Raw genomic sequence first — 110977 nt, forward strand, 5'->3', positions numbered from 1 at the left:
GACGGCGCATCGCGCGCATGCGGCGCCTGCCGTCCTCGGGAGACTGGGTGAGCGCCGCCTCGATTGCGTCCTTCACGCCTTCGAGATGGTGCGGGTTGGTCAGATAGGCCTGCCGTAGTTCGGCTGCGGCGCCGGTGAATTCGCTGAGCACCAGGGCGCCGCCGAGGTCGCTGCGGCAGGCCACGTACTCCTTGGCCACCAGGTTCATGCCGTCGCGCAGCGGCGTGACGAGCATGACGTCCGCGGCGACGAAAAAAGCGACGAGGTCTTCCCGCGGAATGGGGCGGTGCAGATAGTGCAGGACGGGATGACCGACCTCACCGAACTCGCCGTTGACGTGACCCACCTGACGCTCGATGTCCTCACGCATCGCGATGTAGCTTTCGACGCGTTCCCGGCTCGGGGTGGCCAACTGCACCAGGACGGTGTCCGTGCGATCGATGCGACCCTCTTCGAGCAGTTCGGAGAACGCGCGTAACCGCACGTCGATGCCCTTGGTGTAATCGAGGCGGTCGACACCGAGGAGGATCTTGCGCGGGTTACCGAGCTCGGCGCGGATCTCCTTGGCGCGCTGACGGATTGCCCGAGTGCGTGACTGCTGGTCGAGTTCGTCGGAGTCGATGGAGATCGGGAACGCCCCCACCTTGACGGTGCGGAAGCCGAACTGCACCTCGCCGAACCGGGACCGCACGCCGACGTTTCCGCGTGAGGTCGTGGCGCCGAGCAACCTCCGCGCCAGAATGAGGAAGTTCTGCGCGCCGCCGGGCAGGTGGAACCCGACGAGATCGGCGCCGAGCAGACCCTCGATGATCTCGGTGCGCCACGGCATCTGCATGAACAGCTCGACCGGAGGAAACGGGATGTGCAGGAAGAAACCGATCGTCAGGTCGGGCCGCAACATCCGCAGCATCTTCGGGACCAGTTGCAGCTGATAGTCCTGCACCCACACCGTGGCGCCTTCGGCGGCGGTCCGTGCGGTGGCCTCGGCGAAGCGCCGGTTGACGTCGACGTAGTGGTCCCACCACTCCCGGTGGTAGATCGGCTTGACGATGACGTCGTGGTACAGCGGCCACAGCGTGCCGTTGGAGAAGCCCTCGTAGTATTCCGCGACGTCCTCGGCGCTCAGCCGCACCGGCACGAGCGTCATGTCGTCCTGCTCGATGGGCTCGTCGGCGGCATCCGGGTCGTCGGCTTCCTGCGGGGTGCCGGGCCAGCCGATCCACGCGCCGTGCCTGCGTCGCAGCAGCGGCTCCAGTGCGGTCACGAGGCCGCCGGGGCTGCGCTTGAACTCAGTCGTGCTGTCGGGAAGCCGCACCATGTCGATCGGCAGCCGGTTGGCCACCACGACGAAGTCGGCCGAAGCCGAAGGCGGAGCATCAGACCGTGCCCCGGAGCGGGCCTCCGGACCGCTCTCGGAACTCATTACGCGTCGGCGAGCTTCGTGGGTCCGGAGATGCCGAGCATCGACAGGAAGACGCGGCACTCGTCGGCGTCGGTGGCGTAGGCGGCGACGACTCGGCGCGCCTGGCGCTCGGTGACGTCGGCGATGGGTTCGACGTCGCCGATCTCAGAGGGGTCAGGTTTCGCGGGCATAGAAGTAACCCTAGCCAACCTTCTGGCCAACTCCCAGCGCAGAGCTGGGCCCGTGTGCAGGGACGTGACACTTCGGACGTAATGTGCAACGTGTGGCTGACCAGGATCAGGTGACGTACGAGACGCTCGACGAGGGCCGCATCGCGCGGATATGGCTGAACCGGCCGGACGCGCAGAATGCGCAGTCGCGGACGCTGCTGGTGCAACTCGACGAGGCGTTCGGGAGGGCGGAGGCCGACGACGAGGTGCGCGTCGTCATCCTGGCCGCGCGGGGCAAGAACTTCTCGGCAGGTCACGACCTCGGGTCCGAGCAGGCGCTGGCCGAGCGCGCACCCGGACCCGGCCAGCACCCCACCTTCACGTTCAACGGGGCCACGAGGGACGCCGTGATCGAGCGGACCTACCTGCAGGAATGGCACTACTTCTTCAACAACACCAGCCGGTGGCGCGACCTGCGCAAGATCACCATCGCCCAGGTGCAGGGCAACGCGATCTCTGCGGCGTTGATGCTGATCTGGGCCTGCGACCTGATCGTCGCGGCCGACGACGCCAAGTTCAGCGACGTCGTCGCGGTGCGGATGGGCATGCCGGGCGTGGAGTACTACGCACACCCCTGGGAATTCGGCGCCCGCAAGGCCAAGGAGCTGCTGCTCACCGGCGACGCTCTCGACGCCGACGAGGCCTACCGGCTCGGCATGGTGTCGAAGGTGTTCCCGCGCGCTGAGTTGGAGGACAAGACGCTGGAGTTCGCCCGCAGGATCGCCGAACGCCCGACGATGGCGGCGCTGCTGGTGAAGGACTCGGTCAACGCAGCCAGCGACGCGATGGGGTTCACCGAGGCGCTTCGGCATGCGTTCCACATCCACGAGCTCGGGCACGCCCACTGGGCGGCCCACAACGAGAATCGCTACCCGGTCGGTCTGCCGCCGAATGTGCCGGACTGGCGCACATTGGGCGCACCAGAGGTCTCCCGCCGCGACGAGCCGTGACGTATAACTGGAACCTGTTCTAGTTAGTCGGGCTATCGAGGAGTTTCCATGCTGCTGTCGTTGGCGGATCGCACCTACCTGATCACCGGTGGTGGCAGCGGGATCGGTAAGGGTGTCGCCGCCGCGGTCGTGGCGTCCGGCGGCAACGCGGTGCTCGCTGGCCGCAATGCCGACAAGCTCGCCGCCGCCGCGGAGGAGATCAAAGCTTCCGCGGGCGAGGGTGCCGGTGAGGTCATCTACGAGCCCGCCGACGTGACCGACGAGGACCAGGCGACGCGCCTCGTCGATGCGGCGACGGCGTGGCACGGCAAGCTCGACGGCGTCGTGCACAGCGCGGGCGGCTCGGAGACCATCGGTCCGCTGACGCAGATCGATTCGGCCGCCTGGCGCAACACGGTCGACCTGAACATCAACGGCACCATGTACGTGCTCAAGCACGCCGCACGTGAGATGGTTCGCGGCGGCGGAGGGTCGTTCATCGGCATCTCGTCGATCGCATCGAGCAACACCCACCGCTGGTTCGGCGCCTACGGCCCGAGCAAGGCCGCGCTCGACCACCTGATGATGGTGGCCGCCGACGAATTGGGCCCGTCCTCGGTGCGAGTCAACGGCATCCGGCCGGGCCTCACGAAGACCGACATGGTGGCCCCGATCATCGACACTCCGGCGCTCAGCGAGGACTACGCATCCTGCACACCGCTGCCGCGGGTGGGCGAGGTCGAGGATGTCGCCAGTCTGGCGGTGTTCCTGCTCAGCGACGCAGCGAGTTTCATCACCGGCCAGGTCATCAATGTCGACGGCGGGCACGGCCTGCGCCGCGGTCCGGACCTCTCGGGAATGCTCGAGCCGCTGTTCGGGGCCGACGGGCTGCGCGGCGTCGTCGCGAAGTAGGACGCGGCACAGCTCGGATCAGGATCCGGGCTTCGGACCGCCGGCTTCCCACGTCGCGACCGCGCCGAGCGCTGCCCAGTCGAGTTCGTGCCCACCGCCCGCCAGGAGCGTGAGGAACCGGTCGCGGATCAGGCTGGCGACCGGCATCGGCGTCTCGAGCTGTTCGCCGGCCGCGAGCACGAGCCTGGCATCCTTCAATCCGAGGTGCGCCGCGAAGCCGGCGGGCTCGAACTGCCCGTCGGCGAGCAGTCCGCCGTAGATCCGGTAGGCCGGAGCGTCGAACAGCGTGGACGTCAGCAGTTCCAGGAATTCTCGCTTGTCCACGCCGGCCTTGCCGACGAGAGCCATTGCCTCGCCCAATGATTCGATGACCGCCGCGATGAGAAAGTTGCCCGACAATTTCACCAGGTTCGCGATCTTGGGGTCGCCGGACACCACGAACGTGCGTTGCCCGAGCGCATCGAAGACCGGCTGCAGGGCCGTGATCCGTTCCGACGGTCCCGCGGCGACGACGAACAACTTGGCGGCGGCTGCGGCTTCCGGCCTACCGAACACGGGCGCGGAGACGAATGCCTGGCCGGCGCCGACGTGCGCCGCGTTGAGACGCTCGGCCAGCGCCATGCTGATCGTGCTGGCCGACACGTGGACGGCGTCCTCCGCCAGTGATTCGACTATTCCTCCCGCGCCAAAGGTGACTGCTTCGACCGCGCTGTCATCGGCGAGCATCGACACGACGACATCGGCGCCGCACGCCGCCGCGACCGTCGGCGCGGCGGTGGCCCCCCGCTCGGCGAGCGCCGCTGCCTTCTCCGGGGACCTGTTGAAGGCGATGACGTCGTGGCCGGCCGACACGAGATTGGCGGCCATGCCGGAACCCATGTTGCCCAAACCGATGAATCCGATTCTCATGACCTCACGATGCCCCATAGAAGGCCGCCGACCGTGCGGTGGTGGTGAAGAAAAAGCCAGATTCCCGCCACTGGCGCACGCTCGGCGCCTGGCGAGTACTAGCTCAGCGTTTCGGAGGCGCGCTTCACCGCGTTGACGATGCCCTGGTAGCCGGTGCAGCGGCAGAAGTTGCCGGACAGGCCCTCGCGGATCTCCTCGTCGGTGGGCGTCGGGTTCTCCCGCAGGAGCGCGGTAATGCTGGTGACGAATCCTGGTGTGCAGAAACCGCATTGGAGACCGTGGCACTCGCGCATCGCGGCCTGCACGGGGGAGAGCTCGCCGTTGTCGTCGGCGATGCCCTCGACGGTGGTGACCTCCTGGCCGTCGACCTGGACGGCGAAGATCAGACACGAGCGCACCGCCTGGCCGTCGAGCAGCACGGTGCAGGCGCCGCACGCCCCGTGCTCGCATCCCAGGTGAGTGCCTGTCAGGCCGCACTTCTCGCGCAGATAGTCGGCCAGTGTCAGGCGCGGTTCCACGGCCGCCGAGTGGCGCCGACCGTTGACCGAGACCTCGACCGGAACTTCATGCATTGAGTGCCTCCATCGTTTCGACCGCCGCGGTCGTCGCTTCGGTCCAGGCCCGCGCGACCATCGTGGCGCACACCTTCGACCGGTAGGCCGGTGAGCCCTGGAGGTCGGCGGGGACATCCTGCAGTGCGGACACGGCGAGCTTGCCGAATTCCTCCGCCGAGATGTCACCGACCGGCCTCCCGATGATCGCGGACTCCGCCGGAGTGCCGCGCTCGGGGGTGGACCCCATGCCGAGCAGCCCGATTCCGCAGCGAGCCACCTTGTTGTCATCGTCCAGTTCGACCGCGACCGTGGCGCCCGCGATCGCAAAATCGCCGTGGCGGCGTGCGAACTCCTGCACCGAGAAGCCGCACCGCCCCGACCACACCGGGAAAGCGACGGAAGTCAGGATCTCGTCGGACGCCAGCGACGTCTCCCACAGGCCGGTGAAGAACTCCGCCGCGGGAATCCTGCGGGTGCCGCGCGCGGACGTCGCCTCGATCTCGGCGTCGAGAGCGACGGCGACAGCGGCGTATTCGGCCGCGGGGTCGGCATGGGCGATCGCGCCGCCGAGCGTACCCCTGGTGCGGATCTGGAAGTGCCCGATATGCGGGGTCGACAACGTCAGCAGCGGAACCGATTCGGCGACTTCGTCATCCATACCGACGAACGCGTGGGGGGTGCCGGCACCGATCCACACGGCGCCGTCACGAAGCTCGATGTTGCGCAGCTCCTCGACACGGGAGATGTCGATCAGATTCTCGAAATGGGTGAGCCGCATCGCCAGCATCGGAACCAGACTCTGGCCGCCCGCAAGGATTTTCGCCTCGTCTCCGTACTCGCCGAGCAGCGCCACCGCCTCTGCCACGGACTCCGGGCGGTGATAGGCGAACGGTGCGGCTTTCATGACAACAGCCGGGCGAGGACTGCCTGAAGGTCGTCGGCGAGCACCGCCGCCGGCGCCTTTCGGCGACGTCGTCCGATCAGAAATCCGACCGCTCCGGCCGCGGCCGCCGCGGCGATCGCCGGGGCGAACCGCTTGGCCATCGGCACCGCGACGACCTTGAGCAGGTCGACAGAATCGGCGGCCGGCTGTGCCGCCACCGCGGCCGCCTCGGCGGTCGGCGCGTGGGTGGCCGACGATGTGGCTGTGCCGCCGAGCAATTCGGCCTCCAGGCTGCGGGCGAACTGCGCGATGAGATTGCCCGACACGTCGGCGAGCACGCCGCGCCCGAATTGGGCCGCCTTGCCGGAGATCGCGAGGTCGGTCGTGATGTCGACGTGGGTGGAGCCGCCCTCGTCCTTGAGCTGGGCGGTGACGGTCGCCGCCGCGGTGCCGTTGCCCCGCGTCTCCTTGCCCTCGGCCCGCAGCACGATCCGCTGGCCCGCGGCGTCCTTCTCCTTATAGGTCGCAACGCCCTTGTAGGACACCGTGATCGGGCCGACCTTGACCTTGACCGCCCCGTTGAAGGTGTCACCCTCAACCGACAGCAGCGTGGCGCCGGGCAGGCAGGGGGCCACGCGCTTGACGTCGGTGAAGACGTCCCAGACTTTCGAGGCGGGTACCGCGACCCGGAATTCGTTGTTGAGTTCCACCGTCAGTGGTCCTTTCCGGCTTGCTCGATCAGGTCGACGATTGTGGCTGGCGTGGCGGGTAATTGGGTCAGTGTGACGCCGAGGGGAGCCAGCGCGTCATTGATCGCGTTGATCACCGCGGGCGGTGAGCCGATGGCTCCGCCTTCGCCGGCGCCCTTGTATCCGCCGACCCCGGGTCCGGGGATCTCGACGTGGCCGAACTCGATCGGGGGCACCTCGGTGGCGGTCGGCAGCAGGTAGTCGACGAATGTCGATGCCACCGGGTTGCCCGCGTCGTCGTAGGCGAGCTTCTCCAGCAGCGCGCCGCCGATGCCCTGGACGGTGCCGCCGGCGACCTGGCCCTCGACCACGTTCGGATTGATCATCGGGCCGACGTCTTCGCTGACGATGTAGCGGGTCAGCGTCACATGGCCGGTCTCGACGTCGACCTCGCAGGTGCAGACGTGAGTGGCGTTGGCCCAGTGGATCATCGCCTGGGAATTGAAGCGCGCGGTGGCCTCCAGCGTCGGCGAGACGCCTGCGAGTTGTGCGGGGTCGTAGTAGGACCGGTAGGCGATGTCGGCGAAGCTGACGCTTTTTTCCGGATCGCTGCGGACGCTGGCGCGGGAGTCGGCGAGCTCGATGTCGCCGGCTTCGACGCCGAGGATCTGCGCGGCGATCGCGAGGATCTGCCGGCGCAGGATCGAGCCCGCTTCGTTGACGGCGCCCGCGGTCATCGGCCCGCTGCGGCTGCCCTGCGTGCCTGCCCCGTACGGGGTCACCGCGGTGTCGCCCTGGATGCTCGACACGTCGTCGATGTTGGCGCCCAGCGCATCGGCGGTGAGTTGCACGACCGTCGTCTCGATGCTGTTGCCCGCCGAGCCGCCGTTGACGTAGACGTTGATCTTGCCGGTGGACTCCATCCGGACCGTCGCGCCCTCGGTGGCGAGGTGGCCGGTGGCAGCGCCGGTCGGCTCGATGTAGGCCGAGAAGCCGAGGCCGATGTAGCGGCCCTCGGCCAACGCGTCGGCCTGCTCCTTGCGGAAGCCCTCGTGGTCGAGGATCTTGACGGCCTGCTCGAAAGTGTCTGCCGGAGCGCAATTGTCGTACGGCATGCCGTTCGGGTTGAAGAACGGCATCTCGTCACCGCGGAGGATGTTGATCCTGCGCAGTTCGACAGGATCCATGCCGATCTTGCGCGCTGCGCAGTCGAGAAGCATTTCCCTGGTGAGGGTTTCGTACTGCCACGGGCCCCGGTAGGCGTGCAGGCCGGGGGTGTTGGAGAAGACGGTCTTGTAGTTGAAGCTGGCCTTGGGCACACGGTACGGACCGGGGAAGAACATGCCGATCGCCGCGGTGGTGAGCACGGGATAGGGAGTCGGGTAGGAGCCCACGTCCTGGATGAAGTCGATGTCGGCGGCCAGGATCTTGCCGTCGGCGTCGAACGCCATCCGCACCTTGCCGTCGACGTGGCGGGACTGGCCCGCCGACATCAGGTTCTCGCGGCGATCCTCGATCCACTTCAGTGCCGCAGGCACCTTGCGGGCGGCGAGCAGGATGCACATGTCCTCGCGCATCGGCACGACCTTCTGGCCGAACGCCCCGCCCGTGTCGCGCATGATCACCCGGACGCCCTGGGCGGGGATGCCCAGCAGCCGCGCCGCGAACGCCCGCAACTCGTGCGGGGTCTGGGTGGACGCCCAGACCGTCAGCTCCGAGGTCGTCGGCGTCCATTCGACGACCATGCCGCGGGTCTCCATCGGCACCGGGACGTACATCTGCTGATAGATGTGTTCCTCGACGACGTGCGCGGCCGAGGCGAACAGTTCCTCGTCCGGCGGCATGCCGCCCATGCCGCCGGCGACGTTGTCCGGGTACGCGTCGTGGACGACGGGCACGCCGGCCTCGGCGCCACCGATGGCCTTGCGGAAGTCGGCGACGGCGGGCAGCGGCTCGTAGTCGACGTCGACGAGGTCGACGGCGTCCTCGGCGAGGTAGCGACTGTCGGCGATGACCAGCGCGACCGGGTCTCCGACGAACTTGACCTCGCCCTCGGCGAGCGGTGGACGCGGAGTGTCGGGGATGTCCTTGCCGGCGACCGCATGCCACGCCTCGCGTACCTCGGGGTTCAGATCGGCGGCGGTGAAGACCGCGTGCACACCCGGAAGGGCGAGGGCCGCGGTGACGTCGATCCCGTTGATGGTGGCGTGGGCGAACGGGCTGCGTACGAAGCAGGCGTGCAGCATCCCGGGGCGGGTGATGTCGTCGACGAATCGGCCGTGACCAGTGAGAAGGCGGCTGTCTTCGACGCGGGGGACACGCTGACCCGCGTAGCGGGGCGCAATCGAATCACTGGCTTCGACAACGGTGTCGGTCACGCGCGATCACACTCCTCAGACTCTGAAGAGTGACGTTATCGCATCCGAGAGCGACATTTCCATAGGCAGTGTCTCACGCCCGCCTCACGGTTCTCACGCCTCGTGGTGGATCCGTCCGCCGGTCTCGGTGAGTGGCCGCCCGCCGCCGCCCCAGCGGCGCGCGATGATCTCGGCGGCGATCGACACCGCCGTCTCCTCGGGCGTGCGGGCACCCAGATCGAGGCCGATCGGGCTGGCCAGCCGGGTCAGCTCGGCGTCCGTCAGGCCCGCTTCCCGCAGCCGCCGCATGCGGTCGTCGTGGGTGCGCCGCGAGCCCATGACGCCGATGTAGCCCACGTCGGGCAGTCGCAGCGCGACCTCCAGGACTGGGACATCGAACTTCGGGTCGTGGGTCAGCACGCAGATCGCGGTCCGGGTGTCGATGCCGCCCTGCTCCACCTGGTCGGCCAGATAGCGGTTCGGCCACTCGACGACGACGTCCTCTGCGGCGGGAAAACGCGCTGCGGTCGCAAACACCGGCCTGGCATCGCAGACGGTCACCCGGTAGCCCAGGAATGCCGCCTGCTGCGCCAGTGCGGCGGCGAAATCGATCGCACCGAACACCAGCATCCGCGGCCGAGGGGCGTAGCTGGAGACGAACACCTCCATGCCCGCTTCCTGACGCTGGCCGTCGGGGCCGTAGGTGAGAACGGCCGAGGTGCCCGCGAGGAGGAGGCCGCGCGCGTCGTCGCCGACGGCGTCATCGGCGCGGGACGAACCGATCGAGCCCCGCCGGGATTCCTTGCCGACGATCAACCGCTTCCCGATGCGGCTCGGGTCGGGATGTTCGATGACCGTGGCGATCGCGACCGGGCGGTGGGCGGCGATGTCGTCGGCGACGTCCTGCAACTCCGGAAAGGTGTTGCGCGACACCGGCTCGGTGAAGATGTCGATGATCCCGCCGCACGTCAGGCCCACGGCGAACGCATCGTCGTCGCTGACGCCGTAACGCTGTAGTTCGGGGGATCCGCTGATGACGACCTCGTTGGCCGTCTCGTAGACGGCGCCTTCCACGCACCCGCCGGACACCGAACCGGCGACGGTGCCGTCGGGTGAGACGACCATCGCCGCGCCGGGCGGGCGCGGCGCGGATTTCATCGTGCGCACCACCGTGGACAACCCGGCGGTGCCGCCGGCCCGCCAGACTCGCAGCACGTCGTCGAGGATGTCGCGCACGACCGCAGTGTATGCCCGCCGAAGTGGCGGTCCGTGCGACGTGGACCTCTACAGTGCACAGGATGAGCGTTTTCACGCTGCGCTACTTGATCATTGGCGGCGTGCTGGCCGCCGTCGCCGCGGCAGGGCCGTCGGCCACGGGTTCGGCGACGCCGATCCCTCCGGTGTCGGATGCCGCCCGGGCCGCGGGTTTCGTCGACGTGCGCAGCGTCGTCCCCGACGCGGTGGTCGATCTGCGGTACGCGACGGCGGACAACTTCGTCGGCATCCCCCTGTACCCGGCCGGGGCCCGGTGCATGGTGCACGAGTCGCTGGCCCCTGGCCTGGAGACGGCGGCGAATCTGTTGCGTGCGGGCGGCGAACGGCTCGTCTTCTGGGACTGCTACCGGCCGCACGCGGTGCAGGTGCGGATGTTCGACGAGGTGCCCAACCCGGCGTGGGTCGCGCGGCCCGGCGAGTTCGCCCGTAGCCACGTCGCGGGACGCTCAGTGGATGTCACGCTCGCCGGCGCGGCGGGCTTGGTGGACATGGGCACCGGCTTCGACGACTTCACCGAGCGCAGCCTCGCCTACGCCACCGACGGCGTCAGCGCGGCCGCGCAGTCGAACCGGGCCCGCCTCCGGGATGCGATGACCGCGGGCGGCTTCACGGTCTACGACGGCGAATGGTGGCATTTCGACGGCCCGGGCGCGGCAGTGGAACGTCCGATTCTCGATGTGCCCGTCGATTAGATGCTTCGATGGTTGTATGCGCAGAGTCCTGACGGCGGCCGTAGTCGGGGCCGTAGTCGGGGCCATGGTCGGGGCTGTTGTCGTGCTTCTTGCGTTGGCCGGATGCAGCAGTGACGACGAACCGAGCTCGCTGGTCGACGAGGCCGGCTATCACATTCGCAACGACGCGGCCTACTATCTGAACGCGTTCCCGGGCAAGGCATTCCAGATCGACGGCGCCGATGCGGCAACGTTCGAGGTGTTCGACCGCACGTATGCGCGTGACCGTCAGCACGTCTACATCAACGGGCACCCGCTCGAAGGCGCGGATGCCGGGTCGTTTCAGCTTCTGGACCGTCCCGGGTTCGCCAAGGATCGCAACCGGGTCTATCAGCACGACCAGCCGATCAGTGGGGATCCCGCGAACTTCGTGTTCCTCGGCAGCGATCTGTCCCGCGACAGCGTCAACGTGTACTGGACCGACGGCTCCGTACTGTCCGGCGACCCGCAGAATTTCGTGATCATCGCCGACGACGACCACTACCTCTACGCCAAGGACAGCGGCAACGTCTTCGTCAACGGCACCGTGATCGAAGGCGCCTCGCCCGCCACCTTCCGGTTGACCGAGGGTGCGTACGCCGTCGACGACGCGGCGGCGTTCTACTTCGACGCGCAGATTCCCGGCGCCGATGTCGGCGCGTTCCGCCCCCTCGAAGGTCCGTACGCCGCCGACAACGCACGGGTGTATTGGATGGGCAAGACCATCCCCGGAGCCGACCCCGCCACCTTCGAAGTGCTCAACAAGAACTTCGAATGCGCCGCCGACCGTGCGGGCGCGTACTACCGGAACACGGTCATCGCCACGGCCGACCCCGCGACGTTCCCACCCGGACGGATGGCCACCGGCTGCTCGGAGACAGGCATCTCCTTCGGCGACTGAGGTATCAGAGCTTCGAGAGGTCGGTCTCCATCAGCATGATGTTGTAGTCCGACCACAGCGACAGGTTCCAGTACAGCTTCGAGCCGGTACCCTCCGTCGACGGCGACCACGGGTGCAGCATCGGCGCGTAGATGCCGCCGGTCTGCTGGTTCATCAGCACCGTCGCATCCGACCAGACGCCCTCGGGGGTGTCCGATGTGCGCATCACGATCCTGTTGGCCTGATCCCCGTACAGCACGACGTACTTCTTCAGATATTCGTTGTACTGCACCGACATTTCGCTGACCGTGTAACCGGGTTTGGTGAATCCGAACAGTCCGCCCGATTTGCCGATGATGGCCGATGCCGAGGACGGGCTGCCCTTGACCCAGCGGGCCGGGGTGGTGCTGCCGAACCAGCCCGACGACGCCTTCTTGTAGTACTCATACTTGGACACGTCGAGGATGTTCTCTTCGGCCACGCGCGCAAGGTAGGCCGCGCCCTGCCGCCCGTTGGGGGTGCCGTACACGTACACGTAGCCGTCGCCGCCCTTCACGTAGGCCGACTGCTGGAAGTTCCTGTTGCCGCTCAAAAACGAGTTGTACCGGACACTTTGGGGGGCGACCACGAAGTTCTCCCCGTTGTCATACGAGTAGGCGACCGCCGAGTAGTTCGTCGTCCAGCGGCCCGCCTGACCCCACTTGGTCACCGACATGAAGCTGACGTACTGCGTGACGCCGAATTTCGCCAGCGGATCGTCGGGCGTCACGACCGAGACACCCGCCGTCGGGATGAGGGTCACCGAACCGGGCAGCCACGACGGCCGGTTGATGATCGGCCGCGCCCGGGTGGCGCCGTCCAGCGGTGCGCCGCCGAACATGTTGCCGTTGAACCACTCTCCGTCCGGGATGGTCATCCCGTCGGAGAGGTCGCGGTCGCTGCTGCGGAACAGCGTGTTGTAGATGTGCCTGCCCTGCATGCCCGGCAGGCCGAAGCTGTCGCCGACGGCGATCAGGATCTGGCGCTTCTCGATCTCGGGGGTGGCCGGGTTGTCGACGATGCCGTTGTCCCACATGATGCCGAGGTCGGTGCCGTAGATCTGGAACCGGCCCACGGTGTTCGCGTAGGGCCCCGTCACCCAGTCGATGAACCTCGTCGAAGCACTGACCTGGGGGTTGAACCACGGCGAGTTGGCGGCCGCCGTCGCTGCCGCGGTCGCCGCGTCGGTCAACGCGAGGCTCGTCGGCGCGACAGCGCTGCTGCGCGGAGCATTCGTGGTGCGCGCCGCGAACAGGTTGTCGAGCTCGCGGCGGGCGAACGCCATGAGTGCCCACAGGAACGGCGGCTGGGGGGCATCCCCTGGCTGCGTGTCGGCCTTCTGGTGCGCCCAGTCGATCATGCTGTTCACCACGTTGACGATCGCACTGATCAGGTTGGGCTTCGTGGTCGATGTCGTCGTTGTGGGCGCCGTTGCTGTCGAAGCCTCGTCGTCCTGCTGCGGGACCAGAGCGGTGGAGACCTGGGTGGCCACTGTGACCGTCTCCGCGGCCCGGGGCGGAATCGCGGGGTCGTCACCGGCGGTCGCGGTCGCCTTGGTGGTCTTCGCGACCTCGCCGGCGCCCGGCTCGACCGCCGGCTGCACGTCGGGGTCGCCAGCGGGAGCTGCCTCTCCGGTCGGCGCTGCAGGCTCCGGCGCCGGATCCTCCTGGGCGTCGGAGTCCTCGTCGGTCTCGGTCCCTGTTCGGTCCTCGTCGACGGCCTCGTCGGCGGGGGAGTCGACCTGGGGGTCCTCGTCGTCGCCGTCGACCTTGTCGTCGCCGTCGACCTCGGCGTCCTGCGCTGTGTCGTCGGACTCGTCCGCCGCGGCTCGGTCCGCCTTGGTGGTGGGCTTCCTGTCGCCGGTGGTGTCACCCTGCGACGTTGCTGCTGACGAGGTTCCCGAAGCCGTCGAATCCGTGTCGTCGGCCCACGCCACACCCTGTCCTGCAAATACTGCTGACCCGACGCCCAACGCGACGGCTAGACCGCCGATCCGGCCGACGTACGCTGCGGCACCCATGAAACCCCTTCAATCCAGCTCTGATCGGCCCCCGTCGTCGGTGTCCATTGAATCGCATCGGGAAGGGGGCAGCGAGCAAAAGGTTAAATCGCTGCAGCTTTCGTTTCGTTACTGTGACCATGCGGATTTAGCGGCTCGCCCCGTGCAGGGATCCGCTTCAGCAAATGGAACATAGACCCCGCATGCGGGTCCTGCAGTGGCTTTCCGGCCATACCGTTTCCCTGGGCAATGACGACGTCCCCTACGCCGTCCGCGAGGTCAGACCTGTCGGCCCGAGGTCGGGCCCGGATGATGACCGACTCGTCCTCGCCCGCCCGGCGAAGCCCGCCTCGTGGTGTCGGAGCCGCCGCGCGGACTGGCCGCCGTCGACAGCCCTGTTTGCGACGATCCCGACCGACCCGGGCGTGGGTGATTGATCGCTTCGCGATCGGCGTACCTTCGACCACCGCCTCCTGACGGGCCGACGCGTCAGTGATGGCAGACGAGGGCCACCAGCGCGGGCGCTGACGCCAGCGAGGCGTTCGTCGTCATCAGTGTGAACCGTTCCCTCACCAGCGCACGCCGCGCGGCAGGCGTCGCGAGGCGCTCCGCGCGCGCCAGGACCGCGGTGCCCGCAGCGGCCAGTGCCGCCCCGTCGGCCGGCGTCGGACCCGCCAGGGTCACCAGCCCGGTGAGGAGTGCGTCGCGACCGTGCTCCCGCGCCGCGACGTCGTCGGCGTTCATCTCCACGAGGCGCCCCACGCCGGCCACTGCCGCCGGGAACAGGGGCAGTGCCGGAAGCGAGGCTGCCAGCGCCCGCAGGAGCATCATCAGCTGGGGATGGCGACCCTTGAGATGGGCTCGTTCATGGGCGAGGACCGCCGCGAGTTCGGGTTCGCTCAGGCGCTGCACCGCCCTGCTCGTCACCACGATCGCATCGGGCTTGCCCGCGACGCAGTAGGCGGCCGCGCGGTCGGTGTGCACCATGACCACCCCGGGCTGCCGGGTCGGGGCGCCGACGAGGCGTGCCTCGTGCGCGTGGTCCCGGCTGCGACGCCACAACCGTCGCAGCGCCGCCACCATCCGCCTCGCGGCGGCGAGCGACGCCACCAGCGCGGCGAATCCCGCCGCGCCGAGTGCGATGTCCCCGCCCCACCCCAGGTCGTGAAGGGCCAGGATCGCCTCGGTGCAGTACCGCATCGGGTCCATGGCGTGGGACCCCAGCACCTCCCGCACGATGCCGGCGGTTCCCGCGATCCACGCAGAGATCGCGACCGCGATCGCGGTCAACCACACCGTCACCGCCAGTTTCGGGCTGTGCCCGCCGCCGGTCACGCGCGTCAGCGCCCGAGGGATCAGGAAGGCCAGCGCTGCGGCATAGGCGAGCAGGCAGATGGAGGCGATCATGAGGCGGGGGAGCGGCGAGCGACCTTGCGCAGCGCGGCACGCAGGCGGGCGGCTTCGTCGTCGTCCATCTGCTCGAGGAAGAAGTTCAGGACGAGGTCGGCGTCGCCGCCGGAGTGGAACGCATCGCGCATGAGGATCGCCGACCGCTCCTCGCGTGTCATCGTCGGCCAGTAGCTGTAGGCCTTGCCGACTCGTCGGCGATCGAGCCAGCCCTTGCGGTGCAGATTGTCCATGGTGGACATCACTGTCGTGTAGGCGATTTCGCGTTCCGAGAGCAGTTCGTCGAACAACTCGCGCACGGTGACCTCGTGATCGCTGGACCATACGCGGTCCATGACCACGGCCTCCAGGTCGCCGAAACCTCGCTGCTGCACCGTCTGACGATAACTAACTGCGCAGCGCGCTGCCGCGGGTCCACTGATCCCAGGTCAGCGACCAGTCGCCGTTCTGCCACTGCTGCAGGGGTTCTCCGCCGGTGTTGCGGACCTCGACGACATCGCCGGGCTGAGCGAAGTCGAAGTACCACCTGGCGTGTTCGGGGCTCAGGTTCAGACACCCGGCCGAGACGTTCGTGTTGCCCTGCGCCCAGACCGTGGATGCGAGCTCGTGCAGATAGATTCCGTCGGGGCTGATGCGGACGGCATTGGCGACGTTGAGCCGGTAGCCGGAGCTGGCGCCGACCGGCAGGCCGTAGGTGGACGAGTCCATCACCACCGACTTCTCTTTCTCCATCACCGTGTAGGTGCCCGGCTGGGTCCAGAACGCGATCGTCTTCCCGTTCACCGTCTCTGTGCCGCCGCGGCCCATCGACGTCGGCATGGTGCGGATCAGCTCGCCGTTGAGGTAGACGCTCACCTGCTTGGTCGCGTCGTCGGCAACCGCCACCCGTGAGTCGCCGATGCGGAAGCTGACGCGGGTGTCCTCCCGGCCGTAGAGGCCCCCGCCCAGGTCGTTGCCGTAGATGCCCGCATCGACGGTGACCTGGGTGCCCGGCGGGTAGTACTCGCGCGGGCGCCAGTGCGCCTTGCGGTCGTTGACCCAGTACCAGGACCCCTCCACCCGAGGCGTCGTGGTGACTTTGAGCTGTCGTTCGGCGGCTGCTCGGTCGGGGATGTCCTCGTCGAAGCGTGCGACGACCACCATGCCGACGCCGTAGGTCGCGCCTTCGGTGAGTTCGGCGCCCGAGGTTCCGTACAGCGACACGCTGGTCTGGTTGGTCGGCGTCACCGTGTTGAAGCGCGAAACCTCGCTTGCCACCGTCGAATCCGTGCCAATGCCGGTGGCCTGGACCGTGTAGGTGCGCCCGTAGCCGAGTGGTTCGGCGGGCGTCCACTCCCGGGCGTCGGCGTCCATCGACCCCCTGACCTGCCTGCCGAGTTCGTTGGTCATCCGGACGTCGGTGAGCGTCCCCGACGTCGCCGTCACCCGGACGGATCCCACCGGACGCACGCCGTGCTCGTCGCCGTCGGAGTGGATCGCCAGCTTCGCCGGCGTCGGTGCGACCTCGACGGACTCGGCGGAGGCGGCCACCGTCTCGGCCCGGCGCTCTGTGGTGGGGGACCCGCTCTGACTGGCCACGAGCAGGCTGATCGAGGCAACGGCGAACAGTGTTGCGAGCCGGCTGCGGCGGGGCGTCGTCACGGCTTCTCCCAGAGTCGTCGAGGCGGCGGATCTACGTAGCTACATAGTAGATGACTCGGCGCGCTCGGCGCTCGCGCTGCAGGTCAGTCCTGTGGCGCGTCCTCGATCGGGGCCTCGACGAGCAGCGACAGCCCGTGGTGTGCGGACAGTTCGACGCTGAAGCTGTGCAGATCGTCGACCGTGGCCATGGCCTTCCCCGAAAACATGTCGGACACTTCGCTTCCCGGCGGTAGCTTCTCGGATCGCACTGTGCCCGTAACGTCCTCGTTGGCGAAATTGAGCACCGTCAGCTGGTACTGATTCACCTCGTCGAGTTGGTGAACGAGGACCAGCATGCCGCGCTGTGACACCTCGGGGATGTCGATCTGGCGGCTGGTGGCGATGCCGTAGTGCGAGCGCACCTTCAGGATCGCCTGCAGCTGGCGCAGGAAACTCGTGTCGTCGGCCAGCTGATCCGGAATGGATCCGTAAAGACTTCTGCCCCTTGGCATCCCGGCGGGGGATTGCGTGGCTTCGGGGTTGACGCCCATCAGATCGTGGGCGGCGCGGTGGATCCAGCGGGTGTCGCCCTCGCGTAGCAGCTCGGGGATCTTCGATGACGGTAGCGTCAGCATTCCGCAGACATCCCACCCGGAGAGCGCGAAGACACCCGGCTGCAGGGCGTTGAACATCACGAGCAGCAAATGTGCCCGACGGATCCGGTCGATCTGCTCTGCGTCGACGATGTCATCGAGATCGGTGACACCGAGGACGGCGGCGATGATCGTCGCTGACGTGCACGCGATCCCGTTCGTCGTGAAAACCAGGTTGTACGGGGCATTTTCGCCGGACAGCTTCTCGCGCAGGTCGGTGCGGACGATCTCGCCGAGCTGCTCGCCGGTGACCTCGTCGCCCTTGTAGGTGTAGATGTCGTCGCGGTGGCCGGTCGACCAGTGCACGAGCTCGTAGGTCAACTCGTCGTGGTTCTGCAGCGCGTGTACGAGCGAGGCCGGGTCGACACCGAGTTCGAGTGTGGTGCGCAGGGTCAGCCGCAGGAACTCGGTGTCGGCGGTGGCCAACGCGTGCTGAACCGCCGGACGGGTGATGAAGTCGTAGGACAGGTCCGCGCCGGCTTCGCCGATCTCGCGGATGTCGTCGATCGTGAGGTTGAGCTCCTGGAAGGTGAAACCGCCGACCTTACGGACCATGCTGGCGATCAGGTGATTGGCCGCCTCCGACAGCGGGTGGCCTTCCGACCAGGCGGCGCTGTCTTCGGCCGCGGTCTTCTCGGCGCCGAGGAACCCGTTGGCGTCCAGGCGCAGGCCACCGGTGCCGAGATCGGTGAGCGAATGCAGCGCGTCGCCGATGACCAGGCGCATCCCGGCGAACGACGGGTCGAGCCAGTTGATCGACGGCTGACCGTCCTTGAAGTAGTGGAGGTATACCCAGCGCCGTTCTACGCCGTCGATGCCGACGACGGGACGGGTGACGCTCCAGTTGGTCTCTTTGATGCCCTCGGCGTAGAAGATGACGCGTTGCAGTGCGCCGATGATGTAGCCCGCCTTGTCGAGCCACTCCTCGGTCGCGGCGTCGATGTTCACCGAGTCCGCACCGGGACGCACCTCGGGCAGATGCTCCCAGTCGCGAGGGTCGATCTCGACCATGTGGTAGATGCCGGGATAGTCGGCGTACTTCATCTCGGCGAGCCGGAAGTCGGCGCCCTTACCGGTATGACCGGGCACGATGTCGTCGATGATCGTGCCGCCGTACCAGTTGGCGGTGCCGCACATCTGCCGGAATTCTTCCTCGGTGCCGAAGGCGGGATCGATCTCGGTGCTGATGCGGTCGAAGTGGCCGTCGACGCTGGGCGTCAGCTCCCAGCCGGAGATACCGCCGGCGCGCTTGACCGGGCCGGTGTGCACGGCCTCGATGCCGATTTCCGCGAACGCCTTCCACATGTCGGCATCGGCCATCGCCTTCAGGAACGACTCGTTGGACCGCGTGATCAGCGACAGCGGGTAGGCCGTGAACCACACTGCGGCGGTGTCGACCGCACCGCGGGCGCTCGGCGTCGCGTACGGGTTCTGCCACATCGAGCCCTGACCCGAGAACTGCTGGCTGATCTCGTTGGCGTCGGCGAGCATCGACTGGCTGATCAGCCAGGACACATACGCCGGGTTGTCGCCGGTGGGTGAACCGTCCCGGGCCAGCGAGCGCCGGGTGAACGGGGTGCGCACGCGCGGCCGGAACCGCAATGATCGAGGTCGTGCCGGGTGGAGGTGTTCGTCGAAGTTGATCTCGGGAGCCTCGTTGCCCTGCTCTTCAGGGTCCGACTCCGCGGCTTGAGACAAGGTTCCGCCCTTCGCAAGGTTGGGGTTCGTATCGACTGCCCCCGAGTATTGCCGCGTCCGGGCGGTCTTGAAACTGGACGGACGGAACCGCAGCTAGAGCGGCTGGGACAGCGGCGCTTGTCGTGGGGCGAGACGAACGAGCTGTGTGACGTGAGCGGCGTTGAGCTCGTCAAGGCGTGTGACGCCCAGGAGGCGCATCGTGCGGGCCACCTGCTCGGAGAGAATCGCGATGGCCCTGTCCACTCCGGCCTCGCCCCCGGCCATGAGGCCGTACAGGTATGCCCGGCCGACGAGGGTGAAGCGCGCCCCGAGAGCAATGGAGGCGACGATGTCGGCGCCGGACATGATCCCGGTGTCCAGCATGACCTCGGTGTCGTTGCCGACCTCGGCGGCGACTTCGGGCAGCAAATGGAACGGCACCGGGGCTCGGTCGAGCTGGCGGCCGCCGTGATTGGACAGCACAATGCCGTCGACGCCGACATCGACGACCCTGCGGGCGTCGGCGAGGGTCTGGATGCCCTTCACAACGACCTTTCCGGGCCACTGGGCTTTGATCCACGCCAGATCTTCGAACGTAACCGTCGGGTCGAACATCGTGTCCAGCAGTTCGGCCACCGTTCCCGACCAGCGGTCCAACGACGCGAAGGCGAGCGGTTCGGTGGTCAGGAAGTCGAACCACCACTGCGGGCGCGGTATGGCGTTGGCGACGGTACGCAGGGTGAGGGCGGGCGGAATCGACATGCCGTTGCGCTTGTCCCGTAGACGGGCGCCGGCGACGGGCACATCGACGGTGACGAGCAGGGTGTCGAAGCCTGCGGCGGCGGCTCTTTCGACCAGGGCCATGGAGCGGTCACGGTCTTTCCACATGTAGAGCTGAAACCAGTTGCGGCCGTGTGGATTGGCTTGCGCAACGTCCTCGATGGACGTGGTTCCCATGGTGGACAGCGAGAACGGGATGCCGGCCCGGCCCGCCGAGCGGGCGCCGGCGATCTCGCCCTCCGTCTGCATCATTCTCGTGAATCCGGTGGGCGCGATCCCGAACGGTTGCGCCACCGGCGCGCCGAGCACCTCCCAGCCCGTGTCGACCGCGGACACGTCTCGCAGAATGGCCGGCTGAAACTCGATGTCGGAGAACGCCTGTCGAGCACGCGCGATCGACAACTCGGCCTCCGCGGAGCCGTCGGTGTAGTCGAACGCCGCCCTGGGGGTGCGTCGCTTGGCGATGCGGCGCAGGTCTTCGATGGTCAGCGCCTTCTCCAGGCGCCGGGTCCTCGGGTTCAGCTGAGGCTTCTTGAACTGCATCAGCGGAGCGAGATCAGCGACCCTGGGCACACGACGCTCCATGGTCCCGCCCTCCTTGCCGATGTCTTCGGGGGTGAACGTTACCGATCGCTGTGAGGTCGACGGAGGCTGCCCGATCGTCAGAGGACTGTCCATCGGCGTAGCGCTCGCGGCGTTGACGGGCCACTGCCCAACACCCCATGAGTTTGCTGGCCAAAGGTCTAGGTCGGGACGAGCGTCAGAAGAGGATCTGACTGTATGAAGAATCAACCCTCTGAGCAGCGGAGATCAAAATACTGAGAGCCCCCTGTCAGATTCGAACTGACGGCCTACGCTTTACAAGAGCGTTGCTCTACCACTGAGCTAAGGAGGCGTGTCCGGTAGCGGACCTTTCCGATTCTAGCCGCTGGCCGTCGACAGACACGCACGGCCGCATCATGGACCCTGAGCGAAGAGGTTCCTAGGTTGTCGGTGCTCGCAGTTAGCGTCGGAGTGTGGCCAGGACCTGTCTCGGGTGCGGAGTCGATTTGAAGACCCGTCAGCAGAAAGTGTTCTGCAGCAATGCATGTCAGCAGTCTTATAGGCGGCGCCTGCTGCTGGAGGCATGGCTCGCAACCGGTGTCTGCGGCCGGATGTCGCACCAGGGGCACTTCGTCCGTGACTACCTTTATGACCAGCAAGGCGGGTGCTGCGCACTCTGCGGACTGAAAAGCACGTGGAACGGCCTCACCCTCGCGCTCGTCGTCGACCACATCGACGGCGATCCGACCAATGATCGCCGCGAGAATTTGCGACTCATCTGCCCCAACTGCGATAGCCAACTGCCCACCTACAAAGCGAGGAACCGCGGCAAGGGCCGCTACTACCGCCGACAGCGCTACGCGGACGGACAGTCGTACTAGTCCTCGGCTTCGACAATCCGTTGCGACGTGACCGGACGCGACGTCGGCCGGCCGCGCAGGCGCCGGCCCGGCAGCGGGATCCGGTCGGCGATGTTGCTCAGCGGGTTGACCACCTGGCTCAGCACGATGACGGCCTCGCGGAGCGCTTCGATCGTCGGCTCCAGGGCTTCCAGGCCGGGGGCGAGACGGTTCAGGGTGTCCGCGACCGCGGCGAGCTGTTCGAGCGGACCGTTGCGCGCGGTCAGCGTGTCGACGACACCGCCTTCGGCGAACAGCCGGTCGGCAACGCCGTCCTCGGCCAGGAGCCGGTCCACCAGGCCTTCCTCGGAGAGCAGCTGGTCGACGAGGCCGCCGGGCTCGATGGCCCGCATCAACCCGCTCTCTTCCTGCGTCATCCGGTCCAGCGCGCCACCGGGCGCGGTCAGGCGGTCGATGACCCCGCCGGGCTGTAGCAACCGGTCGATCGGGCCACCGGGAGCCAGCGCCCGGCCCAGCGGCTGGTCCTCGTCCATCAGCTTGGCCAGGCGGTTCGCGCGCTCGACGGCGTCCTGGACCCCCAGCATGGACGCGAACGACGTCGGCGTCTGCCGGGCGGTGTCCCGGCCCTCACCCAAGGTGCGCTGCGCGATGTCGATGCCGCCCTTGGCCACCCCGAGGCCGGCGTCGGCGACCGCCAAACCAACCCGCACCGGCGCGAATGCGAGATCGGTCAGGGACTTGGCGAGGTTCATCGCCCCAGTCTATGGACCATGCAAGCTCAAACTCACAGGAAGTGCACAGCTGGCAGGCAGCACATTTCCAACTGAAGGGAGAAACATGAGGGTCTATGGCCATGCCCGTACCGGAGAGCGTCCCCGAGGCCCGCGTGCTGGTGGTTGACGACGAGACGAACATCGTCGAACTGCTGTCGGTCAGCCTCAAGTTCCAAGGCTTCGAAGTCCACACCGCATCCAACGGACCCGCCGCCCTCGACAAGGCCCGGGAAGTGCGTCCCGACGCGATCATCCTCGACGTCATGATGCCGGGTATGGACGGCTTCGGACTGCTGCGAAGGCTCCGCGCCGACGGCATCGAGGCGCCCGCCCTGTTCCTCACCGCCCGCGACTCGCTTCAGGACAAGATCGCAGGTCTGACGCTCGGCGGCGACGACTACGTGACCAAGCCGTTCAGCCTTGAAGAGGTCGTCGCCCGGCTGCGGGTGATCCTGCGCCGGTCCGGTGCGGGACACCAGGAGCCGCGCACGTCGCGGCTGACGTTCGCCGACATCGAACTCGACGAGGACACCCACGAGGTGTGGAAGGCCGGAGAGCCCGTCTCGCTGTCGCCGACGGAGTTCACCCTGCTGCGCTACTTCATCATCAACGCGGGCACGGTGCTGTCGAAGCCGAAAATCCTCGACCATGTGTGGCGGTACGACTTCGGAGGCGACGTCAACGTCGTCGAGTCCTATGTCTCCTACCTGCGCCGAAAGATCGACACGGGCGACAAGCGGCTGCTGCACACGTTACGGGGCGTGGGCTATGTCCTCCGGGAGCCGCGGTGAGCGCTCGCGCGAAGAGCCATGAATGGCGCTGATCTGGACAATGGCGGTGTGGCCGGACGAACCAGGCGCTTAAGACGCGGTATCCCGCTACGGGTGGGGCTGGTCGCGGCCACGCTGCTGCTCGTGGCGTGCGGGCTGCTGGCCTCCGGGATCGCGGTCACGACGATCATGCAGCACAGCCTGATGAACCGCGTCGACGACACGTTGCTCGACGCGTCGCGCGGCTGGGCCCAGGTGCCCCGGCGGCTGCCGACGGCCCCGGTGGACGACCCCAACCCGGCGCGCCCACCAACGGACTTCTATGTCCGCGGAATGGATCCCGACGGGCACATCTGGATGGCCGTCAACGACCGCGAAGCAGAACCCGCGCTGCCGGCGGACAACAATGTCGGACCCGAGCCGGTGACCGTCGGCTCCGTCGACCACTCCGACGTGCAGTGGCGAGCGATGACGGTGCGCGGGCTGCGCGGCGAACTGACCACCGTCGCCATCGATCTGTCCGACGTGAAATCAACCATGCGCTCGCTCGTGTACACCCAGGTCGGCATCGGCGCGGCTGTGCTGCTGGTGCTCGGCATCGCCGGTTACGCCGTGGTCCATCGCAGCCTGCGCCCGCTATCGGAGGTCGAGCAGACGGCTGCCGCGATCGCCGCGGGGCAGTTGGATCGCCGTGTGCCCGAACGGGATCCGCGCACCGAGGTGGGCCGCCTGTCGTTGGCGCTCAACGGGATGCTCACCCAGATCCAGCGGGCGATGGCGTCGTCGGAGTCATCTGCCGAGCAGGCCCGAAGTTCCGAGGACCGCATGCGGCGCTTCATCACCGACGCCAGCCACGAACTCCGCACTCCGCTGACGACGATCCGCGGCTTCGCCGAGCTGTACCGACAGGGCGCCGCACGCGACGTCGAGATGCTGATGGGCCGCATCGAAAGCGAGTCGCGACGGATGGGCCTGCTCGTCGAGGACCTGCTGCTGCTCGCCCGGCTCGATGCGCAGCGTCCCCTCGAGCGGCATCGCGTCGACCTGCTGGCACTGGCCAGCGACACCGTCCACGACGCGCAGTCCATCGCCCCGCAGCGCCGGATCCGGATGGAGGTGTTCGACGGTCCCGGCACCCCCGAGGTCCTCGGTGACGAGGCCCGGTTGCGGCAGGTCCTGTCCAACCTCGTCGTCAATGCGCTGCAGCACACCCCGGAGTCCGCGGGCGTGACCGTGCGCGTCGGCACCGAGGATGAGGCCGCAGTGGTCGAGGTGTGCGACGAAGGTCCCGGGATGACGGCAGAGGACGCGCACCGGGTGTTCGAGCGGTTCTACCGTGCCGACTCGTCGCGGGCGCGGGCCAGCGGAGGCACCGGGCTCGGCCTGTCGATCGTCGATTCGCTGGTCTACGCGCACGGCGGACGGGTCAGCGTGACCACCGCACCCGGTTGTGGCTGTCGGTTCCGGGTGAACCTGCCGCGTATCGCGGAGGCAGCAGTGCCGGTCAGCGCAGCTGCGCCAACGCATCCTTGATCTTGGTCTGAGCTTCGTCGAGCGATTCCGGAGACGGATTGTTGTCGACATTGGCGAAACCGAAGTCGGACAAATCGCGCGCCGGGAACACGTGCACGTGGAGGTGCGGCACTTCGAGCCCGGCGATGATGACGCCCGAGCGTTCGGTGTCGAAGGCTTTGCACACCGCCTTACCGATCAGCTGCGAGACCTCCATGACCCGCGCGAACACCGCGGGCTCGATGTCCTGCCAGTTGTCGATCTCGGCGCGCGGGACGACCAGCGTGTGGCCCTGCGTCATCGGAGCGATGGTCAGGAACGCCACGATGTCGTCGTCTTCGTAGACGAATCTCCCGGGGATCTCGCCGTTGATGATCTTGGTGAAGATGGTCGCCATGGCGCCCACGCTACTAGGGGGCGATATGCACCGGGGGGTCGGCGAAGTTGGGATCGGCCGGCCGGATCGCGGGACCCATGAACTGACAGTTCTTCACGGGGATCAGATGTGAGCTGAGACCTGAGGGGACGTATCTCGCCACCGTGATGCACCGTTCCCAGTTCCCGTCGGCTTGGATCGGTCCGTCGCACTTGCCGAGAAACGGCCCCCCGTAGACGCAGCCGGCGCTTGCCGGCGCGGCGGTGACGATCGGCGCTGCGGCCACCACCAGGGCGGCCACTCCTCCGGCGATTCGGCGCTTCCCTGGGGACATCCACCGAAGCTACGCCGTCCAGCGGGGATCCGGCGCGCAAATGAACCGTAAGCGTCGTTTTGCGCACCGGATTCGCTCTAGCCTGGCGGCATGCTGGGATTGATGCAGGACCGCCCGCTGATGATCTCCTCGCTCATCGACTACGCGGCGACGTTCCACGGCGACACCGAACTGGTCTCACGGCTTCCCGAGGGGCCGATCCGGCGCACCACGTGGCGCGAGGTCAACGAACGGTCGAAGCAGGTGGCCAACGCTCTGGCCGAACTCGGCATCGAGCAGGGCGACCGCATCGCGACGCTGGCCTGGAACAGCGACCGCCATCTCGCGCTGTACTTCGGTGTCTCGGGCTCCGGCGCGGTGATGCACACCGTCAACCCCCGGTTGTTCCCGGAGCAGATCACCTACATCCTCAACCACGCCGAGGACCGGGTGTTGTTCTTGGACATCACCTTTGCGTCTCTGGTGAGTCAGCTCGCGCCGTCGCTGGAGGCGGTCGAGAAGTTCGTCGTGATGACCGATCGCGAACACATGCCCGACCTACCGGGCGTGCCCCGAGACCGCGTGCTCTGCTGGGACGAGTTCATCGGCGCGCAGTCCACGCACTATGACTGGCCCGAGTTCGACGAGCGCAGCGCCTCCTCGCTGTGCTACACCTCCGGCACCACCGGGAATCCGAAAGGCGTTCTCTACTCGCATCGTTCGACGATGTTGCACACGCTGATGAACGCTGCCCGCGACACCAACGACATCCACAGCGGATCGCGGATCCTGCTCGTGGTGCCGATGTTCCACGCCAATGCGTGGGGCACCCCGTACACCGCGGCCATGGTCGGGGCGACATTGGTGATGCCGGGCCCGCACCTCGACGGCGAATCGGTCTACTCCCTGATGAAGTCCGAGCGCATCAACCAGTCCCAAGGTGTCCCGACCGTGTGGATGATGTTGTTCTCCTATCTCGACGAGCACCCCGACATCGATCCGCACGAGCTGGGGTTGAAGCTTGCGGGCACCGGTGGCGCGGCCCTGCCGCTGTCGATGATTCAGCGCTTCGAACAGGACTTCGGCGCGATGGCGATGCAGGGATGGGGGATGACCGAGACGAGTCCGCTCTGTGTGATTGGCCGCCCGCTGCCCAAACACGAGGGGTTGTCGGACGACGAACGGGCTCACCTGCTGCTCAAACAGGGGCGCGGCATCTGCGGTGTCGAGCTCAAGATCGTCGACGACGACGGCAACCGGTTGCCCTGGGACGGCAAGGCGTTCGGCGAGGTGTGGGTGCGGGGGCCGTGGATCGCCAGCGGCTACTTCAAAGGCGAGGGCGGCGACAAGCTCGACGCCGAGGGCTTCTTCCCGACCGGGGACGTCGCGACCATCGACCCCGACGGCTACCTCCAGTTGGTCGACCGCGCCAAGGATGTCATCAAGTCCGGCGGGGAGTGGGTGAGCTCGATCGACCTGGAGAACGCCGCGGTGGGCCATCCGGCGATCGCCGAGGCCGCCGTCATCGGGGTGCCGCACCCGAAATGGCAGGAGCGGCCCCTGCTGATCGCGGTACTGCGCAAGGGCCACAGCGCGACTCGTGAAGAGGTGTTGGAGTATCTGGCCGGCGAAGTGGCCAAGTGGTGGCTACCTGACGATGTCGTGTTCGTCGACGAGTTGCCGCACACCGCGACGGGCAAGATGCTCAAGCTGAAGCTGCGGGAACAGTTCCGCGACCATCAACTGCCTACGGCCTTCCCGTGACCGCCGACGCGGGGAGCACGCTCAGGGAGGCGTTCAGCCCACCTGCGCTGCAATCTCCTCGACGGTCCACGGCGGCTCATCGTGGTGGCCGCGGTAGGCGACGAGCGAGGGCGTCTGTCGGTCGAACCGTCCGACGAATCCGCCTGCTGCGATGAAGATCTGGCCGGTGATGTCCTTGGCGAGGTCTCCGGCCAGGTACGCGTAGGTCGGCGCCGCGTACTCGGGCGGTGCGGCGTCGAGCGCGCCCTGAAAGCTGACGTCGTCGAGCAGGCCGCGACGGTTGAGCTCGGTGATGTGTGCTTCGTAGTCCGATCCGGTCGACAGCCGCGTCTTGGCGCCGGGGCACACCACGTTGGCCCTCACCCCGTGCTCTTTCAGTTCGGCTGCGATCGCCAGCGTCAGGCTGTTGACGCCGCCCTTGCCCGCCGGGTAACCCGTCCCCCCGTAATCACCCAGGAACGCAAAGGAACTGGTGTTGACGATCGCACCGCAGCGCTGGGCCACCATGTGCGGAGCCGCCGCGCGGCAGGTCTCGAACGTGGTCAGCAGGTGCGCGTCGAGCAGATCCCGGAATTGCCCGCTCGTGACATTGAGGACCGACGACCCGACCGGCTCCGCGGTGCCCGCGCAGTTGACCAGGATGTCGATCCGGCCGAACTCGTGCACACAGGTGCCGATCAGGGAGTCGGCCACCGACGGGTCCGCGGGGGAGCCGGGGTGGCCGATGGCGTCCGGAATCCCCTGTGCTGCTTGGCTTACCGCTTCGGCGTCGCGGCCGTTGACCACGATCCGGGCGCCCAGCGCGGCCAGCAGGCGCGCGACTTCCAGGCCGACCCCGCGGGTACCGCCGACGACGACCGCCGCGCGGCCCGCGAGTCCGGAACTAATCCGTCTTCTCCACCTCGGAGAACGTCATCGCGTCCATATTCCAGTAGCCACGGAGATTGGTGATCAGGCCGGCGTCGTCGACGCGGTAGGTGAACACCCCACGCACCGTCGCGACGAACCCGTTTGGGAACGTGGTCTCCAGGATCAGGATGTAGGCGATCTCCGTCGGACTGCTCGACGGGAAGGTCTCCTCGCAGGTGATCCGGAGCTGATTCGGACCGATGTTGGTGTCGTAGAAGGCCGCGAGCGCTTCCTTGCCGCGCACGCCGGTGCCGTCCGGATTGGTGACGGCCTCGCCGATCGGGTCCTCGACGACGATGTCGTCGGACATCAGCGCGAGCCAGCCCTCGCGGTCACCGGTCTGGACGCAGCGCCACGAGTTGCGTGACGCTGCGACGACGGGTGCCAGATCCTCAGTCGTGCCGGTCATCAGGGTCTACCGGTCGGCGTCGGTGTAGCGGATGACGCCGCGGATGTTGCGGCCTTCCAGCATGTCCTTGTAGCCGTCGTTGATCTGCTCCAGCTTGTACTGCCGGGTGACCATGTCGTCGAGGTTGAGCCGGCCCGCCTTGTACATCGACAGCAGCTGCGGGATGTCGTGGTGCGGGTTGCCACCACCGAAGATGGTGCCCTGCAGGTTCTTCTGCAGCAGGGTCAGCATCGACAGGTTCAGCGTCACATCCGACTTGGCCATGTTGGCGACCGCGGTCACCACGGCGGTGCCGCCCTTGGCGGTGATGTTGAGGTAGTTGTCGATGTCGGCGCCGTCCAACTCGCCGGTGGTGATGATCGTCTTGGCGGCCATACGCCCCTGGGTGACCTCGGCGACGCCGGCCATCGCACTGAAGATGTCCGGGTAGGCATGGGTCGCACCGAATTTGAGTGCCTGGTCGCGCTTCCACTCGACAGGGTCGACCGCGAAGATGTTGCGCGCACCCGCATTCAGCGCACCCTGCAGGGCGCCCATGCCGACGCCGCCGATGCCGGCGATGACAACGTCGTCACCGGGGCGGACGTCGGCGCTGCGCACCGCCGAGCCGTAGCCCGTCGTCACGCCGCAGCCGACGAGGCAGGCGACCTCGAACGGGATGGACGGGTCGATCTTCACGACCGAGCTCTTGTGCACCACCATGTACGGGCTGAAGGTGCCCAGCAGGGTCATCGGGATGACGGGCGTGCCGTCCTTGACCGCGTGGATGCGGTGAGTGTTGTCGGAGACCGCGGTGCCCTGGAGCAGCATCGCGCCGAGGTCGCAGAGGTTGCGCAGTCCGGACTGACACGACGGGCACACGCCGCACGATGGGATGAACGAGAGCACGACGTGGTCGCCGGGCTCCAGGCCCTCGACGCCGGGGCCGACCTCGGTGACGACGCCGGCGCCCTCATGGCCGCCCAGGACCGGGAAGCCTGCCATCGGGATGTCTCCGGTCACCAGGTGGTGGTCGGAATGGCACATGCCCGACGCTTCCATCTGGATCTTGACCTCGTCCTTGACGGGGTCGCCGATCTCGATTTCCTCGATCGACCACGGCTGGTTGAATTCCCAGATCAGAGCGCCTTTGGTCTTCATCTCTCCTGCTTTCGACTAGAGCATCTAGTTTCAGACTAGAGGCTCTAGTTAGCCACATCACAGCCTCCCCAAGCAACCGCTTGGTGGTGTGATCACCAAATGGGAACGGGTGCCTCGCCGAGCGGGTAGTAACCGGGCAACTTCTCACCGGCCAGGGACCGCTCGATGCGCTTCTGCATGGTGGGGGTGAGGTCGCCGGACTCGATGAGCTTCATGAACGCCTTCTGCACGTGGCCGAAGTCGAAGAAGTCGCGCTGCCACTCGATGAGCAGTTGATCGTTGAGCCGGAACCAGCTGCCGCCGATGCCGTAGATCTCGTCGCGGGTGCCGTCGCTCTTGTTCGCGATCTGCTTCCAGAAGCCGACGATCTCGTTCTGCTTCTCGTCGATCAGCGTCTTCTGGTACTCGTAGACCCAGTTCTCCAGGCCCTCCATCTCCAGGCCCAGCGCGACGTCGCGGATCTCCTGCTTGTTGACGCACATGACGTCTTCCTTCGGCCCGATGTTCCAGCCGTAGGTCGCGTCCTCGGTGTAGAACTCCGCCATCGGCTTCCAGTCGCCGGCTTCTTCGGCATCGCGGTTGGCCTTGAGCCAGCGCTCGACCCAGTCTTCGAGTTGCTCGCGAGTTGCCATGGCTAATCCTTTTCTGTGATCGATATTGCGCGGGTGGGACACATGTCGACGGCCATCTCCACGGCATCGCGGAGCTCGTCGGCGGGTTCGGGGTCGAGGATCTCGACGACGCCACGCTTGGGCACCCTGAAGACATCCGGGGCCTCCAGCTCACACATGGCGTGGCCCTGGCACAGGTCTTCGTCGAGTTCAATGCGGTAGCAGCCCATAGGCTTAGGCCTGAACTCGCCTGCGGTAGCGGACTTTCGCCGGCTGGGCCAGCTGAACGACCATCTTGGAGTGGTCGTTGCGGTAGCTCTCGGGCGCCTGGGCCATCTCGAACTCGTACTCGCGCAACAGCACCGAGAAGATCGCCTTGATCTGCATCTGGGCGAACGCGGCGCCGACGCAGCGGTGCTTGCCTGCACCGAACGGGATCCAGGTCCACCGGTTGGCGATGTCGGCCTGCTCGGGCTTGTTGTAGCGGTCCGGGTTGAAGGCATCCGGGTCGGGGAAGTCCTCGGGGATCCGGTTGGAGATCGCCGGTGAGGCGGCGACGAAGTCGCCCTTGTGGATCGGGAAACCCTTCACCTCGAACTCGTCCTGCGCGACGCGCATCAGGATGATCAGCGGCGGATGCAGGCGCAGCGTCTCCTTGACGACGTTGTCGAGCTTCGGAATCTGGCGCAGCGCATGAAAACTCACCTCTTGGCCGTCGGCGTAGAGCTCGTCGAGCTCGGCGCGGACCTCGGCGTAGGTGTCGGCGTGTCGGATCAGTTCGATCAGGGTCCACGCCGACGTGCCCGAGCTCGTGTGGTGGCCGGCGAACATCAGCGAGATGAACATGCCGGTGACCTCGTTGGCCGTGAACCGGGGATTGCCCTCGTCGTCTTTGATCGAGACCAGCACGTCCAGCAGGTCGCGATCCTCTTTGCCCTTGGGCGGGTTGGCAATCCGCCCGTCCATGATCTCCTGGACGAGTGCGACGAGTTTCACCCGCGACTCGTCGCGGATGCGGAAGCTCTCAATGTCGAGGTAGGGGTCGACGTAGCAGAGCGGGTCGGTTCCGCGCTCCAGCTGGTGGTAGTAGTGGGCGAACCGATTGTCCAGCTGCTCACGGAATTTCAGGCCGATCAGGCACGCGGTCGAGGTGTAGATCGTCAGCTCGGAGAAGAAGTCGAGCAGCTCGATCTCGCCTTCGTCGCCCCAGTCGGCGATGATCTTCTTGACCTCGTTCTCGATGGTCGAGGCGTGGCCTTTCATCTGCTCGCCGCGCAGGGCGGTGTTGTGCAGCATCTCGGCGCGGCGCTCCGGGTCGGCGTCGAACACCACACCCTCACCGAAGATCGGTGTCATGAAGGGGTAGGCCTCGGCCTGGTTGAGCTCGCTGTCGGTGGACCGGAAGAAGAACTCGTTGGCCTCGGCGCCGTAGAGCATGACCACCTGTTTGTCGGCGAGCTGGAACCAGCCGACATCCCCGCACTCCTCGCGGACGCGCTTCATCAGCCCGATCGGGTCGGTGCGGAACTCTTCGAGGTGGCCGTGCTCTTCCTCGCCGCCGGAGACGCGGGGGACGACTGCGGTGGTCATTTTTCTTCTCCCCTGGTCGCTTCGCTCCTGCCCGCCGTCGAGTCGAGGGCCTCCTCATCGACTTTGAGCTGTTGGCGGTCTTTCGTCGTCGCCAGCGGAGCCTCGGGCTGGAGCTCCATGTTCGCGATGAACCCGCCGCGGGGGGTTTCGGCGACGAACGTGATGGCCCGTGCGAGGTCGTCGGCGCGCAGGAAGTAGTCGTGGCGCGCCTGGCCCCACTTGGCCCAGTCTTCGAGCGCGGGCCCGATCAAGTCCGCAGGCAGGCTCCAGCCCATCGACGTCTTGGTTGGGCCGGGGTGCACGATCGATGCGCGCACGCCCGTGCCCTCGAGCTCCATCTGGTAGTTGGTGACCATCGCGACGAGGGCGGCCTTGGCGGCGCCGTAGGCACCCATGTGCGGCCGCTGGCGCAGTGCCACATCGGATCCCACGAAGATCAGGTCGCCACGTTGGCGCTCGATCATGCCGGGCAGCACCGCGGTCGCGACGCGGTTGGCGCCGATGAGGTGGATCTGCACCTGGGACTCGAACTGCTCGGTGCTGATGCTGTCGAGCTTACCGAAGTACGTGTCGCCCGCCCCGGCGACGAGCACCTCGATGTCGCCGAGTTCGGAGGTCGTCTGCTCGACGGCAGCCTTCACCGAGTCGGGATCGGTGACGTCGAGGTGCACGGCGATGGCCTCACCGCCGTCGGCGCGGATCTTGCCGACGATCTCGTCGAGCTTCTCCACCCGCCGGGCGCCCAGGGCAACCGGGAAACCGTTGCGGGCGAGCCGGATCGCGGTGGCCTCGCCGATGCCGGAGGAGGCGCCGGCGACCAGTGCGGTGCGGCGGTCGGGCAGGGGTTCGAAGCGGGGCATGCCTGGCCTTTCAGCGGACCTTTGAGGAGATGGGTTTCATCGGTGGGACACCGACATCGGAAGATGAGCGAATCCGCGAACATTGCTCGAGTGGACGCGGACAGCGGTGGCCTCGTCGACCTCGTATCCGCGGATTCGCTTGAACAACTCGGCCAGCGCGACCCGTGCCTCCATGCGTGCCAGGTGGGCGCCGAGGCAGAAGTGGGCGCCGCTGCCGAAACTCATGAGCTTCGAGCCGATCTCGCGGCCGATGACGAAGTCGTCGGGGTTCTCGAAGACGCGCTCGTCGCGGTGGGCCGAACCGGGGAGCAGCAGCAGGACGTCACCGTCGGGGATGACGGTGTCGTAGAGCTCCAACTCACCCTGCACCGTGCGGGCGAGGATCTGGCTGGACGTGTCGAAGCGCAGCGTCTCCTCGACCCAGGACGGCACCTGCTCGAGATCCTCGTAGACCGGAGCGAGCTGGTCGGGATTGCGGTGACCCCAGAACGCCGCGTTGGCAAGCAGTTTGGTGGTGGTCTCGTTACCAGCGATCACCATCAGGAACATGAAGCCGATGATCTCGTCGTCGGTGAGCCGATCACCGTCGATCTCGGCTTCCAGCAGCGCCGACGTCAGGTCGTCGGTGAGTTGCTTGCGCCGCTCCTTGACCATCTCCTGGTAGTAGACGATCAGGTTCAGCGAGGCCTCGATCGCCGAGTCGGGGACGTCGGTGACACCCTCTTCGCGGTGCATCACCGCGTCCGCCCAGGCGCGTACCTGAACCCGGTCGGCCTGGGGCACACCCATCAGCTCGGAGATGACGTCCATCGGCAGCTTGCCTGCGAACTCGTCCACGTAGTCGACGGTGGCGCCGTCCCGCGCCTGCTCCAGCATCGAGTCGAGGTGCTGGACCGCGATCTCGGTGACGCGCGGTTCGAGTTCGCGAATCCGCCTGGGGGTGAACCCCTTCGAGACCAGCGTGCGCAGGCGCAGATGATCGGGATCGTCCATCGCCAGGAACGACATCGTCTTCGACGCGTGCGGACCACGCGACGCCGGGTCGAGCGAGACACCGAACTTGTTCGACAGCGTGGTGCTGTTGCGGAACCCCTGGAGCACGTCGCGGTGGCGCGACAGGGCCCAGAATCCGAGCTCGGCGTTGCGGTACAGCGGCGCCTCGTCGCGCAGTCGTTTGTAATACGGGTACGGGTCCTCGTGGAAGTCGTAGTTGTAGGGATCGAGCCCTACCTCAGAGATCGTCACCGGTCCTCCCCGACGATGAGGCCGACGACGTAACTGAGACGGTCGGCGATCTGGTGGTATGTGAAAGCGCCGCTGCCTGCGTTGACCAGCGCACCGAAGAACGTCATCTCGAGTGCGGCCAGCGTGCGTGGATCCGGATCCGGTCCGACGGCGGCGCGGATGCGTTTGTGGATCTCGCTGCCGATCTTCTCCCGTACAGCGCGCACCGCGGCGTCGTTACCCGACAGCAGCGCGGTCGTACATGCCGCGGCCACTTCGGGGTCGTCGGCCAGGGTCAGCGCCATGGTGCGCAGCGTCTTCTCGACGCGGGTGGCGGTGCTGTCGTTCACGTCGGTGAAGTACTCGACCTTCTGCATGAGGTCCAGGTAGATCTCAGCGATGAGGTGGTTCTTCGACGAGAAGTACGTGTACGCGGTGGCCGGGGCGACCTTGGCCCGCGCCGCGACCGCGCGCACCGTCAGATCGGCGTACGAGGACTCGCGCAGCATGTCCAGACCGGCGGCGAGCACCTTGCGGAACGTCTCCTCCTGCCGGCGGTTGCGAGGCGGGTGCCCCGACTCAGGCGTGAGTGCGGCAACAGCATCACTGGACACTTGTCCAAGTTATCGGACACGACGCACGATAGGCAAGCAATGAAAGGAAATAGCAGATCATCGATGCTTTCAGCGGCGTTGCGCACGTGGTTCTTGCCTGGCGCGCATCAGTGCCGCTATGGTTCGAATGAACTCTGTCGGACACTTGTCCAGGAATCAGACACAGGAGGCAGGATGGCAATCCTGGCCGATCGCGAGAGCAAGCTGCTCATCGACGGCAAGCTCGTGGCCGGAAGCTCGGGCACGTTTCCCACCGTCAATCCCGCCACCGAGGAGACGCTCGGGGTGGCCGCCGATGCGAGCGCCGACGACATGAGCGCAGCCATCGGCGCGGCTCGACGAAGCTTTGACGAGACGGACTGGTCGACCAACACCGAACTGCGCGTGCGGTGCATACGTCAGTTGCAGGAAGCGATGCGCGAGAACGTCGAGGATCTGCGGGATCTCACGATCTCCGAGGTCGGCGCGCCTCGCATGCTGACCTCGGCTGCACAGCTCGAAGGACCCGTCGAGGACCTGAGCTTCTGCGCCGACACCGCGGAGTCCTACCGGTGGAGCAGCGATCTCGGGGTCGCCTCGCCGATGGGAATCAAGACCCAGCGGACCGTGGCCCGTGAGGCGATCGGCGTGGTCGGTGCGATCACGCCGTGGAACTTCCCGCACCAGATCAACCTCGCCAAGGTCGGGCCCGCGCTCGCGGCGGGAAACACGTTGGTGCTCAAGCCCGCTCCTGACACGCCGTGGGCAGCTGCGGTGCTGGGCGAGCTGATCACCGAGCACACCGATTTCCCTGCGGGCGTCATCAACATCGTCACGTCCAGCGATCACGGGGTCGGCGCGCTGCTGTCGAAAGACCCCCGCGTGGACATGGTTTCGTTCACCGGGTCGACGAACACGGGCCGTGCGGTGATGTCCGACGGTGCGGCGACGTTGAAGAAAGTGTTCTTGGAACTCGGCGGCAAGTCCGCGTTCCTGGTACTCGACGACGCCGACCTCGCCGGCGCCTGCTCGATGGCGGCCTTCACCGCGTCGATGCACGCCGGGCAGGGCTGTGCGATCACGACCCGGCTGGTGGTGCCGAGGGCGAGCTACGACGCCGCAGTCGAAGCGGCCGCCGCGACCATGGGCGGTCTCAAGCCCGGCGATCCCACCAACCCGGGCACCATCTGCGGCCCGGTGATCTCCGAGCGGCAACGCGACCGCATCCAGGGCTACCTCGACTCGGCGATCGCCGAAGGCGGCAGGTTCGCCTGCGGCGGTGGCCGTCCCGCGGATCGCGACACCGGTTTTTTCATCGAGCCGACGGTGATCGCCGGCCTCGACAACAACGCCAAGGTGGCGCGCGAGGAGATCTTCGGTCCGGTCCTGACGGTGATCGCGCACGACGGCGACGACGACGCCGTCCGGATCGCCAACGACTCGCCCTACGGATTGTCGGGCACGGTGTTCTCTCCGGATCTTGAGCGTGCCAACGCCGTGGCGGCCCGGCTGCGAGTAGGCACGGTCAACATCAACGGCGGCGTCTGGTACTCGGCCGACATGCCGTTCGGCGGATACAAGCAGTCCGGCATCGGCCGGGAGATGGGTCTCGCGGGTTTCGAGGAGTACCTCGAGATCAAAGCCATTGCGACAGCAGCGAACTAGCAAGGAGACATCAGTGGCCCTGTACGGGGATCAGTTCAAGGACAAGGTGGCGATCGTCACCGGCGCGGGCGGCGGCATCGGTCAGGCCTACGCCGAGGCACTGGCCCGCGAGGGGGCGGCAGTCGTCGTCGCCGACATCAACACCGAGGGTGCCCAGAAGGTCGCCGACGGCATCAAGGGGGAAGGCGGCAACGCCCTCGCGGTGCGCGTCGACGTCTCCGACATCGACTCTGCCAAGGAGATGGCCGCGCAGGCACTTTCGGAGTTCGGCGGCATCGACTACCTGGTCAACAACGCCGCGATTTTCGGCGGTATGAAGCTCGACTTCCTGATCACCGTCGACTGGGACTACTACAAGAAGTTCATGAGCGTGAACCTCGACGGGGCGCTCGTGTGCACCCGGGCGGTGTACCGCAAGATGGCCAAGCGCGGCGGCGGCGCCATCGTGAACCAGTCGTCGACGGCGGCGTGGCTCTACTCGAACTTCTACGGGCTGGCCAAGGCCGGCGTCAACAGCCTGACCCAGCAGCTGGCCACCGAACTCGGTGGCCAGAACATCCGGGTCAACGCCATCGCACCGGGGCCGATCGACACCGAGGCCAATCGCACGACGACGCCGCAGGAGATGGTGGCCGACATCGTCAAGGGAATCCCGTTGTCGCGCATGGGTGAAACCGACGACCTCGTCGGGATGTGTCTTTTCCTGCTGTCGGACCAGGCCAAGTGGGTCACAGGTCAGATCTTCAACGTGGACGGCGGACAGATCATCAGATGAGCGACGCGCTGAAGCTGGGGTATATCGGTCTGGGCAATCAGGGCGCGCCGATGGCGAAGCGGCTTGTCGACTGGCCGGGCGGCCTCATCGTGTTCGACGTCCGCACCGAGGCGATGACCCCGCTGGCCGAGCTGGGTGCGACGCTGGCCGACAACATCGCCGACGTCGCGGCCGCCGATGTCATCAGTGTCACCGTGCTCAACGACGAGCAGGTGCGTGACGTCGTCGGCGAGCTCGCCGCGCACGCCATCGAGGGCACGGTCATCGCGATCCACTCCACCATCGAGCCGGGGACTGCCGCCGAACTTTCCGAGCAGCTTGCCCCGAAGGGGATTCACATCGTCGACGCCCCGGTCAGCGGTGGTGCCGGTGCGGCGGAGAAGGGCGAACTGGCCGTGATGGTCGGCGCCGACCAGCACGCCTACGACAGGGTCAAGCCCGTCTTCAAGAAATGGGCGTCGATGGTCGTCCGCGCCGGTGAGCCCGGCGCCGGCACCAAGATGAAGATCGCCCGCAACATGCTGACGTTCATCGGATTCACGGCGGCCTGCGAGGCATCGAGGTTGGCCGAAGCGTCCGGCATCGACCTGCAGAAGCTCGGCAGGGTGGTGCGGCACAGCGATGCGCAAAGCGGCGGACCCGGTGCGATCATGGCGCGTGACGACACCAGACCTCTTGCGCCCGATCACTTCCTGTACGACATGTTCGTCCACACCCGCGGTCTGGCCGAGAAGGACCTGAAGCTGGCGCTCGGGCTCGGCGAGGCCACCGGGGTGGAGTTGCCCTTAACGGAGATCGCGCTGCGGGACCTGGCCGCCGGGCTCGGTGTGCCCCACAGGGAGTCGACGACAGAAGGAGTGGTCCACGATGGATGAGTTGCGCCGCAAGGGCCTGGAGAAGATGAACGAGGTCTACGGCTGGGAGATGCCCAACATCGAGGGCGACCCGTACTTCGACCTCACCGTGGACCACCTTTTCGGCACCATCTGGAACCGGCCTGGGCTGTCGATGCGGGACAAGCGCATCATGACGCTGACCGCCGTCGCGGCGCTCGGCAATGACGCTCTCGCCGAGATTCAGGCCAACGCCGCGATGCACAACGAAGAGATCACCGGCGACGAACTCAAGGAGATGGCGGTCTTTCTGACGCACTATCTCGGCTTTCCGCTGGGCTCGAAGTTCGACGGGGCCGTCAGCAAGGTGATCAAGAAGCGCAAGAAGGCGGCCGAACGCGGCGAGGGCGAGGACAAGAAGGCGAATGTGAACGCCGCCGTCCAGATGCACTCCGGGGACAAGTCGTGATGAGTAGATATGCGGCACTGTCGCGTGACGAGCTGGCCACCTTGGTCCCGGAGCTGCTGCTGATCGGCCAGCTCATCGACCGATCCGGAATGGCTTGGTGCATCAGCAATTTCGGGCGTGAAGAGATGGTGCAGATCGCCATCGAGGAATGGGCGGCCTCCAGCCCGCTCTACACGAAGCGGATGCAGAAGGCCCTCAAGTACGAAGGCGTCGACATCTTCACGCTGTTCAAAGGTCTGCAATTCGACATCGGTGCGCCGCCGCAGTTCATGGACTTCCGCTACATCGTGCACGACCGTTGGCACGGTGAGTTCTACCTCGACCACTGCGGTGCACTGCTCGACGTCGAACCGATGGGCGAGGACTACGTCAAAGGCATGTGCCACGACATCGAAGACCCCACCTTCGACGCGACCGCGCTGGCGACCAACCCCAAGGCGCAGGTGCGGCCGATCCACCGCCCGCCGCGGACGCCGTCGGATCGTCACCCGCACTGCGCATGGACCGTCATCATCGACGAGTCCTACCCCGACGTGCCATTCATCCCGGCGATGGACATCGTCGGCGCCACCCACGCCTACACGTGCGAACTCGACCCGATCGACCCGGACGACGAGGGTAACGCCGACTATTCGGGACCGCTGCTGGCTGATGTCGACTTCGCCGCCTTCTCCCATTCGGCCCTCGTCAGGATCGCCGACGAGGTGTGTCTTCAGATGCACCTGTTGGTGAAGTCGTTCACCATCGCGGTCGAGAAGCGCGCCAAAGACGACGCGGCGCTCGCTCGGTTGATCCGCACCAAGCAGCTGATCGGCATCGCCGGGGTGGCCGCGGAGCGAATTCACAAGGCGCTCAACCTCAGCAGCGACGCCAAGGGCGCGCTGCGGGTGCTGGAGCTGCACCCGCTGCTGAACCCCGCGGCCTATGTGTCGGCTGACGTCGACCCCGGCTTCGTGCACGTGCGCCGGTCACCGGCGTACGAGGACGGCTCGTGGATCTCGTTGGTCTCGCCGGTTTCCGACGCGCCTCTGCAAGCCATCGCCTACGCGGTCGACCCGCATCTGCGCGCCGAAGTGTCCGGTACGGAATCGGATTGGACGGTCCGCGTCATCGAGACCGATACCCCGGCGAAGAAGCTTTCCGAGGTGGAGGTCTGCGAGTTCAGCGGTGGCGCCTCGTGGGTGTTCGAAGACCGGAAGTCCCTGCCGCTGACCGTCGTCTAGCCCGGCGGGAGCGAGAGCAGCAGGAAGCCGCTACTGCCCTGCGGGGCCACGATGACGTCAGCCGGCCATGTGACTTTATGGTCGGCGCCGCGGAGGTAGTCGCCGCTGATGCCGGCGGCCTTGACGGGCGCCCCGTCGTTCTCGAAGACCAGCAGGCTCGCCTTGGAGCCGTAGAAGTCGTCCTTGATGACGGGCTCGCCGACCGTCTTTTCGATGAACTCGCGGTCGCTGAACTCATGGAACAGGTGAACCTCGTCCCACTGCCAGTTCGTGAATTCGCTCAGCCGGGCTGGTTCTCCGGAGTCGCGGACGCTTTCGAGCCCGTCGTTGAGCCGTCGGTCGTTGTAGTCGATGTCCATCGATCCCCTGAAGACGGCGCAGCCTGCGGCCGCGGCTACCACCAATACCGTGCTCAACGTGCGGCGCAGCATGCTCAGTATCCCCCCGCCGATGTGCCGTAGCCGCCCGGCTGACCCGGGTCGTAGATCCCGCCCGGGCCGGCGCCGGTCGGCATCGGGGGCAGCCCGGGAACCGTTGCGGCCGTTGTCGTCCCGGCCTCGCCGAGGGCGATGGTGTCGCTCCAGGCGAGCCGTTCGCCGCCGGGGGCGATCACCACGGTGTCGCCGTCGTTGACCGCCTGCTCGACGAGATCGGCCAGCTGGGCGGGAGTCGCGTCGGGATTGTCGACAGCGATCTGCCGTCCCAACTCGTTGTTGTAGAGATCCATCGCCTCGGCGGTGGCGGGGTTGTTGGGCAGCCGCTCGTGGGCCGTGGCGAAGTCGCGGGTCCACTGCTCACCGAAACGCTGCGTCATCAACGCATTCCAGTAGGTGTGCCGGAACGCGTCGGTGTGATTGTCGGCGGTGTCGTCGACACCGTTCTGCGGCGGGAAGCGGACCTTGGCCTCGACCTCGGCAGCCTCCTTGATCTGGTCCATGTCCCGCATCTCCAGTGGAGACAGCTCGTCGAGGATGCGCGCCTCGGTCGCGGTCACGTGCTTGGGATCGGTCATCATGTTGAACGGAAACGGCGGCTCCCATTCCCGGGTCCCGTCGGGGTCCTCGTCCACCTGATACCTGCGCAGGATCTCCTCGAGCGGATCCTTGGGCGGGGGATCGCCCTGCTTCCACCACCCGAGAGGGTCGGCCTCGTCTTTCTCCGGTTTGTCGCCGCCGAGCGAGCCGTACTCGGTGCCGAGCTTGCGGATCCGTTCTGCGATCGTGGCCAGCTCGCCGTTCGACGTCGTGACGATCTCCGAGATGTCCGAACAGCCCTTCGAGACGATCGGGACCAGCATCTGTTCGCCGGCAACACCTTTCGGGACCGAGCCGGCCGCCGCCAGCACCCAGTCCTTGACCGAGTCCAGCTGCTGACGCCCATGGGCGACCACGGCAGCGGACCGGTCGACCTCGGCGCCGATGTTCTGGTCGAGCTCGGCCATCCGGGACAGGGTGCGGACCTGCTCGGCGTTCTTGACGTCGTACGCGTCGGCGGCGGCACCGCTCCAGACCGAGGTGGGCGCCGCGGACCGGGTGTCGGCTTCCAGCTGCTGCAGCGCGACGCTGTGGTCGAATGTGGCGCCCGGCTCGGGTACCCCCTCGCCGAAAGTGGTGCGAGCCTGCGACCACGTGGAAAGGAAGCCGCCCAGCACACTCACCTGTCCACTGTAAAGCCGTGCGGGACCACCCCCGCGCAACAATTCAGCGCTCGGGAACGGCGCGGGGGACGGCCATGCCGACCCACCGACGCAGGTAGGCGCGCAGCTCGCCCCCGGCCCGCGGCGGCCGCCCGGGATCGATGACGAACGACTGGATGATGCGCAGCAGATGTTCGGCGAGCTGGCTCAATTCGGCCTCGTCGAAACCTTCCGCCGACCACTCGACGTCCAGGCGGCCGACCATGTCCCGTGCGAAGTTCAGCGCGATGTCGGAGGTGACCGACTGGATGTGTGTCGACCCGCCGGGCACCATGATCAGCCCGATGTACTTCTCCCGCGGCAACCATTCCAGCGCGGTCGCGACGGCCTCGGTGACGGCGTCTGCTGGATCGGTGATGCCCGCCATATGGGCGGTCAGCCGTTCGAGGAAGCCGTCCACGGCGTGGACGGCGGCCGCGACCAACAGCGCTTCGGTGCTGGCGAAATAGCGGTAGACCGTCTGCCGCGTGACGCCAACGGTGCGCGCGACGTCGGAGATGCTGAAGTCGGCGCCGCGTTCCTCGATGGCCTTGCCCGCTGCTTCGAGGATGCGGGCGACGGCCTCTTCGTCGGAGGCCGGTTTGGCCCCGGACCATCCGTGGGTGCGCACGAAGGCACTTTAGGCCACGGTGTCGGCGCCCTACTTGTAGGAGACCTGCAGGTCTTTGACGCCGTTGATCCATCCCGAGCGAAGCCGTTGCGGTTCGGCCAGCTTGGAGATGTCCGGGATCTGGTCGGCGATCTCGTTGAACATCAGCTTGATCTCCATGCGCGCCAGGTTCGCGCCGATGCAGAAGTGGGCGCCGTTGCCCCCGAAAGCCAGGTGCGGGTTGGGGTTTCGCAGAATGTCGAACGTGAACGGGTTCTCGAAGACGTCCTCGTCGAAGTTCGCCGAACTGTAGAACAGGCCCACCCGCTGGCCTTCGGCGACCGTCACGCCACCGATCTCGACGTCCTCCAGCGCTGTGCGCTGGAAGCAGTGCACGGGGGTGGCCCAGCGGATGATCTCGTCGATGGCCGTCTCGGGCCGGTCCCGTTTGAACAGCTCCCACTGGTCGGGGTTCTCGAAGAACGCGTTCATGCCGTGGGTCATCGCGTTGCGGGTGGTCTCGTTGCCGGCCACCGCGAGCAGGATGACGAAGAACGCGAACTCGACCTCACCGAGGGAATCTCCATCGATATCGGCCTGGATGAGCTTGGTGACGATGTCGTCGGCCGGGCAGCGGCGGCGCTCCTCGGCCATGGTGTAGGCGTAACCCATCAGTTCGGCGTTGGCCATCGTCGGATCGGAGTCGAAGTCCGGATCGTCGGTGTTCATGATCGCGTTGGTCCAACCGAAGAGCTTCTCCCGGTCTGCCTCCGGCACCCCGATCAGATCGGCGATCGCCTGCAGGGGGAGCGTCATCGCGACGTCGTCCACGAAGTTTCCGCTGACCCTCTGGGCGGCGCTGCGCACGATCTCGCGGGCGGAGGCGGCGAGCCTGTCCTCCATTCCGGCGATCGCACGCGGGGTGAAGAGGCGCGACACGATTTTGCGCAGCCGCGTGTGCTCGGGCGCGTCGTGGTTGATCAGCAGCGCCTTGGTCAGGTCGAGCTGTTCGGCGGTGACGCCGTCGGGCAGCCGCATCACCGCGCCCTTGGCGTTCGTCGACCACAGCGCGTTGTTGCGCGAGATCGACTTGATGTCCTCGTGGCGCGAGATCACCCAGTAGCCGCCGTCGCCGAAGATCGACTCCTCCTGGGCGTTCCACCAGACCGGCGCGGTCTTGCGCAGCTCGGCGAACTCGGTGACAGGAATGCCCTTGAGCAGGACATCCGGGTCGGTGAAGTCGTACCCCTGGGGCAGGAAGGGGCAGGCGGCGGGCGGGGTGTCGGCAGTGGTCATCGAGCTTCACTCCTGTGTGACGTACGGCACGTGGCATCGACCATACACTGAATGGCAAAGCTGTATGGCCGACACATGGGTTGCGTCCGGCGCCCAGCCATTAGGGTGGGCATCTGTGCACGTCCTGGTAGTTGGATCCGGAGCCCGTGAACATGCGCTGCTGCTTGCGCTGCGCCGAGACCCGGAGGTCGACGCGCTGTCGGTGGCACCCGGCAATGCAGGCACCGCCTCGGTCGCCGATCAATACGACGTCGACGCCACCTCCGGCGAGGCCGTCACCGCACTGGCAAGACGCATCGGCGCCGACCTCGTCGTCATCGGGCCGGAGGTGCCACTGGTGCTCGGCGTCGCCGACGCCCTGCGCGCTGCGGGCATCGCCTGCTTCGGTCCCACCAAGGACGCCGCGCGCATCGAGGGTTCGAAGGCATTCGCCAAAGACGTGATGACCGCCGCGGGGGTGCGCACGGCGGTCAGCGAAATCGTCGACAACCCGGCCCACCTCGACGCTGCACTGGGCCGCTTCGGCCCGCCGGGCGGCCAGGCCGCGTGGGTGGTCAAGGACGACGGCCTGGCTGCCGGCAAAGGCGTCGTGGTGACCACGGAGCGCGAGGCGGCCAGGGCGCACGCCGCGAGTCTCCTCGACGCCGGCCATCCCGTGCTTCTGGAATCCTTCCTCGACGGGCCCGAGGTGTCGCTGTTCTGCGTGGTGGACGGCGAGACCGTCGTGCCTCTGCTGCCCGCGCAGGACTTCAAGCGGGTCGGCGATGGAGACAGTGGACCCAACACGGGGGGCATGGGCGCCTACACGCCACTGCCGTGGCTGCCCGACGAGATCACCCGTCGCATTGTCGACCAGATCGTCAAACCCGTTGCGGCGGAACTGGTCCGGCGGGGAAGTTCCTTTTCCGGCCTGCTCTATGCGGGTCTGGCCATCACGTCCAACGGTCCGGCCGTCGTCGAATTCAACTGCCGCTTCGGCGATCCGGAGACCCAGGCGGTGCTGGCGCTCCTCGAGTCGCCGCTCGGTCAGTTGCTACGTGCCGCGGCCACCGGTGAGTTGGCGGCCCAACCGCCACTGCAGTGGCACGCAGGCGCTGCCGTGGCGGTGGTGCTGGCGGCCGAGAACTATCCCGGCAGGCCCCGCGTCGGGGACGTCATCCATGGCGCGGACGGCCCGGCGGTACTGCATGCGGGAACGTCGCGCCGCGACGACGGCAGCGTCGTCTCCTCGGGCGGGCGCGTCTTGTCCGTGGTCGGTGTCGGAGACGATCTGACGTCGGCCCGTGAGTCCGCCTACACGGCGATCGACGCGATTCGGTTGCCGGGCAGCCACTTCCGCCGCGACATCGGTCAGGCGGCGGCGGAGGGGCGGATCTCGGTCTAGGTCAGCAGCGGCGCGACCCAGCTGAGCTCGGGCGTCAGCTGTGAGGACCAGAACGATGCGTTGTGGCCCCCGGCGGAGAAGCCGCCCGCGGGCGGCGTCGGAAGCTGCGCGATGAACTGCTCCGTCGCCGAGGCGAACGGGTCGTCGAAACCGCAGTCGATACGCAGCGGTATCCCGTCGAGTGCCCGCAGGCCCCACACGCTGTTGGCCTCGTAGTCTTCGGCGCCGTCGAAGGCTCCTGGCGCGGCGGCCCCCGGCGAGGTCCACAGCGCCGGGCTGACCGCGCAGATTGCCGCGGTGCGCGCCGGCCCGAGTCGGGAGCCGAGCAGCATCGCCCCGTAGCCGCCCATCGACCAGCCCAGGAACGCCACCCGTGAGGTGTCGAGTCCTTGTCCGGCAAGAAGTGGGAGAAACTCGTCGAGCACCATCGCTCCCGAGTCGTCACCGGAGGCGCGGCGATGCCAGTAGCCGTTGCCGCCGTCGACGGCCGCGATCGCGAACGGCGGCAGGCCCGCCGCGACCGCGTCGGCGAGGAACCGCTCGACACCCATCGACATCACCGTGCCGGCAGAGGAGTCCTTCCCGTGCAGCAGGACCACCGGACGTAGCGGCGTGGTCTGGCCGGGCGGGCGAGCGATGGCCCAGTCGACCGTGGCGCCGCCGCGGGCGGCGGAGACGAACGAGCCGGTGTCATACGTCGGCGCCGTCGGTGCCGGTGGTGCCGCTGAGGCCAGTGCGGCGGTCATGGCGGACATCCCGGCGGCTCCTGCGGCAGTCGCGAGTCCCGCGCGCAGACCGAGCGACAGCATCTCTCTACGGTTGATCGACGGCATGCGCGACATCATCGCATCGGAACCACATCGGACTCGCCGGTGCGACCCGCCGTACGCGGCTGATCGGAGCGGGTCTTTCGCCGAAAGTCCGATGCCGAAACCCCGTGACTGGCACCATGCATGGGGTGACGGCAGCGGTCACTCCCAAGGGAGAACGTCGACGGTATGCGCTGGTCAGTGCTGCTGCCGACCTTCTGTGCGAAGGGGGCTTCGACGCGGTTCGGCACCGTGCCGTCGCGCGCAGGGCCGGACTGCCCCTGGCGTCGACGACGTACTACTTTTCTTCGCTGGATGACCTGATCGCCAAGGCCGTCGAACACGTCGGAACCCGGGAGAGTGAGCAACTCCACCACCGGGTCGAGGCCCTTTCACGGCGCCGCCGAGGCGCGGAGTCCACCGCCGACATCCTCGTGGACCTACTCGTGGGCGACAACCCCGAACGCGTCACCGAGCAGATGATCTCGCGCTACGAGCGCTATATCGCCTGCGCCCGGCAGCCCGGTCTGCGCGACATCCAGCGGCGCATTCTGCGCCAGCGCAGCGAAGCCGTCGTCGAAGTGGTCGAACGCTCGGGACGCTCGGTGCGCACCGAACTCGTCACCGCTCTCGTGTGCGCCGTCGACGGCGCGGTGGTCGCGGCACTCGTCGGTGACGGCGACGGTCCACGGGCCACCGCCAGGGCCACCCTGATCGACGTGATCGACGTCCTGGCCCCGTTCAACTAGGGCGTTTGCATTCTCGGTCGTGTGATTGATCTCGAGCGAGCCGATGACTGCTGTCTTCGGGTGGAACGTACACCTCGCCACTGAAGCGTTGGATCCCAGTCGAAGTCACCGCCCGCGGCGACGACAACGGCGTCACGATGTACGCGCGCACGAGGCGAATGCAGACGGTTCTCGCGCAGCCCTGGGTGCAGCGGCTGGCGGGCTCCCTCGGGGTCCCTCGACGAGGTCTTCGACGTCACGGGTACGGCACGGAATCGGGTCGGTTTATCCCGTTGACACTGCACGGGCCCACTCGCTGGTCGATGATGGTTGATCCGAACGAATCAGTGGGGAGGGTGTGATGTCAGAAAGCGCGGCCGGCACGAGCAGCACCGAGAAGCAGCCCGAGCTCAAGAGAGTGATGGGCCCGGGCCTTCTTCTGTTGTTCGTCGTCGGCGACATCCTCGGCACCGGCGTGTACGCCCTTGTGGGCGACGTCGCCGCCGAAGTGGGTGGTGCGGCCTGGCTTCCGTTCCTCGTCGCGTTCGCGGTCGCGACCATCACCGCGTTCAGTTACCTGGAGCTGGTCACCAAGTATCCCCAAGCGGCAGGTGCTGCGCTGTACGCGCACAAAGCCTTTGGCATCCACTTCATCACCTTCCTGGTGGCATTCATCGTGATGTGCTCCGGAATCACCTCGGCGTCAACGGCTTCCAGAGCGTTCGCGGCGAACTTCTTCACCGGTGTCGGGGTCGAAGACGCACCGAAAGCGGGCGTGCTGATCCTGGCGCTGGTGTTCATGGCCGCGCTCGCGGCGATCAACTTCCGCGGTGTGGGGGAGAGCGTCAAGCTCAACGTCATCTTGACCGTCGTCGAGATCACCGGCCTGGTCATCGTCATCCTCGTCGGGCTGTGGGCCTTCACCGGAGGCGGCGACGTCGACTTCTCACGCGTCGTCGCGTTCGAGACCGCCGAGGACAAGAACACCTTCCTGGCGGTGACGGCAGCCACGTCGCTTGCCTTCTTCGCGATGGTGGGCTTCGAGGACTCCGTCAACATGGCCGAGGAGACCAAGGACCCCGTCAAGACCTTCCCCAAGATCCTTCTCACCGGCCTCTCGATCGCGGGCATCGTCTACATCCTGATCTCGATCGTGGCCGTCGCCCTCGTCCCTGTCGGCGATCTCGAAGCAAGTGACACGCCTCTCGTCGAGGTCGTCAAGGCCGGAGCGCCCGGGCTGCCGATCGACGACATCCTGCCGTTCATGACGATGTTCGCGGTGTCGAACACGGCGTTGATCAACATGCTGATGGCCAGCCGGCTCATCTACGGCATGGCCCGGCAGCACGTGCTGCCACCGGTTCTGGGGTCGGTACACCCGACCCGGCGGTCGCCGTGGGTGGCCATCATCTTCACCACGCTGCTGGCGTTCGGGCTCATCACCTACGTGTCCACGTTCGCCAGCAGCAACGCGATCTCCATTCTCGGCGGGACCACGAGCCTGCTGTTGCTGACGGTGTTCGCCGTCGTCAACGTCGCCGTTCTGGTGCTGCGCCGCGACGTGCGCCAATCGGGTGGGCACTTCAAGACTCCGACGGCGCTCCCGGTCATCGGCTTCGTCGCGTCGCTGTACCTCGTGCTGCCCTTCTCCGGCAGACCGGCGCAGCAGTACATCGTGGCCGGCGGTCTGGTCGCCATCGGCATCGTGCTGTTCTTCATCACCCAGGCGATCAACAAACAGCTGGGAATCAAGGACGGCCACATCACCGACCCGACGCACCTCGGCTCCTCGCCGGACTGACGTCCGGTCAGGCCTCCGATTCCAGCCGCTCCAACCTGGTCTCCAGAAGTTTGATTCGGTGCGAATTGCCTTGCAGCTCAAGGTATCGGCGACCGAATACCGCGAGCAGCGCGTCGTCGAGGCGGCGGACGGCCCCCGCGGGATAGCGGTAGTCCATGGCGGCGTTCACGGCGTCGGTGTCGATGCCGGCCAGGACGTCGTCGACCGCGTCGATCGAATCGATTCCGAGGTCGAGCAGCAGGCCGGCGATCCACGCGTAGTGGTCGGTGCGCGACCACCCGGCATCGGGGAACCTGTTTCCCAGATAGGTGGCCAGCACCGCCGTCGGGATCCTCGGGTCGCTGGTGGGCTCGGGTGCGGTCGTGTCGGGCATCGCGGTCCGCAACCGTTCCCGCACCGCGGAGAACTCCCGGTCGGCGAGCTCGAGCAGGCCTGCGGCGAGCGTGAAGCGACGGTCCAGGTCCGGGGCGTGCGCCGCGGGAATGGAGCCCTTGTAACGGATTTCGTGCTCGAACTCCGCCCACGCGTGCTGCAGCACGGTGCGCACCTGGATCGATGCCGGCTGCTGGGTGCCCTCCACGCCGACGAGCAGATGGCGGCTGGCGTAACCCCACCGCCCTTCGCGCGCCGTCTCCTGTCCCATGTCGCGGTCGTCGAGGAGCCGCATCTCCTCGGCCAGAAGGTTTGCGACGGTGTCGACGTCCTCACGCAGATAGGTGATGACGCGCAGTCCGATCAGATCGGTGATCTCCACGAGCGGCTCGCTGTAGAGCCGCGTGCCGTCGAGCGCGCGGCGTTCGGTCTTCGCGGCGAACGACTCGACGCTCTTGGTGCGGGCGGTGACGGACAGATAGTTGATGCCTGCGTCGTCGAGAAGAGCGGTGACCAGTTGCAGATAGTGGTCCGTCGCCTGCACAAGAGCGGGACGACGGGCCGCGTACTCGGCGACGGCCGCCGGCGGCGCCGACGGGGCCGGCGCCTTGGCCCGGGGCAGCGGCTTCGGACGGCGGGCCTCGGGCAGCGTGGGGGTGACGATGTAGCCGGTCGCGAAATCCCCGTAGATCGTCACGTCCTCGGGCCGGTGGTACCAGAACAGACCGACGTAGGCACAGATGACGGCGTCGACCGGGTCTTCGTCGCGGTCGAGGTGGCTCGGCTTGGTGGCGGCCTCGACCCGTTTGCGGAGTTCGACCCACGCGACGCTGCGGTTGGCGCGCAGCCGAGGAGTGGCGTCGTCCAGGCCCTCGATCAGCGTCATCAGGCGCAGCAGTTCGCGGTGCCGGTCCGCGAACGGGCCGCGCTTGTACTTGAGCGTCTTCTCGAGCTCGAACAGCACGACGGTCGCCGGATGTGGATAGACCTCGATCGCCCGGCGCGACGATCCCGACGACGGGTCCATGTCCAGGCCGAGGCGTTCGGCGATCCGCGCCGCACGCGGATGCTTGAACTCGGGACGGTCGGTGAAGGCCGGCCGCGCGCCCGCCTCGAACCGCTGGAAATCCCGGTTGTACGCCGTTTCGGCGGGACGGAAACCGGTCGGGTTCTTCACGATCAGCGGCGCGTCGATCGCGACCAGGCAATTGTCCTTGGTGAAGGGCGCCACGGCCGCGGCGATGCTGTCGTCGTCGTGCGCCGCGCCCACGTGGAGCAGCCGTCCGTCGGAGTCGACCACCGCGACGCCTGTCTGGTTCTTCTCCCCCCACGCGAGATCGAGGCCGGCGAAATGCATGGCCTCTACTGTGCCGTAGGTCCGGCACGACGGGGTGCTTCTAAGCTGTGTGTTCGTGAGCATCCCGAACGTCCTGGCCAACCGCTACGCCAGCGAGGAGATGGTGGCGATCTGGTCACCCGAGGCGAAGATCGTCGCCGAGCGGCGGTTGTGGCTGGCCGTATTGAAGGCCCAGAAGGAGTTGGGCGCCGGAAATTCAAACGTCCCCGACAGCGTCGTCGCCGACTACGAACGGGTGCTGGAGAACGTCGACCTTGCCTCGATCGCCGCTCGGGAGCGCGTGCTGCGCCACGACGTGAAGGCCCGCATCGAGGAGTTCAACGCACTCGCCGGCCACGAGCACGTGCACAAAGGCATGACGAGCCGGGACCTGACCGAGAACGTCGAGCAGTTGCAGATCCGGCGGTCGCTGGAACTCGTCCACGCCCACGGTGTCGCCGTCGTCGCCCGGCTGGCCGAGCGCGCGGCGCTCTACCGCGACCTCGTGATGGCCGGGCGCTCGCACAACGTGGCAGCGCAGGCCACCACGCTCGGCAAGCGCTTCGCGTCGGCCGCCGAGGAGTTGCTCGTCGCCCTGCAGCGGGTCGAACAGCTCATCAGGCGCTACCCGCTGCGCGGCATCAAGGGCCCGATGGGTACCGCCCAGGACATGCTCGACCTGTTCGACGGGGACACCGAACGGCTGGCCGACCTCGAGACCCGCGTCGCCCAGTTCCTCGGCTTCACCGAGGTGTTCACCAGCGTCGGGCAGGTCTATCCGCGCTCACTGGACCACGACGTCGTGTCGGCCCTCGTGCAGCTGGGCGCCGGGCCGTCGTCGCTGGCACACACCATCCGGCTGATGGCCGGCCACGAACTCGTCACCGAAGGTTTCGCACCCGGCCAGGTGGGCTCGTCGGCGATGCCGCACAAGATGAACACCCGCTCGTGTGAGCGGGTCAACGGCCTTCAGGTGGTGCTGCGGGGCTATGGGTCGATGGCCGCCGAACTCGCCGGTGCGCAGTGGAACGAGGGCGACGTGTTCTGCTCGGTGGTCCGCCGGGTGGCGCTGCCGGATGCGTTCTTCGCCCTCGACGGCCAGACCGAGACGTTCCTGACGGTGCTCGACGAATTCGGGGCGTACCCCGCGGTGATCCAGCGCGAACTCGACCGCTACCTGCCGTTCCTGGCCACCACCAGGATCCTCATCGCGGCAGTACGCGCCGGGGTGGGCCGGGAGACCGCCCACGAGGTGATCAAGGAACACGCGGTGGCAGTGGCGCTGGCCATGCGTGAGCGCGGAGCCGAACCCGACCTGCTGAATCGGCTCGCCGCGGATCCCCGGCTGCCGCTGGACCGCGTGGCGCTCGATGCTGCGCTGGCCGACAAACAGGTGTTCAGTGGGGCCGCGGCCGACCAGGTCGACCGGGTGGTTGCTGCGGTCGACGATCTGGTCGGGCGGTACCCCGAAGCGGCGAAGTACACCTCGGGCGCGATCCTCTGAGCCGGAAAGCGTTGCGGCGGTAGCCTAGTCTGGGTTCGGTGGACTCTCGACAACCCGACATCAGGGCTTCCGACGCCGACCGGGCCGCGGTCACTCAGATCCTCGAGCACGCCGTGGGGCAGGGCATGCTGACCCTCGACGAGTACACCGAACGGGTCGACGTCGTCATCGGGGCACGAACCCGCCGCGAGCTGGACACCGTCATCGCCGACCTTCCGCACATCCGCCGCGATGCCGCACCGGTGCCTGCCTCACCCGAGGTGCTGAGCAGCTGGATGTCGGGGATCTCCCGCAAGGGCCGGTGGACCGTGCCGCCGCAGCTACGTCTGGTCACCCGGATGTGTTCCACCACACTGGATTTCACCTCGGCCGTTTTGCCAGGCCCGGTGGTGCGGATCGACGTCGACGACTACTTCAGCTCCACGGAGCTGATCCTGCCCGACGGTGCGACTGCCGACCTGAACGGTGTCGGCAACGTCGCGTCGTCCACGACCGTCAAGGTCACGTCGAGCCCGCCGTCGCGTTCCCTGCACGTCGTCGTCACCGGGAAGGTGCGATTCGGATCGGTCACCGCCAGGCACCCGTTCGGCACCACACTGAAGCGGCTGCTGAAGTGAACCGCCGCGACACCCCGCCGCCGGGCACGGACGGCAGCGAAAAGGACACGCTGGTCGGCTTTCTCGACTATCTGAGGTCCCGTGTCGCCGCCAAGCTCGCGAGCCCGCGGTGCGCACACCCGGCGTGCCGTCAGGCACGCACTGTCTGGGTCTGGTGAACCATCTCGCGCACGTCGAACGGTTCATGTTCCTCGGCGAGGATGCCGACTGGCCCGCGACGTTCCAGGCGGCCGAGTCGGTGATCGCCGACTACGAAGACGCCGTGGCGCGGGCGCACTTGATCGAGGAAACGGCGCGCCACGCGGGGCATCTCGACATCCTGCGCGAACAGATCGACGGGACCGCCGGTCGCTAGTCGGGCGCACGTTTGAGGTTCGCTGCGCGGATGCCCGATGCCCGCAACTCCAGGGCTGCCAGCCCGCGGATGGCGACGGGATCCTGGTTGCGCCAGGCCCCCACCGGATCCGGGCTCACGGCGGCGAGCTTGGGCAGCGGCCGATTCGCCAACGCACGCAGGGCCAGAAGTTCCTCACCGGCCACCGTCGACGACAGCGTCACCGCGGTCCACTTGCGGCGGAAGAATCGCAATCGCAATAACAACCAGGGCATCATCAACGCCAGGATCGGCGGTGCCGCGACCGCCAGTGCGAGCAGCCAGGCCAGCCACCCCGCCGTCACCCCGAGGGACTGGCCCGCCCCGGAGATCTCGCGGGCGGCGTCGCCTGCGCCCCGCAGCGGCCCCGCGAGCGCGCCGCCGATCAACGGGACGTCGTCGGCGCTGTTTCCGGCGTTGTCGAGGTTGCCCGCGACGCCGTTGGCGCCACTTTCCACCTGGTATCCGAACTCGGCGATGGTCGCCACCGCCGAATACACCGCGCTGGCCACCCAGACCCAGCTGGCCGTCCAGGCGATCACCACGATGTCGCTGACCAACTGCCACAACAGGCGCACCGGCGTCGAGGCGTACGGAATCCACCGAGATTTCATGCGCTCGATCACAGCATGCTCGCCCGTCGCTTCGCTCGCCCTTCGGTTGGGGGACGCCTACGCTGGACCGATAGGCTGGCCCGATGCGTCCCGCTCTGTCCGACTATCAGCATCTGGCCAGCGGCAAGGTTCGTGAGCTGTACCGCATCGACGACGGGCACCTGCTGTTCGTCGCGTCGGACCGGATCTCGGCCTACGACCACATCCTCGACTCGCTGATCCCGGACAAGGGCCGTGTGCTCACGGCGATGAGCGTGTTCTTCTTCGGTCTCGTCGACGCCCCCAACCACCTGGCCGGGCCCCCCGACGACGAACGCATCCCCGAAGACGTGCTCGGCCGCGCGCTCGTCGTCAAACAGCTGGAGATGTTGCCCGTCGAGGCCGTCGCACGGGGCTACCTCACCGGTTCCGGGTTGATCGACTACCAGAACACAGGTGAGGTCTGCGGAATCGGGCTGCCGTCCGGTCTGGTCGAAGCCAGCAAGTTCGACGAGCCGTTGTTCACCCCGGCCACCAAGGCCGACCTGGGCGAGCACGACGTCAACATCACCTTCGACGACGTCGTCGACCTCATCGGCGCCGAGCGCGCAGCACGGTTGCGTGACCTCACGCTGGCGACCTACGCCCAGGGTGCCGATCACGCGCTGAGCAAAGGCATCATCGTCGCGGACACCAAGTTCGAATTCGGGGTCGACGCCCGCGGCGAATTCACGCTGGCCGACGAGGTCTTCACACCGGACTCGTCGCGCTACTGGCCCGCCGACGACTACGTCGTGGGCCAGGTGCAGAACAGCTTCGACAAGCAGTTCGTGCGCAACTGGCTCACCAGCGATGAGTCGGGGTGGGACCGGCACGGCGATCAGCCACCGCCGCCGTTGCCGACGGAGATCGTCGAGGCCACCAGGGCGCGCTACATCGAGGCCTACGAACGTATTTCGGGACTGAGGTTCGACGACTGGATTGGAGGCACCGCGTGAGCGGCGACGTGAAGGCACCCATCGCGAAGCGGGTCGACACCCGCCGGGAGCACCACGGGGACGTCTTCATCGATCCGTACGAGTGGTTGCGGGAAAAAGAGAGCAAGGACGTCGTCGACTATCTCGAGGCGGAGAACGCGTTCACCGACCATGTGACCGCAGACCTTGCTCCGTTGCGGCAGAAGATCTTCGACGAGATCAAGGCCCGTACCAAGGAGACCGACCTGTCGGTGCCCACCCGTCGGGGCGACTGGTGGTACTACGGGCGAAGTTTCCAGGGCAAGCAGTACGGCGTGCAATGCCGTTGTCCCGTCACCGATCCCGACGACTGGACCCCGCCGCAGCTCGACGAGAACATCGAGATCCCCGGCGAGCAGGTGTTGCTCGACGAGAACGTCGAAGCCGAAGGTCACGACTTCTTCTCGCTCGGCGCCGCCAGCGTGAGCGTGGACGGCAACATCCTCGCGTACTCCGTCGACGTCAAGGGCGACGAGCGATACACGCTGCGCTTCAAGGACTTGCGCACCGGGGAGCGCTACGACGACGAGATCGTCGGCATCGGCGCCGGCGCGACCTGGGCCGCGGACAACGCCACCGTCTACTACGTCACCGTCGACGACGCCTGGCGCCCCGACACGGTGTGGCGGCACCGGCTCGGATCCGGTCAGCCCGCCGAGCGGGTCTACCACGAGGCCGACGAGCGCTACTGGATCGGCGTCGGGCGCACGCGCAGCAACAAGTACGTCATCATCGCCGCGGGCAGTGCAGTGACCTCCGAGCTGCGCTACGCCGACGCCGCCGATCCACAGGCGGAGTTCGACATTGTCTGGCCGCGAAGGGATTCCGTCGAATATTCGATCGAGCACGCGGTCGTCGGCGGTGAAGACCGTTTCCTGATCCTGCACAACGACGGCGCCGAGAACTTCACCCTCGTCGAGGCGCCCGTCAGCGATCCCACCGCCACCCGAACGCTGATCGAGCATCGCGAGGACCAGCGGCTGGACGCCGTCGACGCATTCGACGGCCACCTCGTCCTGAGCTATCGCAAGGACGCGCTGCCCCGCATCCAGCTGTGGCCGCTGCTCGACGACGGATACGGTGAGGCTCAGGACATCACCTTCGACTCTGAGCTGATGTCGGTCGGGCTGTCGGCCAATCCGAACTGGAGTGCGCCGAAGATGCGAATCGGCGCAACGTCTTTCGTCACACCGGTCCGCATCTACGATCTCGATCTGGCCACCGGTGAACGGACCTTGCTGCGCGAACAGCCGGTGCTGGGCGACTACCGCCCTGAGGACTACGTCGAAAAGCGTGACTGGGCTGTCGCGTCGGACGGTGCCCGCGTTCCGATCTCGATCATCCACCGGGCGGGGCTGCAGTACCCCGCCCCGGTGCTGCTGTACGGCTACGGCGCGTACGAGTCCTGTGAGGACCCTCGTTTCTCGATTGCGCGGCTGTCGCTGCTCGACCGCGGCATGATCTTCGCGGTCGCCCATGTGCGCGGGGGCGGTGAACTCGGCCGCCCGTGGTACGAGCACGGCAAGATGCTGGAGAAGCGCAACACGTTCACCGACTTCATCTCGGTCGGCGCCCATCTCGTCGGGACCGACGTCACGAAGCCGGAGCACCTCGTGGCCTACGGCGGCAGTGCGGGCGGCCTGCTGATGGGCGCGGTGGCCAACATGGCGCCCGACCTGTTCGCCGGCATCCTCGCCGCCGTGCCGTTCGTCGATCCGTTGACCACGATCCTGGATCCGTCGCTGCCGCTGACCGTGACGGAGTGGGACGAGTGGGGCAATCCGCTGGAGGATCCCGAGGTCTACCGGTACATGAAGTCGTACTCGCCGTACGAGAACGTGGAAACCAGGAACTATCCGGCGATCCTGGCGATGACCTCCCTCAACGACACCAGGGTGTACTACGTCGAACCGGCGAAATGGGTTGCGGCGCTGCGTCACGCGCAGATCGACCCCGCCGGTGAGGCAGCCAAGGTGCTGCTGAAGACCGAGATGAACGCCGGGCACGGAGGCATCAGCGGGCGCTACGAGCGGTGGAAGGAAGCCGCGTTCCAGTACGCGTGGCTTCTCGACGTCGCGAAAGCCGAACACTCCGGCTGACCGCAAGGACATCGGCATGACCAGGGGCTCTTACCACCACGGCGACCTCAAGGCCGCCATCCTGGCGCAGGCGGCGGTCCTGGTCGCCGAACGCGGAGCCGACGGTGTCTCGCTGCGTGAACTGGCCCGCACCGCAGGGGTGTCACACGCCGCGCCGGCCCACCACTTCACCGACCGGCGCGGGTTGTTCAGCGCGCTCGCCGCGCAGGGGTGGCGGATGCTGGCGGCCGCGCTCGCCGAGTCCACACCCGAATTTCTGGACGCTGCACTGGCATACGTCCGGTTCGCCGTCGAGCACCCGGGGCATTACGAGGTGATGTTCGACCGGTCGCTCGTCAACCCCGACGATCCGGAACTCGTCGCCGCTCAGGCCGCCGCGGGCGCGGAACTCGCCGCGGGTGTCGGCACCCTCGACGACGCGCGGGCCAAGGAGGATCCGCAGGCCGCCGGGCTCGCGGCATGGTCGCTGGTGCACGGTTTCGCGATGCTGTGGCTCAACGACGCCATCGACCGCGACGCCGACGCCGTCGCCACCGCCCAGCGGGTCGCCCGCATGCTCTTCACACCGGGTCCGGTCGGGGACGCGGACGACGAGTAGCGTTCGCGTGATGACCCTCACCGAAATCCCGCTCACCACACTGGACGGCCGTTCGACCACTCTGGCCGAATTGGCCGACGGCGCAGCGCTGATCGTGAACGTCGCGTCGAAATGCGGGCTGACGCCGCAGTACACCGCCCTGGAACAGCTGGCCAAGGACTACGGCGGCCGGGGTCTCACGGTGGTCGGGGTGCCGTGCAATCAGTTCATGGGCCAGGAGCCGGGCAGCGCCGAGGAGATTCAGACGTTCTGCTCCACCAACTACGGTGTCACCTTCCCCCTTCTGGAGAAGACCGACGTCAACGGTGCGGACAGGCATCCGCTCTACGCCGAGTTGACCAAGGCCGTCGACGACGGCGGCGAGGCGGGCGACGTGCAGTGGAACTTCGAGAAGTTCCTGGTCGCCCCGGGTGGCAACGTCGTGAAGAGGTTTCGGCCACGCACGGAACCCGGAGCCCCCGAGGTGATCGCGGCCATCGAGGACGTCCTGCCGCGATAGCCCCGTGCTTGTCGCGTGGACACCTGCCCGCGGAGTGTTGTCCACCATCAGGACACCTGACGTTGCGACACTGCGGACGTGGCAGGACAACTGATCGTCTCGATTTCCGGGATCAGCGACCGCACGCTCGCCGATGTCGTCGCATTCCGCACCCAACTGGAAGACCGCGGGGTCCCCGCATCGTTCCTGGTCGCGCCGCGGCTCAAAGACGGGTATCGCCTCGATCGCGACCCCCGGACCGTCGGCTGGCTCGTCGACCAGCGGGTCGACGGCGACGCCATCGTGCTGCACGGCTTCGACGAAGCGGCCACCAAGACGCGGCGAGGCGAATTCGCGACGCTGCCCGCCCACGAGGCCAATCTGCGGCTCATGGGGGCCGACCGCACCCTCGAACACCTCGGTCTGCGCACCCGGCTCTTCGCCGCGCCGGGCTGGAACGTCTCACAGGGCACCCTGACGGCATTGCCGCGCAACGGTTTCCGGCTGGTCGCCGGCCTGGGCGGGATCACCGACCTGGTTCGGCAGGACACTGCGCGCGGACGTGTGCTCGGTATCGGCGAAGGGTTCCTGACCGAACCCTGGTGGTGCCGCACCCTGGTGATGTCCGCCGACCGCACCGCCCGGCGCGACGGCATCGTGCGCGTCGCCGTGGCCGCACGTCATTTGCGCAGGCCGGGCCCGCGGCAGGCCATGCTCGACGCGGTCGATCTGTCCCTCATGCACGACTGCGTGCCGACCGTCTACGAATGGAGGCCCCTTCCGGCGCTGACTGACGCCGCGTAGACACCTCCGCTCGATACATTGGCGTCATGGCTGATGCTGATGTCATCGTGGTGGGAGCTGGCCTGGCAGGGTTGGTCGCCGCATGTGAGCTCGTCGAACGCGGCCGCCGCGTGCTGATCGTGGACCAGGAGAACGAGGCCAACATCGGTGGCCAGGCCTTCTGGTCGTTCGGGGGGCTGTTCTTCGTCGACAGTCCCGAACAGCGCCGCTGGGGTATCCGCGACAGCCACGAACTGGCTCTGCAGGACTGGTTGGGCTCCGCCGGGTTCGACCGACCCGAAGACCACTGGCCCCGGCAATGGGCGCACGCCTACGTCGATTTCGCTGCGGGGGAGAAGCGCAGCTTCTTGCGCGATCGCGGATTGCAGACGTTCGCGCTGGTCGGCTGGGCCGAACGGGGCGGCTACGACGCCAACGGGCACGGCAACTCGGTGCCGCGGTTCCACATCACCTGGGGCACCGGCCCAGCGCTGGTCGACATCTTCGCGCGCCGGCTCGTGGGGAATCCGCTGGTGCGGTTCGCGCACCGCCACCGCGTCGACGAACTGCTCGTCGACGACGGTGCAGTGACCGGTGTGCGTGGTGCGGTGCTGGAGCCGTCGACCGCGGTACGCGGTGCTCCTTCGTCACGGGAAACGGTGGGAGAGTTCGATTTTCGCGCACAGGCGGTGATCGTGGCCAGTGGCGGTATCGGCGGCAACCACGACCTCGTCCGCAAGTACTGGCCCACGCGCATGGGCCGCGTCCCCGAACAACTGCTCAGCGGCGTGCCCGCCCACGTGGACGGCCGCATGCTGGAGATCTCGGAGACCGCCGGTGCGAACGTCATCAACAAAGACCGGATGTGGCACTACACCGAGGGAATCACCAACTACGACCCGATCTGGGCCCGCCACGGGATCCGCATCCTGCCGGGCCCGTCGTCACTGTGGCTCGACGCGCACGGCAAGCGACTACCGGTGCCGCTCTACCCCGGGTTCGACACGCTCGGCACGCTGGAGTACATCGCGCAGACCGGCCAGGACTACACGTGGTTCGTGTTGAACGCCCGCATCATCGCCAAGGAGTTCGGCCTGTCGGGGCAGGAACAGAACCCCGACCTGACCGGACGCAGCATCCGCGCCGTGATGGAGCGCAGTCGCAAAGGCCCCGCGCCGGTGCACGCGTTCGTCGACAAGGGGGTGGACTTCGTCAGCGCGACCACGCTGCGCGAACTGGTGACGAAGATGAACGCCGTCCCCGACGTCGCCCCGCTCGACTTCGACGTGGTGGAGGCCGAGGTCACCGCCCGCGACCGCGAGGTGGCCAACAAATTCACCAAGGACGGCCAGATCACCGCCATCCGCGCGGCACGCGGCTACCTGGGCGACCGGCTCAGCCGCGTCGTCGCCCCGCACCGGCTCACCGACCCCAAGGCGGGGCCACTGATCGCGGTCAAGCTGCACATCCTCACGCGGAAGTCGTTGGGCGGCATGGAAACCGATCTCGACGGACGCGCGCTTCGCGCCGATGGCTCGGCGTTGCCGGGGTTGTACGCGGCCGGTGAAGCCGCGGGGTTCGGCGGCGGGGGTGTGCACGGGTACCGGTCGCTGGAGGGGACGTTCCTCGGCGGCTGCGTGTTCTCCGGGCGCGCCGCGGGCCGCGCCGCCGCGAAGGCGGTCGGTTAAGGAAGGTCGATCGTGGTCGTCACCACGACCTGCTGTGGCGTCGAAGGTGCGGACGAGAAGCCGAACCGCACGGGGGGATCGAGGTCGGCGACACCTCCGAGGTCGACGCCGCCGAAGGTGCCCCGCACGGCGACGATGCGTCGGGTTCGGCGCACGCCGTAGTACTCCCGCCTGCCGTTGCCGGCAGTGCCCGCAGTCCGCACACCCGCGACGAGCCGCGATGCAACGGGGTTGATCGCGCGCAGCCACAGGGGAGCGCGCGACAACGGCGCGGGGACCATCCTCAACAGCCAGTCGAACGGCGCAGGCCCGCCGAGCTCTCCGGCCAGCTCAAGCCCGGGCCCTGCCACCGTGAAGGCGTCCGCGCTGTGGCCGACGGTGACCGTTCCGGTCCTCACCTGATCGAACGTGTATGTCTGCGAGACGAATTCGGCGATCTGGGCATTGGGTGCCAGCAGTGTGCGGAGGCCATCGGTGTCCTCGACCATTACGTCGGCGAAGGCGCCGAACGGCGAATCCTGCCACGAGCCCACCACCATCCGGACGCCGGCGCGGGTACCGAATCCGGCGATGTACCCGGTGAAAGCCACACGCGGCATCTAGAACTCCCGCGCGCTCTCCTGCTCGAGCACCTGGAAGTCGGTGTCGGTCATCTCGGAAAGCCTCCCGTAGAAGATCGGCCTACCGACCGGGTCGATGATCGCCTGGTGGATCGGCACCGCATGCGTCGGTGCGACCGCGCGAAGATAGTCGACCGCCTCGGAGACCTTCATCCACGGGGCGGCAGCCGGAGTCGCGAGGACGTCGACCGGCTCATCCGGAACGAACAGCGCGTCACCGGGGTGCATCAGCTTGGCCGGATGCTCGCCGTCGCCGACGAGATACGAAATATTGTCGATCACAGGGATTTCCGGATGGATCACCGCATGTGTGCCGCCTGCGCCGCGCACCGTCAGATGCCCGATGGACAGCTGGTCGCCGACGTTGACCGCCTGCCACGCACCGCCCAGTTGAGCCGCTGTCTGCGGATCGGCGTACAGGGCGGCCTGCGGGTTGGCCTCGACGAGTGCAGGCAGTCGGTCGGTGTCGGCGTGGTCGGGGTGCTGGTGGGTGATCAAGATCGCGGACAGGCCGGTGACACCTTCGAATCCGTGCGAGAAAGTGCCCGGATCGAACAGCACGGTGGTCGCGTCCCCCGAGGCGTTGTCGAAACACGCCAAGAGGCAGGAATGTCCGAAATGTGTGAGCTGCATCCCTATATTCTGGCGCGCAGCGGCATGTGGGGGTGCAGGTGTACGTGCGATTGCTGTTCGCGCTGGCCATTATGGTGTCGGGGCTCGTGGCCACACCGAGGTTGGCGCAGTCGGCGCCGGGTGCCTGCCCGCCGCTGTGCGACACCATCCCCGCCTCGGCGTGGATGGCGTCCGGCTCGGTCCCGCTATCCGGAATCTATCGCTGGCCGCATCTCGCCGGCCTCGCCGTCGCGGTCACGACGCCCCGGTTCGAATTCGAGTCGTGGTGCGCGACCCCCGGCCGCGACACCGATCCCCGCGACTTCGCGGTCGCCGCCCATGCGGACGTCGCGAACCCTCCCGGGCAGTGGAACCTGCACGTACAGGTCATCCACTGGCGGGGGGACACCGTGACCGGTGGCCGGGATGCGCTGCAATCACTCGAATGGGCCCGGATGGCGCTGGCGTCGTGCCAGATGACCGCGGCGGAGGTATCTCCATCGATCACCACCAGTACCGCGATGGATCTTGCGGCGGTGATCAGCGACGGCGGCCGCCGCGTCATGCGCACCTACCTGATCGTCGATCCGGCCAGCAGCTCACTGGTCGAGCTGGCGCTGTGGTCCACCGTCCCGCCGAGCGTGGAGTGGGGCGGGGTCAGGCCCGACACGGAGGTGTTCGACGCGATGGCGGCCCCCCTCTGCGAGGCCTACCTGGGCTCGTGCCGGTGAAGCGAAGCGCCTGTCGGCGCAGGTAGAGTGTCGCCGTGGCAAAAGTGGTGGTACACGTCATGCCGAAGGCGGAGATCCTGGACCCGCAGGGGCAGGCCATCGTCGGCGCACTCGGCCGGCTGGGCTTCGACGGAATCTCAGATGTGCGGCAGGGCAAGCGATTCGAGCTTGACGTCGACGGTGACGTCGATGACGACAAGCTCGCGGAGATCGCCGAATCCCTGCTCGCCAACACGGTGATCGAGGACTGGACGATCAGCCGGGAGGGCTCGTCGTGACCCGAGTGGGCGTCATCACATTCCCCGGCACCCTCGACGACATCGATGCAGCCCGCGCGGTCCGATTGGCCGGAGCCGAGGCGGTCAACCTGTGGCACGCCGACGCGGACCTCAAGGGTGTCGACGCGGTCGTCGTTCCCGGCGGCTTCTCCTATGGCGACTACCTGCGCTGCGGCGCCATCGCGCGGTTCGCGCCGGTCATGGGCTCCGTCGTCGAGGCAGCGGGCAAAGGTATGCCGGTGCTGGGGATCTGCAACGGATTCCAGGTGCTCTGCGAAGCGGGCCTGCTGCCGGGGGCACTGACCCGCAACGCAGGGCTGCACTTCATCTGCCGTGACACGTGGCTCGAGGTCGCGTCGAACACCTCGGCGTGGACGACGCGCTACGAACAGGGCGCTGATCTGCTGGTGCCGCTGAAGTCCGGCGAGGGCCGCTACGTCGCGAGCGAAGACGTGCTCGACGAACTCGAGGGCGAAGGCCGCGTGGTGTTCCGGTACCGCGAGAACCTCAACGGGTCGATGCGCGACATCGCGGGCATCAGCTCCGCCAACGGGCGCGTCGTCGGCCTGATGCCGCATCCCGAGCACGCCACCGAGGCCTTGACGGGTCCGTCCGACGACGGGCTCGGGCTGTTCTACTCCGCGCTGGACGCGGTTTTGGTGTCCTGAGCCCCACGCTGATGCGCCGCGAGCGTGCGCGAAAGACCACGGACTGCGGCGCGTCGGCGTGCAGACACGCGCGCTCGCGGTGCAGGTCTCAGGCGCTGAGCGCGACGGACGCTTCGGCGGTGTAGCACAGGAACGTCAGGGTCTCCTGCAGGTACAGCTGCACCGTCTCGGCGTCGTGTGACAGGTAGCCGATGCACACGTCGGTGCCCAGTTGAAGATCGAAATCGCCTCCGCGCGTGGACAACACGAAGGCGCCGTCGATGGCGGGCGCCCAGATGATGTCGCCGTCGACGAGCCGGTTGAGGTGCTCGCGGATCGGATAGCCGTGCGCCGTGGTCTCACTGACCTTGGTGTACACGTCGGCCGACAGCAGCACGCTGTACGGGCCGTCCACGCCGGCGAGTCGCAGCTCAGACAGCGCCTGGCTGATGACGTCGGGGATCTCGCGGGGGTCCTCGGGCAGAGCGAGGTTCGGGCACGAGCTGGATTTGCGGATGCCGGTGATGTGCGCGGCCTCGTAGCCCTCGAAGATCGCCCTGTCCTCGGCGAATGCGAGCTTCTTGGCGGCGTCTTTGACAGGGTCCCAATCGGAATCCTGCGACCCGCGCTCGACGTCGTCGATATCGCTGCGGTTCACCGTGAACGGCACCCGCAGCCGGACCAGCGGCCTCGCGTCCCGCAGATGTGCCACGACACCGTCGCCGGGCGGCAGCACGTCGAGTAGGTGACCTGTGCTCACCGCCGCCGTCACGGGCCCGCCCGGCTCGCTGACGTCGACCACCCGCCGGCCGGCGATATGGCGCTTGAACGTGCGCGTCGCCTCCTGCTCGATCTCGGCCCACGCCGCATCGGTGATCGGTGCGAGCTCGCGGTACAGGTTGTTCATCAAGGGTGTCCTTTCAGGCTGCCGATCGCCAGGGATCCGTCGTAAACGGTTGCTGTAGAGATGGTTTCGGGTTCATCGACGGGCAGTGGCGGCGGATCGTCGAGGAAGTCGATCGTGGGGACGAAGAACATTCCACCGGTCTGCGCCGTCGAGAAATCCAGGATCCGGTCGGTGTTGCCCGGCGGATCGCCGTGGAACATGTTGGTGAGCATCCGCTCGGTGACGGCCGGATCGGCGGAATAGGCGATGTAGTACGTCCCCGATTCGCCGTTCCCGAGGGTGCCGAACGGCATGTTGGCGCGCATGATCGCGAGCTCGTTGCCGTCCTCGTCTTCGATCGTGTTCAGCGCGACGTGCGAGTTGGCGGGCTTCACATCGTCGTCGAGCTCGATGTCCTCGAGCTTCGTGCGACCGATGACAAGCTCTTGTTCGTTGACGCTCAACGCATTCCAGGCATCCATGTCATGGGTGTAGCGCTGCACGTGGACATAGCTGGCGCCTGCGAAGTCGGGGTCGTCGGCGATCTGGACGGCATCGACCGCGTCGGGACCGTCGGGGTTCTCGGTGCCGTCGACGAACCCGAGGAGGTCGCGCTGCTCGAAGAATTTGAAGCCGTGGACCTCGTCGACGACGGTCACCGCCCCTGCCATCGACGAGAGCAGCCTGCCGCCGAGTTCGAAGCACACGTCGAGCGAGCCGGCCCTGATGTGGAGCAGTAGATCGCCATCGGTCGAGGGGGCGTGGTGACGCTCCCCCCTGAGCTCGACGAACCGGTGCAGCTTCGCGGGCCGCGGACCGGTGAACAGCCGGTCCCACGCATCGGAGCCGACGCCTGCCACGAGCGTCAGATGGGCGTCGGGCACCCGGAAACCCACGGCCTTGACCAGCCCGCTGAAGCCGGCGAGTGCGTCGTGGACGACCGATTCGCCCCCTTCGTCGATGGTCGCCACAAGAAAGATCGCCGCCGGTGTCAGGGGCGTCAGGATGGGCTGCGGGCGTGGCACGAAATGGACCCTAGCGTCAAGATCAACGGAATCACCGGCCAAGATGGAAAGATGCCAGCTAGCCCCCAGGGACTCTGCGAATTCATCGACGCCTCGCCGTCGCCCTTCCACGCGTGCCGCACCGCCGCGGACCGGCTGCTGGGCGCCGGATTCACCGAGCTCGCGGAGAGTGACCCGTGGCCGGGTGCGGGCGACCACTTCGCGGTGCGTGCCGGATCGCTGATCGCGTGGCGTTCGCGGGACGGTGACGCCGCCGCACCGTTCCGGATCGTCGGAGCCCACACCGACAGCCCCAACCTGCGGGTCAAGCAGCACCCCGACCGCTTCGTGTCCGGCTGGCAGATTGTCGCGCTACAGCCCTACGGCGGCGCATGGCTCAACTCCTGGCTGGACCGCGACCTCGGCGTCAGCGGCCGGCTCTCGGCGCGCGACGGCACCTCGATCCGGCACACCCTGGTGCGGATCGACGAGCCGCTGCTGCGGGTGCCACAGCTGGCGATCCACCTCTCCGAGGACCGCAAAGGTGTCGAGCTCAACCCGCAGCGGCACGTCAACGCTGTCTGGGGCGTCGGAACCGGCGCCGGGCCATTCCTCGACTACGTCGCCGCGCGCGCCGACGTCGACCCCGACGACGTACTCGGCTTCGACCTGATGACCCACGACATCAACCCGTCCCGCCTCGTCGGCGCCGACGGCGACCTGGTCAGCGCACCACGGCTGGACAACCAGGCGACCTGCTACGCCGGGCTGGAGGCATTCCTCACGGCGCAACCCCGGGGCGTCGTGCCCGTGCTGGTCCTGTTCGACCACGAGGAGGTCGGTTCGCAGTCCGACCACGGAGCCCAGTCCGACCTGCTGCTGACCGTGCTGGAACGCATCACGCTCGCCGCGGGCGGCAGCCGCGAGGACTTCCTGCGCCGCCTGCCCGACTCCATCGTCGCCTCCGGCGACATGGCGCACGCCACCCACCCGAACTACCCGGAGCGTCACGAGCCCGGCCACCTCATCGAGGTCAACGCCGGTCCGGTGCTCAAGGTCCAGCCCAACCTGCGCTACGCCACCGACGGCCGCACCGCGGCAGCATTTGCGCTGGCCTGCCAGCAGGCCGGGGTGCCGCTGCAGCGCTACGAGCACCGGGCGGACCTGCCCTGCGGCTCGACGATCGGACCGATGACCGCGGCGAACACCGGCATTCCCACCGTCGACGTGGGCGCTGCCCAGCTGGCGATGCATTCCGCGCGCGAGGTGATGGGCGCAGCCGATGTCGCGGACTATTCCGCCGCACTTGCGGCGTTTCTGTCGCCGGGCTGACCTAGGGTCGGATCATGGCCATCAAAGTGGAGATGATCACCTTCGATTGTGTGGATCCCGACGGGCTTGCCGACTGGTGGGCCAAGGCCGCGGGTGGGGACGTGAATGCCGTTGCGCCAGGCGAATTCGTGATGGTCGCCAGTGAAGGACGCCCGACGCTCGGCTTCCAGCGGGTGCCCGACCCGACGCCCGGCAAGAACAAGGTCCACCTGGACTTCCACGCCGAGGACCGCGAGGCCGAGGTCTCTCGCCTGGTCGAGCTGGGGGCCACGGAGACCGGACGCAACAACTTCGGCCCCGAATTCGAATGGGTGGTGATGGCCGACCCGGAGGGCAACGCATTCTGTGTGTCCTGAGTCGCACGCGGTCGCTGGCTAGACTGGCGCGGTGACGTCTGGGTTGACCCAAGAGGTAGACACCGTTGAGCGGGCCGCCGCCACTCCCGACCAACCCCAGCCCTTCCGGGAACTCGGGCTCAAGGACGACGAGTACGCGCGCATCCGGGAAATCCTCGGCCGTCGGCCCACCGACGCCGAGCTGGCCATGTACTCGGTGATGTGGAGCGAGCACTGCTCGTACAAATCGTCGAAGGTGCATCTGCGCTACTTCGGTGAGACCACCTCGGAGAAGATGCGCGAGAAGATGCTCGCGGGCATCGGTGAGAACGCGGGCGTCGTCGACATCGGCGACGGCTGGGCCGCCACATTCAAGGTGGAGTCCCACAACCACCCGTCCTACATCGAGCCGTACCAGGGCGCCGCGACCGGCGTCGGCGGCATCGTGCGCGACATCATGGCGATGGGCGCCCGGCCGGTAGCGGTCATGGACCAGCTGCGGTTCGGGGCGGCCGACGCCCCCGACACCCGCCGCGTCCTCGACGGCGTGGTGCGTGGCATCGGCGGCTACGGAAACTCGCTGGGGCTGCCCAACATCGGCGGCGAGACCATCTTCGACGCCAGCTATGCGGGCAACCCGCTCGTCAACGCGCTGTGCGTCGGCGTGCTGCGCAAAGAAGACCTGAAACTGGCGTTCGCCTCGGGCGCTGGCAACAAGATCATCCTGTTCGGTGCGCGTACCGGGCTCGACGGCATCGGCGGCGTCTCGGTGCTCGCGTCGGAGACCTTCGGTGGCGACGAAAGCGGGGCGGGACGCAAGAAGCTGCCCAGTGTCCAGGTGGGAGACCCGTTCACCGAGAAGGTTCTCATCGAGTGCTGTCTCGATCTGTACGCGGGCGACCTGGTGGTCGGTATCCAAGACCTCGGCGGTGCCGGGTTGTCTTGTGCGACATCGGAACTGGCCTCAGCCGGTGACGGTGGTATGCGGGTCGAACTGGAGACCGTGCCGCTGCGCGCGACCAACATGACGCCCGCCGAGATCCTGTCCAGCGAGTCGCAGGAGCGCATGTGCGCGGTCGTCACCCCGGAGAACGTCGACGCGTTCATGGAGGTGTGCCGCAAGTGGGACGTGTTGGCCACCGTCATCGGTGAGGTCACCGACAGCGGCAGGCTCGAGATCACCTGGCACGGAGAGACTGTCGTCGACGTGCCGCCGCGCACCGTGGCCCACGAAGGCCCCGTCTACGAGCGGCCGGTCGAGCGTCCCGCCAGCCAGGACGCACTCGTCGCCGACACCACGGCGTCGCTGAAGCGCCCGTCGACCGGTGACGAACTGCGCGCGACGCTGCTGGCCATGGTCGGCAGCCCGCACCTGTGCAGCCGCGCATTCATCACCGAGCAGTACGACCGCTACGTGCGCGGCAACACCGTGCTCGCCGAGCACGCCGACGGCGGCGTGCTGCGCGTCGACGAACAGAGCGGCCGCGGCATCGCGATCTCCACCGACGCGTCCGGGCGCTACACCGCGCTCGACCCCTACACCGGCGCGCAATTGGCCCTCGCCGAAGCCTTCCGCAACGTCGCGGTCACCGGCGCCACACCCGTCGCGGTCACCAACTGCCTGAACTTCGGCTCGCCCGAGGACCCCGGCGTCATGTGGCAATTCTCCCAGGCTGTCCGCGGCCTCGCCGATGGTGCTGCAGCACTGGGTATTCCGGTCACAGGGGGCAATGTCAGCTTCTACAACCAGACCGGCACCACGGCGATCCTGCCGACCCCGGTGGTCGGGGTCCTCGGAATCCTGGACGATGTGAAGCGGCGCATCCCGACCGGTTTCGGCACCGGACCGGGAGAGACGCTGATCCTGCTGGGCGACACCCACGACGAATTCGACGGCTCGATCTGGGCGCAGGTCAGCGCCGGTCACCTGGGTGGCGTGCCACCCAAGGTCGATCTCGCGCGCGAGCAACTGCTGGCCGAGGTGCTGACCGCCGCGTCGCGGGACGGCCTGGTGTCCGCCGCGCATGATCTGTCCGAGGGCGGGTTGATCCAGGCGGCGGTCGAGGCGTCGCTGGCCGGCGAAACCGGTTGCCGAATCGTGCTTCCCGAATCGTTTCAAGAAGGCACGGCCCCGTTTGTCTTCTTGTTCTCCGAATCCGCCGGCCGAGTGCTCGTCGCGGTGCCGCGCACCGAGGAGAGCCGTTTCACCGCGATGTGCGAAGCACGCGGGCTGCCCGCGACCCGCGTCGGCGTCGTCGACCAGGGCCCTGAGGGCGGCGAACCCGGGATCGAGGTGCAGGGCCAGTTCACCGTGACCCTTGAGGAGTTGCGGCGCACGTCGGAGGGTGTGCTGCCCGGGCTGTTCGGGTGAGCGCGAGCGACACTGAGAAACATCCCGCCTACGTGTGGGCGTGGCGGCTGCTTCGCCTCGACTTCACCGGTGTCGCGCTCGGCGCGCTGTTCTTCTGCCTGTCCCTGACCCCGTCGCTGCTGCCCAGGGACTGGCTGTTCCAGGGTCTGATCGGCGGCATCAACGCCGCGATCGGTTACGGCATCGGCGTGTTCGTCGAACGGATGCTGCGGCGGTTCGTGCTCAGAAACCGCACCTGGTGGCCGCCCCCGCCGAAAGTTCTCTACACGCTCAAGGCCGCCACGGTGGTCGTGTCCGCGGGCGCCTGCGTATTGATGGTGATCCCCGCGGCGGCGTGGCAACGCCAGGTCTCGTCGCTGATGGGCATGGAAGGTCCGAGCACGTCGAGTTATCTGCGACTCATTCTCATCGCCATCGCCGTCGCGGGCCTGTGCATCGCCACGGCGCGGGTTCTGATCGACCTCATCAAGACGATGGCGCGCGTCCTGATTCGCCGTTGGCGCCTCTCCGACGAGATGGCGCTGTTCATCGGCACGGCGGTCGTCGTCGTTCTCGTGATCACCCTCGTCAACGGTGTGCTCGTGCGCGGGTTCCTCGCCGGCGCCAACCGGGTCTTCCAACCGCAGAACACGACGACCAGAGAGGGTGTCGTCCAGCCGGAGGAAGCCGAAAGATCAGGAAGCCCACAATCTTTCGCCGCCTGGGACACCCTGGGATTTCAGGGGCGCAACTTCGTGGGCTCCGGACCGCACGCCGACGAACTGGCCCGCATCAACGGCAGGCCCGCACGAGAACCCATCCGCGCGTACGTCGGCCTGCAGACCGCCGACACCGAAGAAGCTCGAATGGCGGTGCTGCTCAGCGAACTCGAACGTACCGGGGCCTTCGACCGCGAAGTGCTCGTCATCGCACCCACCACGGGGACAGGCTGGATCAACCCGATCGCGGCGCGGTCACTGGAGATGATGTACAACGGCGACACCGCGATCGTCGGCTCGCAATACTCCTATCTACCCAGCTGGATCTCGTTCCTGGGTGACCGGCAGAAGTCCATGGAATCGGGCCGGATGATGATCGAGGCCGTTCACGAACGGTGGGCGCAGCTGCCCGAGGACCGGCGCCCGCGGCTCGTGCTCTACGGCGAGAGCCTGGGATCGATGGCAGGTCAGGGCGCGTTCGACTGGTTGCCGGACATCTCCCGGATGGGGTTCTCGTCGGTGCTGTGGGTGGGCCCACCCAACGCGAGCCCGCTGTGGCACGGCATCACGGTGCGCCGCGATCCCGGCACGCCGGAGGTGGAACCGCGCTACGACGACGGACGCACCGTGCGGTTCTCGCAGGGCAACGATGCCGCGCAGATCGCCGCCGACGCGGCGCAGCCATGGGATGAGCCCAGAGTGCTGTTCCTGCAACACTCTTCGGATCCGATCGTCTGGTGGTCACAGGACCTGCTGTTCACCCGGCCCGACTGGTTGTCCGAACCGCCGGGGCGCGACCGCAGCAGGTCGATGCGGTGGTACCCGATCATCACGTTCTGGCAGGTGGCCGCCGACATGACCAACGCCTCCTCGGTGCCGGGCGGGCACGGACACAACTACGGCGACTTCATCCTGGACGGGTGGGCTGGTGCCGCGCCGCCCGATGGCTGGACGCGCGACGACACCGAGCGGATCCGCGTCGCGCTGGAGGAGACCGAATCAGAGGGCGGCGACTACTAGTGCGCGACGGACTCCGCGTCGGCGCGCTCGCGGCGGTGTTGCTCGGCTGGAGCGCAATCGCGCCACGACTCGCGTCCAAGTGGAACCCGTTGCCGCAGGCGCTGTTCGGCGCCGCGGTAGCTGCTGTGGCCCGCGCGCCGATGGGGATGCGGCCGCCCGAGCTGTGGCAGGGACTGCGATGGGGTGGCGCGGCCGCCGTGCCGGTGGTGCTCGCCGTCGCTGCGGGCACCCGCATCCCGCCGGTGCGGGCGGGCATGGCCGCGCGGGAACTGCCCGCCCCGGCGGCGCGGTGGCTTCTGCTTCGCATCCCGCTCGGGACCGTGTGGTCCGAGGAGGTCGTCTACCGCGCTGCCCTCGGCGGCGCCGCCGCCCGCGCGTTCGGAGATTCGAGGGGCCGCCTGTTCACTGCCGCGGTGTTCGGCCTGTCCCACATCCCCGATGCCCGCGCCGCGGGGGAGTCGGTGCCCTTGACGGTGTTCGTCACCGGCGTGGCAGGCTGGGTGTTCGCATGGCTCTACGCACGGTCGGGCAGCCTGGCCGCGCCGATGCTGGCCCACCTCACCATCAATGAAGCGGGAGCTGTTGCGGCACTGGCCGTTTCCCGGTGAACGCGCTAGCTCGCCACGGGCACGTTGCGGACATGCACCACCAGGTCGTGGGGCTCGGTCTTCTGGTCGTCGATCCCGAAGCTGATCACCTTGCGGGGTGCGATGCGGATGATCGCGCGGCCGTCGACCTCGGCTTGCGTTGCGGTGCCGCGGATCTCGAGGCACCGAACACGCCACGGATCGTGAGACGTGATGTCGTCCACGACGAAGGCCACCCGGTCGTTGACGGCGAGATTGCGGAACTTACGGCTCTTCGCCATCTCGTAGCCGCCGATGTCGACGGTGCCGAGCGACTCGTTGACGGTGAAGCCGACCGGGCTGTTCTGCGGCGTACCGTCGGGCTGGATCGTGGCGAGGCGGCCGAGGTCGGCCTGCTTCATGAACTCGATCTCCAATGGGGTGAAGGTCATGCGCGTCACCGTAAAACCTGAAGAAGAGTTGAGGTCAAGGGTGACGGGGCGGTGCAAGTCGGCCACCACACGCTTGAGAACCTGAACCATGGCCGCACGCCGCACCGCTGATCCGGTGAAGACCCGCGCCGCCGTCGCGGCGGTCGCCGACTGGTTGCGTGACGACGCCGTGGCGGCACCCGGCCGCGCCGAGCTCGCCGACGCGGTCCGTGCCACGGCGAGGACCCTCGCCGCGCTTGCGCCGGGGGCGGCCGTGGAGGTGCGGGTGCCGCCGTTCGTGGCCGTCCAGTGCATCGAGGGTCCCAGGCACACCCGGGGCAACCCGCCCAATGTCGTCGAGACCGATGCCAGGACCTGGCTGCTGCTGGCCACCGGGCTGACGTCGCTCGCCGACGCGGCCGCCTCCGGCGCGCTGCAGATGTCGGGTTCACGGGCGGCGGAGATCGCCGGTGCCCTCCCGCTCGTCGCGCTGCCGGGTGACGGAATGCGGCAACGGTGAAACCTTGTTGTTCCCAGCGACAAAACCAGAAGCACACCGTCGCCTGATTCCGCGTTTCGCCCCCGTTCACCGTAGACTGGCCGACGTCACCCACAGCCCCAGGGAGCAGCCTGATCGTGACCGCCGAGCAGCTTGAGAACGAGCCGAAGGAAGAGTGCGGAGTATTCGGGGTCTGGGCGCCCGGCGAGGAGGTGGCGAAGCTCACCTACTACGGACTGTATGCCCTGCAACACAGGGGCCAGGAGGCTGCGGGCATCGCCGTCGCGGACGGGTCCCAAGTTCTCGTGTTCAAGGATCTCGGCCTCGTCAGCCAGGTGTTCGACGAGCAGACGCTGGCAGCGATGCCCGGTCACGTCGCCGTCGGCCACTGCCGCTACTCGACCACCGGCTCCACCACGTGGGAGAACGCCCAGCCGGTCTTCCGGAACACCGCTGCCGGCACCGGCGTCGCGCTCGGCCACAACGGCAACCTCGTCAACACCGCCGAACTCGCGGCCAGGGCGCGCGACGAGGGGCTGATGAGCAACCGCGGCGCCGCCACCGCGACCACCGACTCCGACATCCTCGGCGCACTTCTCGCCCATGGCGCCGCCGACTCCTCGCTGGAGCAGGCCGCCCTGGAACTGCTTCCCACCGTCCGCGGGGCTTTCTGCCTGACCTTCATGGACGAGAACACCCTCTACGCCGCGCGCGACCCCTACGGCGTGCGCCCGCTTTCACTGGGCCGTCTCGACCGCGGCTGGGTGGTCGCCTCCGAGACCGCCGCGCTCGACATCGTCGGCGCTTCCTTCGTCCGCGACATCGAACCCGGCGAACTGCTGGCCATCGACGCCGACGGGGTGCGCTCCACGCGCTTTGCCAACCCCACGCCCAAGGGCTGCGTCTTCGAGTACGTCTACCTGGCCCGCCCCGACAGCACGATCGTCGGGCGCTCGGTGCACGCGACCCGTGTCGACATCGGCCGCCGTCTCGCCCGCGAGAAGCCGGTCGACGCCGACCTGGTGATCGGCGTCCCCGAGTCCGGCACCCCTGCCGCGGTTGGCTACGCGCAGGAATCCGGGATCCCGTTCGGCCAGGGGCTGATGAAGAACGCCTACGTCGGCCGCACCTTCATCCAACCGTCACAGACCATCCGCCAGCTGGGTATCCGCCTCAAGCTCAACCCGCTGCGCGAGGTCATCCGCGGCAAGCGGCTCATCGTCGTCGACGACTCGATCGTGCGCGGCAACACCCAGCGCGCCCTCATCCGGATGCTGCGTGAGGCCGGCGCTGTCGAGGTGCACGTGCGCATCGCATCCCCGCCTGTGAAGTGGCCGTGCTTCTACGGCATCGATTTCGCGACCCCCGCCGAGCTGATCGCCAACGCCGCGAGCAACTCGGCCGACGAAGACGACATGCTCGACGGCGTGCGCCACGCGATCGGTGCCGACACGTTGGGCTACATCTCCAAGCAAGGCATGATCGCGGCCACCGAGCAACCCGCGTCGCGGCTGTGCTCGGCGTGCTTCGACGGGGTGTATCCCATCGAGCTCCCCGGCGAGACAGCGCTGGGCAAGAACGTCGTCGAGCACATGCTGGCCACTGCGGCCCGTACCGGTGTTCCGCTGCAGGCCACCAACGACAACGCGTCGGCGCTGCGCCGTCCCTGACGGCCGGCCGTCGCGCAGACCCTAGTTCAGCGTCCCCTTCGCCGATGTGAACTGAAGGAGCCGACGGCGGGAGCCCTTGGCAGCGTTGCCTTCTCGCTCAAGCGCCTGCAGCACCGCCTCCCGGTAACCGGTCAATCCCTTCGCGGGAGGCGGGATCACCGCGTCGATGTCGTTCTCGTGCGCGACCGCATCGCACTCCAGGGACTCCACCAGCGGGCGCGCCAGCCCCGACGGGATCGGCGTCACCAGCCCCACCCACCGGCTCGCGAGCGTCGGCGTCAACCACGGCAGCACCACGAAACGGCGCGCCGCCAACCCCGCCGCCTCCGCGTACACCTGCATCGCGTCGCCGTACTCGAGAACGTCAGGTGCGCCGATGTCCCACGTCCGCGACGACGGCACATCCGCCGTCGCCGCCTCGACGAGGTAGTGCAGCGCGTCGTCGATCGAGATCGGCTGGATCTTGTTGTGCACCCACTTCGGGGTCGTCATCACGGGCAGACGGTCGGTCAGGTGCCGGATCATCTCGAACGACGCCGATCCCGTCCCGATGACGATGCCCGCCTGCAGCACGATCGTCTCGATGTCGGACTTCAGCAGGATTTCGCCGACTTCCACCCGGGACGCCAGGTGGCGGGACAGCGCCGTGCCCTCGGGGTGCAGACCGCTGAGGTACACGATGCGCCGCACGCCCGCCTTCTTCGCCGCGTCGACCACGTTGTGGGCCGAGCGCCGTTCGTCCTCGACGAAGTCCTTCGACGTCCCCATCGAGTGGACGAGGTAGTAGACGACATCCACGCTGTCGAACGCTTCGACCAGCGAGTCGGGATCGGTCAGGTCGCCCCGCGCCACCTCCACCCGATCGCGCCACTCGGCGCCGTCCAGCTTCGACGGGGTGCGCGCCATGGCCCGCACCGCGAGGCCCCGATCGAGCAACGCGGGCACCAGTCGGCCGCCGATATAACCGGTCGCACCCGTCACCAGGCAGCGAACATCCTCAGAAGGCATGGCGCGGGGATGACCCGTTCGCGCGTCAGGCAAACCCGCAACCCGGATCGGGCACCTCGACCGCCAGCGGCGTGCCGGCGGGGGCGACGTAATTCACCCACATCACCAGCGGCTCCGTCCCCAGGTTGCGGCCGACGTGGACGTGCCCGGGCCCCTGCCCCTCGGCCACCGCGGAGCCGGCCGGGAAGACGCCGTCTACCTGGCAGTTCGCCAGCGTCCGCGTGAGGGTGCCGCTGCGGATGATCCCGTAGACGGTCGGGTCGTGATAGTGCCAGCCGGTGCTCCCGCCGGGCGCGATGGTGATCTCGCGTGTGACGTAGTCGATGCCGTCGACCGTGTTCTGCGAAAGTGTGACGGCGTGTGCGCCGACGGGTGGTGTCGAATGAGAAACGGGGACGACTGCCAGCGAACCGACAGTCAGGGCCGCCAGCCCGAGCCCGGCGACCTTCGCTCTGTTCATGCAGGGCACGCTGTCACACCACAACACCTACTGGCGGCAATTCGCGAGGAATGCGCGGGTAGCCTTGCTCTCGATGACTAAAGGGGTCGAACAACGCGGCATCGCCGAACGTGACGGCATTTCGTATGCGTCGGCAGGGGTGGACATCGAGGCCGGCGACCGCGCCGTGGAACTCTTCAAGCCACTCGCCAAGAAGGCCACCCGCCCCGAGGTGAGGGGCGGCCTCGGCGGCTTCGCGGGCCTGTTCGCCCTGCGCGGCGACTACCGGGAGCCGCTGCTGGCCTCGTCCACCGACGGGGTCGGCACGAAGTTGGCGGTGGCGCAGGCGATGGACAAGCACGACACCGTCGGCATCGACCTCGTCGCGATGGTCGTCGACGACCTGGTGGTGTGCGGTGCCGAACCGCTTTTCCTGCAGGACTACATCGCCGTGGGACGCACGGTGCCCGAGCGGGTCGCCGAGCTGGTCTCCGGTATCGCCGACGGCTGTGTGCTTGCCGGCTGCGCCCTGCTCGGTGGCGAGACCGCCGAGCACCCGGGCCTGATGGCCCCCGATCACTACGACATCTCCGCCACCGGCATCGGCGTCGTCGAAGCCGACGACGTCCTCGGGCCTGACAGGGTCCGGCCCGGCGACGTGATCATCGCGATGGCGTCCACCGGCCTGCACTCCAACGGCTACTCCCTGGCGCGCCACGTGCTCCTCGAAATCGACCACATGAACCTCGCGGGCCATGTCGAGGAGTTCGGCCGCACCCTGGGCGAGGAACTGCTGGAGCCCACGCGGATCTACGCCAAAGACTGCCTGGCGCTGGCCGCCGAGACCCAGGTTCGGACGTTCTGCCATGTCACCGGCGGTGGACTCGCCGGAAACCTCGAACGCGTCATCCCGCCCGGTCTCATCGCCGAACTCGACCGGGGTACATGGACGCCCGCGCCGGTGTTCGGGATGATCGCCCAGCGCGGCCGTATCGATCGCGCCGAGATGGAGAAGACGTTCAACATGGGCGTCGGAATGGTTGCCGTCGTCGCGCCGGAGGACACCGATCGCGCACTGGCCGTTCTGACCGCCCGTCACCTGAACTGCTGGACCCTCGGCACCATCAACAAGGGCAGCAAGGACAGTTCACGAGCAACGCTCGTGGGGCAGCACCCCAGGTTCTAAGGACTGGCGCGACGTCAGCGCCGCCAGTCGTCCTCGTCGGCCCAGCCGTCATCCGACGGCGCGTCACTGCCGTTGCGATGGCCGTCGTCGGGAGCGTTCGACAGCTCGCGCTGAAGCCGCTCGAAATCGGTCTGCGGCGTGTTGTATTTCAACTCGCGTGCAACCTTGGTCTGCTTTGCCTTTGCCCGGCCGCGGCCCATGGGGGAACCCCCTCGCGCAATAACGGAGCGGCCCAATTACTAGGCGGCTCCGATCTGAGTGTGTTTATTGTCCTGCGGTCACTTTACCGTGCCTCGGGCCGTGGTGCTGGCAGGCCCTGATGAAGCGCCGTTTTTTCCCACCGCAGCCTCAGACCGCGCCGCCGCGCAGCCGCTCGATCGCGAGCCGGCCGGCGCCCACGACGTCGGCAGGCGGCACCGAATCGGGGTCGATCGCCGCGCTCACCTGGACGTCGCCGCCGGTCGTCAGCGGCGTGTCGGCGGGAAGGCCGCGCTTGACAAGGGCCAACGCGATTGCGCCCTCGTCGACGTGGTCGACGACGGTCCCGAGCCTGCCGACGGTACGGCCGCCGGCGAGCAACGGGTCACCCGGTGACGGTCGCTCGGTCTCGCCGTCGAGGTGGAGCAGCACCAGCATCCGCGGCGGTTTGCCGAGGTTGTGGACACGCGCGACGGTCTCCTGACCTCGGTAGCAGCCCTTGTCGAGATGCACCGCCCCGACCCCGGGGCCGCCGATCCAGCCGACCTCGTGCGGGATGGTGCGCTCGTCGGTGTCGATCCCGAGTCGCGGACGCTGGGCAGCGACCCGATGCGCCTCGTAGGTCCACACACCCGCCGGGCGCACGCCTGCCGCCACCAGCTTGTCGCGCCACGCGGTCACGTCGGACCGGGGGACCACGATGTCGATCTCAAGCCCGGACCCGGGCAGCCGGCGCACGAAACCACCGCCGCCGATCTCCACCGCGGTGCCTTCGTCGGGCAGCGCGGCCACCCCGAGCGCGTCCAGCACCGACCGCTCGGCGAGGGCCGGGCCGAGCAGGGACAGCACCGCAAGGTCAGCGGGTTCCACGACGACCTGGGCCCAGAACACCATCTTGCGCAAAAAGGCCAACAGCGCCTCGCCGCGCCACGGCTCGGTGTCGATGATCGTGCGCCCGTCGAGCTGCGTCTGCAGCCAGTGATCCTCGACACGACCCTGCCCGTCGAGGCTCAGATTCTCGACGACGGCGCCGTCGGCCAGCGCGCTGACGTGCTGGCTGGAGATGGTGTGTAACCACGAGTTGCGTTCGGCGCCGGTCAGTGACAGCACCGCGCGGTGGGATCGGTCGACGACGACGGCGCCGTCGGCTGCGGCACGCTGCTCGCCGAGCGGGTCGCCGTGGTGCCAGACCGCGCCGGCGTCGGGTCCGTCTTCTGGGGCGGGTACTTCGGACGTCCTGGCCATGGCTCAACTCTACGATTCGCGCTCGCGGTGCCGCGGCTACGCTGAATCCCCATGGCTGACCATCCGGGCGTCCTCGTCACCCTCGACGGGCAGCTGCACGATCCCCAGGTGCCGCTGCTGCACGCCGACGATCTCGCCGCCGTGCGCGGTGACGGCATCTTCGAGACGCTGCTCGTGCGCGACGGACGGCCGTGTCTGCTCGAAGCCCACCTCTCCCGGCTGGCGCACTCGGCCCGGTCGGTCGACCTGCCCGAGCCGGACGCCTCGCAGTGGCGCGCCGCGGTCGGCGTCGCGGTCGAGTCCTGGCTGGCCGCAGGAGGCGACGAAGGCGTCCTGCGGCTCGTGTACTCGCGCGGACGCGAGCACGGTTCGACGCCGACGGCGTACGCGACGATCGGCGCCGTGCCGGCCCGGGTCGCCGACGTGCGCCGCAACGGGCTCGCCGCGCTGACGCTGGACCGCGGGCTGGCTTCCGACGGCATCGACGCGATGCCCTGGCTGCTGGCCGGAGCCAAGACCCTGTCCTATGCCGTCAACATGGCCGCGCTGCGGCACGCAGAACGGCAGGGCGCCGGCGACGTCATCTTTCTCAGCACCGACGGCCACGTTCTGGAGGGGCCGCGCTCCACCGTCGTCATCGCCACGCGCTCCGAGGATGGCCGCACCTGCCTGCTGACACCGCCACCCTGGTATCCGATCTTGCGCGGCACCACGCAGCAGGCGCTGTTCGAGGTGGCCCGCAACAAGGGCTACGACTGCGACTACCAGGCCCTCACACCCGCTGATCTTGTTAAGGCACAAGGTGTTTGGCTCGTTTCCAGCATCACCCTGGCTGCGCGGGTGCATACCCTCGACGGGAAGCGCCTGCCGGACACACCCTTCGCAGACGAAGTCGCGGCGCTTGTCGATGCCGCCATCGTCTGCGATCGCTGAGCGCTAAATCGGTTGTCGCCCTGGCGAAGCGCGGGTACGGTCGCGTGTACACAGGGAAGGAGGTGGTCCGACAAATTGAGTGACTTATGGACATGTGAGGTGGCTGCGAGCTAGCAGCGCCGGGAGAGCGCTCGACGCACCTGTGCGCGCTGGCGAATTCCCCGCAGTCACCCGGCCCCCGAGCCTCCTGGTCTTGTCCGATCAGGAACCATGGCTCGGGGGCCGCTCCATGTTGGAACCTGCATAAAGTGCAGAATCTGCAATGATTCGGCTATGCCCCCGTCTTCCATCGCTGGATGGACGACGCCTGCCGCGGTGGCGACGCTGGTCGTCTGGGCGTCTGCGTGCGCACCCACGGCCACCGTCACGGCCCCGGTCTTGGACGGGACGAAGTGCCGCAAGGACGTACTGGGCACCCTCTATCCCGGCATTCTCACCTTCGGCGCCGACCAGCCCGTCTACCCGCCGTGGTACATCGGCGACGACCCGACCAACGGCGAGGGCTTCGAGGCCGCACTCGCCTACGCCATCGCGGCGGAGCTTCAGTACGACGCCGAGGACGTGCGCTGGGTGCGGGTTCCGTTCAACGCCGCGCTCGCGCCTGGCAGCAAGACCTTCGACGCCAACCTCTCCCAGTTCTCCATCACCGAGCAGCGCCGGGCCTCGGTCGACTTCTCGACCCCCTACTTCGACGTCACCCAGGCGGTGGTGACAGTGCGCACCTCTCGCGCCGCAACCGCGCGCACGCTCGACGATCTGCGCGGGTTGAGGCTCGGCGCGCAAGTCGGCTCGACAAGCCACAGCGCGGCCACAGCGCTGGAGGGCCGATTCCCGGTCGAGATCTACAACACCAACGTCGACACCAAGACGGCCCTGGTAGACGGCGAGATCGATGCGGTGGTCGCGGACCTGCCGACGGCATTCGCGGTGGCGAACGAACTCAGCGGCGGCCTCATGATCGGACAACTGCCGAGACCCGGCGGCGATCAGTCAGGTGCTGAGCAGTTCGGCATCGTGCTCAACCACGGCAGCTCGCTGACCCGCTGCGTGTCCTGGGCCGTCGACTCGTTGCGGGCCGACGGCACACTGGCAAGTCTTCAGCAGCGCTGGCTCAGCGATGCGGGCCGCGCGCCGGTGCTCAGCTAGGGCCGGGTCCCGGAGCCAGCGACGCGCATTCCGACATCGCCGTCTCCCAGGCTTTGCGATCGACCCCGGCAGGCGGCTCGGTGGCGGGTCCTGGGGGTGCTGGGACCCCATGCTGACTGAGGCAGTAGGCAAACGCGCCATGGCCCACGCTCGGCACGACCGAGCTCGGCGTCGAGTTCTCGGCAGGCTCGGATGACCCCGAGCAGGCTGTGACCGCGGCCGCCGACGCGATCGCCACCAACACACTGAGACGACGCACTAGCCGACGAACCTCGCGAGCCGGGCGGACAGATGGGGGACCAGGCCGCCGTCGGCGTCGACGCGCTCCTCGACGTAGGCGAGGTCGCCACCGTCGATGATCCCGTACAGCCGCTTGGCTCCACCGACGAGCACCCCGGACTTGCTGCGCGCCAGCGCATCGGTCACCAGCTCCCAGGACGCCTGGTTCAGCGGTCGCCCGTAGAACAGTTCGACGTACCCGGCCGAATGCGCCAGAAGAAGTTCGATGGCCTGTGTTTCCGCAGGGTCACCCGGATCGTTGACGAAGCGCCAGAAGCCCGTCTCGCGAAGGTCGGGCTTGTCGTAGGCGCCGTCGGCGTCCAGGCGCCACGACCGTGCCTCCCAGTTGAGGTAGTCCCGTCCGTCGTGCGAGACCACGATCTGCTGACCGAATCGATAGTCACCATGGGAATCTCGGCCCTCACCCTCGCCGCGCCACACACCGACCAGCGGAAGAAGCGCCAGGAGGGCGTCGTCGAGGTTGGCGCCTTCACGCAGGTTCGCGGTGTCCGACGGCAACGGCAGGTCGCCGAATACCGGGATGTTGCGCGCGGCGGTCTGCCTGGCTCGCTCGGCAGCTGCGGCGACCGCCTCGTCGCCTGAGGTCATAGTGCTCCTCGCGTGCGCGGTGTCACGACTCGTCAGTGACGAGGCGGTACAGCGCGTACAGCGCGAACCACGTGATCACCACGACGGCCGCGACGAGCAGGATCTCGAAAAACAGCACCACGGCAGAAAGTCTAGCCGCCGGGAGAAATACTCTCCCGGCGGCCGGTGACGAATCTCGAAGCGGCTGGTGTCAGCTGACTTTCCACTCGAATTCGGGGCAGAAGGCCCCGGTGGCGGCGCCGATGAAGTAGCCGGCCTGGTAGTCCGACCACGACGTGACGCTGGTCAGGTCGGCGACCTCCTGCTCGAAGGAGGCCCCGTTGGACCAGTCCTGACAGACGGCCTGGCCGGTCTCGACCACCTGAGGGGTCTTGTCGGCGGGCCAGGTGATGCCCCCGTTGGTGATCACAGTGAGGAAGTCTTCCTCCGGCCCCGCGAAGGCCGCGGGAGCACTGAACAGAGCAGCTGCGGCAAAGGCCGCAGACGCGGCGCAGGCGATCGTGATCTTCATTGTCGGGTCCTAGGTGGTCGGTATCGCGGCACTCCGCGATGGAGTCGGGTGGGCCCGTGCCCTACGGCACGGGTTCACCCATATCGTCGCCGACAACAGCTAATCCTGCAGCGTTTTGACAGCAAGATCAGCGCAACGCTCCGTGACCGAAGCGTAAATTTTCGAACGTCACGCCGAGCAAACGGCGCGACTCCTCGACGCCTCGTCCCTCGGCGTCTTCGTCGTCACGCCGAGTTGAATGGCGCGACTCCTCGACGCCTCGTCCCTCGGCGTCTTCGTCGTCACGCGACCTTGACGTCGACCTCGTGAATCCCGGCACCCGACGGCGCGACGCTGGCGTCACCGTTACCTGCCGGTGACAGCGCGCGCAGCGTCCACGTGCCCGGTGCGGCGAAGAATCGGAAGTCACCGGTGGCCGATGCGACGACCTCGGCGGTGAACTCGTCCGAGCTGTCGAGCAGGCGCACGAACGCGCCGCCCACAGCCTGGCCCGAGCCGTCGACGACGCGGCCGGTGATGACCGTTTCCTTCTCCAGGTCGACGCTTGCGGGCAACGTCAGTCCTTGCTTCGGTGCAGAGCACATATCAACTTCCCAACTCGATCGGGGCTCCCACCAGGGAGCCGTATTCCGTCCAACTGCCGTCGTAGTTCTTGACGTTCTTGTGTCCCAGGAGCTCCTGCAGCACGAACCAGGTGTGCGACGAACGCTCACCGATGCGGCAGTAGGCGATGGTTTCCTTTTCGCCGTCCAGGCCCGCCTCGGCGTACAGCTTCGCCAGGTCCTCGTCGGACTTGAAGGTGCCGTCGTCGTTGGCGGCCTTGCTCCACGGAACGTTGATGGCGCTCGGGATGTGGCCGGGCCGCTGGCTCTGCTCCTGCGGCAGGTGTGCCGGGGCGAGGATCTTGCCGGAGAACTCGTCGGGGGAGCGCACGTCGACGAGGTTCTTGGTGCCGATCGCGGCGATGACCTCGTCGCGGAACGCCCGGATGTTGTTGTCGGGCTCTTTGGCCGTGTAGCTGGTGCTCTCGCGGGTCACGGTGTCCTTCGACAGCGGACGGGAGTCGAGCTCCCACTTCTTGCGGCCGCCGTCGAGCAGCTTCACGTCCTGATGGCCGTACAGCTTGAAGTACCAGTACGCGTACGCGGCGAACCAGTTGTTGTTGCCGCCGTAGAGGACGACGGTGTCGTCGTTCGCAATTCCCTTGTCGGACAACAACTTCGAGAATTGCTGCTGGTCGACGAAATCGCGCTTGACCTGATCCTGCAGTTCGGTCTTCCAGTCCAACCGGATCGCGCCGGGGATGTGACCGGTTTCGTAGGCGCTGGTGTCCTCATCGACCTCGACGAAGACGGTCTTCGGCGCGTCGAGATTGCTCTCGGCCCAGTCAGCTGTGACCAGGACGTCGGAGCGTGCCATGTGGGAGTTCCTTTCGATTTCTAATGGGAGGGGGTCAAGCGTGCGAAAAGCGGATAGAGCTGGCAGCCGAGGCAGATACCGAAGGCTGCGTTGAGGAACGCCGCCACGAGCGCCATGCCCGTGGCCGCCAGGCCCAGCGATGCGAAACCGCCGGCGAAACCGACCACGCCGACGGCAGCGAAGACCAAACCGACGAGCTGTGCGAACCTCAGCGGCGGGATCGGCTCACGCTCGGTGACGGGACCGAGTCGCGGCGCGACGAACGTGGCGAAGATGCGGCCGTAGGGGTGACGGCGCGGACCCAGCGTGGCACCGACTGCGAACACCGCCGCCTGCACGGCGAGGATCACCGCAGCCGCGACGAGGCTTTCCGCAGACGCCAGCAGCGCTGCGACGAGCACCGCAGTCGACACCCAGGCGCCGAAACGCGGACCGCGCACATCGACCTCTGCGGGTATGCGCTTCTCTGTGATGCTCGACATAGCTGTGCTCCTGTTGTCCGGTATGGCTGGGCGCGGCGGGCCGAAACGGCCGGTCGCAGAGTGCGGCGCGAAGAACTGCGCGGCTACTCAGCAGCTGCAACAACAACAGCAACAACCCGCGACGCGGCACAGATCGACTGCGCGGCGCTTGGTGAGCACGAGCTCGATGCGGGCTGGCACGGCTGACAGCTTACCTAAAGACGGGGTGATCAAGCCAACAGCGCCGAAAGAGCCGACCGCAGGTCAGCGGCGGTGGGCACCCCCGACGCGCGGTATCGCTGCCGGCCGTCTGCGTCGAAGATGAACGTCGTGGGCAGTGAAAGCACCGAAAGCTTGCGCGCCGCCTCGGGATTGGCATCGATGTCGAGCTCGACGTGCGCCGCGTCGGGAACCTCCGCGCACACCTGGTCGACGACCCGGCGCACCGCCACGCACGGTCCGCACCATTCGGCCGTGAAGTGCACGACCGTCGGTCCCGTCCTGGACAGCCGCAGCCTGGCGATGTCGTCGGCGTCGAGGGCGGGCCACTCCTTGTCGCCCCGCAGCCGGCCGGACCGCGAGGTCATCAGCCGCCCGACGGCGAACGCGAGACCGAAGGCCACGACCAGCACCGCGATGACGGTGATCCACGAGGAACTCATGACAACCGGAACTCCCGAAGGTCGACCGTTACTCCCTCGGTGATGCCTTCGATGATGATGTCGGACCCTCGGGCGCCGGCCGTGGTGGGGGCGACGCCGAACGGCAGCTTCTGGCCGGGCAGCTCCGCGGAGAAGGCGGCCAGCACCGCGGGGATCTGCTCCTCGGGCACCGCCTGATCGGCGGTTCCCGGCTCGGTCAGCACCCCGGTGGCCGTCATGACCAGCGTGGTGGCCTCAGGTCCTGCGACCGACAGGTCGACGGCGATGCTGACCCGTTCGTGGAAGCCGGCCTTGTCCGGCGTGCCGGTGAAGACCAACCCGCGGTTGCTTGAGATGCCCGATTCGGTGGTCCCTCCGGTGGAGTCCTCCGTTTCCGCCGTCGGCGCCTCGATGAGGAGGTCGGGGATGTCCATGAAGCGACCGACGTGGGTCGAGTCGATGATGATGCGGCTCTCGAGCTTGCCGATCGCCAGCGTCGCATCCGGCGGGACCAGCCACGATTCGCCGAGCCCGACGGAGTGCATCGTCGCTTCCAGCGAAGCCTTGCCCACCACGGGGTGATCAACGCCACTGGCCTTGATCTCCACTTCGTCGTAGTGCCTGCGCTGCGCCTGCGGGATGAAGGGAAAGCCCAGGATGGCCACAGACGGGTCCCAGTTGAGGTCTGCGGCGCTCCGGACGCTCCTGGCCAGGCGATACTCCGCATAGATCGCCGCGCCGAAGTCGGTGCTGACCGCCCCGACGAGCACGGCGGTGAGGGTTGCGACGGCACCGATGACGAGCTTGCGCACCACGACATTGTTGCCGACGCCGGTCAGCGGACGCGTTCAGCACGGCTTACGAGCAGGTAGCACGCTAAGGTGAGACAACCATCGGCGCGGTAACGGCCGTGTGTCGGACATGAATCTGGGAAGTCACCACGCACAAAGGTGTTCGGCGGTGTCCCGGCGATGAGCTCCACGGATGCTGGAGGGTCAGTTGGATCTGCTGCTACTGACGGTTGACCCGCACCCGGAATCCGTCCTGCCCTCACTGTCCCTGCTCGCGCACAACGTGCGCACCGCCCCCACCGAGGTCTCCTCCCTGCTCGAGGCGGGCACCGCCGACGTCGCGATCGTCGACGCGCGGACCGACCTCGCCGCCGCGCGCGGCCTCTGCCGTCTGCTCGGGACCACCGGCACGTCCGTACCGGTCGTCGCGGTGGTCAACGAAGGCGGCCTCGTCGCCGTCAACGTGGAGTGGGGTCTGGACGAGATCCTGCTGCCCAGCACCGGCCCCGCCGAGATCGACGCCCGGTTGCGGCTGCTGGTGGGCCGCCGGGGCGGGATGGCCAGCCAGGAGAACCTCGGCAAGATCAGCCTCGGTGAGCTCGTCATCGATGAGGGCACCTACACGGCGCGGTTGCGCGGACGCCCACTCGACCTCACCTATAAGGAGTTCGAGCTCCTGAAGTATCTCGCCCAGCACGCCGGGCGGGTCTTCACGCGCGCCCAGCTCCTGCAGGAGGTCTGGGGTTACGACTTCTTCGGCGGCACCCGCACCGTCGACGTCCACGTGCGCCGGCTGCGCGCCAAGCTCGGCCCCGAGTACGAGTCCCTCATCGGCACCGTGCGCAACGTCGGGTACAAGGCGGTGAGACCCGCCCGGGGCCGGCCGCCGGCGGCAGGATCCGGGAGCGAAGACCTCGACGACGACGATCCCTACGACGACGACGCCGATTCGTTGAGCACCGACAGCGTGCCCGAGTCCCTCGGCGACGCACTTCGCAGTCAGTGAGTTCGCCGTTCTCGGTCGGTTGGCGCGAGAAGCTGTCCGACGCCGACCAACACGCCATTCGCGACCTCATCGCCGCGGCGAAAGCCGTTGACGGCGTCGCCCCGGTCGGCGATCAGGTGCTGCGCGAACTCGGTCATGACCGCACCCGGCATCTGCTCGCCGCCGTGGGCGACGAGATCCACGGCTACCTCAACCTGGCGCCCGCCGGCGACGACGCACCCCCGATGGCCGAGCTCGTCGTCGACCCCGCATCGAGGCGCCGGGGCATCGGCTCGGCCCTTGTCCGGTCCGCGTTGGCCGACGGCGGACCGGCCACCCGCATCTGGGCTCACGGCAACCTCGAACCCGCCAGGGCCACCGCGTCGGCACTCGGTCTCGTCGCCGTGCGCGAGCTGCTCCAGATGCAGCGTCCGCTCGCCGATCTGCCTCCTGTGCCGTCCGCGCAGGGTGTGCGATTCGCCACATACGTCGGGCCGCAGGACGACGCCGAGGTGCTGCGGGTGAACAACGCGGCGTTCTCCTGGCATCCGGAACAGGGCGGCTGGACCGAGGCCGACATCGCCGAGCGGCGCGGCGAGCCGTGGTTCGACCCGGAGGGGTTCTTCCTCGCCTTCGATGACACCAGCGGCGAGTTGCTCGGATTCCACTGGACAAAGGTGCATTCGGCCACGCTGGGCGAGGTTTATGTGGTTGGCGTCGACCCCTCGGCGCAAGGCCGGGGCCTCGGCGCTGCCCTCACGTTGAAGGGTCTGCACCACCTCGCGGCAAAGCTCTCCGGGGACGCGCAGGGGGCCGATTCGGGGTCCGATGTGATGCTGTATGTCGAAGCGGACAACTCCGCCGCGGTGAAGACGTATCGACGGCTCGGTTTCGACGTGGTCAATTCCGATGTTGCGTATGCCACCCCGGCGGCGGCCGACCTGTGAAGTCGCTGAACCTGTTCACCCCTCGTTAACCCACCATCCCCGAACCGTCCACCGCGGCCGAATACGTTGCCGGTGAGTTGGAGCCGCCAAGGGAAAGTGGGATAAGTGAAGCTCAACATCATCGGCAGGTCGTTCGGTACGACTGTCTCGGTCGCAGCAATCGCCGCGCTGACGCTCGCCGGCTGCGGCAGCGACAACAACGCGCCGTCGGGTTCGTCGGAGTCCGGGTCCGCGTCCGCGTCTGCTGAGGACTGCGGCGGCAAGGCATCGGTGACCGCCGAGGGCTCGACCGCCCAGCAGAACGCCATCGCGCTCTTCAACCAGGTGTGGAGCCAGAAGTGCCAGGGCAAGAACCTGTCGTACAACCCGACCGGCTCCGGCGCGGGCCGTGAGCAGTTCGTCGCGGGCAACGTCGACTTCGCCGGATCCGACTCCGCCATCAAGGAAGAGCAGGCTGCGCAGGCCGCCGAGCGTTGTGGCGGCAACCCCGCCTGGAACCTGCCGCTGGTGTTCGGCCCCATCGCGATGGCCTACAACGTCGAGGGCGTCGAAGGACTGGTGCTCAACGGCGACACGCTCGCCAAGATCTTCCAGGGCCAGATCGCCAAGTGGAACGACCCGGCGATCGCCGCGCTGAACGAGGGCAAGACCCTGCCTGATGCGAACATCACCCCGATCTACCGCTCGGACTCGTCGGGTACGACCGACAACTTCCAGAAGTACCTGGAGGCCGCGTCGGGCGGTGCGTGGGCCAGGGGCGACGGCAGCGAGTTCCAGGGCGGCGCCGGCGAAGGCGCACAGAAGTCCGCCGGTGTCGCGCAGGCTGTGCAGGCCACCCCCGGCGCCATCGGTTACGTGGAGAAGGGCTTCGCCGACCAGGCGGGGATCCCCTACGCCCAGATCGATAACGGCAGCGGCGCAGTCGAGCTGACCGACGAGTCGGCCGGCAAGGCCATCGATGCGGCCAAGTTCGCGGCCGAGGGTAACGACTTGACGCTGGATCTCGCCTCGCTGTACGGCACCCAGGAGTCGGGCGCCTACCCGCTGGTGCTCGCCACCTACGAGATCGTGTGCTCGAACGGCTACGACGCCGAGACCGCCGAGGCCGTGAAGTCGTTCCTGACGGTCGCCGCCAACGACGGCCAGAGCGGACTGTCGGCTGCGGGTTATGTGCCGCTGCCCGAGAAGTTCAAGGAGCGTCTGCTGACGTCGATCGACGCCATCGGTTCGACCGCTTAAGTTCACTGGCGCAACTGCCGCACCGCGGCGAGGATGGGTGCTTGACCGTATGACCGACAAGCTCGATGGAACTGCATTGACCACTCCGAATCCATCGGCCTCGGGGTCGGGGGAGGCCTTGGCCGCCCCCTTCCCCGAGCCGCCGCCCATGTCGACCAATCCGTCGGGAAATGCGAAAGTTCGCGCAGGCGATCGCATCTTCCGCGGACTGGCCGAAGGCTCGGGCACCCTCATCGTGGTGATCATCGCCGCGATCGGGTTCTTCCTGCTGTGGCGCGCCATCCCCGCGTTGGCGCGCAACGAGGAGAACTTCCTCCTTTACAGCGGCACCTGGAACACCTCAGACACGTCGGCGATGAGCTTCGGCATCCTGGATTTGCTCCAGGTGACGGTGTTCGTCTCGGTGTTCGCCCTGGTGATTGCGATGCCCATTGCTCTGGGCATCGCGATCTACCTGACGAACTACGCCCACAAGCGGGTGTCGGGGCCGCTGGCCTACATGGTGGACTTGCTGGCGGCAGTACCGTCGATCATCTACGGCGTCTGGGGCCTGTACGTCCTGGCGCCGGCGATCAAGCCCGCCGCGATATGGCTCAACGAGAACCTCAGTGGAGTTTTCCTGTTCGCCACGGGCAATGCGTCGGTGGCCGGCGGCGGCACGATCTTCACCGCGGGCATCGTGCTCGCGGTGATGATCTTGCCCATCATCACGGCGGTCACCCGAGAGGTGTTCGTGCAGACGCCGCGCGGCCAGATCGAGGCCGCGCTGGCACTGGGCGCCACCCGCTGGGAGGTCGTGCGGACGACCGTGTTGCCGTTCGGCATGTCCGGCTACATCAGCGGTGCGATGCTCGGCCTCGGGCGCGCGCTCGGTGAGACCATCGCGTTGCTGATCATCCTGCGTGGCACCCAGGCGGCCTTCAACTGGTCACTGTTCGACGCCGGCTACACGTTCGCCAGCCTGATCGCCTCTGCCGCATCGGAATTCAACGATCAGTACAAGGCGGGCGCCTACATCGCCGCCGGCCTGGTGCTGTTCATCCTGACCTTCGTGGTGAACACGCTGGCCCGTGCCGCGGTCGCCGGAAAGGATCGGTCAGCCTCATGACCTCCGCAACTCTGGACCAGCCGGTCAAGGTCCCCACCTTCCAGGGCGTCAGCGCCCGGCGGAAGTTCACGAACAACCTGGCGACGGTTCTGGTGACGGCGTCGGTGGTGGTCGCGCTGGTGCCCCTGGCGTGGGTGCTCTACACGGTGGTGGCCAAGGGGCTCGGCATTGTGCTGTCGAGTACCTGGTGGACCAATTCGCAGGCCGGCATGACGGCCTTCGCGGCCGGCGGCGGTGCGTACCACGCCATCGTCGGCTCACTGCTGCAGGCCGCGGTGTGCGCCCTGATCTCCATCCCCGTGGGCGTATTCGTCGGCATCTTCCTTGTGGAATACGGCGGCGGCACGCGGCTGGGCAAGATCACGACCTTCATGGTCGACATCCTCACCGGTGTCCCGTCGATCGTCGCCGCGCTGTTCATCTACGCGCTGTGGGTCGCGACCCTGGGCTTCGAGCGGTCCGGCTTCGCGGTGTCACTGGCGTTGGTGCTCTTGATGATTCCGGTCATTGTGCGCTCCACCGAGGAGATGCTGCGCATCGTGCCGATGGATCTGCGTGAGGCCAGCTATGCGCTGGGCGTACCGAAGTGGAAGACCATCGCCGCGATCGTGGTGCCCACCGCGCTGTCGGGCATCGTCACCGGCATCCTGCTCTCGCTCGCCCGCGTCATGGGTGAGACGGCACCGCTGCTCATCCTGGTGGGCTACTCGCAGGCGATGAACTTCGACCTGTTCGGCGGATTCATGGGCTCGCTGCCCGGCATGATGTTCGACCAGACCTCCGCCGGTGCGGGCGCCAACCCGATTCCGACCGATCGCCTGTGGGGTGCCGCGCTCACCCTCGTCGTGCTGATTGCCCTGCTGAATGTGGGCGCCCGTTTCATCGCCAAATTCTTTGCCCCGAAAAAGGTCTAGAGGAGTTCACTGATATGGCCAAGCGTCTCGATCTCAAAGACGTCAACATCTACTACGGCAGTTTCCATGCCGTGCAAGGCGTTTCACTGTCGGTGGAGCCGCGCAGTGTCACCGCCTTCATCGGCCCGTCGGGCTGCGGCAAGTCGACCGTGCTGCGCACGCTCAACCGCATGCACGAGGTGATCCCGGGTGCCCGTGTCGAAGGTTCGGTGCTGCTCGACGGCGACGACATCTACGGCGCCGGTGTCGACCCGGTCGGTGTCCGCAAGACCATCGGCATGGTTTTCCAGCGCCCGAATCCCTTCCCCACCATGTCGATTCGCGACAACGTGGTGGCCGGGCTGAAGCTGCAGGGCGTGCGCAACAAGAAGACCCTCGACGAGGTCGCCGAGCGCTCCCTCAAGGGCGCCAACCTGTGGAACGAGGTCAAGGACCGTCTCGACAAGCCGGGCGGCGGTCTTTCCGGCGGTCAGCAGCAGCGTCTGTGCATCGCCCGCGCGATTGCGGTGCAGCCCGACGTGCTGCTGATGGACGAGCCCTGCTCCGCGCTGGACCCGATCTCGACGCTGGCGATCGAGGATCTGATCTCAGAGCTCAAGCAGGACTTCACCATCGTCATCGTCACGCACAACATGCAGCAGGCCGCACGGGTGAGCGACCAGACGGCGTTCTTCAATCTCGAGGCGACCGGAAAGCCCGGTCAGCTGATCGAGATCGACGACACGGAGAAGATCTTCTCCAACCCGACGCAGAAGGCGACCGAGGACTACATCTCGGGCCGCTTCGGCTAGCCACCGCTTCACGCCAGACACAGAACAGGCCCCCGGAATTGCATCCGGGGGCCTGTTCTGTGGTCTGGGTCAGCGAGGGGCCGGCAGTTCGTCTTCCTCGACGGTACGGCCGGTGACCTGGAAGATGACCCGGCGGGCCACCTCGACGGCGTGGTCGGCGAAGCGCTCGTAGAAGCGTCCGAGAAGTGTGACGTCGACGGCGGCGGCGACCCCGTGCTTCCATTCGCGATCCATCAGAACCGTGAACAGGTGGCGGTGCAGGTCGTCCATCGCGTCGTCCTCTTCGCGGATCCGGGCGGCCTTCTCGGGGTCGTGGGTGATCAGCACTTCCTGCGCGCTGTTTCCCAGTTCCACGGCGACGCGGCCCATTTCTGCAAAGTAGCCGTTGACCTCTTCGGGCAGGGTGTGCTGAGGGTGGCGGCGGCGGGCGATCTTCGCGACATGCAGCGCGAGTGCACCCATTCGGTCGACGTCGGCGACGATCTGGATCGAGCTCACGATCGCGCGCAGATCGCCCGCGACGGGCGCCTGCAGTGCGAGCAGGACGAACGCTTCCTCTTCGGCACGCACACTGAGCGCCGAAATCTGGTCGTGGTCGGTGATCACCTGTTCGGCGAGCGCGAGATCGGCTTGCAACAGGGCCTGCGTCGCTTTCTCCATCGCGGCCCCCGCAAGCCCGCACATCTCGCCGAGCCTGCTGGTCAGGGCATCCAACTGCTCGTGATAAGCGGTACGCATGAACCAACCCTACGGCCTGGCATCGTCACCGTCACGAACCGGGCGGTGAACGAAAGGTGAATGCCACCTGCCGAAATGCTGCGGGTGGGCTATTCGCAGCTGGTGTCGGCGGCGTTGGTGACCGTCAGATCCTCCGGCAGCTCCGTGGTCGGCGCCTTGGTGCCGCGGAGGACGTTCAGCTGGTACGGGGACCCACTGGGTGAGGGGGCGCCGACGGAGTCGAAGTCGCTGCCCAGGACCACCTGGACCACGTCGCCCATACCGTTGACGCGTTCGGTGGTGGCGTTGGCAAAGGACGACGCCACCGTCGCGGCGGCTTCCTCGTTGCCGGCGGAGAAGAACACGGTCGTCTGCGACAGCGGACCCGGATAGTCGTCGGGAGTGGTCACATTGAAGCCGTAACCCTGCAGCGCGCTGGCGGCCGTGGCCCCGAGGCTGGTCTGCGCGGTCGAGTTCGACACCTGCACGGTGACCGTTTCCGGATCGGTGACGATCGCGTCGACGACCTCGCCACCCGGCTGACCGGGGTCCTCGTCGGCGGGGGACGGACTGGCCAACGATTCGGGGGTGCCGGGCACCGGTGTGTTGTCGGCGTCGCGCTCTTCGGGTAACGGGTCGTCGTTGATGATCGCGTCGAACAGCGCCCGCATGTCCTCGGTGCGGGGAATCTCGTTGCCCCACTCGTCGGCGTAGCCGACGGTCGGCACCGTGATGAACGTGATGCGCCCCGCGTTGACGCCCTGTACCGACTGGCCGAGGTCGACGAGGTCCTTCGTGTCGAGATTGTCGACGTAGCTGTGGCTGATGAACATGTTGACCACGTTGTTCAGCTTCGACAGGGAGAAGAACGTCTCCTTGGAGATCATCGAGCGCAGCAGCGACGACAGGAACAGCTGCTGGCGTTTGATCCGGCCGTAGTCACCGTTGGTCTCGGTGGTCACCTGCCGGGCGCGCACATAGTTCAGCGCGGTGTGCCCGTTGACCACCTGGCGCCCCGCCGTGGGCAGCACCGTGCCCAGTTCGTAGTCCTCGATCGGGGTGGTGCTGCACACCTCGACGCCGCCGAGGGCGTCGACCATTTGCGAGAAGCCCGTGAAATCGACTGCCATGAAACGGTTCACGTGCAGACCGGACATCTTCTGGATGACCTTCACGAGGCACTTGGGACCGCCGACGGCGAAGGCGGAGTTCAGCTTGTACTCGGTGTAGACCTCTTCTTTGCCATACATGGGCGACTCTTCGTCCATGATGGGGCCGTACTCCCGGGTCTCGGGATTCCACGGCTCGCACTTCATCGGCTCGATCTCGAGGTCACGCGGAAACGACACGGCCACAACACGTTTGCGGTTGGCGGGGATGTTCACCAGCATCACGGTGTCCGAGCGGGCGCCTGCGGCGTCGTCGGTGGTGCCCGCGCCGATGTCACTGTTCTGGCCGATGCGGCTGTCGGTGCCGACGATGAGGAAGTTCTCGTCACCGAACTGCGCATTGGGGTCGACGATGTCACGGGAATCGGGGTCCAGTGCCGACACCCGGTTGAGTAGGTTGTTCTTCGCCGACTGCCACTGCCAGGCGCCGCCGGTGAGTACGAGAGCGAAGACCGCGACCAGTGCCGCCGCGGCCCGGCCGGCGAGCGCGGCGCGCCGGTGGTCGCGACGCGGGGGGACCGGGACGTGCTTCGGTCGCAGTGCGGTCAGGTCCGGTAGTTCGGACGCGCGTCCGTCGATCGCGGGCAGGATGGTGGTGTCCAGATCGTCGCCGTCGGGATACGGCTCGGGGTCCGGCTGGGAGCCGAACTCCTGCTCCGGCTCGGCGCGATGGCGCTTCGGCTCGGCCGACGGGACGCCGCCGTTGATCTTGGCGATCAGGTCGGCAACGGTGACCGGACCGGTGGATTCGCGCGGGGGTGTGTCCGAGGGTTTTTCCCGGATTCCGGGGATGTCGCGTTCCCACGGCGCGGCGCCTGGCGCCGACCGCCGGGATCGGGTATTCCAGTCAGAGCCGGGTCTGTCGGGCCCGTCGTCCTTGCTGGGGCGGCCGGGAGTGGCAGCGGCATCCTCCGTGTCGCCGTCGCTCATGTCTTACCCGGCCTTCCAGCTTCCACGGCTTGTCGCGGGTGCGTGCGCGTCGTTGCGCACTGGCACGCAGATGCCGTGTGCCTGATAACTGTCATAAAGCACTGGTGCCGACTCCGCCACCGGAGCCAGGCTATTGATCCCTCATCGTACTGAGACATCCTGGGAGACATCCAGCCGAAACCTGGTGTCTATACCCTCTCGAATTGTTCTCGAAACGGCTTCGGGTCCATCTCGGTTCGGTGTCGGTCCTGGTCAGCCGCCCGAATGCATCACGTCGGCGCCTGCGGGCACCGTGCAATCGTCGGGGTCGTCGAGCCACCCCTCGGGCAACGTCACAGAAGCCGGCGATCCCTGGCGCCCCCGCGGGCCGTTGGCGGCGGGTGGGAACGGCACGTCCGGGTCGAGCTCGCCGAGCAGGTCGTCGAGCTCGGAAATGGTCTTGACCATCGCCAACGACCGGCGCAGATCCGCCCCGGCGGGAAATCCGTGCATGTACCACGCGACGTGCTTGCGGATGTCCCGCATGCCTTTGTCCTCTCCGAAATGCGCAGCGAGCAGCTCGCCGTGTCTGCGAATGATCTGCGCAACCTCACCGAGAGTCGGTGGTGTCGCGGGCGCAGTCCCGGTGAACGCGGCGGACAATTCGGCAAACAGCCACGGCCGCCCCAGGCAGCCACGGCCGATCACCACACCGTCGCAGCCCGTCGCGGCCATCATGGCCAGCGCGTCACGAGCGTCGAAGATATCACCGTTCCCCAGCACGGGAACATTCGTGACGTGGGCTTTCAGCGCGGCGATCTGATCCCAGTCGGCGCTGCCCGAGTACCGCTGCGACGCGGTGCGCGCATGCAAAGCGACCGCGGCCGCACCTTCTTCGGCGGCGATGCGCCCGGCATCGAGGTGGGTGTGGTGTTCGTCGTCGATCCCGATCCGGAATTTCACGGTGACCGGAATGTCGGTGTGCTCGGTGGCGCGCACCGCCGCGGCGACGATCTGGCCGAACAGCCGGCGCTTGTAGGGCAGCGCCGCGCCGCCGCCACGCCGGGTGACCTTGGGCACCGGGCAGCCGAAGTTCATGTCGATGTGGTCGGCGAGGTTTTCGTCGACGATCATCTTGGCGGCTTTATACGTGTTGACCGGGTCGACCGTGTAGAGCTGCAGCGACCGCGGTGACTCTTCGGGCGCGAACGTGGTCATGTGCATGGTCACGGGGTGGCGCTCGACGAGGGCGCGCGCGGTCACCATCTCACACACGTAGAGGCCGCTGACGGTGCCCGCGCGGGCCAGCTCGAGCTCGCGGCACAGCGTGCGGAAGGCGACGTTCGTGACGCCGGCCATCGGTGCCAGCACAACGGGGCTGCGCAACGCGATCGGCCCGATCCGGAGGGATCGGGCCGCATCGACGGGGGCAGCGGTCTCTACGCTGATGACGACACCAGAAGGTTCTTGGCCGCCTTCTTCTCGGCCATCTGGCGCAGACGTTCCTCGCGGCGCTGCTTGGCGATCTCGAACTTGTCGACGGCCTCCTGCAGTTCTTCGACGAGCAGGCCGAGATCGTCGCGCAGGCGAGCACTGTTGCCGTTGAAGTCCTCACGCTCGAAGATGCGCCACTTCTTGAGCACCGGCATCACGATGTCTTCGAGGTGGATCCGCGGGTCATAGACGCCACCCGAGGCGATGCTCACGGCCCGGCGCCGGAAGTCCGGAATCGTGTATCCGGGCATCTTGAAGTTGCGCAGCACCTTGTGTAGCGACTTCATCGCCTGATCGGGCGCGATCTCGAAGCCGGCCTCCGAGACGTCGCGGTAGAAGATCATGTGCAGGTTCTCGTCGGCCGAGACGCGCTGCAGCAGCTGGTCGGCGATGGGCTCGTTGCAGGCCTTGCCGGTGTTGCGGTGCGACACCCGCGTCGCGAGTTCCTGGAAGGTCACGTAGATGACCGAATCGAAGAGGCTGTCGGCGAACAGGTCGGCCTCGACCTGCTGATTCTGGCCCGGTGAGAAGCCGCGGGTCATCTGCTCGATGCGCAGCATCTCCAACTCGACGGGGTCGACGTTGCGGGTGACGACGAGGTAGTCACGCAACGCGATGCCGTGCCGGTTCTCCTCTGCGGTCCATCGGTTCACCCAGAAGCCCCACGGGCCGTCCATGGTGAAGTTCATCGCGATCTCGCGGTGATAGGAGGGCAGGTTGTCCTCGGTGAGCAGGTTGACCAGCATCGCGACGCGGGCCGTCTCGGAGATCTGCGACTGCTCCGGATGCCAGTCCTGGCCGCCGAGTGCGTAGTAGTTCTTGCCATCGGACCACGGGACGTAGTCGTGCGGGTTCCAGTCCTTCTTCATCCGCATATGACGATTCACGAGAGGCTCGACGACGGGCTCGAGTTCCCTCAGCAGTTGCAGGTCGGTCAGGTCTTTCGACACGACACCTCCCAGTTATCTGTACCTGATGGTTGCACTCAATATATCTGTGTATCCCGGTGACATTCAAGCCGCCGCGCCGTGCCTCACACGCAGGTAGCGGCCCTGTTCAGGTCACCGCCCTGCTGAGCAGTAGCTCAGCACAGTGATCGATGAACTCCTCGCGCGTCGCGCCGAGCCTGCCGTCGAGATACGCCGTGAACAACGCAGTGAGTGCCCCGATCAAGCCCGTGGCAACCATTGCCTGCGTGGTGGGGTCGGTGATCTGGGTCAGGTTGCGCTGCAGCAGCTCGATGAAGTTCGGCATCCACCGGGCGCCTGAGCGGGCCAGGACCGGCTCGGCCTCCGGTGCGAGCAGCAACACCCTGCCGCGAGCGGGATCGTCGATCATCAATGCGACGAACCGCTCGACGGCGTCGCGCATGCTGGCGGATTCCATCAGGGCCGACATCGCCGCGGCGCACACGTCGTCGTAGACCGCCGCGACGTATTCGTCGCGGTCGGCGAAGCTCTCGTAGAAGTACCGCTCGGTCAGTCCCGCCGCTCGGCAGACGGCGCGCACGGTCAGGTTCGGCCCGCCGGGGCTGCCCAGCAGACCGATGCCCGCGGCGATCAGTTCGTCCCGTCGGAGTGCCTGGCGGTCCTCCAGTGGGACGCCCGACCATCTGCCGCGTCGTTGACCGGACGGCACAGTCCTCCTAAGCTCCGTTGATGACAACGTGTGTAGTCAAAATATCGTGATTCGTCGGCGAGAAGAGCAGTAGTGACTCAAGATACGTCCGCGGCAGGCCCCGTGACCAGCACATCCGGTGCCGAGCCGGATGTCTCGGCGGCCGGTTGCCCCGTGACCGGCGGCGGTTACGACGCCCCGCCGGTGCCGCTCGGGCCCGATTCGCTGACGTGGCGGTACTTCGGTCAGTGGACGGGGATGTTGCAGGGCCCGTGGGCCGGCTCGATGCAGAACATGCACCCACAGTTGGGCGCCGCGGTCGAGAAGCACTCCATCTTCTTCATCGAACGGATGCCGCGGCTGTTCCGGTCGGTGTATCCGATCGGGGGAGTGGTCTTCGACGGGCACCGCGCCCCGCAGACCGGCGCCGAGGTCCGCGACTACCACATCGGGATCAAGGGCGTCGACGACCAGGGCCGCCGGTACAGCGCCCTCAACCCAGAGGTCTTCTACTGGGCGCACGCGACGTTCTTCAAGTCGACGCTGCTGGCCGCCGAATGGCTGGGCGGCGGGCTCACCGAGGCGCAGAAACGCCAGCTGTTCGACGAACACGTCACGTGGTACCGCATGTACGGCATGAGCATGCGGCCGGTCCCGAGGTCCTGGGAGGAATTCCAGGAGTATTGGGATCACATGTGTCACAACGTGCTTGAGAACAACTGGGCGGCCAGGACGGTGCTCGACCTGTCGACGATGACGAAGCATCCGTCGCTGGAGTGGATGCCCGACTGGCTGTGGCGACTGAATCTGATTGTCATGCAACGGTTCTTCAACTTCACGACGGTGGGGCTGTTCGACCCGGCGGTCCGCGAGCTGATGGGCTACACCTGGTCACCTCGGCAGGAACGTGCGCACCGGTTGTTCGGCAAGGTCGTCTACCGCGTGGTGAAGCTGATGCCCAAGCGCATGATGATGCACCCGCGGAAGCGCTCGGCGTGGGACCGCGCCACCGGTCGGCTGCCGGTCGACGCACCGTTGGTGCAGACCCCGGCGCGCAACCTGCCGCCCGTCGAGTACCGCGACGACCCCCACTTCTACAGCCCGAAGGTCTGAGCGCCGCGCTACGTTCGTAGGGTGCGACGAAAGCTGACGGCCGTCGTCGGTGCGGTGACGGCGGCCCTGTCGGGCACCGTCTCGACCGCCCAGGCGTCCTCCCCGACCCAGATGATCGTCGTGAGCGCGCCTGCGCCGCATTCGCCGACGGCAACCCTGTCGGCCTACGAACGCGTCGGCGATCGCTGGCGGGTGGTCGTCGGCCCCACCCGGGCCGACCTGGGGTCGCTGGGCGTCGGTCAGCCCGAAGACGACGTGTTCCGCACGCCCGAAGGGACGTTCCCGCTGGGGCAGGCCTTCGGACGGGAACCGGATCCGGGCACCAGGATGCCGTATTTCCAAGCGACGGATGCGGATTGGTGGGACGAGGACGTCCGCTCGCCGACCTACAACACCCACGTCCACGCCGAGGAGATCGATTCCGGCGACGCCGAGAACTTGTACGACTCCGGTCCGATCTACGACTACGCGGTCCTCATCGACCACAACCCGGCGCGGATACCCGGCCGCTCGGCAGGCATCTTTCTGCATGTATCCGATGGGGAGCCCACCTGGGGATGCGTGGCGATCGGTCGCGACCAGATGCGGTCGATCCTGCAGTGGCTCGACCCCGCCGCCCAGCCGCAGATCGCCATCGGCGTCGGGCTCCCCGGCCCCCCGACGGTCTGACGCTCAGCGGGGCGCGACGTGTGGCGTCCATGCGAGGCCGTCGCAGTAGCACAGCCGGCGAGGGTTGTGGGGATCGGGATACCAGTCGGGTCCCATCGGCCGGTAACGGCCGTAGAGCCTCGTACCAGCCCTGCCACAGCCACCACGCAGCCGTCACCGCTGCCACCACCGTCACCGCGGGGTGACGGCGGCCGAAAGGTTGGTGAACTCGCCTGTCGCGCATCGAACTTGATCCTACGATCCGGCAGACACCTTGCCGCCGCGCGAAGCGTGATCTGGGGAGGCCCCGCCCGCGCGTCAGGTTTGCGTCCGGCCCAGACCGGTTAGCTTGGGAGGTATGCAGGCGCCGGAAACCCTGGGCGGCCGCTACGAGTTGGGGCGCGTCCTCGGCCGTGGCGGTATGGCCGAGGTCCGCGACGCCTGGGACAAGCGGCTCGGCCGGCCCGTGGCCGTGAAGCTGCTTTACCCGTCGGTGACGACACAACCCGACACCCGTCGGCGCTTCGCGACGGAAGCGCGCGCCGCGGCGGCACTCAACCACCCGCACGTCGTCGCCGTCCACGACTCCGGGGTGCACGACGGCAGGCACTACATCGTCTTGGAGCGCCTGCCCGGGCAGAATCTGGCCGACGTGCTGGCGCGCAACGGACCGCTGCACCCCGACCACGTGCGGGCGATCATGCGTGACGTGCTGTCCGCCCTGAGCGCCGCGCACTCCTGCGGAGTTCTGCATCGCGACATCAAGCCCGCCAACATCCTGTTCACCCACCACGGCGGGGTGAAGATCGCCGACTTCGGTGTCGCCAAGAGCCCCGACACCCCGCAGACGCTGACGAACCGGGTGTTCGGGACGATGGCCTACCTGCCCGCCGACCGGATCGCCGGTAGACCGGCCACGCCGAGCGACGACCTCTACGCACTCGGCGTAGTGGCCTACGAGGCACTGACGGCCAGGCGCGCGTACCCACAGGACAACCTGACCGCGCTGGCCGACGCGATCGGCGCCGGCCAGGTGGTGCCACTGTCGGCATTGCGGCCCGATGTCGACCCCGCGTTGGTGGCGACGATCGAGCGTGCGATGGCGCGCGATCCGCGCTGGCGGTTCGCGACCGCCGACGAGATGCGCGCAAGTCTCGAAGCCCCCGCGGAGCGTCCGCGCCGCGTCGGTGCCGCGCTGGCCGCCATCGCGATTGTGCTCGTCGTGTTGCTCGCGGGATTACTGGTCGTGGTGTAGCGGAATACGCGCACTGACCTGCGGATAGAGCGTTGCTAACCACCCGGTCGCAGTCGGGTAACGATTGGCGCGCCGAGTTCAGTTCTGAAGTTCGATGGTGTAGTTTGCGAGATTTTTCGTTATGTTGCTGGGCGTGGGTCGGCACTCCCTACCGAAGAAGCGGCGTAATCCGTCGGTGTATGCGTTGACCGCGTTGGCTCCGGCGGCGGTCCTGCTGGGCGCTCAGTCCGACACCGGGCCGATGCCCGTCGTCGAACCAGAGCCGGTCGCCGCGCCTGCGCCCGAGGTGGAGCATCCGGCGCCGTGGAGCGTCGAGATCGTCGCCGCGCCCCCGGCCGCGCCGGAACCGGCCCTGCTGACCGATCCGGGTAGCGCCGGCGCCACCCCCGCATCGCTGGTGTCAGCGTCCCGATGGCGGGTCGTCAGCAGGACCCTGCCCGCCGGTGTGGCCCCCGAGAGAGGCCTGCAGGTGCGGACCATCCTCGCCGCCCGCAATATCAGCGCCGTCTTCCCGGAGATCAACAACATCGGTGGCGTCCGCCAGGACGCGCTGCGGTGGCATCCTGACGGTCTCGCGCTCGACGTGATGATCCCCGACCCGAACTCTGAGGCCGGCATCGCGCTCGGCAATCAGATCGTGGCGTACGTGCTGGAGAACGTCCAGCGCTTCGGCATCCAGGACGCCATCTGGCGCGGGGTGTACTACACCCCCGGCGGAGCCCGGTCCGGCGGCTACGGACACTACGACCACGTACACGTGACGACGACCGGTGGCGGCTACCCCGACGGGGACGAGATCTACTACCGCTGATCCGGCACCGCGAGCGCGCGTGTCCGCGCGCCGTCTGCAGGCGTGTCGCGTGCATTTGAGCGCGTTCGCGGCTGCTTGGCGGCATGGCCGCGGCCTTCGCGGATCCTGGGGCACCCGACAATTCGTGACGTTTCGCTGACTGATTGCCCTGACCTGCTGTCCAAGGGCGGACACGGCTTGCGCGGCTGCCCTCCGATTTCTGAAAATGCGGTCGTGGTTGCCGAACAACGCCATGTGTCCAGCGAGCGATACCACCTTCAGGACGCTCTGCAGAAGCTCGACGAGATGCAGCGCCGGGGAGAGGTCGATCCCGACGAGGCCTTGCGGTCGCTGGTCGCCACCGCGGTCGATGCCGTCCCGGGCGCGGACTACGCGGGAATCACCATGGTCGGCGAATCGGGCCAGGTCTCCTCGATTGCGGGCACCCACGAATACGCCGAGATTCTCGACGACGTACAGCATCAGGTCGGCGAGGGCCCATGCCTGTCGGCGGCCTGGGCCGGACACATGGTGGCGATCGCTGACCTGGCGGACGATGACCGCTGGCCGAATTACCGGGAGGCCGCCGTCACCCGGACCCCGGTGCGTTCGGTGCTGTCGTTCGAACTGCACACCGAGGGCAGGAGTCTGGCTGCGCTCAATTTCCTCGCGGAATCCCCGGGCGCCTTCACCGCGGACTCCATGGAGGTGGGCATCGTCTACGCCACCCACACAACGTTGGCGTGGAACTCTCTGCACCGCGAACGCCAGTTTCGCAGTGCGCTGGCCAGCCGCGACGTCATCGGCCAGGCCAAGGGCATCCTGATGGAGCGCTATGACATCGACGCGATCGAGGCGTTCGACCTGCTTCGCCGGCTGTCCCAGGAGGACAACGTCAAGCTCGCCGAGCTTGCCGACCTGGTCGTACGGACCCGCTCGGAGGGGCGGGCCGACTGAGCGGCCCCCGGCGCGCCGAAGGGTTGTGGTGCCCCCACCAGGGCTCGAACCTGGGACCTGCGGATTAAAAGTCCGTAGCTCTACCGACTGAGCTATAGGGGCTTGTGCGTGACTCGGAAAGGATACGGCACGCAGCCCGTTTGAGGATTTGGGTGTCGGTACCCTAAGCTATCGAAGCTCCCAACGGCATGAGAGTTGCGAGTGCCCCGGAGGAATTCGGAATAGGCCCCCATCGTCTAGTGGCCTAGGACGCCGCCCTTTCACGGCGGTAGCACGGGTTCGAATCCCGTTGGGGGTACGCGCGACGACCACTACGGTGGGAGGAGCAACACAGTAAGGCCCTGTGGCGCAGTTGGTTAGCGCGCCGCCCTGTCACGGCGGAGGTCGCGGGTTCGAGTCCCGTCAGGGTCGCCATCACGGCGAGGCACTTGCCAGGCAAGTGATCGGTGCCGTCCGGCCAGGTAGCTCAGTTGGTACGAGCGTCCGCCTGAAAAGCGGAAGGTCGCCGGTTCGATCCCGGCCCTGGCCACCACTACTTCGGTGCATGATGGTCTGCGATGACTCGTCTCCTCGCCTCCGCCTTCGTTGCCTGTGTGTTCGCGACGCTTATTGCGCCTGCCGCGGCCGCGCAACCGAACAGCACGCTCGTCGATCTGGTCGACGCCGCCACCCGTCGATTGCAGGTCGCCGAACCCGTCGCCGCCAACAAGTTCCACACCGGTGGGCTGATCGAAGACCCGGCGCGTGAGCAGCAGGTGCTCGACGCGGCCTCGGCCGAGGCGACCACCCTCGACATCGACCCCGCCTACGTGACGACGGCGTTCCGCGACCAGATCGACGCAACGGTGGCGATCGAGTACACGCGCCTGGCGCAATGGAAGTTCGACCCGGCCGTCGCGCCCGTCGACTCGCCGGACCTGGCCTCGTCGCGCGGGGTCATCGACGCGCTCAACCGCGAGATGGTGACGTTGATGGCCGACGAGTGGGGCAAGCTGCACTCGCCGGCCTGCCGACCCGAGCTCGACCAGGCCAAGGCGACGGTCGTTCAGCAACGCGGCCTGGATCCGCTCTACCGGCAGGCCATCGACTTCGCGACGCGCAACTACTGCCGCTAGAACATGGGACCATGTCGGGTGACATGAAAGATTTTCGCCAGCGGCTGCTCGACGCGCTCGAAGAGTCGATCGCTGAGGACGGTTACCCGAAGACCACCGTCGCCGACATCGTGCGGCGAGCCAGGACGTCGCGTCGCACCTTCTACGAGCATTTCGACAGCAGGGAAGCGTGTTTCGTCGCCCTGCTGTCGGACGCCAACGCCGATCAGATCCGGCAGATCTCGGAGGCCGTCGACCCCAGCGCCCCGTGGCAGAAGCAGGTGCGGCAGGCCATCGAGGCGTGGATCTCTTCCGGTGAAGCCCGTTCGGCGTTGATGCTCAGCTGGATTCGCGACGTGCCCTCACTCGGGCCCGTCGCACGCGAACTTCAGCGCGACGCTATGGACAACTTCATCGACATGGTCGGGACTCTGGGCGCCACCGACGAATTCCGCGCGGCGGGCATCGGTCCCGTGTCGCGCAGCCGAATCATCATGCTCCTGGGTGGCCTCCGCGAACTCACAGCCATCACCGTCGAAGAGGGTGGCAGGATGAGCGACGTGACCGACGAGGCCGTCGACGCATCCATCGCGCTGCTGAGTTCGCACGCAGGCTAGGAGCTTTCGGCCTTCGCGCGCTCGAACAGCGTGGGGTCGTGGGCGCACAGGATGCGCAGATCGGGCTCCTGGCGCCGGTACAGCTCGGCCAGTCGAGAGTGGTTGTCCCTGACCTTCTTTCGGTCCTTGGCCACGGTCAACTCGAACCCCGCCAACGCTTTCGGCATCGGAGGTGTCCCGCCGGCGACCTGGCTGATGTGGAAGAAGGCGTCACCGGCGTGCAGTAACCAGCGATCACCCGCGTCGACGGCCACGCACGCATGCCCGTCGGTGTGTCCGGGCATGGACACCATCGCAAAACCGGGTCCGATCTCGGTCAGTTCCCTCGCGGCGGCGAAACCGCGCCACGGCTCACCGTCGATGTCGTGCTCGACGATCCGCGGCCCGTGCGCCCACTGGGAGGATTGATAGCGCACGCGGTTGGGGATCGCGCGAGATCGCATGGCGCTGAACGCTTCTACCGCGGTCACGTGCACCTGGGCGTCGGGGAAGTCCGCGAGCCCACCGATGTGGTCGAAATCGAAGTGGGTCACGATGATGTGCCGGACATCGGACAGCGCGAAACCCAGAAGCGGAAGTTGGTGTGCCGCGGTCTCCGTGTCGTCGAGCACCGGGCCCAACAGCCGTCGCCTGACACGTCCGAACTCTGCGGGGTTGGCGCAGTCGCGCGTGCCGAATCCGGAGTCGACCAGAACCAGACCGGCATCGGACTCGACCACCAGTACGTGGCACACGACATCGGGAGTCGCCACCGGCCGCAGCGTTCCGCAATTGAGATGGTGAACTTTCACAAACGACCCCCCGGTATGGCTTGCTGGAGGTCAGTCAACGGACTGACCGGTTCGCAAGTCAAATCAGACGATTTTGTTCGAAATCGTGGGCGGTCGGTGGGGTAATTTACGCACATGGTCCGGCCTGCTCAGACGGTGCGCAGCGAGCGAACGAGGGAGGCGCTGCGGCAGGCCGCCGTGGTGCGCTTCCTCGCGCAGGGCGTAGAAGAGACGACGGCCGAGCAGATCGCCGCCGACGCCGGGGTGTCCTTGCGGACGTTCTACCGGCACTTCGCGTCCAAGCACGACCTGCTGTTCGCCGACTACGACGCCGGACTGCACTGGTTCCGGTCCGCACTGGCGGCACGCTCGCCCGACGACCCGATCATCGAGTCCGTGCAGGCCGCGATCATGGATTCGCCCTATGACGGCTGGGCGGTCACCAAGATCGCGACGATGCGTTCCGAGGAACTCGACGCTAGTCGCATCGTGCGTCACATCCGACAGGTCGAGGCGGACTTCGCCGAGGCGGTCGAAGAGCACATGACCAAGACCGACGGCGCTTCGCCGGGCACGGACGAGCGGATGCGCATCACCGTCACCGCACGCTGCATCGCCGCGGCGGTGTTCGGTGCGATGGAGGTGTGGATGCTCGGCGACGACAGGTCGCTTCCCGAATTGGATCGGCTCTGCCGGCATGCGTTGCAACTGCTGCGCACCGGGATCGACGACCCGGCCTGAGCCGCGCTGTCATGTTTTGTCATTATTGACAAAACATGAGCACCGTGTCAGCCTCAGCCCATGACGGACTTCGACGCGATCGTCGTCGGTGCGGGGCACAACGGCCTCACCGCAGCGGCACTGTTGCAGCAGGCGGGGTTGCGCACCCTGTGCCTGGATTTCAAGCTCTATGCCGGCGGGATGGCCTCGACCGTCGAACTCTTCGACGGCTTCCGGTTCGAGATCGCCGGGTCCGTCCAGGTGCCCACCTCGTCGGTCGTCAGCGACGCGCTGGGGCTCGACGAGCTCCCGACCGTCGACCTCGACGTGATGTCGGTGCAGTTGCGCGGCATTGGCGACGACCCGCTGATCTACTACACCGACCCGATGAAGCTGTTGACGCACCTCAACGAGGTGCACGGTGCCGAGGCCGTCAACGGCATGGCGGGGTTGATGGCGTGGTGCCAGGCGCCGACGCGGGCCCTGGGGCGTTTCGACGCGGGACAGTCGCCGAAAACATTGGACGAGATGTTCGCCTGCGCGACAAACGAATTCGAGCGGCAAGCAGTCAGCGACATTCTGTTCGGATCGGTCACCGACGTGCTCGACCGCTATCTGCCCGACCGCGAGAAGCACGGCGCCCTGCGCGGCATGCTCGCCTTCCTCGCCGTCAACACGACCTATCGCGGACCCTGCACACCCGGCAGCGCCGCGGCTCTGGCGTTCGGGCTGGCGGTTCCCGACGAGAACGCGACGCTGATCAAGAAGTTCGTCGGCGGCATGGGCGCGGTGACCGAACACCTGCTCACGCTGTTCACCGCAGCAGGTGGCGAACTGCGGCTGCGCAGCAAGGTCGACGAGATCCTCGTCGACGGAGGGCGCGTCACCGGGGTCCGTGTGGAGGGCGGGTCCACGCTGACCGCACCGATCGTGGTGTCCAACCTCGCGCCCGACCTCACGGTCAACACGCTCATCGACGGCGGCGCAATTCCCGCGGAACTGCGGGAAAGGTTCTCCCACATCGACCACCGCGGCAGCTATCTGCAGATGCACTTCGCGCTGGACGGCCCGCCTACGTTCGCCGCACCCTACGAGGTGCTCAACGATCCCGAATACCAGTCGGCCATCGGCATTTTCACCACCCCGGAGGAACTGCAGCAGCAGTGGGAGGATTCGCAGCGGGGCGTCGTGCCTGCCGACCCGGCCATCGCGCTGCAGATTCCGTCGGCCAACGATCCGAACCTGGCGCCGCCGGGCAAGCATGCGGTGTCGGCGTTCTCACTGTGGTTCCCGCTCTCGGAGGCGCGCGCCGGCTACGGCGAGTTGAAGGTCGAGATGGGGAAGCGGGTCATCGAGAAGATCACCAGGCTCGCACCGGACTTCGAAAGCCTGATCCTGCGCCACACCACCTTCACGCCGAAACACATGCGCACCATGTTCGGTGCACCCGGTGGTGACTACTGCCACGGACTCATCCATCCGGAGCAGATGGGCCGCAACCGGCCCGGTCCGAAAGGCTATGTGGATCAACCGATTCCGGTCGACGGCCTGTACCTGGCCAGTGCCGGTTGTCACGGTGGCCCCGGCATCACGTTCATCCCGGGCTACAACGCGGCCCAGCAGGCGCTGGCCGACCGCGGTTGAGCGAATCGCTCGACGACGCCGAGCGTCGTTTCGCGCGCCGAATCACTCGGTGGCGGGGCCGGTCGGGGTTGCGCCGCCCTCGTCCGACCAGTCGTTGCCGTCGTCGTCGCCCTTGGACGGATCGGTCACCACATCGTCGTCGGTGTTCGTGGGTGCGGTGTCGGTCTCGGTGGTTTCTGGTTTGTCTTTGGTCACCGCGCTGTACTACCCCGCCACCGGCGGGTTCATTCAGCCGCGGCCGGCCTGCAGTTGAGCCATCCAGTCGGCGGGCACCCGGCCGCGGGGACCCGGCACCGTCTCGTCGGCGGGCCTGCTCTCGGGCGGGGCGAGCTCGGGACCGTCGTAGTAGGAGTTGGTGTCGTAGTTCCAGAACCAGTCCTCGCCGGGCTCGAACGACCGGATGATCGGATGGCCGCTGGAGCGCCAGTGCGCCGACGCGTGCTTGGCCGGGGAGTCGTCACAGCAGCCGATGTGCCCGCATGCCGCACACCGTCGCAGGTGCACCCACCAGCCCCCATCGGCGTCGCATTCGACGCAGCCCGTGCCGCTGGGAGGAACCGTCGGATCAACAGTGCTCACGCGTACGAGCCTACGGGTGCAGTCCCGGGATCTCGATCCGAACGCCGACCGCGGTGGTCTATGGTCTCGCCATGGCAACCAAGGACTCCCGCGAGGTCGTTATCGACGCCACCCCCGAGCAGATCCTCGACGTCATTGCTGACGTCGAGTCGACGCCGGACTGGTCGCCGCAGTATCAGAAGGCCGAGGTGCTCGAGCGTTTCGACAACGGCAGGCCCAAGCAGGTCAAGATGACGGTCAAGGCGGCGGGTCTGACCGACGAGCAGGTGATCGAATACACCTGGGGCGACAACGAAGTGACGTGGACGCTGGTCTCGGCCGGCCAGTTGAAGGCGCAGGACGCCGGGTACACGCTGACGCCGGAGGGCGCCAAGACGCGCGTGCGGTTCGACATATCGATCGACCTGTCGGTGCCGCTTCCCGGGTTCATCCTGAAGCGGACGATGAAGGGTGGTGTCGAGACGGCGACCGAGGGCCTGAAAAAGCAGGTGCACAAGGTACTGAAGGGGTGAGTGCGGGCCCGCTGGCCGGGATCCGGGTGATCGAGCTCGGCGGCATCGGGCCCGGTCCGCACGCAGCGATGATGCTCGCGGATCTCGGCGCCGACGTCGTGCGCGTGCGGCGTCCGGGCGGGTTGCAGATGCCCGCTGAGAACGTCGACCTGCTGCACCGCGGCAAGCGGGTCGTCGACCTCGACCTCAAGACGGACCGCGCGAAGCTGCTCCATCTGATCGCCAAGGCCGACGTGCTGATCGACGGCTTCCGGCCCGGCACCTGCGAGCGGCTCGGCATCGGTCCGCAGGACTGCGAAAAAATCAATGCGCGCTTGGTTTTTGCGCGTATCACGGGGTGGGGCCAACATGGTCCGCTGGCGATGTCGGCGGGCCACGACATCAACTACCTGTCGCAGACGGGTGTGCTGTCGGCCATCGGCTACCGGGACCGGCCGCCCGTCGCGCCGCTGAACCTCGTCGCCGATTTCGGCGGCGGGTCGATGCTCGTGCTGGTCGGCATCGTCGCCGCGCTCTACGAGCGCGAGCACTCCGGCAGGGGGCAGGTGATCGACGCCGCGATGGTCGACGGGGTCAGCATGCTGTCGCAGATGGCGTGGACGATGAAGGCGACCGGTGCGCTGCGCGACGAGCGCGAGTCGTTCCTCCTCGACGGCGGCGCCCCGTTCTACCGCACCTACGAAACGGCCGACGGCCGATACGTGGCGGTGGGCGCGATCGAGCCCCAGTTCTACGCGCAATTGCTGACGGGACTCGAACTCGACGCCGACCAGTTACCACAGCAACTCGACCGAGCGTCCTATCCCGCGATGCACGAGCTGTTCGCCGAATGCTTCGCGAAGAGAACCCGAGACGAATGGGCGGAGATCTTCGCAGGCACCGATGCCTGCGTCACACCGGTGCTGACGTGGCACGAGGCCGCGCGCAGCGAGCATCTCCGGGCCCGCGAAACGATCGTGACAGCGCAGGGTGTCGATCAGGCCGCACCCGCGCCGCGCTTTTCTCGAACGCCGCCGGGACCTGTCGGCCGACCTCCGCAGCAGCTGACGCCGATCGACCGGATCGGCTGGTGATCGACGTTAGCTGCGAAATCCTCTGCGCGAGGCTGATCGGTTGCTAACATTTGCTCTCATGGCGGTGCGAGCTTCCAGCGAAGTGGAGATCGAAGCCCCGCCGGAGGCGATCATGGACGCCCTGGCGGACATCGAGGCAGTGTCCTCGTGGTCATCGCTACACAAGCGCGCCCAGGTGGTGGACCGCCATCCCGACGGTAGACCGCATCACGTCAAGGCCACCGTCAAGATCATGGGCCTGTCCGACAACGAGACGCTTGAGTACCACTGGGGCGACGACTGGGTGGTGTGGGATGCCGAGCAGACGTCCCGGCAGCGCTGCCAGCACGGCGAATACAACCTGACCCCCGTCGGCGAGCAGCGAACGCGGGTGCGTTTCGACCTGATCCTCGATCTCGCCGCGCCGTACCCGACCTTCCTGGTGCGGCGCGCCAAGAAGATGGTGCTGGACGTGGCCTTGGAAGAGCTACGCCGGCGCGTCCTGGCAGTCGCGCGGTAGGGCATCGGGGCGATCCGGGCGTCGCGGGAGATCCTCATCGAGGCGCCCAGGACCGCCGTGATGGACGCCCTCGCCGATCTGGACGGTCGGAATCGCGAGCCGCGGTGCGGGTGCCAGTGGGGACTAGCCGGGGAGCTTCAGGGTCTGCAGCCGGCGAATCGCTTCGTCGAGCGTCTCGTCGCGCTTACAGAACGCGAAGCGCACCAGGTGTTTCCACTCACCGGCGTGCGGGGCGGCCGGATCGCAGAACGCGGACATGGGGATCGCCGCGACACCGACCTTCTCGGGAAGCTGCGCGCAGAACGTCGTGCTGTCGTCATATCCGAGGGGGCGGGGGTCCACGCACAGGAAGTACGTTCCGAAGCTGTCGAACACGTCGAAGCCGATCTCGCGCAACGCCGAACCGAGTCTGTCGCGACGGGCCTGGAACGAGGCGCACAGCGCGTCGACCCAGGCGTCCTCGTTGTTCAGAGCCTGGGCGACCGCGGGTTGGAACGGCGCACCGGCGACGTAGGTCAGGTACTGCTTGGCGGCACGCACCCCGGCGATGAGATCGCTTGACCCGCAAGCCCACCCGACCTTCCAGCCCGTTGCGTTGAACATCTTCCCCGCGCTGGAGATGGTGATCGTGCGCTCGGCCATCCCGGGATAGTTGGCGAGCGGCCGATGGTGCCTACCGTCGAACACCAGATGTTCGTAGACCTCGTCGGTGATCACCAGCAGGTCGGCCGACACGGCGAGTTCCGCGAGCCCGCGCAGTTCGTCGTCGGAGGCGATCATCCCGGTCGGGTTGTGCGGCGAATTGACAATCAGTGCCTTTGTTTTCGGTGTCACCGCGGCGCGCAGAGCCTCGATGTCGATCGCGAATCGGCGGCCGTCTCGCCGCAAGGGAACCGCGCGCCGGTGGCACCCGGCCATCGCGATGACGGGAGAGTAGGAGTCGTAGAACGGTTCGATCAGCAGGATCTCGGAGCCGGGTTCGACGAGCCCGAGGACCGAGGACGCGATGGCCTCGGTGGCGCCTACGGTGACGAGCACCTCGGTGTCGGGATCGTATTCGGTGCCGTACCGGCGTTTGCGTTGGTCGGCGATGGCCTGCCGCAGCGCGGCGTGACCCAGGCCGGGCGGATACTGGTTGACGCCCTCGGCGATCGCGTTCTCGGCGGCTTTGAGCATCGCGGGGGGACCGTCCTCGTCGGGGAATCCCTGGCCGAGGTTGACCGCGCCGATGCGCGCGGCCAGTGCTGACATCTCGGCGAAGATCGTCACCGCGTAGGGCTGCAGTCCGCGAACCGTCATGGCACCCGAGCCTATTGGTCGTTCTCGCCACGAGGTATTCGCGGTCGGTATGCTGCGGTTCAGCACCCCTACAATCGATTGCAGCAAATGGCTCAGATAACCCTTGGTGTGTTCAGTCCCTCGGTCCTGCTCGACGTGGCCCGCACGACCGGTGCGCTGGCTGCCGCGGGCCTCGAAGTCCGCGATGTGCCTGTGCCGTCGTCGCCTGCGCAGTTCGCGTCGTTGCGCGCGGGCGAGTTCGACGCGGTGTTCACCAGCCCCGACAACGTGCTGGCGTACCGCTTCCTGCCCGCCAATCCCCTCGGCGAATTGCTGGATGTCGAGATCGTCGCGGGTCTCGATCGCGGGCTGGGGCTGAGCCTGGCGGCGCGTCCCGGACTGGAGGGCGTGCCGTCCGGTGGTCGGCTTGCTGTCGATGTGCCCCACTCGGGGTTCGCGTTCGTCTGCTACGCCCTTCTCGAAGAGATCGGGTCGGCGCGCGAAGATTTCGAGACCGTGGCGCTGGGGTCGACGCCGAGGCGGGCCGCCGCGTTGCTGGCCGGCAAGTGCGACGTGACGGTCCTCAATGCCGGTAATGAGCTGACTGCTCGCGAAGGCGGGTGTTCTCTTCTCGCCGATGTCACCCGGCTCGGCCCTTACCTCGGTACCGTGCTGGCGCGTTTCCGGGACGCGCCGGGCGCACCCGAGGTCGAGCGGTTGCAGCGGGTGCTGGTCGAGGTGGCGGGGCAGCTCAGCGCCGGTGAACTCGACGATGTGGCAACCGATTCCGCCAGCCGGTTGCTCAGCCTGACCCCGGAGACCGCCGCCGAGCACGTGGCGATACTGCGCGACCCCTCGCGCGGACTGGTCGACGGGACGGTCGATTCGGCCTCGCTGGAGACCCTGGTCGCGTTGCGCCGCCGCTTTCTGCCCGCACCACAACTCGACGACGTGACCGCGCGATTCGACGAGCTCGTGCGCGAAGAGGTGCTGGCCTCCTGACGCGCGGGGCTCTCATTCTCTGAGCACGTAGCGGGCCCGGGCGATACCCGTCGCGAGCGCATAGCCCACCGACACGATCAGGGTGAGCGTGAACAGGACATCGAAGCGGTGCGCACCGGCCGCCACGTTTCCGGCGGCTGCGCCGATCGAGGCCCCCACGAACAGTGCGATCGAGAAGAACGACATGCCGACGGCGCGGGTTTCGGCGGCCGCATCGGTCATCCAGGTCTGCATCGTGGTGTGTCCGAGGGCCCACGCCAACCCGAGCAAGATCGCCGCCGCAAGCACGGTGGTCAGCGCGATGTCCACGGTCACCGCCATGTAGGCGCCGATGATCGCGGCACCGGCCAGCGCCATCAGCACCCACGCCGGCCAGCGCCCCAGGATCAGCTTCATCAGCTGGCTGGCGACGACGACCGAGGCGCCGAACGCGGCGGTCGCGGCGCCGGCGACCAGCACCGTCGCGCCCGTCTCCTGCAGTGCCACGGCGAGGTAGTTGAACACGCCGATCAGCAACGCTCCCTCGACGACGGTGAACGCCAATATCGCTACCGCCCAGCGGTTTACCGCCAGGCGCCGCAGCGAGGGTCCCAGCCGCGTCGTAGTGTCGCCTGCAGCCTCGCGGAGTCGCGGTAGCCCGAGCATGAGCGCGAACGAAAGGACGGCGACGACGACGAATGTCCAGCGCCATCCCCACCATTGCGCGATGGCCCCTGCGCCGAGCGTGCCCGCCGCCAGGCCGAGCGAGATCGCAGCTGCCAGATTCGCCGTGGCCACGGCACGCTGTTTGAGCGTCAGGGTCTCGCCGTAGTAGATCAGCACCGTCGTGATCGTCGCCGCGAAGGCCGCAGCCGCCAGTGCCCGAACGAGGCTGTAGGTCAACGGATCCTGGACGAATGCGGTGGCGAGATTGGCCACACCGCCGAGCCCGGTGGACACGACGAGCACGCGAACCCGGCCGTGGCGCGCCGCCAGGGTGCTCCAGAACAACTGAAAGGCCGCGTAGGACACGGCGTACACCGTCAACGACTGGCCCACCGCCTCGACCGGGACTCCCATGTCGTCGGCGATCACCGGAACCAGCGGGGGCATC

The 110977-nt window shown here is 67.4% G+C and carries 119 protein-coding genes and 5 tRNA genes (2 of these 124 only partly in view); 61 read left to right on the plus strand and 63 right to left on the minus strand.

Translation table 11 applies throughout. From position 1 onward, the window contains the following. Together ACAG24_RS04165 and ACAG24_RS04170 are read right to left on the minus strand one after the other, a co-directional pair. Positions 1-1423, minus strand: the 5' portion of a protein-coding gene (locus ACAG24_RS04165; protein ID WP_370471399.1) for an alpha,alpha-trehalose-phosphate synthase (UDP-forming). The gene continues 98 nt to the left of window position 1, outside the view; only the first 1423 of its 1521 coding nucleotides appear in the window; its start codon is at positions 1421-1423; the stop codon falls past the left edge of the window. Then, positions 1423-1593: a hypothetical protein gene (locus ACAG24_RS04170; RefSeq protein WP_370471400.1), complete on the minus strand. Its 171-nt coding sequence runs from the start codon at positions 1591-1593 to the stop codon at positions 1423-1425. Before ACAG24_RS04170 ends, ACAG24_RS04165 begins: the two co-directional genes overlap by 1 nt. A gap of 92 nt (positions 1594-1685) precedes the next feature. Between ACAG24_RS04170 and ACAG24_RS04175 the strand changes: the two genes are divergently transcribed. Both ACAG24_RS04175 and ACAG24_RS04180 read left to right on the plus strand, forming a co-directional pair. Further along, positions 1686-2582: an enoyl-CoA hydratase gene (locus ACAG24_RS04175; protein WP_370471401.1), complete on the plus strand. Its 897-nt coding sequence runs from the start codon at positions 1686-1688 to the stop codon at positions 2580-2582. A gap of 48 nt (positions 2583-2630) precedes the next feature. Continuing rightward, a complete protein-coding gene (locus ACAG24_RS04180) occupies positions 2631-3473 on the plus strand; it encodes an SDR family oxidoreductase (RefSeq protein ID WP_370471402.1) in 843 nt (280 codons plus the stop codon). Positions 3474-3491: 18 nt separating this feature from the next. On the opposite strand, the gene ACAG24_RS04185 is transcribed toward ACAG24_RS04180, so the two are convergent. From ACAG24_RS04185 to ACAG24_RS04210, 6 genes are all read right to left on the minus strand, one after another. Further along, positions 3492-4382: an NAD(P)-dependent oxidoreductase gene (locus tag ACAG24_RS04185; RefSeq protein WP_370471403.1), complete on the minus strand. Its 891-nt coding sequence runs from the start codon at positions 4380-4382 to the stop codon at positions 3492-3494. Positions 4383-4480: 98 nt separating this feature from the next. After that, positions 4481-4954 (minus strand): (2Fe-2S)-binding protein, encoded by a 474-nt coding sequence (locus ACAG24_RS04190; RefSeq protein WP_370471404.1) that lies wholly within the window; start codon positions 4952-4954, stop codon positions 4481-4483. Next, positions 4947-5840 (minus strand): FAD binding domain-containing protein, encoded by an 894-nt coding sequence (locus ACAG24_RS04195; protein WP_370471405.1) that lies wholly within the window; start codon positions 5838-5840, stop codon positions 4947-4949. Before ACAG24_RS04195 ends, ACAG24_RS04190 begins: the two co-directional genes overlap by 8 nt. Then, the gene (locus tag ACAG24_RS04200) at positions 5837-6529 is read right to left on the minus strand and encodes an SRPBCC family protein (RefSeq protein WP_370471406.1); all 693 of its coding nucleotides are present in this window, start codon (positions 6527-6529) and stop codon (positions 5837-5839) included. Before ACAG24_RS04200 ends, ACAG24_RS04195 begins: the two co-directional genes overlap by 4 nt. 2 nt (positions 6530-6531) lie before the next feature. After that, the gene (locus ACAG24_RS04205; protein WP_370471407.1) at positions 6532-8886 is read right to left on the minus strand and encodes a xanthine dehydrogenase family protein molybdopterin-binding subunit; all 2355 of its coding nucleotides are present in this window, start codon (positions 8884-8886) and stop codon (positions 6532-6534) included. A 93-nt stretch (positions 8887-8979) separates the two neighbouring features. Then, positions 8980-10101 (minus strand): XdhC family protein, encoded by a 1122-nt coding sequence (locus ACAG24_RS04210; RefSeq protein ID WP_370471408.1) that lies wholly within the window; start codon positions 10099-10101, stop codon positions 8980-8982. 62 nt (positions 10102-10163) lie between these two features. Between ACAG24_RS04210 and ACAG24_RS04215 the strand changes: the two genes are divergently transcribed. Both ACAG24_RS04215 and ACAG24_RS04220 read left to right on the plus strand, forming a co-directional pair. Beyond that, positions 10164-10832, plus strand: a complete 669-nt coding sequence (locus ACAG24_RS04215) for a M15 family metallopeptidase (protein ID WP_370471409.1) — start codon at positions 10164-10166, stop codon at positions 10830-10832. 16 nt (positions 10833-10848) lie between these two features. After that, a complete protein-coding gene (locus ACAG24_RS04220; RefSeq protein ID WP_370471410.1) occupies positions 10849-11751 on the plus strand; it encodes a DKNYY domain-containing protein in 903 nt (300 codons plus the stop codon). A 4-nt stretch (positions 11752-11755) separates the two neighbouring features. On the opposite strand, the gene ACAG24_RS04225 is transcribed toward ACAG24_RS04220, so the two are convergent. The 7 genes from ACAG24_RS04225 to ACAG24_RS04255 form a co-directional block, all read right to left on the minus strand. Further along, a complete protein-coding gene (locus tag ACAG24_RS04225; protein ID WP_370471411.1) occupies positions 11756-13789 on the minus strand; it encodes a DUF4185 domain-containing protein in 2034 nt (677 codons plus the stop codon). Between the two features lie 468 nt (positions 13790-14257). After that, positions 14258-15175 (minus strand): M56 family metallopeptidase, encoded by a 918-nt coding sequence (locus tag ACAG24_RS04230; protein WP_370471412.1) that lies wholly within the window; start codon positions 15173-15175, stop codon positions 14258-14260. Beyond that, complete coding sequence (locus ACAG24_RS04235; protein ID WP_370471413.1) at positions 15172-15549, minus strand: BlaI/MecI/CopY family transcriptional regulator; 378 nt, start codon at positions 15547-15549, stop codon at positions 15172-15174. The genes ACAG24_RS04230 and ACAG24_RS04235 overlap by 4 nt, the downstream gene beginning before the upstream one ends. Before the next feature lie 13 nt (positions 15550-15562). Further along, a complete protein-coding gene (locus ACAG24_RS04240) occupies positions 15563-16816 on the minus strand; it encodes a L,D-transpeptidase (RefSeq protein ID WP_370471414.1) in 1254 nt (417 codons plus the stop codon). Between the two features lie 83 nt (positions 16817-16899). Continuing rightward, positions 16900-19146: a maltose alpha-D-glucosyltransferase gene (gene treS / locus ACAG24_RS04245; RefSeq protein WP_370471415.1), complete on the minus strand. Its 2247-nt coding sequence runs from the start codon at positions 19144-19146 to the stop codon at positions 16900-16902. Between the two features lie 93 nt (positions 19147-19239). Next, entirely contained in the window at positions 19240-20490 is a 1251-nt protein-coding gene (locus tag ACAG24_RS04250) for an alpha-hydroxy acid oxidase (RefSeq protein WP_370471786.1), read from the minus strand. A gap of 238 nt (positions 20491-20728) precedes the next feature. Continuing rightward, positions 20729-20800: transfer RNA gene (locus tag ACAG24_RS04255), tRNA-Thr, on the minus strand. A 121-nt stretch (positions 20801-20921) separates the two neighbouring features. Between ACAG24_RS04255 and ACAG24_RS04260 the strand changes: the two genes are divergently transcribed. Further along, positions 20922-21329, plus strand: a complete 408-nt coding sequence (locus ACAG24_RS04260) for an HNH endonuclease (RefSeq protein WP_370471416.1) — start codon at positions 20922-20924, stop codon at positions 21327-21329. Here ACAG24_RS04260 and ACAG24_RS04265 read toward each other — a convergent pair. Then, positions 21326-22060 (minus strand): MlaD family protein, encoded by a 735-nt coding sequence (locus tag ACAG24_RS04265; RefSeq protein WP_370471417.1) that lies wholly within the window; start codon positions 22058-22060, stop codon positions 21326-21328. The two genes, ACAG24_RS04260 and ACAG24_RS04265, sit on opposite strands and share 4 nt — an antisense overlap. Positions 22061-22155: 95 nt before the next feature. On the opposite strand from ACAG24_RS04265, the gene ACAG24_RS04270 reads away from it, so the two are divergent. Continuing rightward, positions 22156-22872 (plus strand): response regulator transcription factor, encoded by a 717-nt coding sequence (locus ACAG24_RS04270; RefSeq protein ID WP_370471418.1) that lies wholly within the window; start codon positions 22156-22158, stop codon positions 22870-22872. Between the two features lie 18 nt (positions 22873-22890). Then, entirely contained in the window at positions 22891-24384 is a 1494-nt protein-coding gene (locus ACAG24_RS04275) for a sensor histidine kinase (protein ID WP_370471419.1), read from the plus strand. Here ACAG24_RS04275 and ACAG24_RS04280 read toward each other — a convergent pair. Together ACAG24_RS04280 and ACAG24_RS04285 are read right to left on the minus strand one after the other, a co-directional pair. After that, positions 24356-24760 (minus strand): HIT family protein, encoded by a 405-nt coding sequence (locus ACAG24_RS04280; RefSeq protein ID WP_370471420.1) that lies wholly within the window; start codon positions 24758-24760, stop codon positions 24356-24358. The genes ACAG24_RS04275 and ACAG24_RS04280 overlap by 29 nt on opposite strands. Before the next feature lie 13 nt (positions 24761-24773). Next, the gene (locus tag ACAG24_RS04285) at positions 24774-25073 is read right to left on the minus strand and encodes a CDGP domain-containing protein (protein WP_370471421.1); all 300 of its coding nucleotides are present in this window, start codon (positions 25071-25073) and stop codon (positions 24774-24776) included. 90 nt (positions 25074-25163) lie between these two features. Here ACAG24_RS04285 and ACAG24_RS04290 point away from each other — a divergent pair, with 90 nt between their 5' ends. After that, positions 25164-26816, plus strand: coding sequence for a long-chain-fatty-acid--CoA ligase (locus ACAG24_RS04290; protein WP_370471422.1), 1653 nt, complete (start codon positions 25164-25166; stop codon positions 26814-26816). Between the two features lie 33 nt (positions 26817-26849). Here ACAG24_RS04290 and ACAG24_RS04295 read toward each other — a convergent pair whose 3' ends face one another. From ACAG24_RS04295 to ACAG24_RS04335, 9 genes are all read right to left on the minus strand, one after another. Beyond that, entirely contained in the window at positions 26850-27704 is an 855-nt protein-coding gene (locus ACAG24_RS04295) for an SDR family NAD(P)-dependent oxidoreductase (RefSeq protein ID WP_370471787.1), read from the minus strand. Next, positions 27700-28134, minus strand: a complete 435-nt coding sequence (locus ACAG24_RS04300) for a nuclear transport factor 2 family protein (protein WP_370471423.1) — start codon at positions 28132-28134, stop codon at positions 27700-27702. Before ACAG24_RS04300 ends, ACAG24_RS04295 begins: the two co-directional genes overlap by 5 nt. 6 nt (positions 28135-28140) lie before the next feature. Beyond that, complete coding sequence (locus tag ACAG24_RS04305) at positions 28141-29274, minus strand: NDMA-dependent alcohol dehydrogenase (RefSeq protein ID WP_370471424.1); 1134 nt, start codon at positions 29272-29274, stop codon at positions 28141-28143. A 92-nt stretch (positions 29275-29366) separates the two neighbouring features. Further along, positions 29367-29906, minus strand: coding sequence for a nuclear transport factor 2-like protein (locus tag ACAG24_RS04310; protein WP_370471425.1), 540 nt, complete (start codon positions 29904-29906; stop codon positions 29367-29369). 2 nt (positions 29907-29908) lie between these two features. After that, entirely contained in the window at positions 29909-30115 is a 207-nt protein-coding gene (locus ACAG24_RS04315; protein WP_370471426.1) for a ferredoxin, read from the minus strand. 4 nt (positions 30116-30119) lie between these two features. After that, positions 30120-31475: a lanosterol 14-alpha demethylase gene (gene cyp51 / locus ACAG24_RS04320; protein WP_370471427.1), complete on the minus strand. Its 1356-nt coding sequence runs from the start codon at positions 31473-31475 to the stop codon at positions 30120-30122. Further along, positions 31472-32335, minus strand: a complete 864-nt coding sequence (locus ACAG24_RS04325; RefSeq protein ID WP_370471428.1) for an SDR family oxidoreductase — start codon at positions 32333-32335, stop codon at positions 31472-31474. The genes cyp51 and ACAG24_RS04325 overlap by 4 nt, the downstream gene beginning before the upstream one ends. A 36-nt stretch (positions 32336-32371) precedes the next feature. Further along, positions 32372-33580 carry a cytochrome P450 gene (locus ACAG24_RS04330; RefSeq protein ID WP_370471429.1) on the minus strand — a complete coding sequence of 403 codons (1209 nt, stop codon included), beginning with the start codon at positions 33578-33580 and terminating at the stop codon, positions 32372-32374. After that, a complete protein-coding gene (locus ACAG24_RS04335) occupies positions 33577-34173 on the minus strand; it encodes a TetR/AcrR family transcriptional regulator (RefSeq protein ID WP_370471430.1) in 597 nt (198 codons plus the stop codon). The genes ACAG24_RS04330 and ACAG24_RS04335 overlap by 4 nt, the downstream gene beginning before the upstream one ends. Positions 34174-34347: 174 nt before the next feature. Here ACAG24_RS04335 and ACAG24_RS04340 point away from each other — a divergent pair, with 174 nt between their 5' ends. The 5 genes from ACAG24_RS04340 to ACAG24_RS04360 are packed head-to-tail and all read left to right on the plus strand — an operon-like array spanning position 34348 to position 39117. Continuing rightward, positions 34348-35817: an aldehyde dehydrogenase gene (locus tag ACAG24_RS04340; protein ID WP_370471431.1), complete on the plus strand. Its 1470-nt coding sequence runs from the start codon at positions 34348-34350 to the stop codon at positions 35815-35817. Positions 35818-35830: 13 nt separating this feature from the next. Continuing rightward, entirely contained in the window at positions 35831-36592 is a 762-nt protein-coding gene (locus ACAG24_RS04345; protein WP_085175056.1) for an SDR family oxidoreductase, read from the plus strand. Next, complete coding sequence (locus tag ACAG24_RS04350; protein ID WP_370471432.1) at positions 36589-37467, plus strand: NAD(P)-dependent oxidoreductase; 879 nt, start codon at positions 36589-36591, stop codon at positions 37465-37467. Before ACAG24_RS04345 ends, ACAG24_RS04350 begins: the two co-directional genes overlap by 4 nt. Then, positions 37460-37894 (plus strand): carboxymuconolactone decarboxylase family protein, encoded by a 435-nt coding sequence (locus ACAG24_RS04355; RefSeq protein WP_370471433.1) that lies wholly within the window; start codon positions 37460-37462, stop codon positions 37892-37894. Before ACAG24_RS04350 ends, ACAG24_RS04355 begins: the two co-directional genes overlap by 8 nt. After that, positions 37891-39117, plus strand: coding sequence for a hypothetical protein (locus tag ACAG24_RS04360; protein ID WP_370471434.1), 1227 nt, complete (start codon positions 37891-37893; stop codon positions 39115-39117). The genes ACAG24_RS04355 and ACAG24_RS04360 overlap by 4 nt, the downstream gene beginning before the upstream one ends. Here ACAG24_RS04360 and ACAG24_RS04365 read toward each other — a convergent pair. Genes ACAG24_RS04365 through ACAG24_RS04380 form a run of 4 tightly spaced genes read right to left on the minus strand, consistent with a single transcriptional unit; the run spans position 39114 to position 42698 of the window. Beyond that, on the minus strand, positions 39114-39548 hold the full coding sequence (locus tag ACAG24_RS04365) for a hypothetical protein (RefSeq protein ID WP_370471435.1): 435 nt from the start codon (positions 39546-39548) through the stop codon (positions 39114-39116). The genes ACAG24_RS04360 and ACAG24_RS04365 overlap by 4 nt on opposite strands. Before the next feature lie 2 nt (positions 39549-39550). After that, positions 39551-40774, minus strand: coding sequence for a DUF6973 domain-containing protein (locus tag ACAG24_RS04370; protein ID WP_370471436.1), 1224 nt, complete (start codon positions 40772-40774; stop codon positions 39551-39553). Between the two features lie 43 nt (positions 40775-40817). Continuing rightward, positions 40818-41423 carry a TetR/AcrR family transcriptional regulator gene (locus tag ACAG24_RS04375; RefSeq protein ID WP_370471437.1) on the minus strand — a complete coding sequence of 202 codons (606 nt, stop codon included), beginning with the start codon at positions 41421-41423 and terminating at the stop codon, positions 40818-40820. Between the two features lie 30 nt (positions 41424-41453). Beyond that, positions 41454-42698: a cytochrome P450 gene (locus tag ACAG24_RS04380; protein ID WP_370471438.1), complete on the minus strand. Its 1245-nt coding sequence runs from the start codon at positions 42696-42698 to the stop codon at positions 41454-41456. 115 nt (positions 42699-42813) lie between these two features. Here ACAG24_RS04380 and purD point away from each other — a divergent pair, with 115 nt between their 5' ends. Continuing rightward, the gene (gene purD, locus ACAG24_RS04385) at positions 42814-44082 is read left to right on the plus strand and encodes a phosphoribosylamine--glycine ligase (RefSeq protein WP_370471439.1); all 1269 of its coding nucleotides are present in this window, start codon (positions 42814-42816) and stop codon (positions 44080-44082) included. Here the strand turns inward: purD and ACAG24_RS04390 are convergent. Next, the gene (locus tag ACAG24_RS04390; protein WP_370471440.1) at positions 44079-44924 is read right to left on the minus strand and encodes an alpha/beta hydrolase; all 846 of its coding nucleotides are present in this window, start codon (positions 44922-44924) and stop codon (positions 44079-44081) included. The two genes, purD and ACAG24_RS04390, sit on opposite strands and share 4 nt — an antisense overlap. A gap of 107 nt (positions 44925-45031) precedes the next feature. On the opposite strand from ACAG24_RS04390, the gene ACAG24_RS04395 reads away from it, so the two are divergent. Both ACAG24_RS04395 and ACAG24_RS04400 read left to right on the plus strand, forming a co-directional pair. Continuing rightward, on the plus strand, positions 45032-45640 hold the full coding sequence (locus tag ACAG24_RS04395; protein ID WP_370471788.1) for a TetR/AcrR family transcriptional regulator: 609 nt from the start codon (positions 45032-45034) through the stop codon (positions 45638-45640). A 340-nt stretch (positions 45641-45980) separates the two neighbouring features. Then, complete coding sequence (locus ACAG24_RS04400; RefSeq protein WP_370471441.1) at positions 45981-47420, plus strand: APC family permease; 1440 nt, start codon at positions 45981-45983, stop codon at positions 47418-47420. Between the two features lie 7 nt (positions 47421-47427). On the opposite strand, the gene relZ is transcribed toward ACAG24_RS04400, so the two are convergent. Beyond that, a complete protein-coding gene (gene relZ / locus ACAG24_RS04405; protein ID WP_370471442.1) occupies positions 47428-49149 on the minus strand; it encodes a bifunctional ribonuclease/(p)ppGpp synthase in 1722 nt (573 codons plus the stop codon). A gap of 55 nt (positions 49150-49204) precedes the next feature. Here relZ and purB point away from each other — a divergent pair, with 55 nt between their 5' ends. From purB to ACAG24_RS04425, 4 genes are read left to right on the plus strand one after another with little or no spacing between them, the layout of a single operon-like run. Then, positions 49205-50632: an adenylosuccinate lyase gene (gene purB / locus ACAG24_RS04410; RefSeq protein WP_370471443.1), complete on the plus strand. Its 1428-nt coding sequence runs from the start codon at positions 49205-49207 to the stop codon at positions 50630-50632. Positions 50633-50670: 38 nt separating this feature from the next. Next, a complete protein-coding gene (locus ACAG24_RS04415; RefSeq protein WP_370471444.1) occupies positions 50671-51249 on the plus strand; it encodes a DUF1707 SHOCT-like domain-containing protein in 579 nt (192 codons plus the stop codon). Further along, positions 51246-51407 (plus strand): hypothetical protein, encoded by a 162-nt coding sequence (locus ACAG24_RS04420; protein ID WP_374150756.1) that lies wholly within the window; start codon positions 51246-51248, stop codon positions 51405-51407. Before ACAG24_RS04415 ends, ACAG24_RS04420 begins: the two co-directional genes overlap by 4 nt. Continuing rightward, complete coding sequence (locus tag ACAG24_RS04425; protein ID WP_374150757.1) at positions 51404-51604, plus strand: mycothiol transferase; 201 nt, start codon at positions 51404-51406, stop codon at positions 51602-51604. The genes ACAG24_RS04420 and ACAG24_RS04425 overlap by 4 nt, the downstream gene beginning before the upstream one ends. Here the strand turns inward: ACAG24_RS04425 and ACAG24_RS04430 are convergent. Next, positions 51601-52236 (minus strand): hypothetical protein, encoded by a 636-nt coding sequence (locus ACAG24_RS04430; protein WP_370471446.1) that lies wholly within the window; start codon positions 52234-52236, stop codon positions 51601-51603. The genes ACAG24_RS04425 and ACAG24_RS04430 overlap by 4 nt on opposite strands. A gap of 83 nt (positions 52237-52319) precedes the next feature. Between ACAG24_RS04430 and ACAG24_RS04435 the strand changes: the two genes are divergently transcribed. The 6 genes from ACAG24_RS04435 to ACAG24_RS04460 all read left to right on the plus strand — a co-directional run bounded on the left by ACAG24_RS04435 (position 52320) and on the right by ACAG24_RS04460 (position 58877). Continuing rightward, positions 52320-53213 (plus strand): phosphoribosylaminoimidazolesuccinocarboxamide synthase, encoded by an 894-nt coding sequence (locus ACAG24_RS04435; protein ID WP_370471447.1) that lies wholly within the window; start codon positions 52320-52322, stop codon positions 53211-53213. Beyond that, the gene (locus ACAG24_RS04440) at positions 53210-55330 is read left to right on the plus strand and encodes a S9 family peptidase (RefSeq protein ID WP_370471448.1); all 2121 of its coding nucleotides are present in this window, start codon (positions 53210-53212) and stop codon (positions 55328-55330) included. The genes ACAG24_RS04435 and ACAG24_RS04440 overlap by 4 nt, the downstream gene beginning before the upstream one ends. A 16-nt stretch (positions 55331-55346) precedes the next feature. Then, the gene (locus ACAG24_RS04445) at positions 55347-55928 is read left to right on the plus strand and encodes a TetR/AcrR family transcriptional regulator (RefSeq protein WP_370471449.1); all 582 of its coding nucleotides are present in this window, start codon (positions 55347-55349) and stop codon (positions 55926-55928) included. Positions 55929-55938: 10 nt separating this feature from the next. Then, positions 55939-56427, plus strand: a complete 489-nt coding sequence (locus tag ACAG24_RS04450; RefSeq protein ID WP_370471450.1) for a glutathione peroxidase — start codon at positions 55939-55941, stop codon at positions 56425-56427. Between the two features lie 78 nt (positions 56428-56505). After that, complete coding sequence (locus ACAG24_RS04455) at positions 56506-57210, plus strand: DUF2334 domain-containing protein (RefSeq protein ID WP_370471451.1); 705 nt, start codon at positions 56506-56508, stop codon at positions 57208-57210. A 26-nt stretch (positions 57211-57236) separates the two neighbouring features. After that, the gene (locus tag ACAG24_RS04460) at positions 57237-58877 is read left to right on the plus strand and encodes an FAD-binding dehydrogenase (protein ID WP_370471452.1); all 1641 of its coding nucleotides are present in this window, start codon (positions 57237-57239) and stop codon (positions 58875-58877) included. Here ACAG24_RS04460 and ACAG24_RS04465 read toward each other — a convergent pair. Continuing rightward, positions 58874-59476, minus strand: coding sequence for a hypothetical protein (locus tag ACAG24_RS04465; protein ID WP_370471453.1), 603 nt, complete (start codon positions 59474-59476; stop codon positions 58874-58876). The genes ACAG24_RS04460 and ACAG24_RS04465 overlap by 4 nt on opposite strands. Beyond that, positions 59477-60130: an MBL fold metallo-hydrolase gene (locus tag ACAG24_RS04470; RefSeq protein ID WP_370471454.1), complete on the minus strand. Its 654-nt coding sequence runs from the start codon at positions 60128-60130 to the stop codon at positions 59477-59479. Between the two features lie 44 nt (positions 60131-60174). Between ACAG24_RS04470 and ACAG24_RS04475 the strand changes: the two genes are divergently transcribed. The 3 genes from ACAG24_RS04475 to purQ are packed head-to-tail and all read left to right on the plus strand — an operon-like array spanning position 60175 to position 61786. Next, positions 60175-60840, plus strand: coding sequence for an ATPase (locus ACAG24_RS04475; protein ID WP_370471789.1), 666 nt, complete (start codon positions 60175-60177; stop codon positions 60838-60840). Positions 60841-60875: 35 nt separating this feature from the next. Then, positions 60876-61118, plus strand: coding sequence for a phosphoribosylformylglycinamidine synthase subunit PurS (gene purS / locus ACAG24_RS04480; RefSeq protein ID WP_370471455.1), 243 nt, complete (start codon positions 60876-60878; stop codon positions 61116-61118). Continuing rightward, positions 61115-61786, plus strand: coding sequence for a phosphoribosylformylglycinamidine synthase subunit PurQ (purQ, locus tag ACAG24_RS04485; RefSeq protein ID WP_445206165.1), 672 nt, complete (start codon positions 61115-61117; stop codon positions 61784-61786). Before purS ends, purQ begins: the two co-directional genes overlap by 4 nt. 88 nt (positions 61787-61874) lie before the next feature. On the opposite strand, the gene ACAG24_RS04490 is transcribed toward purQ, so the two are convergent. Both ACAG24_RS04490 and ACAG24_RS04495 read right to left on the minus strand, forming a co-directional pair. Further along, entirely contained in the window at positions 61875-62672 is a 798-nt protein-coding gene (locus ACAG24_RS04490; protein WP_370471456.1) for a family 1 encapsulin nanocompartment shell protein, read from the minus strand. Further along, positions 62672-63676: a Dyp-type peroxidase gene (locus ACAG24_RS04495; RefSeq protein WP_370471457.1), complete on the minus strand. Its 1005-nt coding sequence runs from the start codon at positions 63674-63676 to the stop codon at positions 62672-62674. The genes ACAG24_RS04490 and ACAG24_RS04495 overlap by 1 nt, the downstream gene beginning before the upstream one ends. Positions 63677-63727: 51 nt before the next feature. On the opposite strand from ACAG24_RS04495, the gene ACAG24_RS04500 reads away from it, so the two are divergent. Genes ACAG24_RS04500 through ACAG24_RS04520 form a run of 5 tightly spaced genes read left to right on the plus strand, consistent with a single transcriptional unit; the run spans position 63728 to position 70019 of the window. Further along, positions 63728-64987, plus strand: a complete 1260-nt coding sequence (locus ACAG24_RS04500) for a M18 family aminopeptidase (protein ID WP_370471458.1) — start codon at positions 63728-63730, stop codon at positions 64985-64987. Positions 64988-65001: 14 nt separating this feature from the next. After that, positions 65002-65343 (plus strand): VOC family protein, encoded by a 342-nt coding sequence (locus tag ACAG24_RS04505; protein WP_370471459.1) that lies wholly within the window; start codon positions 65002-65004, stop codon positions 65341-65343. 31 nt (positions 65344-65374) lie between these two features. Next, positions 65375-67693: a phosphoribosylformylglycinamidine synthase subunit PurL gene (gene purL / locus ACAG24_RS04510; protein WP_445206166.1), complete on the plus strand. Its 2319-nt coding sequence runs from the start codon at positions 65375-65377 to the stop codon at positions 67691-67693. Then, positions 67690-69411, plus strand: a complete 1722-nt coding sequence (locus ACAG24_RS04515) for an alpha/beta hydrolase (RefSeq protein ID WP_370471460.1) — start codon at positions 67690-67692, stop codon at positions 69409-69411. The genes purL and ACAG24_RS04515 overlap by 4 nt, the downstream gene beginning before the upstream one ends. Next, complete coding sequence (locus tag ACAG24_RS04520) at positions 69411-70019, plus strand: Rv0804 family intramembrane glutamic endopeptidase (protein WP_370471461.1); 609 nt, start codon at positions 69411-69413, stop codon at positions 70017-70019. The genes ACAG24_RS04515 and ACAG24_RS04520 overlap by 1 nt, the downstream gene beginning before the upstream one ends. Before the next feature lie 5 nt (positions 70020-70024). Here the strand turns inward: ACAG24_RS04520 and ACAG24_RS04525 are convergent, their stop codons facing one another. Next, positions 70025-70429, minus strand: a complete 405-nt coding sequence (locus ACAG24_RS04525; protein ID WP_370471462.1) for a PPOX class F420-dependent oxidoreductase — start codon at positions 70427-70429, stop codon at positions 70025-70027. A gap of 88 nt (positions 70430-70517) precedes the next feature. Between ACAG24_RS04525 and ACAG24_RS04530 the strand changes: the two genes are divergently transcribed. Together ACAG24_RS04530 and purF are read left to right on the plus strand one after the other, a co-directional pair. Next, a complete protein-coding gene (locus ACAG24_RS04530; protein WP_370471463.1) occupies positions 70518-70928 on the plus strand; it encodes a sterol carrier family protein in 411 nt (136 codons plus the stop codon). Positions 70929-71044: 116 nt separating this feature from the next. After that, on the plus strand, positions 71045-72577 hold the full coding sequence (gene purF / locus ACAG24_RS04535) for an amidophosphoribosyltransferase (RefSeq protein WP_370471464.1): 1533 nt from the start codon (positions 71045-71047) through the stop codon (positions 72575-72577). Positions 72578-72598: 21 nt separating this feature from the next. Here the strand turns inward: purF and ACAG24_RS04540 are convergent, their stop codons facing one another. Continuing rightward, the gene (locus ACAG24_RS04540; protein ID WP_370471465.1) at positions 72599-73585 is read right to left on the minus strand and encodes an NAD(P)H-binding protein; all 987 of its coding nucleotides are present in this window, start codon (positions 73583-73585) and stop codon (positions 72599-72601) included. A gap of 25 nt (positions 73586-73610) precedes the next feature. After that, positions 73611-74045 (minus strand): cupin domain-containing protein, encoded by a 435-nt coding sequence (locus tag ACAG24_RS04545; protein WP_370471466.1) that lies wholly within the window; start codon positions 74043-74045, stop codon positions 73611-73613. A gap of 73 nt (positions 74046-74118) precedes the next feature. Here ACAG24_RS04545 and purM point away from each other — a divergent pair, with 73 nt between their 5' ends. Continuing rightward, a complete protein-coding gene (purM, locus tag ACAG24_RS04550) occupies positions 74119-75210 on the plus strand; it encodes a phosphoribosylformylglycinamidine cyclo-ligase (RefSeq protein WP_370471467.1) in 1092 nt (363 codons plus the stop codon). 14 nt (positions 75211-75224) lie between these two features. Here the strand turns inward: purM and ACAG24_RS04555 are convergent, their stop codons facing one another. Continuing rightward, the gene (locus ACAG24_RS04555) at positions 75225-75410 is read right to left on the minus strand and encodes a DUF3073 domain-containing protein (protein WP_370471468.1); all 186 of its coding nucleotides are present in this window, start codon (positions 75408-75410) and stop codon (positions 75225-75227) included. Positions 75411-75558: 148 nt separating this feature from the next. After that, positions 75559-76653, minus strand: coding sequence for a CAF17-like 4Fe-4S cluster assembly/insertion protein YgfZ (ygfZ, locus tag ACAG24_RS04560; RefSeq protein ID WP_370471469.1), 1095 nt, complete (start codon positions 76651-76653; stop codon positions 75559-75561). A 51-nt stretch (positions 76654-76704) separates the two neighbouring features. Here ygfZ and ACAG24_RS04565 point away from each other — a divergent pair, with 51 nt between their 5' ends. Beyond that, positions 76705-77586, plus strand: coding sequence for an aminodeoxychorismate lyase (locus tag ACAG24_RS04565; protein WP_370471470.1), 882 nt, complete (start codon positions 76705-76707; stop codon positions 77584-77586). A 273-nt stretch (positions 77587-77859) separates the two neighbouring features. Continuing rightward, positions 77860-78732 carry an ABC transporter substrate-binding protein gene (locus ACAG24_RS04570; RefSeq protein WP_370471471.1) on the plus strand — a complete coding sequence of 291 codons (873 nt, stop codon included), beginning with the start codon at positions 77860-77862 and terminating at the stop codon, positions 78730-78732. A gap of 258 nt (positions 78733-78990) precedes the next feature. Here ACAG24_RS04570 and ACAG24_RS04575 read toward each other — a convergent pair whose 3' ends face one another. The 8 genes from ACAG24_RS04575 to lmeA all read right to left on the minus strand — a co-directional run bounded on the left by ACAG24_RS04575 (position 78991) and on the right by lmeA (position 83467). Next, on the minus strand, positions 78991-79620 hold the full coding sequence (locus ACAG24_RS04575) for a heme-binding beta-barrel domain-containing protein (RefSeq protein ID WP_370471472.1): 630 nt from the start codon (positions 79618-79620) through the stop codon (positions 78991-78993). A gap of 190 nt (positions 79621-79810) precedes the next feature. Further along, a complete protein-coding gene (locus ACAG24_RS04580) occupies positions 79811-80131 on the minus strand; it encodes a DUF732 domain-containing protein (RefSeq protein WP_370471473.1) in 321 nt (106 codons plus the stop codon). Positions 80132-80412: 281 nt separating this feature from the next. Next, complete coding sequence (locus ACAG24_RS04585; RefSeq protein ID WP_024448701.1) at positions 80413-80715, minus strand: DUF1416 domain-containing protein; 303 nt, start codon at positions 80713-80715, stop codon at positions 80413-80415. Position 80716: 1 nt separating this feature from the next. After that, complete coding sequence (locus ACAG24_RS04590; RefSeq protein WP_370471474.1) at positions 80717-81550, minus strand: sulfurtransferase; 834 nt, start codon at positions 81548-81550, stop codon at positions 80717-80719. A gap of 20 nt (positions 81551-81570) precedes the next feature. After that, positions 81571-82032 (minus strand): DUF4395 domain-containing protein, encoded by a 462-nt coding sequence (locus ACAG24_RS04595; protein ID WP_370471475.1) that lies wholly within the window; start codon positions 82030-82032, stop codon positions 81571-81573. An 87-nt stretch (positions 82033-82119) separates the two neighbouring features. Beyond that, positions 82120-82212 carry an Ms5788A family Cys-rich leader peptide gene (locus ACAG24_RS04600; RefSeq protein WP_370471476.1) on the minus strand — a complete coding sequence of 31 codons (93 nt, stop codon included), beginning with the start codon at positions 82210-82212 and terminating at the stop codon, positions 82120-82122. Positions 82213-82241: 29 nt separating this feature from the next. Continuing rightward, positions 82242-82673 carry a thioredoxin family protein gene (locus tag ACAG24_RS04605; RefSeq protein ID WP_370471477.1) on the minus strand — a complete coding sequence of 144 codons (432 nt, stop codon included), beginning with the start codon at positions 82671-82673 and terminating at the stop codon, positions 82242-82244. Further along, complete coding sequence (gene lmeA / locus ACAG24_RS04610) at positions 82670-83467, minus strand: mannan chain length control protein LmeA (protein WP_370471478.1); 798 nt, start codon at positions 83465-83467, stop codon at positions 82670-82672. Before lmeA ends, ACAG24_RS04605 begins: the two co-directional genes overlap by 4 nt. A gap of 184 nt (positions 83468-83651) precedes the next feature. Here lmeA and ACAG24_RS04615 point away from each other — a divergent pair, with 184 nt between their 5' ends. The 6 genes from ACAG24_RS04615 (at position 83652) to pstB (ending at position 89427) form a co-directional block, all read left to right on the plus strand. Then, positions 83652-84449, plus strand: a complete 798-nt coding sequence (locus ACAG24_RS04615) for a winged helix-turn-helix transcriptional regulator (protein ID WP_445206171.1) — start codon at positions 83652-83654, stop codon at positions 84447-84449. Beyond that, a complete protein-coding gene (gene mshD, locus ACAG24_RS04620; protein WP_370471480.1) occupies positions 84446-85375 on the plus strand; it encodes a mycothiol synthase in 930 nt (309 codons plus the stop codon). Before ACAG24_RS04615 ends, mshD begins: the two co-directional genes overlap by 4 nt. 105 nt (positions 85376-85480) lie before the next feature. Continuing rightward, positions 85481-86614, plus strand: coding sequence for a phosphate ABC transporter substrate-binding protein PstS (gene pstS, locus ACAG24_RS04625; RefSeq protein WP_370471481.1), 1134 nt, complete (start codon positions 85481-85483; stop codon positions 86612-86614). A 49-nt stretch (positions 86615-86663) separates the two neighbouring features. After that, the gene (gene pstC, locus ACAG24_RS04630; protein WP_370471482.1) at positions 86664-87722 is read left to right on the plus strand and encodes a phosphate ABC transporter permease subunit PstC; all 1059 of its coding nucleotides are present in this window, start codon (positions 86664-86666) and stop codon (positions 87720-87722) included. Next, on the plus strand, positions 87719-88636 hold the full coding sequence (gene pstA, locus ACAG24_RS04635) for a phosphate ABC transporter permease PstA (protein ID WP_370471483.1): 918 nt from the start codon (positions 87719-87721) through the stop codon (positions 88634-88636). Before pstC ends, pstA begins: the two co-directional genes overlap by 4 nt. 14 nt (positions 88637-88650) lie before the next feature. Then, positions 88651-89427: a phosphate ABC transporter ATP-binding protein PstB gene (gene pstB / locus ACAG24_RS04640; RefSeq protein ID WP_278039095.1), complete on the plus strand. Its 777-nt coding sequence runs from the start codon at positions 88651-88653 to the stop codon at positions 89425-89427. Between the two features lie 69 nt (positions 89428-89496). Here the strand turns inward: pstB and phoU are convergent, their stop codons facing one another. From phoU to ACAG24_RS04665, 5 genes are all read right to left on the minus strand, one after another. Further along, positions 89497-90165: a phosphate signaling complex protein PhoU gene (gene phoU / locus ACAG24_RS04645; RefSeq protein WP_370471484.1), complete on the minus strand. Its 669-nt coding sequence runs from the start codon at positions 90163-90165 to the stop codon at positions 89497-89499. Positions 90166-90254: 89 nt separating this feature from the next. Next, positions 90255-92243 carry an LCP family protein gene (locus ACAG24_RS04650; protein ID WP_370471485.1) on the minus strand — a complete coding sequence of 663 codons (1989 nt, stop codon included), beginning with the start codon at positions 92241-92243 and terminating at the stop codon, positions 90255-90257. 252 nt (positions 92244-92495) lie between these two features. After that, complete coding sequence (gene dusB, locus ACAG24_RS04655) at positions 92496-93671, minus strand: tRNA dihydrouridine synthase DusB (RefSeq protein WP_370471792.1); 1176 nt, start codon at positions 93669-93671, stop codon at positions 92496-92498. Further along, positions 93662-94666 carry an acyl-ACP desaturase gene (locus ACAG24_RS04660; RefSeq protein ID WP_370471486.1) on the minus strand — a complete coding sequence of 335 codons (1005 nt, stop codon included), beginning with the start codon at positions 94664-94666 and terminating at the stop codon, positions 93662-93664. Before ACAG24_RS04660 ends, dusB begins: the two co-directional genes overlap by 10 nt. 106 nt (positions 94667-94772) lie before the next feature. Continuing rightward, positions 94773-95354 carry a TetR/AcrR family transcriptional regulator gene (locus ACAG24_RS04665; protein WP_370471487.1) on the minus strand — a complete coding sequence of 194 codons (582 nt, stop codon included), beginning with the start codon at positions 95352-95354 and terminating at the stop codon, positions 94773-94775. A gap of 72 nt (positions 95355-95426) precedes the next feature. Here ACAG24_RS04665 and ACAG24_RS04670 point away from each other — a divergent pair, with 72 nt between their 5' ends. Both ACAG24_RS04670 and ACAG24_RS04675 read left to right on the plus strand, forming a co-directional pair. Next, positions 95427-96446 (plus strand): oxygenase MpaB family protein, encoded by a 1020-nt coding sequence (locus ACAG24_RS04670; protein ID WP_370471488.1) that lies wholly within the window; start codon positions 95427-95429, stop codon positions 96444-96446. A 21-nt stretch (positions 96447-96467) separates the two neighbouring features. Beyond that, positions 96468-97115, plus strand: coding sequence for a L,D-transpeptidase family protein (locus tag ACAG24_RS04675; protein ID WP_370471489.1), 648 nt, complete (start codon positions 96468-96470; stop codon positions 97113-97115). Between the two features lie 3 nt (positions 97116-97118). Here the strand turns inward: ACAG24_RS04675 and ACAG24_RS04680 are convergent, their stop codons facing one another. Further along, positions 97119-97211: a DUF2510 domain-containing protein gene (locus ACAG24_RS04680; protein WP_370471490.1), complete on the minus strand. Its 93-nt coding sequence runs from the start codon at positions 97209-97211 to the stop codon at positions 97119-97121. Between the two features lie 241 nt (positions 97212-97452). Between ACAG24_RS04680 and ACAG24_RS04685 the strand changes: the two genes are divergently transcribed. From ACAG24_RS04685 to ACAG24_RS04695, 3 genes are all read left to right on the plus strand, one after another. After that, positions 97453-98349, plus strand: a complete 897-nt coding sequence (locus ACAG24_RS04685) for a serine/threonine-protein kinase (RefSeq protein WP_370471491.1) — start codon at positions 97453-97455, stop codon at positions 98347-98349. 121 nt (positions 98350-98470) lie between these two features. After that, entirely contained in the window at positions 98471-99160 is a 690-nt protein-coding gene (locus ACAG24_RS04690; RefSeq protein ID WP_370471492.1) for a VldE C-terminal domain-containing protein, read from the plus strand. Between the two features lie 213 nt (positions 99161-99373). Beyond that, complete coding sequence (locus tag ACAG24_RS04695) at positions 99374-100096, plus strand: GAF and ANTAR domain-containing protein (RefSeq protein ID WP_370471493.1); 723 nt, start codon at positions 99374-99376, stop codon at positions 100094-100096. Positions 100097-100122: 26 nt separating this feature from the next. Here ACAG24_RS04695 and ACAG24_RS04700 read toward each other — a convergent pair. After that, positions 100123-100198: transfer RNA gene (locus ACAG24_RS04700), tRNA-Lys, on the minus strand. A gap of 123 nt (positions 100199-100321) precedes the next feature. Between ACAG24_RS04700 and ACAG24_RS04705 the strand changes: the two genes are divergently transcribed. From ACAG24_RS04705 to ACAG24_RS04725, 5 genes are all read left to right on the plus strand, one after another. Continuing rightward, positions 100322-100394: transfer RNA gene (locus tag ACAG24_RS04705), tRNA-Glu, on the plus strand. A gap of 39 nt (positions 100395-100433) precedes the next feature. Further along, positions 100434-100510 (plus strand) — tRNA-Asp (locus ACAG24_RS04710). Between the two features lie 41 nt (positions 100511-100551). Beyond that, positions 100552-100628: transfer RNA gene (locus ACAG24_RS04715), tRNA-Phe, on the plus strand. Positions 100629-100653: 25 nt separating this feature from the next. Then, positions 100654-101211: a chorismate mutase gene (locus ACAG24_RS04720; protein ID WP_370471494.1), complete on the plus strand. Its 558-nt coding sequence runs from the start codon at positions 100654-100656 to the stop codon at positions 101209-101211. A 23-nt stretch (positions 101212-101234) separates the two neighbouring features. Further along, complete coding sequence (locus ACAG24_RS04725) at positions 101235-101807, plus strand: TetR/AcrR family transcriptional regulator (protein WP_370471793.1); 573 nt, start codon at positions 101235-101237, stop codon at positions 101805-101807. On the opposite strand, the gene ACAG24_RS04730 is transcribed toward ACAG24_RS04725, so the two are convergent. Further along, positions 101804-102598 (minus strand): MBL fold metallo-hydrolase, encoded by a 795-nt coding sequence (locus ACAG24_RS04730; RefSeq protein WP_370471495.1) that lies wholly within the window; start codon positions 102596-102598, stop codon positions 101804-101806. The two genes, ACAG24_RS04725 and ACAG24_RS04730, sit on opposite strands and share 4 nt — an antisense overlap. Positions 102599-102712: 114 nt before the next feature. Between ACAG24_RS04730 and ACAG24_RS04735 the strand changes: the two genes are divergently transcribed. Both ACAG24_RS04735 and ACAG24_RS04740 read left to right on the plus strand, forming a co-directional pair. After that, positions 102713-103318 carry a TetR/AcrR family transcriptional regulator gene (locus tag ACAG24_RS04735; protein ID WP_370471496.1) on the plus strand — a complete coding sequence of 202 codons (606 nt, stop codon included), beginning with the start codon at positions 102713-102715 and terminating at the stop codon, positions 103316-103318. 60 nt (positions 103319-103378) lie between these two features. Next, complete coding sequence (locus ACAG24_RS04740; protein ID WP_370471497.1) at positions 103379-104941, plus strand: phytoene desaturase family protein; 1563 nt, start codon at positions 103379-103381, stop codon at positions 104939-104941. Between the two features lie 42 nt (positions 104942-104983). On the opposite strand, the gene ACAG24_RS04745 is transcribed toward ACAG24_RS04740, so the two are convergent. Beyond that, positions 104984-105136, minus strand: coding sequence for a hypothetical protein (locus ACAG24_RS04745; RefSeq protein ID WP_370471498.1), 153 nt, complete (start codon positions 105134-105136; stop codon positions 104984-104986). 33 nt (positions 105137-105169) lie between these two features. After that, the gene (locus ACAG24_RS04750) at positions 105170-105520 is read right to left on the minus strand and encodes a UBP-type zinc finger domain-containing protein (protein WP_268785943.1); all 351 of its coding nucleotides are present in this window, start codon (positions 105518-105520) and stop codon (positions 105170-105172) included. A 71-nt stretch (positions 105521-105591) separates the two neighbouring features. On the opposite strand from ACAG24_RS04750, the gene ACAG24_RS04755 reads away from it, so the two are divergent. From ACAG24_RS04755 to ACAG24_RS04765, 3 genes are read left to right on the plus strand one after another with little or no spacing between them, the layout of a single operon-like run. Beyond that, on the plus strand, positions 105592-106032 hold the full coding sequence (locus ACAG24_RS04755; protein ID WP_370471499.1) for an SRPBCC family protein: 441 nt from the start codon (positions 105592-105594) through the stop codon (positions 106030-106032). Continuing rightward, positions 106029-107105: a CaiB/BaiF CoA transferase family protein gene (locus ACAG24_RS04760; RefSeq protein ID WP_370471500.1), complete on the plus strand. Its 1077-nt coding sequence runs from the start codon at positions 106029-106031 to the stop codon at positions 107103-107105. The genes ACAG24_RS04755 and ACAG24_RS04760 overlap by 4 nt, the downstream gene beginning before the upstream one ends. A gap of 58 nt (positions 107106-107163) precedes the next feature. After that, positions 107164-107604, plus strand: coding sequence for an SRPBCC family protein (locus ACAG24_RS04765; protein WP_370471501.1), 441 nt, complete (start codon positions 107164-107166; stop codon positions 107602-107604). Positions 107605-107727: 123 nt separating this feature from the next. Here the strand turns inward: ACAG24_RS04765 and ACAG24_RS04770 are convergent, their stop codons facing one another. Continuing rightward, a complete protein-coding gene (locus ACAG24_RS04770; RefSeq protein ID WP_370471502.1) occupies positions 107728-108903 on the minus strand; it encodes a pyridoxal phosphate-dependent aminotransferase in 1176 nt (391 codons plus the stop codon). Positions 108904-108990: 87 nt separating this feature from the next. Here ACAG24_RS04770 and ACAG24_RS04775 point away from each other — a divergent pair, with 87 nt between their 5' ends. Further along, entirely contained in the window at positions 108991-109884 is an 894-nt protein-coding gene (locus ACAG24_RS04775) for a substrate-binding domain-containing protein (protein WP_370471503.1), read from the plus strand. A 12-nt stretch (positions 109885-109896) separates the two neighbouring features. Here the strand turns inward: ACAG24_RS04775 and ACAG24_RS04780 are convergent, their stop codons facing one another. Beyond that, positions 109897-110977: the 3' portion of an MFS transporter gene (locus ACAG24_RS04780; protein ID WP_370471504.1), read on the minus strand. Its footprint extends 47 nt past the window's final position; 1081 of the gene's 1128 nt are visible here — the last part of the coding sequence; its start codon lies beyond the right edge, outside the window; its stop codon occupies positions 109897-109899.

Source organism: Mycobacterium bulgaricum (assembly GCF_041287165.2).
In the GTDB taxonomy this organism is placed as follows: Bacteria; Actinomycetota; Actinomycetes; order Mycobacteriales; family Mycobacteriaceae; genus Mycobacterium; species Mycobacterium bulgaricum.

Excerpts from the sequence above, each read along its gene's own strand:
- ACAG24_RS04215 (WP_370471409.1), top strand. The coding sequence starts at position 10,164 with ATGAGCGTTTTCACGCTGCGCTACTTGATCATTGGCGGCGTGCTGGCC.
- ACAG24_RS04595 (WP_370471475.1), bottom strand. The coding sequence starts at position 82,032 with ATGTCGAGCATCACAGAGAAGCGCATACCCGCAGAGGTCGATGTGCGC.
- ACAG24_RS04390 (WP_370471440.1), bottom strand. The coding sequence starts at position 44,924 with ATGTCGCGCATGCCGTCGATCAACCGTAGAGAGATGCTGTCGCTCGGT.
- ACAG24_RS04300 (WP_370471423.1), bottom strand. The coding sequence starts at position 28,134 with ATGACCGGCACGACTGAGGATCTGGCACCCGTCGTCGCAGCGTCACGC.
- ACAG24_RS04400 (WP_370471441.1), top strand. The coding sequence starts at position 45,981 with ATGTCAGAAAGCGCGGCCGGCACGAGCAGCACCGAGAAGCAGCCCGAG.
- ACAG24_RS04465 (WP_370471453.1), bottom strand. The coding sequence starts at position 59,476 with ATGCCGCGTGTGGCTTTCACCGGGTACATCGCCGGATTCGGTACCCGC.
- pstB (WP_278039095.1), top strand. The coding sequence starts at position 88,651 with ATGGCCAAGCGTCTCGATCTCAAAGACGTCAACATCTACTACGGCAGT.
- ACAG24_RS04250 (WP_370471786.1), bottom strand. The coding sequence starts at position 20,490 with ATGGAGCGTCGTGTGCCCAGGGTCGCTGATCTCGCTCCGCTGATGCAG.
- ACAG24_RS04525 (WP_370471462.1), bottom strand. The coding sequence starts at position 70,429 with ATGACCTTCACCCCATTGGAGATCGAGTTCATGAAGCAGGCCGACCTC.
- ACAG24_RS04220 (WP_370471410.1), top strand. The coding sequence starts at position 10,849 with ATGCGCAGAGTCCTGACGGCGGCCGTAGTCGGGGCCGTAGTCGGGGCC.
- ACAG24_RS04650 (WP_370471485.1), bottom strand. The coding sequence starts at position 92,243 with ATGAGCGACGGCGACACGGAGGATGCCGCTGCCACTCCCGGCCGCCCC.
- ACAG24_RS04380 (WP_370471438.1), bottom strand. The coding sequence starts at position 42,698 with ATGACCACTGCCGACACCCCGCCCGCCGCCTGCCCCTTCCTGCCCCAG.
- ACAG24_RS04270 (WP_370471418.1), top strand. The coding sequence starts at position 22,156 with ATGGCCATGCCCGTACCGGAGAGCGTCCCCGAGGCCCGCGTGCTGGTG.
- ACAG24_RS04690 (WP_370471492.1), top strand. The coding sequence starts at position 98,471 with ATGTTGCTGGGCGTGGGTCGGCACTCCCTACCGAAGAAGCGGCGTAAT.
- ACAG24_RS04285 (WP_370471421.1), bottom strand. The coding sequence starts at position 25,073 with ATGTCCCCAGGGAAGCGCCGAATCGCCGGAGGAGTGGCCGCCCTGGTG.
- pstA (WP_370471483.1), top strand. The coding sequence starts at position 87,719 with ATGACCTCCGCAACTCTGGACCAGCCGGTCAAGGTCCCCACCTTCCAG.
- ACAG24_RS04445 (WP_370471449.1), top strand. The coding sequence starts at position 55,347 with ATGACCAGGGGCTCTTACCACCACGGCGACCTCAAGGCCGCCATCCTG.
- ACAG24_RS04460 (WP_370471452.1), top strand. The coding sequence starts at position 57,237 with ATGGCTGATGCTGATGTCATCGTGGTGGGAGCTGGCCTGGCAGGGTTG.
- ACAG24_RS04605 (WP_370471477.1), bottom strand. The coding sequence starts at position 82,673 with ATGAGTTCCTCGTGGATCACCGTCATCGCGGTGCTGGTCGTGGCCTTC.
- ACAG24_RS04545 (WP_370471466.1), bottom strand. The coding sequence starts at position 74,045 with ATGAACAGAGCGAAGGTCGCCGGGCTCGGGCTGGCGGCCCTGACTGTC.
- pstC (WP_370471482.1), top strand. The coding sequence starts at position 86,664 with ATGACCGACAAGCTCGATGGAACTGCATTGACCACTCCGAATCCATCG.
- ACAG24_RS04365 (WP_370471435.1), bottom strand. The coding sequence starts at position 39,548 with ATGCTGCGCCGCACGTTGAGCACGGTATTGGTGGTAGCCGCGGCCGCA.
- ACAG24_RS04555 (WP_370471468.1), bottom strand. The coding sequence starts at position 75,410 with ATGGGCCGCGGCCGGGCAAAGGCAAAGCAGACCAAGGTTGCACGCGAG.
- ACAG24_RS04180 (WP_370471402.1), top strand. The coding sequence starts at position 2,631 with ATGCTGCTGTCGTTGGCGGATCGCACCTACCTGATCACCGGTGGTGGC.
- ACAG24_RS04280 (WP_370471420.1), bottom strand. The coding sequence starts at position 24,760 with ATGGCGACCATCTTCACCAAGATCATCAACGGCGAGATCCCCGGGAGA.
- ACAG24_RS04225 (WP_370471411.1), bottom strand. The coding sequence starts at position 13,789 with ATGGGTGCCGCAGCGTACGTCGGCCGGATCGGCGGTCTAGCCGTCGCG.
- ACAG24_RS04265 (WP_370471417.1), bottom strand. The coding sequence starts at position 22,060 with ATGAACCTCGCCAAGTCCCTGACCGATCTCGCATTCGCGCCGGTGCGG.
- ACAG24_RS04450 (WP_370471450.1), top strand. The coding sequence starts at position 55,939 with ATGACCCTCACCGAAATCCCGCTCACCACACTGGACGGCCGTTCGACC.
- ACAG24_RS04720 (WP_370471494.1), top strand. The coding sequence starts at position 100,654 with ATGACTCGTCTCCTCGCCTCCGCCTTCGTTGCCTGTGTGTTCGCGACG.
- ACAG24_RS04185 (WP_370471403.1), bottom strand. The coding sequence starts at position 4,382 with ATGAGAATCGGATTCATCGGTTTGGGCAACATGGGTTCCGGCATGGCC.
- ACAG24_RS04575 (WP_370471472.1), bottom strand. The coding sequence starts at position 79,620 with ATGACCTCAGGCGACGAGGCGGTCGCCGCAGCTGCCGAGCGAGCCAGG.
- ACAG24_RS04585 (WP_024448701.1), bottom strand. The coding sequence starts at position 80,715 with ATGTGCTCTGCACCGAAGCAAGGACTGACGTTGCCCGCAAGCGTCGAC.
- cyp51 (WP_370471427.1), bottom strand. The coding sequence starts at position 31,475 with ATGACCACCGCAGTCGTCCCCCGCGTCTCCGGCGGCGAGGAAGAGCAC.
- ACAG24_RS04570 (WP_370471471.1), top strand. The coding sequence starts at position 77,860 with ATGCCCCCGTCTTCCATCGCTGGATGGACGACGCCTGCCGCGGTGGCG.
- ACAG24_RS04740 (WP_370471497.1), top strand. The coding sequence starts at position 103,379 with ATGACGGACTTCGACGCGATCGTCGTCGGTGCGGGGCACAACGGCCTC.
- ACAG24_RS04230 (WP_370471412.1), bottom strand. The coding sequence starts at position 15,175 with ATGATCGCCTCCATCTGCCTGCTCGCCTATGCCGCAGCGCTGGCCTTC.
- ACAG24_RS04775 (WP_370471503.1), top strand. The coding sequence starts at position 108,991 with ATGGCTCAGATAACCCTTGGTGTGTTCAGTCCCTCGGTCCTGCTCGAC.
- ACAG24_RS04325 (WP_370471428.1), bottom strand. The coding sequence starts at position 32,335 with ATGCCCCGCTTCGAACCCCTGCCCGACCGCCGCACCGCACTGGTCGCC.
- ACAG24_RS04725 (WP_370471793.1), top strand. The coding sequence starts at position 101,235 with ATGAAAGATTTTCGCCAGCGGCTGCTCGACGCGCTCGAAGAGTCGATC.
- ACAG24_RS04565 (WP_370471470.1), top strand. The coding sequence starts at position 76,705 with ATGGCTGACCATCCGGGCGTCCTCGTCACCCTCGACGGGCAGCTGCAC.
- ACAG24_RS04350 (WP_370471432.1), top strand. The coding sequence starts at position 36,589 with ATGAGCGACGCGCTGAAGCTGGGGTATATCGGTCTGGGCAATCAGGGC.
- ACAG24_RS04290 (WP_370471422.1), top strand. The coding sequence starts at position 25,164 with ATGCTGGGATTGATGCAGGACCGCCCGCTGATGATCTCCTCGCTCATC.
- ACAG24_RS04170 (WP_370471400.1), bottom strand. The coding sequence starts at position 1,593 with ATGCCCGCGAAACCTGACCCCTCTGAGATCGGCGACGTCGAACCCATC.
- phoU (WP_370471484.1), bottom strand. The coding sequence starts at position 90,165 with ATGCGTACCGCTTATCACGAGCAGTTGGATGCCCTGACCAGCAGGCTC.
- ACAG24_RS04195 (WP_370471405.1), bottom strand. The coding sequence starts at position 5,840 with ATGAAAGCCGCACCGTTCGCCTATCACCGCCCGGAGTCCGTGGCAGAG.
- ACAG24_RS04505 (WP_370471459.1), top strand. The coding sequence starts at position 65,002 with ATGGCCATCAAAGTGGAGATGATCACCTTCGATTGTGTGGATCCCGAC.
- ACAG24_RS04735 (WP_370471496.1), top strand. The coding sequence starts at position 102,713 with ATGGTCCGGCCTGCTCAGACGGTGCGCAGCGAGCGAACGAGGGAGGCG.
- ACAG24_RS04770 (WP_370471502.1), bottom strand. The coding sequence starts at position 108,903 with ATGACGGTTCGCGGACTGCAGCCCTACGCGGTGACGATCTTCGCCGAG.
- ACAG24_RS04685 (WP_370471491.1), top strand. The coding sequence starts at position 97,453 with ATGCAGGCGCCGGAAACCCTGGGCGGCCGCTACGAGTTGGGGCGCGTC.
- ACAG24_RS04275 (WP_370471419.1), top strand. The coding sequence starts at position 22,891 with ATGAATGGCGCTGATCTGGACAATGGCGGTGTGGCCGGACGAACCAGG.
- ACAG24_RS04580 (WP_370471473.1), bottom strand. The coding sequence starts at position 80,131 with ATGAAGATCACGATCGCCTGCGCCGCGTCTGCGGCCTTTGCCGCAGCT.
- ACAG24_RS04340 (WP_370471431.1), top strand. The coding sequence starts at position 34,348 with ATGGCAATCCTGGCCGATCGCGAGAGCAAGCTGCTCATCGACGGCAAG.
- ACAG24_RS04500 (WP_370471458.1), top strand. The coding sequence starts at position 63,728 with ATGCCAGCTAGCCCCCAGGGACTCTGCGAATTCATCGACGCCTCGCCG.
- ACAG24_RS04590 (WP_370471474.1), bottom strand. The coding sequence starts at position 81,550 with ATGGCACGCTCCGACGTCCTGGTCACAGCTGACTGGGCCGAGAGCAAT.
- ACAG24_RS04755 (WP_370471499.1), top strand. The coding sequence starts at position 105,592 with ATGGCAACCAAGGACTCCCGCGAGGTCGTTATCGACGCCACCCCCGAG.
- purM (WP_370471467.1), top strand. The coding sequence starts at position 74,119 with ATGACTAAAGGGGTCGAACAACGCGGCATCGCCGAACGTGACGGCATT.
- ygfZ (WP_370471469.1), bottom strand. The coding sequence starts at position 76,653 with ATGGCCAGGACGTCCGAAGTACCCGCCCCAGAAGACGGACCCGACGCC.
- ACAG24_RS04315 (WP_370471426.1), bottom strand. The coding sequence starts at position 30,115 with ATGGGCTGCTACCGCATTGAACTCGACGAAGACCTGTGCCAGGGCCAC.
- relZ (WP_370471442.1), bottom strand. The coding sequence starts at position 49,149 with ATGCATTTCGCCGGCCTCGATCTCGCGTGGGGGGAGAAGAACCAGACA.
- ACAG24_RS04430 (WP_370471446.1), bottom strand. The coding sequence starts at position 52,236 with ATGAAATCTCGGTGGATTCCGTACGCCTCGACGCCGGTGCGCCTGTTG.
- ACAG24_RS04355 (WP_370471433.1), top strand. The coding sequence starts at position 37,460 with ATGGATGAGTTGCGCCGCAAGGGCCTGGAGAAGATGAACGAGGTCTAC.
- ACAG24_RS04470 (WP_370471454.1), bottom strand. The coding sequence starts at position 60,130 with ATGCAGCTCACACATTTCGGACATTCCTGCCTCTTGGCGTGTTTCGAC.
- ACAG24_RS04305 (WP_370471424.1), bottom strand. The coding sequence starts at position 29,274 with ATGAAGACCAAAGGCGCTCTGATCTGGGAATTCAACCAGCCGTGGTCG.
- ACAG24_RS04435 (WP_370471447.1), top strand. The coding sequence starts at position 52,320 with ATGCGTCCCGCTCTGTCCGACTATCAGCATCTGGCCAGCGGCAAGGTT.
- ACAG24_RS04310 (WP_370471425.1), bottom strand. The coding sequence starts at position 29,906 with ATGGCAACTCGCGAGCAACTCGAAGACTGGGTCGAGCGCTGGCTCAAG.
- ACAG24_RS04680 (WP_370471490.1), bottom strand. The coding sequence starts at position 97,211 with ATGGGACCCGACTGGTATCCCGATCCCCACAACCCTCGCCGGCTGTGC.
- ACAG24_RS04190 (WP_370471404.1), bottom strand. The coding sequence starts at position 4,954 with ATGCATGAAGTTCCGGTCGAGGTCTCGGTCAACGGTCGGCGCCACTCG.
- ACAG24_RS04395 (WP_370471788.1), top strand. The coding sequence starts at position 45,032 with ATGCATGGGGTGACGGCAGCGGTCACTCCCAAGGGAGAACGTCGACGG.
- ACAG24_RS04540 (WP_370471465.1), bottom strand. The coding sequence starts at position 73,585 with ATGCCTTCTGAGGATGTTCGCTGCCTGGTGACGGGTGCGACCGGTTAT.
- ACAG24_RS04530 (WP_370471463.1), top strand. The coding sequence starts at position 70,518 with ATGGCCGCACGCCGCACCGCTGATCCGGTGAAGACCCGCGCCGCCGTC.
- ACAG24_RS04765 (WP_370471501.1), top strand. The coding sequence starts at position 107,164 with ATGGCGGTGCGAGCTTCCAGCGAAGTGGAGATCGAAGCCCCGCCGGAG.
- ACAG24_RS04490 (WP_370471456.1), bottom strand. The coding sequence starts at position 62,672 with ATGAACAACCTGTACCGCGAGCTCGCACCGATCACCGATGCGGCGTGG.